Source organism: Flavobacteriaceae bacterium (genome assembly GCA_003443635.1).
GTDB lineage: Bacteria > Bacteroidota > Bacteroidia > Flavobacteriales > Flavobacteriaceae > AU392.
The window spans coordinates 865,072-980,414 of sequence record CP031964.1; the positions used below are offsets into that span (position 1 = coordinate 865,072).

Annotated in this window: 100 protein-coding genes, 1 tRNA gene and 2 riboswitches (2 of these 103 only partly in view); of the genes, 77 read left to right on the forward strand and 24 right to left on the reverse strand. The window is 31.3% G+C overall.

Translation table 11 applies throughout. The features are described 5' to 3' along the window. A protein-coding gene (locus D1817_03750; protein AXT19010.1) for a sensor histidine kinase crosses the window boundary here: on the reverse strand, positions 1-174 show its beginning. Its footprint begins 1,344 nt before the window's first position; 174 of the gene's 1,518 nt are visible here — the first part of the coding sequence; it begins with the start codon at positions 172-174; its stop codon lies beyond the left edge, outside the window. A 125-nt stretch (positions 175-299) separates the two neighbouring features. On the opposite strand from D1817_03750, the gene D1817_03755 reads away from it, so the two are divergent. The 5 genes from D1817_03755 (at position 300) to D1817_03775 (ending at position 7,141) form a co-directional block, all read left to right on the forward strand. Next, on the forward strand, positions 300-656 hold the full coding sequence (locus D1817_03755) for a hypothetical protein (GenBank protein AXT19011.1): 357 nt from the start codon (positions 300-302) through the stop codon (positions 654-656). Between the two features lie 15 nt (positions 657-671). Further along, positions 672-1,562, forward strand: a complete 891-nt coding sequence (locus D1817_03760) for a GLPGLI family protein (protein AXT19012.1) — start codon at positions 672-674, stop codon at positions 1,560-1,562. A 105-nt stretch (positions 1,563-1,667) separates the two neighbouring features. Next, the gene (locus D1817_03765; protein ID AXT19013.1) at positions 1,668-2,582 is read left to right on the forward strand and encodes a GLPGLI family protein; all 915 of its coding nucleotides are present in this window, start codon (positions 1,668-1,670) and stop codon (positions 2,580-2,582) included. A gap of 38 nt (positions 2,583-2,620) precedes the next feature. Beyond that, positions 2,621-5,434: a TonB-dependent receptor gene (locus D1817_03770; protein ID AXT19014.1), complete on the forward strand. Its 2,814-nt coding sequence runs from the start codon at positions 2,621-2,623 to the stop codon at positions 5,432-5,434. Positions 5,435-5,587: 153 nt separating this feature from the next. Further along, on the forward strand, positions 5,588-7,141 hold the full coding sequence (locus tag D1817_03775) for a M20/M25/M40 family metallo-hydrolase (protein AXT19015.1): 1,554 nt from the start codon (positions 5,588-5,590) through the stop codon (positions 7,139-7,141). Positions 7,142-7,226: 85 nt separating this feature from the next. Here D1817_03775 and D1817_03780 read toward each other — a convergent pair whose 3' ends face one another. After that, on the reverse strand, positions 7,227-8,480 hold the full coding sequence (locus D1817_03780; GenBank protein ID AXT19016.1) for a methionine adenosyltransferase: 1,254 nt from the start codon (positions 8,478-8,480) through the stop codon (positions 7,227-7,229). A 413-nt stretch (positions 8,481-8,893) separates the two neighbouring features. Next, positions 8,894-9,007: riboswitch (SAM riboswitch) on the forward strand. A gap of 70 nt (positions 9,008-9,077) precedes the next feature. On the opposite strand from D1817_03780, the gene D1817_03785 reads away from it, so the two are divergent. The 21 genes from D1817_03785 (at position 9,078) to D1817_03885 (ending at position 30,882) form a co-directional block, all read left to right on the forward strand. Continuing rightward, positions 9,078-10,079: an alpha/beta fold hydrolase gene (locus D1817_03785; GenBank protein ID AXT19017.1), complete on the forward strand. Its 1,002-nt coding sequence runs from the start codon at positions 9,078-9,080 to the stop codon at positions 10,077-10,079. After that, positions 10,060-11,193, forward strand: a complete 1,134-nt coding sequence (locus D1817_03790; protein ID AXT19018.1) for a hypothetical protein — start codon at positions 10,060-10,062, stop codon at positions 11,191-11,193. The genes D1817_03785 and D1817_03790 overlap by 20 nt, the downstream gene beginning before the upstream one ends. Positions 11,194-11,197: 4 nt before the next feature. Continuing rightward, entirely contained in the window at positions 11,198-12,376 is a 1,179-nt protein-coding gene (locus tag D1817_03795; GenBank protein AXT19019.1) for an aminotransferase class I/II-fold pyridoxal phosphate-dependent enzyme, read from the forward strand. 22 nt (positions 12,377-12,398) lie between these two features. Then, complete coding sequence (locus D1817_03800) at positions 12,399-12,812, forward strand: Rrf2 family transcriptional regulator (protein AXT19020.1); 414 nt, start codon at positions 12,399-12,401, stop codon at positions 12,810-12,812. A gap of 93 nt (positions 12,813-12,905) precedes the next feature. Next, on the forward strand, positions 12,906-13,169 hold the full coding sequence (locus D1817_03805; GenBank protein AXT19021.1) for a DUF2061 domain-containing protein: 264 nt from the start codon (positions 12,906-12,908) through the stop codon (positions 13,167-13,169). Between the two features lie 2 nt (positions 13,170-13,171). Continuing rightward, positions 13,172-13,792, forward strand: a complete 621-nt coding sequence (locus tag D1817_03810) for a phosphoadenylylsulfate reductase (GenBank protein AXT21221.1) — start codon at positions 13,172-13,174, stop codon at positions 13,790-13,792. 9 nt (positions 13,793-13,801) lie between these two features. Next, positions 13,802-14,710 (forward strand): sulfate adenylyltransferase subunit CysD, encoded by a 909-nt coding sequence (gene cysD / locus D1817_03815; protein ID AXT19022.1) that lies wholly within the window; start codon positions 13,802-13,804, stop codon positions 14,708-14,710. Between the two features lie 65 nt (positions 14,711-14,775). Then, complete coding sequence (locus tag D1817_03820) at positions 14,776-16,023, forward strand: sulfate adenylyltransferase (protein ID AXT19023.1); 1,248 nt, start codon at positions 14,776-14,778, stop codon at positions 16,021-16,023. Positions 16,024-16,032: 9 nt separating this feature from the next. After that, complete coding sequence (locus D1817_03825) at positions 16,033-18,147, forward strand: HEPN domain-containing protein (GenBank protein ID AXT19024.1); 2,115 nt, start codon at positions 16,033-16,035, stop codon at positions 18,145-18,147. Positions 18,148-18,154: 7 nt separating this feature from the next. Further along, positions 18,155-18,925: a uroporphyrinogen-III C-methyltransferase gene (gene cobA, locus D1817_03830; GenBank protein AXT19025.1), complete on the forward strand. Its 771-nt coding sequence runs from the start codon at positions 18,155-18,157 to the stop codon at positions 18,923-18,925. An 8-nt stretch (positions 18,926-18,933) separates the two neighbouring features. Next, positions 18,934-19,518: a bifunctional precorrin-2 dehydrogenase/sirohydrochlorin ferrochelatase gene (locus D1817_03835; protein ID AXT19026.1), complete on the forward strand. Its 585-nt coding sequence runs from the start codon at positions 18,934-18,936 to the stop codon at positions 19,516-19,518. 1 nt (position 19,519) lies between these two features. Next, the gene (locus D1817_03840) at positions 19,520-20,572 is read left to right on the forward strand and encodes an NAD(P)/FAD-dependent oxidoreductase (protein ID AXT19027.1); all 1,053 of its coding nucleotides are present in this window, start codon (positions 19,520-19,522) and stop codon (positions 20,570-20,572) included. Positions 20,573-20,664: 92 nt separating this feature from the next. Further along, positions 20,665-20,994 (forward strand): ferredoxin, encoded by a 330-nt coding sequence (locus D1817_03845; protein AXT19028.1) that lies wholly within the window; start codon positions 20,665-20,667, stop codon positions 20,992-20,994. Between the two features lie 9 nt (positions 20,995-21,003). After that, the gene (locus D1817_03850) at positions 21,004-21,768 is read left to right on the forward strand and encodes a serine acetyltransferase (protein ID AXT19029.1); all 765 of its coding nucleotides are present in this window, start codon (positions 21,004-21,006) and stop codon (positions 21,766-21,768) included. Then, positions 21,761-22,651, forward strand: coding sequence for a cysteine synthase CysM (gene cysM / locus D1817_03855; GenBank protein ID AXT19030.1), 891 nt, complete (start codon positions 21,761-21,763; stop codon positions 22,649-22,651). The genes D1817_03850 and cysM overlap by 8 nt, the downstream gene beginning before the upstream one ends. A 56-nt stretch (positions 22,652-22,707) precedes the next feature. Then, positions 22,708-22,840, forward strand: a riboswitch (SAM riboswitch). Between the two features lie 83 nt (positions 22,841-22,923). Continuing rightward, positions 22,924-23,922 carry a 5-methyltetrahydrofolate--homocysteine methyltransferase gene (locus D1817_03860; protein AXT19031.1) on the forward strand — a complete coding sequence of 333 codons (999 nt, stop codon included), beginning with the start codon at positions 22,924-22,926 and terminating at the stop codon, positions 23,920-23,922. Positions 23,923-23,961: 39 nt separating this feature from the next. Beyond that, positions 23,962-26,637 (forward strand): methionine synthase, encoded by a 2,676-nt coding sequence (metH, locus tag D1817_03865; GenBank protein ID AXT19032.1) that lies wholly within the window; start codon positions 23,962-23,964, stop codon positions 26,635-26,637. Between the two features lie 16 nt (positions 26,638-26,653). Continuing rightward, positions 26,654-27,610: a methylenetetrahydrofolate reductase [NAD(P)H] gene (gene metF, locus D1817_03870; GenBank protein AXT19033.1), complete on the forward strand. Its 957-nt coding sequence runs from the start codon at positions 26,654-26,656 to the stop codon at positions 27,608-27,610. 90 nt (positions 27,611-27,700) lie between these two features. Then, positions 27,701-28,960 carry a pyridoxal phosphate-dependent aminotransferase gene (locus D1817_03875; protein AXT19034.1) on the forward strand — a complete coding sequence of 420 codons (1,260 nt, stop codon included), beginning with the start codon at positions 27,701-27,703 and terminating at the stop codon, positions 28,958-28,960. A 54-nt stretch (positions 28,961-29,014) separates the two neighbouring features. Beyond that, positions 29,015-30,130 (forward strand): acyloxyacyl hydrolase, encoded by a 1,116-nt coding sequence (locus D1817_03880; GenBank protein ID AXT19035.1) that lies wholly within the window; start codon positions 29,015-29,017, stop codon positions 30,128-30,130. 5 nt (positions 30,131-30,135) lie between these two features. Next, complete coding sequence (locus D1817_03885) at positions 30,136-30,882, forward strand: DUF2807 domain-containing protein (GenBank protein AXT19036.1); 747 nt, start codon at positions 30,136-30,138, stop codon at positions 30,880-30,882. Here the strand turns inward: D1817_03885 and gldA are convergent. Next, entirely contained in the window at positions 30,879-31,775 is an 897-nt protein-coding gene (gldA, locus tag D1817_03890; protein ID AXT19037.1) for a gliding motility-associated ABC transporter ATP-binding subunit GldA, read from the reverse strand. The genes D1817_03885 and gldA overlap by 4 nt on opposite strands. 248 nt (positions 31,776-32,023) lie before the next feature. Here gldA and D1817_03895 point away from each other — a divergent pair, with 248 nt between their 5' ends. The 16 genes from D1817_03895 (at position 32,024) to dnaG (ending at position 48,866) form a co-directional block, all read left to right on the forward strand. Further along, a complete protein-coding gene (locus D1817_03895) occupies positions 32,024-32,851 on the forward strand; it encodes a prephenate dehydratase (GenBank protein AXT19038.1) in 828 nt (275 codons plus the stop codon). Then, a complete protein-coding gene (locus D1817_03900) occupies positions 32,848-33,996 on the forward strand; it encodes an aminotransferase class I/II-fold pyridoxal phosphate-dependent enzyme (protein AXT19039.1) in 1,149 nt (382 codons plus the stop codon). Before D1817_03895 ends, D1817_03900 begins: the two co-directional genes overlap by 4 nt. Beyond that, a complete protein-coding gene (locus tag D1817_03905) occupies positions 33,993-34,844 on the forward strand; it encodes a prephenate dehydrogenase (protein ID AXT19040.1) in 852 nt (283 codons plus the stop codon). The genes D1817_03900 and D1817_03905 overlap by 4 nt, the downstream gene beginning before the upstream one ends. A 61-nt stretch (positions 34,845-34,905) precedes the next feature. Beyond that, entirely contained in the window at positions 34,906-35,988 is a 1,083-nt protein-coding gene (locus tag D1817_03910; GenBank protein AXT19041.1) for a 3-deoxy-7-phosphoheptulonate synthase, read from the forward strand. Between the two features lie 89 nt (positions 35,989-36,077). Continuing rightward, on the forward strand, positions 36,078-37,721 hold the full coding sequence (locus D1817_03915; GenBank protein AXT19042.1) for a hypothetical protein: 1,644 nt from the start codon (positions 36,078-36,080) through the stop codon (positions 37,719-37,721). Positions 37,722-37,809: 88 nt separating this feature from the next. Beyond that, complete coding sequence (rsgA, locus tag D1817_03920; GenBank protein AXT19043.1) at positions 37,810-38,757, forward strand: ribosome small subunit-dependent GTPase A; 948 nt, start codon at positions 37,810-37,812, stop codon at positions 38,755-38,757. Between the two features lie 50 nt (positions 38,758-38,807). Next, positions 38,808-39,260 carry a D-tyrosyl-tRNA(Tyr) deacylase gene (locus tag D1817_03925; protein ID AXT19044.1) on the forward strand — a complete coding sequence of 151 codons (453 nt, stop codon included), beginning with the start codon at positions 38,808-38,810 and terminating at the stop codon, positions 39,258-39,260. Position 39,261: 1 nt separating this feature from the next. Continuing rightward, entirely contained in the window at positions 39,262-39,588 is a 327-nt protein-coding gene (locus tag D1817_03930; GenBank protein ID AXT19045.1) for a pyrophosphatase, read from the forward strand. A gap of 20 nt (positions 39,589-39,608) precedes the next feature. Continuing rightward, on the forward strand, positions 39,609-40,835 hold the full coding sequence (locus D1817_03935; protein AXT19046.1) for a 3-phosphoshikimate 1-carboxyvinyltransferase: 1,227 nt from the start codon (positions 39,609-39,611) through the stop codon (positions 40,833-40,835). Positions 40,836-40,907: 72 nt separating this feature from the next. Further along, positions 40,908-41,957, forward strand: a complete 1,050-nt coding sequence (queA, locus tag D1817_03940; GenBank protein ID AXT19047.1) for a tRNA preQ1(34) S-adenosylmethionine ribosyltransferase-isomerase QueA — start codon at positions 40,908-40,910, stop codon at positions 41,955-41,957. A 181-nt stretch (positions 41,958-42,138) separates the two neighbouring features. Then, a complete protein-coding gene (rlmN, locus tag D1817_03945) occupies positions 42,139-43,179 on the forward strand; it encodes a 23S rRNA (adenine(2503)-C(2))-methyltransferase RlmN (protein AXT19048.1) in 1,041 nt (346 codons plus the stop codon). 6 nt (positions 43,180-43,185) lie between these two features. Further along, complete coding sequence (locus tag D1817_03950) at positions 43,186-44,163, forward strand: polyprenyl synthetase family protein (GenBank protein ID AXT19049.1); 978 nt, start codon at positions 43,186-43,188, stop codon at positions 44,161-44,163. 171 nt (positions 44,164-44,334) lie between these two features. After that, the gene (locus tag D1817_03955; protein AXT21222.1) at positions 44,335-44,907 is read left to right on the forward strand and encodes an RNA polymerase sigma factor; all 573 of its coding nucleotides are present in this window, start codon (positions 44,335-44,337) and stop codon (positions 44,905-44,907) included. Next, a complete protein-coding gene (locus D1817_03960; protein ID AXT19050.1) occupies positions 44,897-45,682 on the forward strand; it encodes a hypothetical protein in 786 nt (261 codons plus the stop codon). The genes D1817_03955 and D1817_03960 overlap by 11 nt, the downstream gene beginning before the upstream one ends. Before the next feature lie 56 nt (positions 45,683-45,738). Beyond that, entirely contained in the window at positions 45,739-46,830 is a 1,092-nt protein-coding gene (locus D1817_03965) for a hypothetical protein (GenBank protein AXT19051.1), read from the forward strand. A gap of 74 nt (positions 46,831-46,904) precedes the next feature. Then, positions 46,905-48,866 (forward strand): DNA primase, encoded by a 1,962-nt coding sequence (dnaG, locus tag D1817_03970; GenBank protein ID AXT19052.1) that lies wholly within the window; start codon positions 46,905-46,907, stop codon positions 48,864-48,866. Positions 48,867-48,873: 7 nt separating this feature from the next. Here dnaG and D1817_03975 read toward each other — a convergent pair whose 3' ends face one another. Both D1817_03975 and nadE read right to left on the reverse strand, forming a co-directional pair. Beyond that, positions 48,874-49,503, reverse strand: coding sequence for a DNA-binding response regulator (locus tag D1817_03975; protein ID AXT19053.1), 630 nt, complete (start codon positions 49,501-49,503; stop codon positions 48,874-48,876). Positions 49,504-49,629: 126 nt separating this feature from the next. Then, the gene (gene nadE, locus D1817_03980; GenBank protein AXT19054.1) at positions 49,630-50,418 is read right to left on the reverse strand and encodes an NAD(+) synthase; all 789 of its coding nucleotides are present in this window, start codon (positions 50,416-50,418) and stop codon (positions 49,630-49,632) included. Between the two features lie 104 nt (positions 50,419-50,522). Here nadE and gldB point away from each other — a divergent pair, with 104 nt between their 5' ends. Beyond that, positions 50,523-51,485: a gliding motility lipoprotein GldB gene (gene gldB / locus D1817_03985; protein ID AXT19055.1), complete on the forward strand. Its 963-nt coding sequence runs from the start codon at positions 50,523-50,525 to the stop codon at positions 51,483-51,485. Then, entirely contained in the window at positions 51,485-51,823 is a 339-nt protein-coding gene (gene gldC / locus D1817_03990) for a gliding motility protein GldC (GenBank protein AXT19056.1), read from the forward strand. The genes gldB and gldC overlap by 1 nt, the downstream gene beginning before the upstream one ends. On the opposite strand, the gene D1817_03995 is transcribed toward gldC, so the two are convergent. The 7 genes from D1817_03995 to D1817_04025 all read right to left on the reverse strand — a co-directional run bounded on the left by D1817_03995 (position 51,824) and on the right by D1817_04025 (position 59,586). Further along, positions 51,824-53,104 carry a rod shape-determining protein RodA gene (locus D1817_03995; protein AXT19057.1) on the reverse strand — a complete coding sequence of 427 codons (1,281 nt, stop codon included), beginning with the start codon at positions 53,102-53,104 and terminating at the stop codon, positions 51,824-51,826. After that, positions 53,104-54,969, reverse strand: a complete 1,866-nt coding sequence (gene mrdA, locus D1817_04000; GenBank protein ID AXT19058.1) for a penicillin-binding protein 2 — start codon at positions 54,967-54,969, stop codon at positions 53,104-53,106. Before mrdA ends, D1817_03995 begins: the two co-directional genes overlap by 1 nt. After that, positions 54,966-55,472, reverse strand: coding sequence for a rod shape-determining protein MreD (locus D1817_04005; protein ID AXT19059.1), 507 nt, complete (start codon positions 55,470-55,472; stop codon positions 54,966-54,968). Before D1817_04005 ends, mrdA begins: the two co-directional genes overlap by 4 nt. After that, complete coding sequence (gene mreC, locus D1817_04010) at positions 55,465-56,289, reverse strand: rod shape-determining protein MreC (GenBank protein AXT19060.1); 825 nt, start codon at positions 56,287-56,289, stop codon at positions 55,465-55,467. Before mreC ends, D1817_04005 begins: the two co-directional genes overlap by 8 nt. Before the next feature lie 11 nt (positions 56,290-56,300). Beyond that, on the reverse strand, positions 56,301-57,329 hold the full coding sequence (locus D1817_04015; GenBank protein AXT19061.1) for a rod shape-determining protein: 1,029 nt from the start codon (positions 57,327-57,329) through the stop codon (positions 56,301-56,303). 110 nt (positions 57,330-57,439) lie between these two features. Further along, on the reverse strand, positions 57,440-58,972 hold the full coding sequence (gene purH / locus D1817_04020; protein ID AXT19062.1) for a bifunctional phosphoribosylaminoimidazolecarboxamide formyltransferase/IMP cyclohydrolase PurH: 1,533 nt from the start codon (positions 58,970-58,972) through the stop codon (positions 57,440-57,442). Positions 58,973-59,115: 143 nt separating this feature from the next. After that, entirely contained in the window at positions 59,116-59,586 is a 471-nt protein-coding gene (locus D1817_04025) for a GAF domain-containing protein (protein AXT19063.1), read from the reverse strand. 89 nt (positions 59,587-59,675) lie between these two features. Here D1817_04025 and xrtF point away from each other — a divergent pair, with 89 nt between their 5' ends. From xrtF to D1817_04070, 9 genes are all read left to right on the forward strand, one after another. After that, positions 59,676-60,224: an exosortase family protein XrtF gene (xrtF, locus tag D1817_04030; protein ID AXT19064.1), complete on the forward strand. Its 549-nt coding sequence runs from the start codon at positions 59,676-59,678 to the stop codon at positions 60,222-60,224. Continuing rightward, complete coding sequence (locus D1817_04035; GenBank protein AXT19065.1) at positions 60,217-60,645, forward strand: exosortase F system-associated protein; 429 nt, start codon at positions 60,217-60,219, stop codon at positions 60,643-60,645. Before xrtF ends, D1817_04035 begins: the two co-directional genes overlap by 8 nt. Before the next feature lie 56 nt (positions 60,646-60,701). Further along, on the forward strand, positions 60,702-61,109 hold the full coding sequence (locus D1817_04040) for a hypothetical protein (GenBank protein ID AXT19066.1): 408 nt from the start codon (positions 60,702-60,704) through the stop codon (positions 61,107-61,109). Positions 61,110-61,219: 110 nt separating this feature from the next. Further along, complete coding sequence (locus D1817_04045; protein ID AXT19067.1) at positions 61,220-61,987, forward strand: hypothetical protein; 768 nt, start codon at positions 61,220-61,222, stop codon at positions 61,985-61,987. 29 nt (positions 61,988-62,016) lie between these two features. Next, positions 62,017-62,364 (forward strand): copper chaperone, encoded by a 348-nt coding sequence (locus D1817_04050; protein AXT19068.1) that lies wholly within the window; start codon positions 62,017-62,019, stop codon positions 62,362-62,364. A gap of 10 nt (positions 62,365-62,374) precedes the next feature. Further along, positions 62,375-63,205, forward strand: coding sequence for a hypothetical protein (locus D1817_04055; protein ID AXT19069.1), 831 nt, complete (start codon positions 62,375-62,377; stop codon positions 63,203-63,205). A 101-nt stretch (positions 63,206-63,306) separates the two neighbouring features. Next, a complete protein-coding gene (locus D1817_04060) occupies positions 63,307-65,469 on the forward strand; it encodes a TonB-dependent receptor (protein AXT19070.1) in 2,163 nt (720 codons plus the stop codon). Position 65,470: 1 nt separating this feature from the next. Continuing rightward, a complete protein-coding gene (locus D1817_04065) occupies positions 65,471-65,827 on the forward strand; it encodes an ATPase (GenBank protein ID AXT21223.1) in 357 nt (118 codons plus the stop codon). Between the two features lie 159 nt (positions 65,828-65,986). After that, on the forward strand, positions 65,987-67,621 hold the full coding sequence (locus D1817_04070; protein ID AXT21224.1) for an amidohydrolase: 1,635 nt from the start codon (positions 65,987-65,989) through the stop codon (positions 67,619-67,621). Positions 67,622-67,698: 77 nt separating this feature from the next. Here the strand turns inward: D1817_04070 and groL are convergent, their stop codons facing one another. From groL to miaB, 7 genes are all read right to left on the reverse strand, one after another. Further along, a complete protein-coding gene (gene groL / locus D1817_04075; protein ID AXT19071.1) occupies positions 67,699-69,339 on the reverse strand; it encodes a chaperonin GroEL in 1,641 nt (546 codons plus the stop codon). A gap of 104 nt (positions 69,340-69,443) precedes the next feature. Beyond that, positions 69,444-69,719 (reverse strand): co-chaperone GroES, encoded by a 276-nt coding sequence (locus tag D1817_04080; protein AXT19072.1) that lies wholly within the window; start codon positions 69,717-69,719, stop codon positions 69,444-69,446. A gap of 197 nt (positions 69,720-69,916) precedes the next feature. Then, complete coding sequence (gene secG / locus D1817_04085) at positions 69,917-70,258, reverse strand: preprotein translocase subunit SecG (protein ID AXT19073.1); 342 nt, start codon at positions 70,256-70,258, stop codon at positions 69,917-69,919. Between the two features lie 2 nt (positions 70,259-70,260). Further along, on the reverse strand, positions 70,261-71,151 hold the full coding sequence (locus D1817_04090) for a hypothetical protein (GenBank protein ID AXT19074.1): 891 nt from the start codon (positions 71,149-71,151) through the stop codon (positions 70,261-70,263). Between the two features lie 10 nt (positions 71,152-71,161). Further along, positions 71,162-71,668: a hypothetical protein gene (locus tag D1817_04095; GenBank protein ID AXT19075.1), complete on the reverse strand. Its 507-nt coding sequence runs from the start codon at positions 71,666-71,668 to the stop codon at positions 71,162-71,164. A 55-nt stretch (positions 71,669-71,723) separates the two neighbouring features. Next, positions 71,724-72,977 carry a sigma-54-dependent Fis family transcriptional regulator gene (locus D1817_04100; GenBank protein ID AXT21225.1) on the reverse strand — a complete coding sequence of 418 codons (1,254 nt, stop codon included), beginning with the start codon at positions 72,975-72,977 and terminating at the stop codon, positions 71,724-71,726. Positions 72,978-72,981: 4 nt separating this feature from the next. After that, positions 72,982-74,427, reverse strand: coding sequence for a tRNA (N6-isopentenyl adenosine(37)-C2)-methylthiotransferase MiaB (gene miaB, locus D1817_04105; protein ID AXT19076.1), 1,446 nt, complete (start codon positions 74,425-74,427; stop codon positions 72,982-72,984). 152 nt (positions 74,428-74,579) lie between these two features. On the opposite strand from miaB, the gene D1817_04110 reads away from it, so the two are divergent. From D1817_04110 to D1817_04150, 9 genes are all read left to right on the forward strand, one after another. Then, positions 74,580-75,359 carry a hypothetical protein gene (locus D1817_04110; protein ID AXT19077.1) on the forward strand — a complete coding sequence of 260 codons (780 nt, stop codon included), beginning with the start codon at positions 74,580-74,582 and terminating at the stop codon, positions 75,357-75,359. A gap of 3 nt (positions 75,360-75,362) precedes the next feature. Further along, the gene (locus tag D1817_04115) at positions 75,363-76,325 is read left to right on the forward strand and encodes a DUF2219 family protein (protein AXT19078.1); all 963 of its coding nucleotides are present in this window, start codon (positions 75,363-75,365) and stop codon (positions 76,323-76,325) included. A gap of 94 nt (positions 76,326-76,419) precedes the next feature. Then, a complete protein-coding gene (gene topA / locus D1817_04120) occupies positions 76,420-78,900 on the forward strand; it encodes a type I DNA topoisomerase (GenBank protein ID AXT19079.1) in 2,481 nt (826 codons plus the stop codon). A gap of 3 nt (positions 78,901-78,903) precedes the next feature. Then, positions 78,904-80,070, forward strand: coding sequence for an arginase (locus tag D1817_04125; GenBank protein ID AXT19080.1), 1,167 nt, complete (start codon positions 78,904-78,906; stop codon positions 80,068-80,070). Between the two features lie 153 nt (positions 80,071-80,223). Further along, complete coding sequence (gene gldK, locus D1817_04130; protein ID AXT19081.1) at positions 80,224-81,579, forward strand: gliding motility lipoprotein GldK; 1,356 nt, start codon at positions 80,224-80,226, stop codon at positions 81,577-81,579. Between the two features lie 86 nt (positions 81,580-81,665). Beyond that, positions 81,666-82,307 carry a gliding motility protein GldL gene (gldL, locus tag D1817_04135; protein ID AXT19082.1) on the forward strand — a complete coding sequence of 214 codons (642 nt, stop codon included), beginning with the start codon at positions 81,666-81,668 and terminating at the stop codon, positions 82,305-82,307. Between the two features lie 41 nt (positions 82,308-82,348). Beyond that, positions 82,349-83,917 carry a gliding motility protein GldM gene (gene gldM, locus D1817_04140; protein AXT19083.1) on the forward strand — a complete coding sequence of 523 codons (1,569 nt, stop codon included), beginning with the start codon at positions 82,349-82,351 and terminating at the stop codon, positions 83,915-83,917. Between the two features lie 53 nt (positions 83,918-83,970). After that, positions 83,971-84,861, forward strand: coding sequence for a gliding motility protein GldN (gene gldN / locus D1817_04145; GenBank protein ID AXT19084.1), 891 nt, complete (start codon positions 83,971-83,973; stop codon positions 84,859-84,861). 104 nt (positions 84,862-84,965) lie between these two features. Continuing rightward, complete coding sequence (locus D1817_04150; GenBank protein AXT21226.1) at positions 84,966-86,018, forward strand: FAD-binding oxidoreductase; 1,053 nt, start codon at positions 84,966-84,968, stop codon at positions 86,016-86,018. Here the strand turns inward: D1817_04150 and D1817_04155 are convergent. Beyond that, positions 86,015-86,404 carry a DUF983 domain-containing protein gene (locus D1817_04155; GenBank protein AXT19085.1) on the reverse strand — a complete coding sequence of 130 codons (390 nt, stop codon included), beginning with the start codon at positions 86,402-86,404 and terminating at the stop codon, positions 86,015-86,017. The genes D1817_04150 and D1817_04155 overlap by 4 nt on opposite strands. 83 nt (positions 86,405-86,487) lie before the next feature. Here D1817_04155 and D1817_04160 point away from each other — a divergent pair, with 83 nt between their 5' ends. The 7 genes from D1817_04160 to D1817_04190 all read left to right on the forward strand — a co-directional run bounded on the left by D1817_04160 (position 86,488) and on the right by D1817_04190 (position 95,636). After that, the gene (locus D1817_04160) at positions 86,488-88,398 is read left to right on the forward strand and encodes an ABC transporter ATP-binding protein (GenBank protein AXT19086.1); all 1,911 of its coding nucleotides are present in this window, start codon (positions 86,488-86,490) and stop codon (positions 88,396-88,398) included. 81 nt (positions 88,399-88,479) lie between these two features. Further along, complete coding sequence (locus D1817_04165) at positions 88,480-89,613, forward strand: HlyD family efflux transporter periplasmic adaptor subunit (GenBank protein ID AXT19087.1); 1,134 nt, start codon at positions 88,480-88,482, stop codon at positions 89,611-89,613. Positions 89,614-89,624: 11 nt separating this feature from the next. Beyond that, positions 89,625-92,918 (forward strand): efflux RND transporter permease subunit, encoded by a 3,294-nt coding sequence (locus tag D1817_04170; protein AXT19088.1) that lies wholly within the window; start codon positions 89,625-89,627, stop codon positions 92,916-92,918. Beyond that, complete coding sequence (locus D1817_04175; protein AXT19089.1) at positions 92,908-94,224, forward strand: TolC family protein; 1,317 nt, start codon at positions 92,908-92,910, stop codon at positions 94,222-94,224. The genes D1817_04170 and D1817_04175 overlap by 11 nt, the downstream gene beginning before the upstream one ends. Positions 94,225-94,334: 110 nt before the next feature. Then, positions 94,335-95,237, forward strand: a complete 903-nt coding sequence (locus D1817_04180; protein AXT19090.1) for a Two component regulator three Y domain protein — start codon at positions 94,335-94,337, stop codon at positions 95,235-95,237. A gap of 84 nt (positions 95,238-95,321) precedes the next feature. Then, positions 95,322-95,504: a CPXCG motif-containing cysteine-rich protein gene (locus D1817_04185; GenBank protein ID AXT19091.1), complete on the forward strand. Its 183-nt coding sequence runs from the start codon at positions 95,322-95,324 to the stop codon at positions 95,502-95,504. A 56-nt stretch (positions 95,505-95,560) separates the two neighbouring features. Then, positions 95,561-95,636, forward strand: a tRNA-Met gene (locus D1817_04190). A gap of 96 nt (positions 95,637-95,732) precedes the next feature. On the opposite strand, the gene D1817_04195 is transcribed toward D1817_04190, so the two are convergent. Further along, positions 95,733-96,458 (reverse strand): DNA-binding response regulator, encoded by a 726-nt coding sequence (locus tag D1817_04195; GenBank protein ID AXT19092.1) that lies wholly within the window; start codon positions 96,456-96,458, stop codon positions 95,733-95,735. Positions 96,459-96,470: 12 nt separating this feature from the next. After that, the gene (locus D1817_04200) at positions 96,471-97,526 is read right to left on the reverse strand and encodes a sensor histidine kinase (protein ID AXT19093.1); all 1,056 of its coding nucleotides are present in this window, start codon (positions 97,524-97,526) and stop codon (positions 96,471-96,473) included. 201 nt (positions 97,527-97,727) lie between these two features. Between D1817_04200 and D1817_04205 the strand changes: the two genes are divergently transcribed. Then, positions 97,728-100,124 (forward strand): TonB-dependent receptor, encoded by a 2,397-nt coding sequence (locus tag D1817_04205; GenBank protein ID AXT19094.1) that lies wholly within the window; start codon positions 97,728-97,730, stop codon positions 100,122-100,124. A gap of 422 nt (positions 100,125-100,546) precedes the next feature. Then, the gene (locus tag D1817_04210) at positions 100,547-101,704 is read left to right on the forward strand and encodes a class A beta-lactamase-related serine hydrolase (protein AXT19095.1); all 1,158 of its coding nucleotides are present in this window, start codon (positions 100,547-100,549) and stop codon (positions 101,702-101,704) included. Positions 101,705-101,867: 163 nt separating this feature from the next. Here D1817_04210 and D1817_04215 read toward each other — a convergent pair whose 3' ends face one another. Together D1817_04215 and D1817_04220 are read right to left on the reverse strand one after the other, a co-directional pair. Then, positions 101,868-103,211 carry a sensor histidine kinase gene (locus D1817_04215; GenBank protein AXT19096.1) on the reverse strand — a complete coding sequence of 448 codons (1,344 nt, stop codon included), beginning with the start codon at positions 103,209-103,211 and terminating at the stop codon, positions 101,868-101,870. Further along, a complete protein-coding gene (locus tag D1817_04220) occupies positions 103,201-104,556 on the reverse strand; it encodes a sigma-54-dependent Fis family transcriptional regulator (protein ID AXT19097.1) in 1,356 nt (451 codons plus the stop codon). Before D1817_04220 ends, D1817_04215 begins: the two co-directional genes overlap by 11 nt. A gap of 206 nt (positions 104,557-104,762) precedes the next feature. Here D1817_04220 and D1817_04225 point away from each other — a divergent pair, with 206 nt between their 5' ends. The 6 genes from D1817_04225 to D1817_04250 form a co-directional block, all read left to right on the forward strand. Further along, on the forward strand, positions 104,763-106,013 hold the full coding sequence (locus tag D1817_04225) for an efflux RND transporter periplasmic adaptor subunit (GenBank protein AXT19098.1): 1,251 nt from the start codon (positions 104,763-104,765) through the stop codon (positions 106,011-106,013). Between the two features lie 27 nt (positions 106,014-106,040). Then, a complete protein-coding gene (locus D1817_04230; protein AXT19099.1) occupies positions 106,041-106,718 on the forward strand; it encodes an ABC transporter ATP-binding protein in 678 nt (225 codons plus the stop codon). Between the two features lie 30 nt (positions 106,719-106,748). After that, entirely contained in the window at positions 106,749-109,151 is a 2,403-nt protein-coding gene (locus D1817_04235; GenBank protein ID AXT19100.1) for an ABC transporter permease, read from the forward strand. A gap of 17 nt (positions 109,152-109,168) precedes the next feature. After that, positions 109,169-111,619 carry an ABC transporter permease gene (locus D1817_04240; protein ID AXT19101.1) on the forward strand — a complete coding sequence of 817 codons (2,451 nt, stop codon included), beginning with the start codon at positions 109,169-109,171 and terminating at the stop codon, positions 111,617-111,619. A gap of 79 nt (positions 111,620-111,698) precedes the next feature. Next, positions 111,699-114,077 (forward strand): ABC transporter permease, encoded by a 2,379-nt coding sequence (locus tag D1817_04245; protein ID AXT19102.1) that lies wholly within the window; start codon positions 111,699-111,701, stop codon positions 114,075-114,077. A 23-nt stretch (positions 114,078-114,100) separates the two neighbouring features. Beyond that, a protein-coding gene (locus tag D1817_04250) for an ABC transporter permease (GenBank protein ID AXT19103.1) crosses the window boundary here: on the forward strand, positions 114,101-115,343 show its 5' portion. The gene runs 1,139 nt beyond the window's last position; the window shows 1,243 of its 2,382 coding nt (coding positions 1-1,243); its start codon is at positions 114,101-114,103; its stop codon lies beyond the right edge, outside the window.

Consider the following 115,343-nt stretch of genomic DNA (forward strand, 5'->3'; position numbering starts at 1 on the left):
TAAATTCTCATAATAACTATCTACAGCATTATCAAGACTTATTTGTACATCATTAATAAACTGTTGCTTATTAATGAGATAATTTTTATAATTCCAATATACTTGTATGCTAATAGTACCGAGGATTACAAAAACAATAGTATATAAAATCCACCTGTATTTCACATCGTTCATAAATCAAAAGTAAATGTTAAAATGTATTAAAACTAATCGCTTAACACTAGTTAACACTAGTTAACTTTTAAATTGATTAATCATTATCATCTTTGTGATGTAAAAATCAAAAAACAAACAATTTTATGAGAATAACCATTACTTTATTAATGCTGATGATTTCAATTTTGAGTTTCGCTCAAAAGGTGAATGAAAGCGAAACATATTTGGAAAACTTAAAAATAGAATTAAAAGTAGATGTTGTAGAAGATCTGCGAAAAATGGAAATTAATGGTATGCAATCATTATTTAAAGACTTAAAAGAGAATACTCCAGTTGAATTTAAAATTGTTTTTAAAGAAAAAAAGTCAAAACGGAATGATTTAGAGTTTTCAGAAAAAGTTTCGATAACAGTTGATGGAAATTCAAATAATATTGAGAAATTTATTAGTGATGTAAAAGAAATAAAGAAACAAGCGATAAACTATTTAAATAAAAAATAATAAAAACAACTAATTATGAAAACGTTAATTAAATTACTCACGTTCGCCATTGTGTTAATGGTTACTGAAGCTTATGCAATTCAAGACTTTCAAGGTGTCGCAACCTATAAAACACTTACTAAATTAGATATTGATGAAGATCAGCTTAAAGGGAGTGGTGGTAGTGGACTTTCTGCAGATATGCAAGAGAAAATAATGGCAGCGTTAAAAAAAGGATCTCAACAAACGTATACACTTGAATTTGATAAAACACAATCTATTTATAAGAAAGAAGAAAAATTGGCAGCACCACAACCTAATAGCGGAAATTTTAATATAGCAATTAATTTTAGTGGAGGAATAGGAGATGTATTATATAAAAACACAAAAGAAAATAGATATACTAGTGCAAATGAATCTTATAGCAAATTGTTTTTAGTGAAAGATAAACTTCAAGAGCATGATTGGAAATTAGAAAAAGAAACGAAAAATATTGGAGAGTATACTTGCTTTAAAGCTACTAAAACATTTACAAGAACAGTAAACGTGAGTAGTTTTACTAGTTTTAGCACTAATGATAAAAATAAAGAAGAGAAAGAAAATAAAGAGCCAGAAACAAGAGAAGAAGAAGTAACTATTACTGCTTGGTACACACCACAAATACCAGTAAGTACTGGACCAAATATTTATCACGGACTCCCAGGGTTAATACTTGAGATTAACGACGGAAGAACCACAACTATATGTAGTAAAATTGTATTAAATCCTAAAAATAAAATAGAGATTAAAGAGCCTAAAAAAGGAAAAAAAGTAAGCCAAGCTGAGTTTGATAAAATTATGGAGAAAAAACGTAAAGAACAAGAAGAACAATTTAGGTCTAGAAGTAGAGACGGTGTTGTAAGAGAAGTAATCCGAATAGGAGGTTAATTTTTAAGAATACTTTAACTATTGACAGTTAAACTTTACAATGTGTTTAGAGTCTAACGTGTGTAAAAGATTTAATTTTACATATTTATAACTAAACTCATTGTGATGAAATTAACCCTTACTAAACTGAAATATACATTTTTATTGGCATTTATTGTCAATATAAGTAATGCTCAAAAAGATTTCCAAGGTGTGGCAACTTACGAATCTAAAACTACTATAGATTTAGATAATATTGGAGGTGGCCGTGGTGGTAGGCAACTAACTGAAGAACAAAAAAAACAATTCGCTGAGCGTATGCGAAGAAACTTAGAAAAAACGTACACATTACGTTTTAATAAAACGGAATCCATGTATAAAGAACAAGCAAAATTACAAGCACCTACAGCTGGAGGGCGAGGCGGAAGAGGTTTTGGAGGTTTTGGAGGTAGTTTTACAGGCGGAGATCAATATAAAAACGTAAAAGATGAGCAATTACTTCAGGAACAAGAATTTTTTGGAAAACAATTCTTAATAAAAGATGATCTTAAAAAGCTAGAATGGAAAATGGAGAATGAATCGCGCCAAATAGGACAATACCTGGCTTTTAAAGCCACAGCTGTGAAAAAAGTTGATGATGCAGATTTCGGTAATTTTTTCAGACGTGGTAGAAATAATAATAATGAGACTGCAAAAGATTCGACGGCGACTGATAAATCAGAAGATGAGCTTGTTAAATCAAGAGAAGTTGTAGTTACAGCATGGTATACGCCTCAAATCCCAGTGAATCAAGGACCAGGAGAATATTGGGGTTTACCAGGATTAATTTTAGAGGTAAGTGAGGATAGAACAACTATTTTGTGTTCTAAAATTGTAATAAACCCAGGAGAAAAAGAAGAAATTAAAGTACCATCTAAAGGTAAAGAAGTTACTAAAACAGAGTATACTGAAATTATAAACAAAAAAATGATAGAATTACGAGAGAACTTTAGAGGTCGTGGCCGAGGTGGTAATGGTGGTGGCAGACGAGGCGGTAATTAATAAATCTAATCAAAACACGAACTAATCAAAAAACACAAATGAAACATCTATTAACTACTATTCTACTATTAGTAGTAGGAACTACTTTTGCTCAAATTAAAATGGAAGGTGTTGTAAAAGACAGCTTAGGAGTATCATTAGAATTAGCAAATGTTATTGCAATCAATCAAGAAACAAATGCTTTAGAATCTTTTGGAATTACGAATGAAGAAGGGAAATACAAGTTAGATTTAGAAAAAAATACAGCTTATAGAATTCAAGTGAGTTATATAGGTTATAAAGCCATTGATGAAGTTCTTACCACAAAAGAAGAAAATATTAAAAGAGATTTTGTTTTAAATGAAGACAACTCATTAGATGAGATAGAACTAGTATATGAAATACCAGTAACTATTAGCGGTGATACTATAACTTATAATGCAGATTCATTTAAAAAACCTACAGATCGAAAGTTAGGAGATTTATTAAAAAACCTTCCTGGTGTCGAAGTTAATGATGCTGGAGAAGTAGAAGTAGAAGGTAAAGCTGTTTCAAAATTAATGGTGAATGGAAAAGATTTTTTTGATGGAGATACCAAACTGGGAACTAAAAATATACCATCAAATGCAGTAGATAAAGTTGAAGTTTTAAAAAACTTTGCAGAAGTAGGGCAATTAAGAGGCGTACAAGATAATTCAGATAATGTTGCTTTAAATATTAAGTTAAAAGAAGGAAAAGAAAATTTTTGGTTTGGAGATATTACTGCTGGAGGGGGACAATCTGGGGATTTAAATGTAGATGGAAGTAATGGAGCTGCTAGTAGTACAATTTTAGAAGGAAGTGAGTTATATTTATTTCAACCCAAATTATTTTATTATAGCCCTAAATACAGTATTAATTTTATTGGTGATATTAATAATATAGGTGAAGCTGCATTAACACGCCGTGATATTTTTGGATTTTCAGGAGGATTCAGAGCTCCTAGTGCTAATAGTGGTACAAGTATTAGTTTAGGAAATAATAGTATAGGGTTTTTAGCTGCTCAAAATAATGGAGCACTAGATGTAAATACAAAATTAGGAGCAGTTAATTTTAGTTATTCTCCTAAAAAGACCTTGGATTATAGTGGATTTGCCATTTTTTCGAGTAGTAGAGTTGATACACAACGAAATAGCTCTACAGTGTTTACAGATAATAATATAGCACCAGACGAGGATACTGAAAATAGTGAGAGAGAACGTTCAAATATTGGATTGTTTAAATTTAGTACTAAATATAAGCCTAACCTTAGTAATCAATTAGAATACGATATACAAGGAAGAGCATCAAAAAATTCTGTAGATCAAAACTTTTTCTCTTCAGTAACAGGTAATACATTAGAAGCTCAAGATGAAACCCCTTTTAGTATTACTCAAAGTTTAAATTATTATTATACACATAATGAGAATAATATTTTTGCATTATCGGCACAATATTTAATTCAAGACGAAGATCCATTTTATAATGCATTGTTAGAAAATAATGCATTAAATAATGATGGAGATCCGAATGACCCAAACCCTGATAATCGTCCTGATGCATTTGATGATACAGCAGAAGGTTTAGGTTTAGATCGTACGTTAGATAATTACAATATTTCTCAAGAACGTCGTGTTAAAACAAACCAATTAGATGCAAAATTAGATTATTGGAATGTGTTGAACGATAAGAGTAATATTAATTTAACCTTAGGGGTTATTTCTAGCCAACAAGATTTTAATTCTAATTTATTTCAACGTTTAGGCGAATTTTCTAACTCTCCTATTTTTAACCCTACACCTTTATTTAATGATGGTTTAGATTCTAATGACATAGAGTATAACTTTACAGACCTTTATTTAGGAGTACATTATCAAGTTAAAGCAGGTATTTTTACCTTAACACCAGGGTTTAAAGTGCATTCATATAATGTGAATAATAAACAATTTGGAGAAGAGTTTGACGACGATTTCTTTAGAATATTACCAGATTTCACTGCGAGAATTCAATTTAAAAGAAGTGAAAGCCTTCGACTTAATTATCGTGTACAAACACAATTTAATGATGTAAATCAATTTGCTCGAGGTATAGTATTAAATAATTTTAACTCTTTATTTATTGGTAACCCAGAATTAGAGAATGCCCTATCACATAATGTAAGTTTAAACTATTCTAGCTTTAATTTGTTTAACTATACGAATGTATTTGGTAATATAACTTATAGAAAAAGCATAGATCAAGTACAGAGTCAAACCGATTTCTCTAGTGTAGTAAGAACGCGAACGCCATTTAATTCTACTTTAGATAACGAAACGATTTCTGCTTTTGGGAGTTACCAACGTACGTTCAATAAAATAAGAGGAACTATTCGAGGAAATTTTAGTTACTCTAAATTTAATCAACTGATACAAGGAAGACCTTCAGTAAATGAGAATTATAATCAAAATTATACAGCACAACTGCGTACTAATTTTAGAACAGCACCTAACGTACAGTTAGGTTATGGATATACAATTTCGGATAATAATCAAGGAGGACGTAATACAAAGTTTTATACTAATGCTCCTTCAATAGAATTTGATGCTTATATTTTTAAGGCTTTAACGTTTAGGACTAATTATAATTATAATAGAGTGAGTGATGATAGCGGTACACTTAATACGTTTGACGTTTGGAATGCTACGTTATCCTATAGGAAAAATGCAGATGCTAAATGGGAATATGAAGTTAAAGCAACTAATTTACTAAATACAGAATCTAGAACGAATACAGGGACTAGTGCATTTTCAGTAAGTGTAAATGAAACATTTATACAACCACGATATATAACTTTTAGAGTGAGATATCAATTGTAATAAATTATATAAGTAATTTAATTTAAAAAAGGAATTGCATTTATGCAGTTCCTTTTGGTTTTGTTAAATACTGCTTAACAAATACTCAATTGTAAAAATAAGTTGTAATTTGAAACGCTTATTAAACTAAATAATAACCAAACCAATATAAAAATGAAGTATGTATTTAAAATCTTGACTGTAAGCCTTTTTCTTTTAGGCTATACAATTCAAGCGCAACAAGCTAAAGATCCAGTAATTGAAAACATTATTAAAGAAGCAAATGAGAATTCTCAATTAGAACGTTTAGCTCATGAACTTTTAGATGTTGTAGGCCCGAGATTAGTAGGAACTCCACAAATGAAACAAGCCAATGATTGGGCAGTCTCTAAATATAAAGGCTGGGGTATTTCTGCCAAGAATGAGAAATGGGGAGAATGGCGTGGATGGGAGCGTGGGATTACCCATATTGATATGGTATATCCACGAATACAAACTTTAAGTGGTACACAATTAGCTTGGAACCCTAGTACATCTAGTGAAGGTGTAACTGCAGAAATGATTGTACTTCCTGAAGTAAAAGATGCAAGCGATTTTAAAAATTGGCTACCAAATGTAAAAGGAAGATTAGTAATGATTTCAATGAAAGAACCAACTGGACGACCTGATTATAATTGGGAAGAATTTGCGACAGAAACTTCTATTGAGAAAATGAGGAAAGAACGCCGTGAACAAACTACAAAATGGAGAGAAAATATACAACGTACAGGTTATAATGGGCGAAGTATTATTACTGCTTTAGAAGATGCTGGTGCAGCAGGAATTGTTTCTAGCAGATGGTCAAGAGGTTTTGGAGTGAATAAAATATTTAGTGCTAGAACAAAAAAAATCCCTACTGTAGATTTAGAATTAGAAGATTATACGATGTTATATCGTATGGTAGAATACGGTGACAAACCTCGAATTAAAATTGTAGCAGAATCTAAAGAATTAGGGCGTGTACCTAATTTTAACACTATTGCAGAAATTAAAGGGTCTGAAAAGCCAGATGAGTATGTGGTGTTATCAGCACATTTTGATTCTTGGGATGGAGGTACCGGAGCTACCGATAATGGTACAGGAACCTTAGTAATGATGGAGGCTATGCGTATTTTAAAGAAAATGTACCCTAACCCAAAACGTACAATTTTAGTAGGACATTGGGGAAGTGAAGAGCAAGGCTTAAATGGATCTAGAGCTTTTGTAGAAGATCATCCTGAAATCACAAAAAATATTCAAGCAGTTTTTAATCAAGATAATGGTACTGGTCGTGTTGTAAATATATCTGGACAAGGATTTTTAAATGCATATGATTATTTAGGACGTTGGTTGCAAAAAGTGCCTAGAGAAATTACTAGCGAAATAAATACAAATTTCCCTGGATTCCCTGGAGGTGGTGGATCTGATTATGCATCATTTCTAGCAGCAGGCGTACCTGCATTTAGCTTAAGTTCTTTAAGCTGGTCGTATGGAACATACACATGGCATACCAATCGTGATACCTATGATAAAATAGTATTTGATGATGTGCGTAGTAATGCAATTTTAACAGCAATATTAGCTTATATGGCTAGTGAAGATCCAGAAAAAACATCTAGAGAAAAAATTAAGATGCCTATAAATCCAAGAACAGGAGAAAAACGTACGTGGCCATCACCAAGATCTCCACAACGTAATGGTGGTCAGTGATTAAGATAATTTTTTGAATAACCTGATAAAAAAAGCCTCGCAAATTTGCGAGGCTTTTTTTATTTATTAAATAATAACAACTTATCTATATATTAAATGCTGCTTTTACTTTATCAACATAATCTAATTTCTCCCAAGTAAATAACTCAACATTCATAGTCTTTGGTTCTCCATTAGGTTGAGTAAACGTTTTAGATACCATTTCATTTTCACGCCCCATATGACCATAAGCAGCAGTTTCACTATACATTGGTTGACGCAACTTTAATCTATCTTCAATTGAAGCTGGACGCATATCAAAAACTTCAGATACTTTTTCTGCAATTTCACCATCGGTCATGTTAAACGAGCAGGTTCCATAAGTGTCAATAAAGATTCCCATTGGCTCAACAACTCCAATAGCATAGGAAACCTGAACCAAAACTTCATCACAAACACCAGCAGCAACTAAATTTTTAGCAATATGTCGTGTTGCATAAGCAGCACTTCTATCTACTTTACTTGGATCTTTTCCAGAAAATGCACCACCACCATGAGCACCTTTCCCACCATAAGTATCTACTATAATTTTACGGCCAGTTAAACCAGTATCTCCATGAGGTCCACCAATTACAAATTTTCCGGTTGGATTTATGTGATAAGTAATATCATTATTAAATAATACCTGTATGTGTTCTGGTAATTTAGCAACAACCCTAGGAATTAAGATCTCAATAATATCTTTCCTTATTTTAGTGAGCATTGCTTCGTCATTGTCAAAATCATCATGCTGTGTAGATACTACAATAGCATCAATACGCTGAGGTATATTATCATCGCTATATTCAATAGTTACTTGACTTTTTGAATCTGGCCTTAAATACGCAATATCACTATTCTCTCTTCGTAAATCTGCAAGTTCAATTAAAATACGATGCGCTAAATCTAAAGCTAAAGGCATATAGTTTTCAGTTTCTTTTGTCGCATAGCCAAACATCATACCTTGATCTCCTGCACCTTGTTCTTCTTTAGTATCTCTATCTACACCTCTGTTTATATCGTCCGATTGTTCGTGTATTGCAGAAAACACACCACAAGAATTACCATCAAACATATACTCACTCTTTGTATATCCAATCTTATTAATAGTTTCTCTTGCTATTTTTTGAACATCTAAATAAGTTTTTGATTTTACTTCTCCAGCAAGCACAACTTGTCCTGTAGTTACTAGAGTTTCGCAAGCTACTTTAGAGTCTTTATCAAATGCTAAAAAATTGTCAATTAAAGCATCACTAACTTGATCTGCTACTTTATCTGGATGTCCTTCAGAAACACTTTCTGAAGTAAATAAATATGCCATATTTTGTTTTTCTTTAATATGAAAGATTTGACGAAAGCGTCTAAGGAAGTTTACACTGCCTTTAGCATTTTTATATTCAAATTACTTTTTAAATTTCAGCTATTTGAAAGAGGTTGCAATCAGTCAAATTTATCCTCATTAATATATTTGGCAAAAGTAAAAAATTAAATGACTATTAAATAATCATTTAATGATTTATTATAGATTTAAAGAAGCGAAAAATATAAGAGCTATCAAAAAATAATGATCGAACTAGTTGATTTTGTATGCGTTGGAATACCAGATTTGTAGTATTAAAAACAAAGCTTGAAAAAGAGAGTAGTGAAAATTAAAAAAATAAATCAATAAAAAAGTTTGGATATTAAATTTTTATGATTGAATATTTGCACTCACAAAGTTCAAACACATACTGAATGTTATCAAGAAAGGCAGAGGGATTAGACCCGGTGAAGCCTTAGCAACCCTTTAATTTTTTAAAGAAGGTGCTAAATTCTACCAATGTATTTTTACAAAAGGATAGATAACCCACGATTATTACTCATATAAGAGTCATATGCTTTTCTTATAACATTTATTAAAATATATAAATGTTACACTGTGAAAAGTAAATTACAATACATACAGATTTCAGATTTTTTTACACAAAATCAAACTCATTTTACTGAGCTTACACTTAGCTATCAGCTATTTGGACAACCTTTAGGAGATGCCCCTGTAGTTTTAGTTAATCATGCATTAACAGGTAATAGTAATGTGACTGGTAAGAATGGGTGGTGGTCAGAACTAATTGGAGAAGAAAAAGTTATAGATACTAATGTTTATACTATTATCGTATTTAACATTCCTGGAAATGGATATGATGGATTTTTAATTGAGAATTATAAAGATTTTGTTGCTGCAGATATCGCAAAACTTTTTCTATTAGGATTAGAAGCACTTAAAATTAAAAAACTATACGCTATTATTGGTGCATCACTAGGTGGTGGACTATCTTGGGAAATAGTAGTGCAACACCCAAATATTACAGAACATTTAATCCCTATCGCTTCTGATTGGAAATCTACAGATTGGCTTATAGCTAATTGCCGTGTTCAAGAACAGTTTTTAGAAAACTCAAAAAAACCAGTACACGATGCGCGCATGCATGCAATGTTATGTTATCGATCTCCACAATCGTTTAAACAGAAATTTCAACGTAGCATTAATGATAAATTAAAGATATTTAATATAGAAAGTTGGCTGTTACATCATGGTGAAAAATTGCAAGAACGTTTTCAACTTTCAGCATATAAATTAATGAATCAATTATTAAAAACAATTGATATTACTAAGGGGGAATATAATGATTTGGAAGTATTAAAAACAATAACTTCAAAAATTCACATTATTGCAGTAGACTCTGATGTCTTTTTTTCAGCAGAAGAAAATAAAGAAACCTATGAATCTTTAAAATATATTCATCCTGATGTAACTTATAATGAGATTGTATCGCCACATGGGCATGATGCATTTTTAATAGAATACGAAAAGTTAAACAACATATTAAAAGAAATTTTTAATCCAGTTAAAATAAATAAAAATGAGCAAATTAAAGCTTAATGATACCTCAGTAGAAGAAGCAAATGCTTTTAAAACAATAAATTTAGCCATTTTTGGACATGGCTTAGTAGGTGGAACTTTAGTGAATCAAATTATTGCTTCTGCAAATACTATAGAGACCAAACAAGCAAAACGTTTTAATATTTTTTGTGTTGCAAATTCTAAACATGTATTGTTAGATAAAAACGGTATAAACAAAGGATGGGAAGAAGCAATTTTGGCTATCGATAAAAAATATACGATTCAAGATGTAATCTCTTATGCAAAAACTCATCACTTAGATAATTTAATTGCTGTAGATAATACGGCAAGTAAAGATTTTGTAGTGAATTATATCCCTTTAGTAGAAGAAGGGTTTCATTTAGTATCTTCTAATAAAATAGCAAATACTTTAGATTTAGAGTTTTATAACGATTTACGAAATAACCTCAAAAAATATCAAAAACAATATCTGTATGAAACCAATGTTGGTGCAGGCTTACCATTAATAGATACAATTAAATTACTACATCTCTCAGGAGAAAATATTACTCGCATAAGAGGAGTGTTTTCAGGATCTTTAAGTTATGTGTTTAATACTTTTTCTGCTGAAGATAAACCGTTTGGAGAAGTGCTTCAAACTGCTATAAATAATGGGTTTACTGAGCCTGATCCGAGAGAAGATTTATGTGGCAATGATGTTGCAAGAAAGTTATTAATATTAGCTCGGGAATTAGAATTGTATAACGAATTTGAAGATGTGAAAATTCAAAATTTAATTCCAGAAGTATTAAGAAACGTCACTGCTTTAGAGTTTTTAAAATCTCTAGATAAATTAAATGAAAATTATAAAACAATAAAAACAAATCAAGAATCTGGGCACGTATTGAGGTACATAGGTGATTTATATGGTGATTTATCAGATCATTATGGAGGTGTATTAGAAGTAAAATTAGTTTCTGTTCCAGAAGGATCTCCTTTAGGATCATTAAAAGGATCAGACTCTATTTTCGAAATTTATACCGAATCTTATGGAGAACAACCATTAATTGTACAAGGTGCTGGTGCTGGTGCAAAAGTGACAGCTAGAGGCGTATTTGGAGATATTTTAAGAGTTACACAAAAAAATAATTAATATTATGAGTTATCAATTAGAAACAGAAGCAATTCGAACACAAACTGAGCGTACACAATTCTTAGAACACACAAGCCCATTATACTTGTCATCAAGTTTTATATTTGAAGATGCTGAAGACATGAGAGCATCTTTTACAGAAGAAAAAGATCGCAATATTTATAGTAGGTTTTCAAACCCAAATACTACTGAGTTTGTTGAAAAAATGTGTAAACTTGAAGGTGCAGAAAGTGGTTATGCATTTGCGACAGGAATGGCCGCTATATTTTCGACATTTGCAGCGTTATTAGATAGTGGTGATCATATTGTTTCCGCACGCTCTGTATTTGGGTCAACACATACTTTATTTACAAAATATCTCCCCAAATGGAATATTACGACTAGCTATTTTAAAGTAGATGACGAGATTGCTAAAATTGAAGCTTTAATTACTTCAAAAACAAAAATATTATATGCTGAATCACCTACAAATCCAGCTGTAGATATTCTAGATTTAGAAGTTCTAGGAGGAATTGCAAAAAAGCATAACCTTATTTTAATTATTGATAATTGTTTTGCTACGCCTTATCTACAACAACCTATAAAATTTGGAGCTGACCTTGTAGTGCATTCGGCAACAAAGCTTATTGATGGTCAAGGTCGTGTTTTAGGAGGTGTTGCAGTTGGAAGAGAAGATTTAATACGAGAAATCTATTTGTTTTCAAGAAATACAGGTCCTGCATTATCACCATTTAATGCTTGGGTACTTTCTAAAAGTTTAGAAACATTACATGTGAGAGTAGATAAACACTGCGAGAATGCATTTAAAGTAGCAGGATTTTTAGAAAACCATTCGCAAGTAAATTGGGTAAAGTATCCGTTTTTAAAATCACACCCACAATATGAAGTTGCAAAAAAGCAAATGAAATTGGGAGGTAATATTATCGCTTTTGAAGTAAAAGGAGGTATTGAAGCGGGCCGTAAATTTTTAAATGCTATAAAACTTTGTTCACTATCTGCTAATTTAGGAGATGCTAGAAGTATTGTAACACATCCAGCATCCACAACACATAGCAAATTATCTAAAGAAGATCGATTGGAAGTTAGTATTACAGATGGATTAGTTAGAGTGTCTATTGGTTTAGAACATACAGAAGACATTATTAAGGACTTAAATCAAGCATTAATTATAAGTGGGGAATAAGTAAAATAAGTATATTAGCGAGATGCTTTCTAAGAAAACAAAATATGGATTAAAAGCACTTGCTCATATTGCTAAAAGCGAGAATGATATTCCAGTAGCTATTGGGACAATTGCAAAAAATGAAAATATTCCACAAAAGTTTTTAGAAAGTATACTACTTACCTTGAGGAAATCAGGATTTTTAGGCTCTAAAAAAGGAAAATTAGGAGGGTATTATTTAATAAAACAACCTTCAGAAATTTTAATGGCAGATATTATGCGCGTTTTAGAAGGACCAATAGCAATGGTGCCATGTGTAAGTCTTAATTTTTATGAAAAATGCGATGATTGTCCAGATGAAACAGCTTGCAGTGTTCATAAATTAATGATTCAAGTGAGAGATAATACGCTAAAAGTATTGCGAAATACTACACTTGAAGACCTCGCTAGCAAATAATCATAAAAAAGTATTAAATCGTTTAAAAGTTTCAGTTTAAATTATACATTTGCAATTCCTAGTATTCCGATAGGAATTATATATATAAAAATTATGATAGGACAAGTATTAACAAATTCTAAAGCTAAAGAAGCTTCAACATACGAAAAAGACAAAGTTTCAGAGAAACCTCTAAGAAGCTTGGTTAAATCTATAAGTTGGAGAATTGTAGGCACCTTAGATACAGTGTTAATCTCTTGGTTTATTACTGGTAAGTTAGATTTAGCATTTACAATTGGCTCTATAGAATTAGTGACAAAAATGGTACTCTATTTTTTTCATGAACGTTTATGGAACAGCATTAAATGGGGAAAATAATTATGATAAAAGAAAAAGAAATACAAGCATTAAACCAAAAATTAAGAAATGCTAGCCCTAAAGCAATTATAGAAGTCGCTTTAAATGTTAATGCTAAATCTGTTATTACTACTAATTTTAGACCTTATGAAGCTGCTATACTGCATGCCGTTAGTAATGTTGATTCTGAAATATCAGTAATATGGTGCGATACAGGTTATAACACAAGACAAACTTATAAACATGCGAATGAATTGATAGAAAACTTAAAGCTTAATGTATCCTTATATGTGCCTAAGCAAACTACAGCACATCGCGATGTTACTATGGGAATTCCCAATATTGATGACCCAATGCATAAAGAATTTACTGAACAAGTAAAATTAGAACCATTTAGAAGAGCAATGAATACTCATCAACCAAATATATGGTTTACCAATTTAAGGAAAGGGCAAACAGCGTTTAGAGATAGCATAGATATTTTTAGTTTAGGTTCGGATGGTATTTTAAAAGTAAGCCCTTTTTATCATTGGTCAGATAATGATTTAGATGTGTATTTAGAAGAACATAATTTGCCTAATGAATTTAAATATTTTGACCCAACAAAAGTATTAGATAATAGAGAGTGTGGTATACACGCATAAAAAGATAAAATGAATAATAATATATCTACAGCACATATAAATCCATTAGAAAACGAAAGCATTTATATTTTTAGAGAAGTAGCAGCACAGTTTGAAAAACCTGTACTATTGTTTTCCGGAGGTAAAGATTCAATTACATTAGTGCGTCTAGCACAGAAAGCATTTTATCCAGCTAAGATTCCATTTCCTTTAATGCATATAGATACGGGGCATAACTTTCCTGAAACTATTGAATTTAGAGATAAACTAGTAAAAGAATTAGGCCTAGAACTTATTGTAAGAAATGTTCAAGATTCTATTGATGCTGGGAAAGTAAAAGAAGAATCAGGGAAGTATTCAAGCCGGAATTCATTACAAACTACGACGCTTTTAGATGCCATCGAAGAATTTAAATTTGATGCTTGTATTGGTGGCGCAAGACGAGATGAAGAAAAAGCAAGAGCAAAGGAACGTATTTTTTCTGTTCGTGATGATTTTGGACAATGGGATGAGAAAAATCAACGCCCAGAATTATTTGATATGCTTAACGGGCAAATAGAATTAGGACAAAACGTGCGTGTCTTTCCAATTTCTAACTGGACAGAATTAGATGTTTGGTCCTATATCGAAAAAGAAAATATCGAAATTCCCTCAATCTATTTTGCACATAAACGCAAAGTGTTTTTAAGAGACGGATTAATCTGGTCGCATTCAGAATATGTATATCAAGAAGAAGATGAACAAGTAGAAGAGCTGATGGTGCGTTTTAGAACTGTTGGAGATATGAGTTGTACTGCAGCTGTATTATCTGATGCAGTAGATATTTCTACGGTAGTACAAGAAATTAGAGATTCCAGTATTTCAGAACGTGGTGCACGTATTGATGATAAACGTTCAGAAGCAGCGATGGAAAAACGTAAACAACAAGGGTATTTTTAAAATTAGAAGTACAAATTAAGAAATAAAACAAATTCCTTTTCTTTTAGAAAAGATAGTATATAAAAATGGAAGTTTTAAAAATAGCAACAGCCGGAAGTGTAGATGATGGAAAGAGTACGTTAATAGGACGAATTCTTTATGATACAAAATCTTTAACTACTGATAAACTAGAGGCAATTGAAAAAACCAGTAAACAAAAAGGGTATGATTATTTGGATTTCTCTTTAGCTACGGATGGTTTAGTGGCAGAGAGAGAGCAGGGTATTACTATAGATGTAGCTCATATTTATTTTTCGACAGCAACAAAAAGTTATATTATAGCAGATACTCCAGGTCATGTAGAATATACACGTAATATGGTAACTGGAGCATCAACTTCGCAAGCTGCAATTATTTTAATTGATGCCAGAAAAGGTGTGATTGAACAAACTAACCGTCATTTCTTTATCAATAATCTGTTGAGAATTAAAACAGTAATTGTAGCTGTAAATAAAATGGATTTGGTGAATTATTCAGAAGAGCGATATAATGAAATCAAAGCAGATTTTGAAGCTTTAATGAGTAAGCGTGATTATCAAGATCAGAAAATAGTATTTGTTCCAGTAAGCGCTTTGAAAGGTGATAATGTAGTTAATAAAACTAAAGAAATGCCTTGGTATAGCGGACAACCGTTATTAGAATATTTAGAAGCAATACAACAAAAAGATATTTTTAATATAGGAACTCCGAGGTTCCCCATACAATATGTAGTACGACCTAAAACAGATGATTTTCATGACTTTAGAGGGTATGCAGGTAAAGTTTACGGAGGAGAATTAAATGTAGGTGACGATGTGGTAGTATTACCATCACAAACAAAATCTAAAATTAAAGATATTTATTTCTATAATCAAAAATATCAAACTGCATCAAGACGCTCATCAGTAACAATTACGTTAGAAGACGATATTAATGTAAGTAGAGGAGATATGATTGTGAGAGATGGCGATTTACCAACGATAGATAAACAATTTACAGCAACAATTTGTTGGATGGACGCTTCGCAATTAACTTCTGGAGGAAAATATGTAGTGCAACATGGTATAAATAAAGTATTGGCCAAAGTTGATGCTATTCATCATAAAATAAACCCTGATTACTCAGGAATAGATTCAGATGTTTCTGAATTAAAAGTAAACGATATCGCTTCGGTAACGTTTAAATTAAACAAACCAATATTTCATGACGCATTTAAAAATCACAGAACTAATGGGTCATTTATTTTAATTGATACTCAAACAAATAACACCGTAGGTGCTGGTTTCATACAATAACAATTAACTATGCAAAGCTTTAGAACAGAAATAGAGAATCCTGTAGTAGAAAAGGATGTCATTGAATTAGCTAACAAAATTGAACTTTTTCACAAAGGTAAAATAGATGAAGAAAAATTTCGTAGCCTACGTTTAGCACGTGGTGTTTATGGACAACGTCAAGAAGGCGTACAAATGATTCGTATTAAACTACCCTATGGTAAAGTTTTAAGTAATCAATTACGTCGTATTTCAGAAGTTTCAGATGAGTATTCTCGTGGTCGTTTACACATTACAACACGTCAAGATATTCAAATTCATTATGTGAGTTTAGATCGTACACCAGAGCTTTGGGCTGAACTAGAGCGTGATGATGTAACGCTTAGAGAAGCTTGTGGTAATACAGTACGTAACGTTACAGCTTCAGAAACTGCAGGGATTGATGTAAATGAACCTTTTGATGTCTCGCCATATGCAGATGCATTATTTCGTTTCTTTTTAAGAAATCCGATTTGCCAAGAAATGGGTAGAAAATTTAAAGTATCATTTTCTGCTTCAGATGAAGATACAGGATTGTCTTATATGCACGATTTAGGATTTATTGCTAAAATTAAAGATGGAGTGCGTGGTTTTAAAGTGATGCTAGGTGGTGGTTTAGGTTCGCAACCAAGGCATGCAGATGAATTATACAGTTTTTTATCTTCAAATAAAATTATCCCTTTAATGGAAGGAGTAGTGCGTATTTTTGATCGTTATGGAGAACGTAAAAGTCGTGCAAAGGCAAGAATGAAATTCTTATTAAAAGATATAGGATTAGAAGCATTCAAGCAATTGGTTGAAGAAGAACAAAATGCTATCGAACATAAAACAGTAACTATAAATGCAGACACTTATCAGGCATCTACCCCAGTTACTATTGAAGCACCACAAGTTGATATTAAAAATCAGAAAGCATTCGAGTTATGGAAATCTACAAACGTGATTCCTCAAAAACAAGATGGCTATGTTGCTATTGGAATTAAAGTATTGTTAGGAGATTTTTATACAGATAAAGCACGATTATTAGCAGATTTAGTAGAGAACTATGCAGCTGGTGAAATTCGTTTATCACTACGTCAAAATATATTAATTCCTTTTGTGAAAGAAGACTTGGTTCCATTTTTCTATACTGAATTAGAGAAGCTAGGGTTTGAAGAAGCAGGATATAATAAAGCAGTAGATATTACAGCGTGCCCTGGTACTGATACTTGTAATTTAGGGATAGCAAGTAGTACTGGGATTGCTGAAGAACTAGAAAGAGTTATTAAAAATGAATATCCACAGTATTTAGAAAATAACGATTTAGTGATTAAAATTAGTGGTTGTATGAATGCTTGTGGGCAACACAATATGGCAAATATTGGATTCCAAGGGATGTCTGTTCGTACACCGGATAAATTAGTAGCACCAGCACTTCAAGTATTATTGGGTGGAGGAAACAAAGGTAATGGTCAAGGTCATTTTGCAGATAAAGTAGTAAAAGTACCAAGTAAAAGAGGCCCAGAAGCTTTACGTCGTATTTTAAATGATTACGATAACAATGGGAAAGGGAAATCATTTTTAGAATATTATTTAGAAAAAGGAGAAAAATACTTCTATGATTTCTTAACTGACCTTTCAGATGTAACTAACCTTACTCAAGACGATTTTATCGATTGGGGAGAGGAAGAAAAATACAAAAAAGAGATTGGTATTGGGGAATGTGCAGGTGTAGTTATCGATTTAATAGCAACACTATTTTTAGAAAGTGAAGAGAAAATTGAAAATGCAAAAGTATCATTTGATAATGAAGTGTATTCAAGTGCTATTTATCATGCATATAGTTCATTAGTGAATTCCGCAAAAGCTATATTATTATCAGAAAACAAATCAACAAATACCCAAGCAGGAATTATTAAAGATTTTGATGAGTTATTTGTGAGTACCGAAAAAATAACTTTAGGAGTATCATTTTCAACATTTATTTATCAAATCAAAACAGAGGCACCAACAAGAGCATTTGCTTTAAATTATATTACTAATGCAGAGCAATTTCTTCAAAAAGTAAGATCATATCGTGCTATTGCAGTAGCCCAAGAGAATGATATAATTGGAGTAGCAAAATAATTTTAAGATGAATATAATACCTAAGTTAACAGTTGTAGGAGCAGGGCCTGGAGATCCGGATTTAATTACACTTAAAGCTATTAAAGCCATTAAATCTGCAGATGTCATTTTGTATGATGCACTTATAAACGTAGATTTGTTAAATTATGCGTCTTCTGAAACAGAAATTATTTATGTAGGAAAGCGTAAAGGGTGCTATGCATATCAGCAAGATCAGATTAATGAATTGATTGTAAGTAGAGCAAAAAGCCATGGTCATGTAGTAAGGTTAAAAGGGGGAGATCCATTTATTTTTGGAAGAGGCGCAGAAGAAATGGATTATGTGAATGAATTTAATATAGAAACAGAAATGGTGCCTGGAATATCTTCAGCTTTAGCTGTACCAGCAAGTCAAGGTATTCCATTAACAAAAAGGGGGGCATCAGAAAGTTTTTGGGTGATTACTGGCACAACAAAACAGCATAAGTTGTCGGATGATGTAAAATTAGCAGCAAAGTCATCTGCAACTATTGTAATTTTAATGGGAATGAGTAAATTGAATGAAATTGTTAATGTGTTTTTAGCTGAAAATAAAAAAGATAAACCGGTAGCAATTATTCAAAACGGAACCAGAGATAATGAAACTTATGGTTTTGGAACTATAGAAACCATAAGTGATGTTGTTGCAGAAAAGAACTTATCAAACCCTGCAATAATTGTTATTGGAGAAGTAGTAAAAGAACGTGTAAATCTAAATTCGATTTACGAAAACGTAAAAGAAGAAGTAGTTACAATTTAGTTTTAAAAATGAACGACAGAAATAATCTATATCCTATTTTTTTAAAGATGAATAATCTTAAGGTTCTTATTGTAGGTGGTGGATTTGTAGCTGAAGAAAAACTATCATTTTTATTAAAGTCAAGTCCGGATGCAGAAATAACCATAGTATCTCCTATGTTTAGAGAAGGTACGGTTGAGTTGGCAAAAAAAGGAAATGTAACACTTGTAGAAAGCGAATATCATAAACGCTTTTTAAAAGGGAATCATATTGTAATAGCAACAACAGATATCCCAAAAATAAATATTAAAGTATATAAACATTGTCGAAAAAGAGATAAATTAGTAAACGTAGCCGATAATCCACCATATTGTGATTTTTATATGGGAGGGATCGTTACAAAAGGTAATGTAAAAGTAGCTATTTCGACCAATGGCCAATCACCTACGACAGCAAAACGATTGCGTCAATTTTTTGAAGATGTCATCCCAGAGAATGTAGATGATTTGGTGAAAAACTTAAACGAGTATAGAAAAACAATAAAAGGAGACTTTGAAGAGAAAGTCGAAGTTTTAAACGAATTCACAAAAGGATTAATAGAAAAAAAAGCTTAAAATGATTAAAACAGATATACTTATAATTGGAGCGGGACCAACAGGTTTATTTACTGTTTTTGAAGCAGGGTTATTAAAATTAAAATGTCATTTAATTGATGCATTACCACAACCAGGGGGGCAATGTTCAGAGATATATCCTAAAAAACCAATCTATGATATTCCAGGTTTTCCAGAGGTATTAGCTGGAGATTTAACAGATAATTTACTCGAACAAGGAAAGCAATTTGAACCTGGATTTACTTTAGGTGAGCGTGCAGAAACGATCGAAAAATTAGATGATGGCACATTTATAGTAACAACTAATAAAGGAACAAAGCATCATGCGCCAGTAGTTGCAATCGCAGGTGGTTTAGGAAGTTTTGAGCCACGTAAACCAAAACTAGAGAATCTTGAAAAATATGAAGACAATGGTTTAGCTTATTTTATTAAAGATCCAGAAATTTATAGAAATAAAAGAGTAGTCATTGCTGGAGGAGGAGATTCTGCTTTAGATTGGTCCATTTTTTTAGCGGATGTAGCATCAGAAGTAACCTTAATTCATAGACGTAATGAGTTTAGAGGCGCACTGGATTCTGTAGAAAAAGTACAAGAATTAAAATTACTTAATAAAATTAATTTAATCACTCCCGCTGAAGTTACTGAGCTTAAAGGCGAGAATAAGCTGGAAGCAATTGTTGTAGAAAAAGATGGAGAGAAAACACTAATTGAAACAGATGAGTTTTTACCATTATTTGGATTATCTCCAAAATTAGGACCAATAGGCAATTGGGGATTAGAGATAGAAAAAAACGCCATTAAAGTAAATAATGCGTTGGATTATCAAACTAACATACCTGGCATTTTTGCAATAGGAGATGTTAATACTTATCCAGGTAAATTAAAATTAATTCTTTGTGGTTTTCACGAAGCAACTTTAATGTGTCAAGCTGCATATCAAATTATTAATCCAGGTAAAAAATATGTACTTAAATATACAACGGTAAGTGGTATAGATGGGTTTGATGGTACTAGAAAAGAAGCACCCAAAGCAGTGGTAAAAGCAATTCAATAATTAAATTTATAAAATGCTTAACACAAGATTTTCTTAAAATTAAAAGGAAATCAAGTAACATTGCAATCTAATTAGGTGCAAATTTTAAAGTAATGAGTGACGTAAATATAAAAATCACAGACAGAGACGGAGAAATTCATAGTATTGAAGCGCCAACAGATATGGCGATGAATTTAATGGAAGTAATTCGGTCTTATGAATTAGCTCCAGAAGGAACCATAGGTGTATGTGGAGGGATGGCAATGTGTGCGTCTTGTCAATGTTATATTGTATCAGAACATCAATTAGATGAGATGGGAGATGAAGAAGAAGCGATGCTATCTGAAGCATTTGATGTAAAAGAAAATAGTAGATTGGGATGTCAAATACCCATTACAGAAGCATTAGAAGGTTTAGAAATAGAAATTGCACCTGAATCATAATTTTTGAATATGGCAACAATAATGAAACATAAAGCATTATGTTATAATATAAGACTGAAGGATACAATAGAAGCTTTTACTAAACGATTATTCTATACCCTTTTTGATGATGAAGAAACTCAAAAGGCTGAACTTAAAGTATTAGAGAAAATATTCTTAGAAGAAATATGTATAGACGTCTGTATCGAAAATGCTGATTTAATATGGGAAGCTTTTAAAAGACAGCTTCCAGAAGTAAGACGAAAACTTGATTTAGATGCATTAGCTATAGAGCAAAATGATCCGGCTGCTAAGAGCTTAGAAGAAGTGTATTTAGCCTATCCAGGATTTCATGCTATTACTATTTATCGTTTAAGTCATGAATTATATGTGTTGAACACACCAGTTGTTCCAAGAATGATGAGTGAATATGCACATGGGTTAACAGGTACAGATATTCATCCAGGAGCAACTATTGGAAATTCGTTCTTTATAGATCATGCTACAGGAACAGTAATAGGAGAAACTTCTGTTATTAAAGATAATGTTAAAATATATCAAGGTGTGACTTTAGGAGGCATTCAAGTCAAAAAAAGTTTATCATCTACTAAAAGGCATCCTACAATCGAAAATAATGTAACTATTTATGCAAACGCTACTATTTTAGGAGGAGACATTGTTATTGGAGCAAATAGTATTATCGGAGCTAATGTTTGGATTACGAAATCTATTCCAGAAAACTCAATAGTAACATATCAATTAGAAAATAAAATAAGTGTTAGAAAAAATGATTGATAGCAAAAGTATTACTGATCAAATAGGAAATACACCAATAGTTGAAGTACGTAATATAGTTACTAATCCAAATGTGAGATTGTTTCTTAAGTTAGAAGGTAACAATCCTGGAGGAAGTGTAAAAGATCGTGCAGCATTTAATATGATTAGTGAAGCTTTAAAACGAAATGAAATCCAGAAAGGAGACACTTTAGTTGAAGCTACTAGTGGTAATACAGGTATTGCATTGGCATTTATTGCTCAGATTTTAGGATTAAAAATGATCTTAATCATGCCTGAAAACTCTACAGAAGAACGTGTTAAAACAATGAAAGCTTATGGTGCTGAAGTGATTTTAACATCATCAGATCGTGGTATCGAAGGATCTAGAGATTTAGCAATAGAACTTAATGAAACTAAAGGGTATTTTTTACTGAATCAATTTGCTAATGATGATAATTGGAAAGCGCATTATAAAACAACAGGACCCGAAATTTGGCGAGATACAAATCAAGAAATAACACATTTCGTATCAGCTATGGGTACTACTGGGACTATAATGGGAGTATCTACTTATCTAAAAGAGAAAAATAAAAATATTACTATTGTTGGTGCGCAACCTACAGATGGATCTAAAATTCCTGGAATCAGAAAATGGCCAGAAGAATATTTACCTAAATTCTTTAACAGAGCTAAAGTAGACCAGGTGATAGAAGTGAGTGAAGCAGATGCTCGTAAAATGACTGTAAGATTAGCTCAAGAAGAAGGTGTTTTTGCAGGAATGAGTAGCGGTGGATCTGTAGCAACTGCTATAAAAGTATCAGAATCTATAGATAGCGGTGTTATTGTTGCAGTTATTTGTGATAGAGGTGATCGTTATTTATCATCAGATTTATTTGAATAAGATTAAAAAATAAAAATAATTGCATTAATTTTGCAATTCAGTTCATTTACGTATTTATGTTATCAAGAAAGGCAGAGGGATTAGACCCGATGAAGCCTTAGCAACCCTTTATTTATGCTGATGTCTATCAGTATCTTAAAGAAGGTGCTAAATTCTACCTAACACATTTAGTGTGCGGATAGATAACTCAGATGTATTTTTATAAAATACAATCCCATATTTCTTAATAACATATCTATTAGAACTTTTAAAAATTAAAAGAAAAGATAGTTATGACTATTTGGGAAGCAATAAAAGAAAGAATTTTAGTATTAGATGGAGCAATGGGAACGATGCTTCAAGCATATAAATTCACCGAAGAAGATTTTCGTGGTGAACGTTTTAAGGATTTTCACATTCCATTACAAGGGAATAATGATCTATTATCTATTACACAACCAGAAGCAATAAAAGAAGTTCATGCAAAATATTTTCAGGCAGGAGCAGATATTGTAGAAACCAATACATTTTCAGGAACAACTATAGCAATGGCAGATTATGAGTTAGAAGATTTAGTTTATAAACTCAATTTTCAATCTGCAAAACTAGCTAAAGAAGTTGCTGATGAATTTACAACAAAAGAACCTCATAAGCCTCGTTTTGTAGCAGGTTCTATGGGGCCAACTAATCGTACAGCAAGCATGTCACCAGATGTTAATGACCCTGGGTATCGTGCTGTAACTTTTGACGAATTAAGAATTGCATATAAGCAGCAAGCAGAAGCATTAATGGACGGAGGTTGTGATATGCTATTGGTAGAAACGGTTTTTGATACGCTAAATGCTAAAGCAGCATTATTTGCGATTGAAGAAATAAAAGCAGAACGATCTATTAGTATTCCTGTAATGTTGAGTGGAACAATAACTGATGCAAGCGGACGAACTTTATCAGGGCAAACTGCTGAAGCATTTTTAATTTCAGTATCACATATTCCACTACTCTCAGTTGGTTTTAATTGCGCTTTAGGAGCTAATTTATTACAACCACATTTGGAAGTAATTGCATCAAAAACAGATTTTGCGATATCAGCGCATCCAAATGCAGGGCTACCAAACGCTTTTGGTGAGTATGATGAATCTCCAGAAGAAATGGCAGCTCAAATAGAAGAATATTTAAAGCGAGATTTAATAAACATTATTGGAGGTTGTTGTGGTACTACACCAGAGCATATTAAAGCTATAGCAGATGTTGCAGCAAAATATCAACCTAGAAGAATTGCTATTCCTATATAGATAGGAATCTTGTAAATTAATAATTGAGTTATTATAAGAATGAGTATTCAAAAAAAATATATGCGTTTATCGGGATTAGAACCACTAATCTTTAATGAAAATAGTAACTTCATAAATGTAGGCGAGCGTACTAATGTAGCAGGATCAAGAAAATTTTTACGATTAATAAAAGAAGAAAAATTTGATGAAGCATTAGATATAGCAAGACATCAGGTAGATGGAGGAGCACAAATTATTGATATTAATATGGATGATGGTCTTATTGATGGGAAAGAATCAATGGTAAGGTTCTTAAACCTCATAGCCGCAGAACCTGATATTTGTCGTGTTCCAATAATGATAGATAGCTCAAAATGGGAAATTATTGAAGCTGGCCTCCAAGTAATCCAAGGAAAATGTGTTGTTAATTCTATTTCTTTAAAAGAAGGCGAAGAAAAATTTATTTGGGAAGCTACTCAAATAAAACGCTATGGCGCAGCCGTTATTGTTATGGCTTTTGACGAAGTTGGACAAGCAGATAATTATGAGAGACGTATAGAAATTGCAAAACGCTCCTATGATGTATTGGTGAATAAAGTAGATTTCCCTTCAGAAGATATCATTTTCGACTTAAATATTTTTCCAGTTGCAACAGGTATGGATGAGCATCGTCGTAATGCCATCGATTTTATTGAAGCTACGTGTTGGGTACGTGAAAACCTTCCTAATGTTAGTGTAAGTGGAGGAGTAAGTAATGTATCATTTTCTTTTAGAGGTAATAATACTGTTCGTGAAGCGATGCACTCAGTGTTTTTATATCACGCTATTCAAGCGGGGATGAATATGGGGATTGTGAACCCTGCAATGTTAGAGGTGTATGATGATATCCCAAAAGACTTATTAGAATATGTTGAAGATGTAATTTTAGATAGGAAAGAAGATGCCACAGAACGTTTGTTAGATTTTGCCGAAACTGTAAAAGGAAACAAAAAAGAAGAAGAAGGACAAGTTCAAGAATGGCGTAACTATCCGTTACAAGAACGTATTACACATGCTTTAGTAAAAGGAATCGATACTTATATAATTGAAGATGCTGAAGAAGCACGTTTGCTGGCATCTAAACCAATCGAAGTTATAGAAAGTAATTTGATGATTGGAATGAATGTAGTTGGTGATCTTTTTGGAAGTGGAAAAATGTTTTTACCTCAAGTAGTAAAATCTGCTCGAGTAATGAAAAAAGCAGTAGCACATTTACAACCTTATATCGAAGCAGAAAAAGACGAACAACAAAAAGCTTTAGGTAAAGTATTAATGGCAACTGTAAAAGGGGATGTACATGATATTGGAAAAAATATTGTTAGTGTCGTATTAGGTTGTAATAACTATGAGATAGTTGATTTAGGTGTGATGGTGCCCCCAGAAAAAATAATTGAAACAGCTAAAAAAGAAAATGTCGATATTATTGGCCTTTCAGGATTAATTACACCCTCATTAGATGAAATGGTGTATTTGGCAAAAGAAATGGAACGTCAAGATTTTAGTGTTCCATTGTTAATTGGAGGAGCAACAACATCTAAGGCACATACTGCTGTAAAAATTGATCCTGAATATAAAAATGCAGTAGTACATGTAAATGATGCATCTCGTGCAGTAACTGTTGTTGGTGATTTATTAAATGATAAAACAACACATGCATATACGGCAAAACTTAAAAAGGATTATGATGAATTTCGAGAGAAATTTTTAACTAGAGGAAAAGCAAAATCATACATTTCTATTGAAGAAGCAAGAGCAAAAAAATATAAAATAGATTGGGAAACTTCTGAAATTATAAAACCTAAAGAATTAGGAGTTCAAATTTTAAAACAGTTAAGTTTAAAAGAATTAGTGCCTTTTATAGATTGGACTCCATTTTTTAGATCTTGGGATTTGCATGGGAGATATCCAAATATTCTTGAAGATGATATTGTTGGAGAACAAGCAATAGCTTTGTTTGATGATGCTCAGATAATGTTGAAACAGATTATAGATAAGCAGCTGCTGAAAGCAAAAGCTGTATTTGGTTTATTTGAAGCTAACACAATAAATGAAGACGATATTTCTATTCAGAAAAAAGGAAAAGAAATAGCTATATCTAGGACATTACGTCAACAATTAAAGAAAAGAGATACAATTCCCAATATAGCTTTAGCAGATTTTATTGCACCCAAAGAAACAGGTAAGACAGATTATATAGGTATGTTTTGTGTATCTATTTTTGGAGCAGATGAACTAGCTCAATATTATAAAGATCAACAAGATGATTATAATGCAATTATGGCGCAAGCTATAGCAGATCGTTTTGCTGAAGCATTCGCAGAATATTTGCATAAACAAATTCGTGTAAAACATTGGGGTTATGGCGTAGATGAGAACCTGACGAGTGAAGATTTAATTAAAGAAAACTATAAAGGAATTCGTCCAGCCCCAGGGTATCCAGCCTGTCCTGATCATCTTGAAAAAGAAACTATCTGGGAATTACTTGAGGTTGAAAAATTAATAGGCGTTAAGCTTACAGAAAGCTTAGCAATGTGGCCTGCGGCATCAGTGTCAGGGTATTATTTTGCAAATGAAGAAGCAAAATATTTTGGATTAGGAAAAATTACAGATGACCAGTTAACTGATTATGCTAATCGAAAAGAAATTACAAAAGAAATTGCTAGAAAATGGTTACATCCAAATTTAGCACACAACTAAAAAGAAAATAAGACCAATGAAAGTCATAGATCATATAAAAAATACTAAAAAAGAAACACAATTTTCTTTTGAAATTTTACCACCTTTAAAAGGGCAAAATGTGCAATCTATTTTTGATAATATTGATCCATTAATGGAGTTTAAACCACCATTTATTGATGTAACATACCATAGAGAGGAATATGTGTTTAAAGAAATGGAAGATGGATTACTTAAAAAACAAGTAGTTCGTAAGCGTCCAGGAACAGTAGGAATATGTGCTGCGATTCAAAATAAATATCAGGTAGATGCAATACCTCATATATTATGTGGTGGATTTACAAAGGAAGATACTGAAAACTTTTTGATAGACCTTAATTTTTTAGGTATTGATAATGTAATGGCTTTACGAGGAGACGCGGTTAAAAGTGAAACTTATTTTAGACCTGAAAAAGAAGGACATAATTATGCATCACAATTAGTAGAGCAAATACAAGATTTAAATAATGGTATTTATTTAGACGATGATTTGCAAAATACATTTAAAACTGATTTTTGTATTGGTGTAGCAGCTTATCCTGAAAAACATATGGAAGCGCCAAGTTTAGATAGTGATATCCATTTTTTAAAAAAGAAAATTAAAAATGGCGCCACTTATATAGTTACTCAAATGTTTTTTGATAATCAAAAATACTTCGATTTTGTTAAAAAATGTAGAGCAGGAGGAATTACAGTTCCTATAATACCAGGATTAAAACCTATAGCAACAAAAAAGCAGTTAAATTTAATTCCGCATCGTTTTCATGTTGATTTACCAGAAACTCTAATATCGGAGATTATTAAATGTAAAAATAATGAACAAGTAAGAGAGGTAGGTATTGAATGGACAATTAGTCAATCTAAAGAATTATTAAAAGCAGACGTTCCAGTATTACATTATTATTCAATGGGAAAAAGTAGTAATATTAAAGCAATTGCCTCCGAAATTTTTTAATAAAACAATACTATGATTAATAGAATTAGATATTACTTTTGCAAAAAGTAATATCTAATTACAATCAAAGCAAATATTTAACCATAGGAAATGAAAATATCACAATTAGCAGATGGATTAAAAGGCTCTCCAATTATTAAAATTGCCGGAGAAGTTAACGCATTAAAAGCACAAGGAGAAGTGATTTACAATCAAACTATTGGTGATTTTGACCCTTCAGAATTTCCGATTCCAGAGGAATTAAAGCAGGAAATTGTTTCAGCTTATCAAAATGATGAAACTAATTATCCAGCTTCAAATGGAGTTATTGAGCTAAGAGAAAGTGTTTCCAAATATTTATCTAAAAATCTTGAATTGAATTACTCAGCAGATGAGGTATTAATTTCTGGTGGCGCACGTCCTTTAATATATGCATTGTATCAAATAGTTCTAGATATAGATGATACAGTTTTATATCCAGCTCCATCTTGGAGTAATAAAGCATTTACGTATTTAGCAAGAAATAAAGCTGTAGTTGTTGAAACCAAGCCTGAAAATAAATTTATGCCAACGGTAGCAGATATTAAACCGCATATTAAAGATATAGGTTTGATGGCGTTATGTTCTCCTCTAAACCCTACAGGAACTACTTTTGATAAAAAAACACTTTTAGAGATTTCAGAATTGGTTGTTGCTGAAAATAAAAGAAGAGTTGTCGAAAATATAAAACCTCTTTATGTATTATATGATCAAGTATACTGGCAATTAACTTATGGAGATGTGATGCATTATAACCCTGTGAGTTTAGTTCCGGAAATGCGAGAATATACCATTTTTGCTGATGCTATTTCTAAAGCTTTTGCCGGAACAGGAATAAGAGTAGGTTGGGCTTTTGGACCAGAATTAATTATTAGTAAGATGAAAGCTATTTTAAGCCTTATTGGTGCTTGGGCTCCAAAGGCGGAACAAATAGCTACTTCTAGATATTTACAACAATCAGATGCTGTTAATACCTATTTACAAGATATTAAGAATGAATTGAGTTTTAGACTAAATAGTTTTTATGATGGTTTTTTAACTTTGAAAGCTAAAGGATTCTCAGTTACAGCTATCAAGCCAGAAGCAGCTTTATATTTAACAGTTCAGTTTGACTTAATAGGAAAGATTACCCAAAATGGAGGTGTATTAAGTACAATAAAAGAAATTACAACGTATTTATTAAAAGAAGCAAAATTGGCAGTAGTCCCATTCTCAGCTTTTGGAGCATCAGAAACTTCAAATTGGTTTAGATTATCTGTCGGAACTGCTAAAAAAGAAGATATTTCTACAATTTTTGAACTATTGGAAAATGCTTTAATTAAATTAAAATAGTAATAAAGAAGGTAATATAATGCAGTTTTAATTATATTATTATTTTTGCTTTATATGCTCACCAGATATATAAGGCAATTTTTAACCTATATTCCATTTACAGTTTCTATTCTTGTTTTTTCTCAAGCGGAACAAAATAACAATACTTCATATATTGATGTTAATTATTTTAAAGGAAATATAGCTTTACATAACAAAGATATTCTTCGATTGATAATAAATAGACCAGAAGGGTTTGTTTTAAGCTGGAACAAAAAAACTTTTGGAGATAAAACTTGGGAGCAACGTTATAATTATCCTGATTATGGGGTTTCGTTTACTTATCAAGATTTTGGTAATCCAATTTTAGGAATTAATTATGGAATTCATGCTCATTATAATTTCTATTTCCTTAAACGCAGTTTAATATTCAGAATAGGCCAAGGTATTGCTTACGCAACAAATCCTTTTGATAAAATTGAGAACCCCAGAAATATTGCTTTTGGCTCCGATATATTGAGTAGCACATATGTGTTACTTAATTATAAAAAAGAAAATTTAATAGATAGATTTGGTTTGCAAGCAGGATTAGCATTAACACATTATTCTAACGGAAGTATAAAAGCTCCAAATACAAGCATTAATACTATTGCTCTTAATATTGGAGTAACTTATAATTTAGATGAGGAAAATCTGGAATATATTAAGAACGAAGGACCTAAAGAAAAATATACAGAGCCTTTAAAATATAATATTGCATTTAGGAGTGGTGTTAATCAAAGTGATGTGGTGGGGACAAACCAATTTCCTTTTTATATTTTTTCAGGATATATAGATAAGCGTTTGACTAGAAAAAGTGCTATTCAGTTTGGTGCGGATGTATTTTTTTCAAGGTTTTTAAAAGAATTAATACAATTTGAGAGTGTTGCATTTCCTGAAAATAATGTAGATCTAAATACAGATTATAAACGCGCAGGTCTTTTTATAGGTCACGAATTATTTATTAATAAATTATCCATCATATCTCAATTAGGATATTATGTTTATTATCCTTTTGATTTTGAGGGAAGAACATATTCTAGAATTGGTTTAAAGTATTATTTTGGAAAAAAGTGGTTTGGGGCAGTGACCTTAAAATCTCATGCTGCCAACGCTGAAGCCATAGAATTTGGAATTGGAGTAAGATTGTAATTAAAATGAAAAAAATAGTATATCTCTTTTTAATTTTTGTTTTTGCTTGTGATAGTGAAGATGGGTTTGATTGTTTTCAAACCTCTGGTTCCTCCATTCTCCAAGAAATAGAGATTCCAAGTTTTAGTAAGATTTTAGTAAATAGAGATGTAGAGCTTATTTTAAAAGAAGGGACTGATTTTGAGGTAATTATTGAAACGGGTGAAAACCTATTAAATGACGTGGATGTTACAGTTGTAAATGATCAATTAGAGTTAACAGATAATAATACTTGTAATTTTGTGAGAGATTTTGGAATTACAAAAATATTTGTAACTGCACCTAATATCACAGAAATAAGAAGTTCTACACAATTTGATATCTCTTCAGATGGGGTTTTAAATTATGAAAACTTAACACTATTATCTGAAGATTTTAGCGAACCTGACACCTTTAACGTTGGAGATTTTAGACTCCAAGTTAATTCTAATAGATTAAATATTGTTACGAATGGCTCTTCTTTTTTCTTTATAGAAGGGAGTGTTGATAATTTAAATATTAATTTTGCATCAGGCTTAAGCCGTTTCGAAGGGGGTAACTTAATTGCTCAAAATGTTAATGTATTTCATAGAGGAGAAAATGATATGGTTATAAACCCTCAACAGTCATTAACAGGTAGACTTGTAAGTACAGGCAATTTAATTTCTAGAAATAGGCCAGAAGTTGTAGAAATAGAAACGCTTTTTAGTGGGCAACTTATTTTTGAAAATTAATCAGAAGTTAATTCTCTAAACATATTTTCTAAGCTAGCATTTTTTTGGTTAAGTTGAAGGATTTTTAGTTGATTATCGTGTGCAAAATCAAATACGTGTGAACGCATATCTTCATTGGTTGAAAATGTAATTTCGTAAACAAAACCATCTGTATTTGTTACATTTGTTACTTTAGGGAGCTTTGCTAAAAAAGCATCTTCTACACGATAATCAAATTCAACAATTACAATTTGAGCTTTACCTTTACGCAATTCCTGAAGTTTTTTATTAGCAACAATTTCTCCTTTATTAATAATAATAACACGATCGCACATTGCTTCAACTTCTTGCATGATATGAGTAGATAAAAATACTGTCTTTTCTTTTCCTAGAGATTTAATAAGCTCTCTAATATCTACTAATTGATTTGGATCTAAACCAGTAGTTGGCTCATCTAAAATTAAAACATCGGGATTATGAAGTAAAGCATTGGCTAATCCTATACGTTGACGATAACCTTTAGAGAGCTGTTCTATTTTTTTATGAGCTTCTGAGGTCAATCCAGTAAGTTCAATCACTTCATTTACACGTTGCTTATTAATTTTATGTGTGTTAGCGTTAAAAAATAAATATTCTTTAACATACATATCTAAATACAAAGGATTGTGTTCGGGTAAATACCCTACGCTTTTTTGAACATTTTGAGCACTATTTTCCACATCAAATCCATTAACTTTTGCAGTACCTTCATTAGCATTAATGTATGTAGTTAAAATTTTCATCATTGTAGATTTGCCAGCTCCATTTGGACCAAGAAACCCAACAATTTCAGGTTTTTCCACTTTAAAAGATATATTGTTGAGTGCTTTTTGTGTTCCGTACAGCTTTGTGATATTTTCTACTTCAATAGACATATATAAGTATGTTTTTGTAAAAATAAGTATTTAAAAAACGTCTTCAACTAAAAAATATTAGATAACATTTTGTTTTTTCAAATTATTAATTACTTTAGCATCATAATTATAATGAAAACAGCAAATTATACATATTACAATTGGTTCTATTTCTTTTTTAACAGAAGAAACGAGACCATGTATGTGTAATTTATAAAACATAAATTTTTAATACTAAGTCTCGATGTAACCATCGGGATTTTTTTTTGATGAAAAAATTAATAGCAATACAAGGAATTGAAGGCTCATTTCACCATATTGTATCTCAACAATATTTTGAAGATAAAGTGCAAACTAAAAAGTGCTTAAGCTTTGATAAGTTAGTAGATGCCTTAATAAATGAAGAATGTAAAGAAGGTGTAATGGCAATTGAAAATTCTATCGCAGGATCAATAATACCTAATTATGCTTTAATTGATAATCATGATTTACATATTATAGGAGAAAGATATTTAGATATTCAACATAATTTAATGGCTTTGCCAGGCCAGAAAATTGAAGAGATAAAAGAAGTGCATTCACATCCAATGGCATTACTGCAATGCAAAACATTTTTTAAATCACATCCGCATATAAAACTAGTTGAAGATAAAGATACTGCTGAAGTTGCAAAGCGAATTCATCAACAAAAATCCAAACACATTGCAGCTATTGCTAGTTTATCTGCTGCAAAAATATTTGAATTAAACATTTTAGCGTCAAGCATTCAAACGATAAAACATAATGAAACCCGATTTGTAATTGTAAGTAAAACAAATTCAAACCTCAATTTTAAAACTATAAATAAAGCATCATTAAAATTAGAGTTGAATCATAAAAGAGGGAGTTTATCAGCAATATTAAATGTAATGAGCGATTGTAAACTAAACTTAACTAAAATACAATCTTTACCAAAAATTAATACACCATGGGTATATGCATTTTTTGTAGATGTTACTTTTGAAAAGTATTCAGATTATAGTAAAGCAAAATCTTTAATGAGTATAATGGCAGAAGATTTTAAAGTATTAGGAGAATATAAAAATGAAAAAGTATGATTACAACAGCTGATAGATTAAGTACCGTGGAAGAATACTATTTTTCTAAAAAACTGAGAGAAGTTAATTTGCTTAAAGCAAATGGGAAACCTATAATTAATTTAGGGATAGGAAGCCCAGATTTACAACCACCACAAAAAGTAATATCAGCTATAGTTGAGAGTTTAGAAAGCCCTGTGGCTCATAAATATCAGAGCTATCAAGGTTTGTTAGAACTCAGAGAGACAATGGCTCAGTTTTATAGAGCACAATTTCAAGTACATTTAAGTCCAATAACAGAAGTGCTACCCTTAATGGGAAGTAAGGAAGGAGTGATGCATATTTCTATGGCTTATTTAAATGAAGGAGATGCTGTGTTAATTCCTAACCCTGGTTATCCTACTTATGCTGCGGTAACTAAATTGTTAGGAGCAAAGCCTATGTTTTACGAATTAGATGAAACTAAGCAATGGCTTCCAGATTTGAAAGCTATAGAAAAAAATGATTTAAGTAAAGTAAAGATAATGTGGGTTAATTATCCACATATGCCAACAGGAGCTCAAGCTACTCATGAGTTTTTCGAAGAGTTGGTGGCTTTTGCAAAGCGTAATGATATTTTAATAGTTAATGACAACCCATATAGTTTTATTTTAAACGATTCGCCTTTAAGTTTATTAAATATTAAAAACGCTAAAGATGTGTGTTTAGAGTTAAACTCGTTGAGTAAAACCTTTAATATGGCAGGTTGGCGTGTAGGCATGGTAATGGGAAACGAAACACATATTGCTAATATTTTAAAAGTGAAAAGTAATATGGATTCTGGAATGTTTTATGGGATTCAAAAAGGAGCTATTGAAGCGTTAAAATGCTCTAACTTTTGGTATTTAAGTTTAAGTAGTGTTTATGAACAGCGTCGAAAATTAATCTGGAAACTTGCTGAAGCTTTAAATTGTACTTTTAATGAAAAAGCAATAGGGTTGTTTGTATGGGCAAAATTACCTGAATTTTTTGAAGCTGAAAATTTTATAGATTTAGTGCTTAAAAATTATAACATATTTATTACACCAGGAACTGTATTTGGAAGTAAAGGAGAAGGATATATAAGATTTTCTTTATGTGCATCAACAGAAGAAATAGAAGAAGCAATAGCTAGAATACCAAAATGAAAAACATATATGTCATAGGAGTTGGATTAATAGGAGGAAGTTTGACTCTTGCAATCAAGAAATTAAATCCTGAAACTATTATTTATGGTATTGATACCAATGAAACACATTTAGAAGAAGCTATTAAATTAAATGTAATAGATAAGAAAACACATTTAGGAACTATTGGAAATGCAGATTTAGTTATTTTATCTATACCTGTAGATGCTTGTGTTTATCAAATATCACATATTTTAGATATTGTTTCAGAAGATACATTGGTAATTGATGTAGGATCTACAAAAGTAGATATTTGCAATGCTGTTAAAGATCACCCTAAACGAAGAAACTTTTTAGCAACACATCCTATTTCTGGAACAGAGTTTTCGGGTCCTAGTGCAGCAATAGATAATTTATTTAACGGGAAAACAAATATTATTTGTGAAGTAGAAAAAACAGCATTTAAACTTCAAGAAAAAGCTTTGAAATTATTTCAAGATTTAGGAATGCGAATTCGATATATGAACCCAGAGGCGCACGATAAGCATATTGCTTATGTATCACACTTATCTCACATTAGTTCTTTTATGCTAGGAAAAACAGTAATAGAAAAAGAAAAGAATGAACGAGACATTTTTGATATGGCAGGAAGTGGTTTTGAATCTACAGTGAGGTTAGCGAAAAGCTCCCCAGAAATGTGGACTCCTATTTTTAGGCAAAATAAAAATAATGTAATAGAAACATTAGAAGAATATATTAATAATCTCATTGCGTTTAAAGATTTAATGAAAAGAGACGATTTTGAAACTATTAAAAGTGAGATGAAGGCAACGAATTATATAAAACAAATTTTAAAAGGAATAGCTTAAATAGTTAAGATAATTATTAAAGACGACTATAGCTTAAGCATCAATAGAAATTAAGATTAAAATGGAAAACAAGAAAGAATTAGGAACTTGGTTAGATAAATTTGGATTAAATCACCCATTAGTAATTGCTGGTCCGTGTAGTGCAGAAACTGAGGCGCAAGTATTAAAAATTGCACATCAACTTAAAGATAGTGATGCAACAGTTTTACGTGCAGGAATTTGGAAACCAAGAACACGTCCTGGTAATTTTGAAGGTGTAGGTGCTTTAGGTTTAAAGTGGTTACAAAAAGCAAAAAAAGAAACAGGAATGTTAACAACTACAGAAGTTGCTAATGCAAACCATGTAGATTTAGCGTTACAACACGATATAGATATTTTATGGATTGGAGCAAGAACTACAGTAAGTCCGTTTATAGTTCAAGAAATTGCAGAAGCTTTAAAAGGAACTGATAAAACAGTTTTAATTAAAAACCCAGTAAACCCAGACTTATCTTTATGGTTAGGTGCAGTGGAACGATTTTATACGGCAGATGTTAAAAATTTAGGCGTGATACATAGAGGGTTTTCAACTTACGAGAAAACAAGATATCGTAATAATCCAGAATGGCAAATACCAATAGATCTTCAAAATCGTTTTCCTGATTTGCCAATAATTTTAGATCCATCTCATATTGCAGGGCGTCGTGATATTATTTTCGACTTGTGTCAAACTGCGTTAGATTTAAATTTTGATGGATTAATGGTAGAAACACATTATGACCCCGATAATGCTTGGAGTGATGCAGCGCAACAAATTACTCCAGCTACCCTAATTCAATTTATGGAAGATTTAAAAATTAGGAAACGAACAGATGATGAGATAGAGTTTAAAAATAAGTTAAATACGCTTCGAACACAAATTGATGTTATTGATCACCAACTTATAGAAACTCTAGGAAAACGAATGAAAGTTGCTGATGATATAGGAGCGCTGAAAAAGAGTAAGAATGTAGCAGTTTTACAAGCCAAACGCTGGAATGAAATTCTTGGAAAAATGATCCTTCAAGGAGAAGAGAAAAATTTAAGCGAAGAATTTATCCTTAGAGTATTTAAAGCAATTCATCAAGAATCTATAAATCATCAGAAGAAGATTATAAATGGATAAGTTTTTATTTACAAAATAATATGTATATATTCGAAAAAGTTCAACAAATTATTGTTGAACTTTTTTAATAAAGAACCAACTTAACCATTATGAGAAAACACATTTTAGTATTATTTTTATTGAGTTCAACTTTTTTTATTACTGCTCAAAGTAAATTAGGTCCAATTACTATTATTCAAGGAGAAGAGATTATAGAGGATTCTGAAAAGATAGTAAGAATAGCAGGAGAATTAAATGACAAAATTTATACACTTGCAATTAAAAAGAAAGCTTATTTTGTAAAAGTTTTTAATTCTTCAGATATGTCATTAATTTCTACTAATGAGATAGATTTATCTGAGTTTAATGGAAAAGATATTGATTTTGAGGATTTTGCGGTAATTAATAATGGTATCTATGTTTTTGGTAGTGTATATGATAAAAAAACTAAAATTTCTAATCTTTTTGGATTTGAAGTTTCAGAAGATGGTAAACTAACTAATAAAAAGAAGAAAATATTTTCAACAAAAGTTACTAAAAAGAAAGAAAGAGGAGCATTTTATTTTAAAGACTCACCTACAGAAGATAGACTTCTAATATTACATGCAACAATTTTTGAAAAAGAAGAAGCTATTCAATATGAAATTAAATTATTAGATCAAGACTTAAGTGAATCTCTAAGTCATCTAGAAAAAATCCCTTTTAAAGATAGAAAGGATTTAGAATTTACTATAGCTGATTTTGATGTTAGTATAAATGATGATGTTTTTTTAGTCATTAATGAAAGTTATAGAGATAGAAAAGAGAAAACTAATAAAGAAAAATTTCAAATCCATGCTTTTAAAAGTGAAAATGCATATAATAAAGAAATCATTGATATAAAATTTACTGATAAAGAAATTATCAATTGTGAAATGCTTGCAAATCAAGACGGAAAATTACAATTGGTCGGCTTTTATTCAAGCGTAAGAAAAAATGGAAAAACCAATAAAGATTTGAAAGGTGTTTATGCTTCAGTTATAAATGTGAAAACAAATGCTGTAGAACAATTAAGATTTAACGAGTTAGATCATGAAACAAAAGTAAAATTGATAGGCGAACGTAGAGCTAAAAAAGGAAAAGATGTAAAACCACTTTATTTAACTCATAGTTTGATCGAAAGAAATGATGGAGGACTTATTTTACTTTCTGAATATCAATTAATTCAAGTAGGAAGAAGTAGTGGAATAGGGCCATTAGCAGTCACTCCAATCCAACATATTAATAATGAAATTATAGTTACTTCATTAAACCCAGATGGATCAATTGATTGGACTAATGTAATTGCTAAAAAACAAATTGCAGCTTATGCTTCATTTTCTCTAGGATTTTCAGCTTTTTCAGGTAATGGAAACTTTACTGTAGGAGCAGGGATAAATGTGCCAATAGCAACGTTAGGAAGAGGGCCTGAATATTTAAGTGCAATGCCAATATATGAAAATGAACAACTTATAGTTATCTTTAATGATAATGAAAAAAATATAAATATCACTGATATTGAAGAAATTAAAACAATGAAAGTTTATAATAAGGCGATACCTACTGCTTATGTTTTTGATAAAGAAGGAAATATCAATAGGGTTGATCAAGGAAAGTATCAAAAAGGTCAATTAATTTTAAGACCAAGAGTATTCTACAGAAAAAGCCCAAACGAATACATAATATATTCATCAAGAAAATCTCAAGATAAACTTGGAAGATTATTTCTCGAATAAAAGCATATAAAAAACACACAAAAAAGACTCATATTATAATATGAGTCTTTTTTGTGTGGTATTATAATTATTTTCATCTTTGTCAACAATGACAGGACTTGTTTATAAATCTACAGGAAGTTGGTACACCATTAAAACTCTTAATGGTAAAACTTATGAGTGTCGTATTAAAGGAAGATTTCGATTAGAAGGTATAAAAAGTACCAATCCAATTTCTGTAGGGGATTATGTGGATTTTGAACTTGAAACAAAAAACAATGAAGTTACTGGTGTTATCAACAAAATACACGAACGTCAAAATTATATTGTTAGAAAATCAGTTAACCTATCTAAGCAAACTCATATCATAGCATCTAATATAGATCAGGTCTTTTTATTAATTACTATCAATAATCCACCAACATTTACAAGTTTTATAGATCGTTTTTTAGTAACAGCTGAAGCATACTCCGTAAAAACGGTATTACTCTTTAATAAAATTGATACCTATAATGACGATACGCTATTAGAAGTGAAATACTTGGCAGCATTATACAGAAATATAGGATATGAGTGTATAGGTATTTCTGCAAAAACAGGAAAGAATATCAGTAAAGTAAAACAATTAATGGAAGGTAAAGTAAGTATGTTTACTGGGCATTCCGGTGTAGGAAAATCTACATTAATAAATGCTATTGAACCCGGGCTGAGTTTACGTACAAAAGAAATCTCTTCTCAACATATGCAAGGACAGCATACAACTACATTTGCAGAAATGTTTGACCTTAATTTTGATGCTAAAATTATAGATACACCTGGTATAAAGGGTTTTGGGATTGTAGATATGGAAAAAGAAGAAGTTGGAGATTATTTTCCAGAATTTTTTAAATTAAAACAAGATTGTAAATTCAATAATTGTTTACATATTAAAGAGCCGAAATGTGCAGTAAAAAAAGCTTTAGATAACAATGAGCTAGCTTATTCGAGATATAAAAGTTATTTGCAAATTTTAGAAGGTGAAGAAGAACATTATAGAACAGATAATTTTGAAAAATAATGAAGCTTTTATAGATGATTAAGAAGACATTGTTAAAATGAAATAAACAAATGAAAGCAGTAATTCAACGTGTTCTTAATGCTAGTGTTACAATCGAAGGAGAAAAAACAGCTTCTATTAGCAATGGTTTATTAATTTTAATAGGGATAGTTAATGAAGATACTATTGAAGATATTAAATGGTTAACTAATAAAATCATAAACCTTCGTATTTTTAATGACGAACAAGATGTGATGAATAAATCTTTAATCGATACTGATGGAGATGTAATCATTGTAAGTCAGTTTACATTGCATGCTAGTACCAAAAAAGGAAACCGTCCAAGTTATATAAAAGCTGCTAAATCAGATATTGCAATCCCATTATATGAAACTCTTATCTCTTATTTTGAACAAGAATTAAATAAAAAAGTTCAAACAGGTAAATTTGATGCAGATATGAAAGTAGAATTATTAAATGATGGACCAGTTACCATTATAATAGATTCAAAAAATAAAGAATAAAATGAATATAAAAGACGCACAAAAAGCAGTTGATGATTGGATTAAAAATCATGGTGTTCGCTATTTTAATGAACTCACTAATATGGCACAACTAACTGAAGAGGTAGGAGAAGTTGCTCGTATTATTGCTAGGCGTTACGGGGAGCAAAGTGAAAAGGAAAGCGATAAAAATAAAGATTTAGGAGAGGAACTTGCAGATGTAATGTTTGTAGTGTTATGTTTAGCAAACCAGACAGGAGTTAACCTTCAGGAAGCTTTTGATAAAAAATTAGATTTAAAAACAAAAAGAGATCACGATCGACATCATAATAACGAAAAATTAAAATAGATTTGTGTTTTTAAAGCATTATGAATATCAATCTTCTAAAATCGATCTTAAATCAATCGTCTTCTATTGAGATAACAGGATCAAAAAGTGAGTCTAATAGGTTATTGTTATTACAAGCCTTATATTCTAATTTATCTTTAGATAATGTATCTAATTCTGATGATTCTCAATTAATGCAAAAAGCATTGCTAGCTAATGATGGGATTGTAGATATTCATCATGCAGGTACAGCTATGCGCTTTTTAACTGCTTTCTTCGCGACGCAAGTAGGTGAAGAAATTGTTTTAACAGGCTCTAATAGGATGCAAGAACGTCCAATTCAAATTTTGGTAGAAGCTTTACGACAATTAGGAGCAGATATTAATTATGAGAATGAAGAAGGCTATCCACCACTAAAAATTAAAGGGAAAGTACTGAAAAAACATCAAGCTTCTTTAAGAGCCAATGTTAGTAGCCAATATATTTCAGCTTTACTTTTAATAGCTCCAAGGCTTAAAAATGGTATAGAATTAACTTTAGAAGGGAATATCACTTCAGTGCCTTACATTAATATGACACTAAAACTTCTTAATGAAGTTGGTGTAGAAACATCTTTTGAAGATAATGTAATTATTGTAAAACCAAACTTTGTAAATCCAGAACCAATAACTTTAATCGTTGAGTCAGATTGGTCATCTGCTTCGTATTATTTTAGTTGTATAGCGTTAAGTGCGATTGGTACAGAAATAACATTATCATCTTATAAAAGAAATAGTTTACAAGGAGATTCTTCTTTGGTGAAATTTTATAAAGAGTTTGGAGTAGAAACAAAATTTAATGAGCATTCGATTACACTTAAAAAAATCACTCAAGATTTATCACCAAAAACTTTTAACTTAATCAACGCTCCAGATATTGCCCAAACCATAGCAGTTACATGCTTAGGATTAGGCATAGAATGCTACTTAACTGGATTGCATACATTAAAAATTAAGGAAACCGATCGACTGCAAGCATTGAAAAACGAAATTGAAAAGTTTGGAACTCAAGTTATAATTACTAATGAGACACTAAATATTTCTAATGTTCAAAATTTAAAAACAGATGTGATTGTTAATACATATCATGATCATCGTATGGCAATGGCATTTGCGCCTTTAGCGTTATGTGTTGGTTTTCAAATTAATGATGCAGATGTAGTGTCAAAATCATATCCAGATTTTTGGAATGATTTTAAAAAAATAGGATTCGCTTTAATTGAAAATTAAAATAAAGCTTTAAATACTTGACAACCCCTATTCTGAGATTGTATATTTGCCACTTTCTTAAAAAACAACTAAATGAAATTATCACATTTTCACTTTGATCTTCCAGAAGATTTATTAGCAGAATACCCTTCAGAACATAGAGATGAAGCTAAACTTATGGTTTTAAATCGTAAAGAGCAAACTATAGAACATAAGCAATTTAAAGATCTCATCGATTATTTTGAAGAAGATGATGTGATGATTCTTAATAATACTAAAGTATTCCCAGCAAGATTATATGGTAATAAGGAGAAAACAGGCGCAAGAATTGAAGTTTTCTTATTAAGAGAGCTTAATGGTGAACAACGCCTTTGGGATGTATTGGTAGATCCAGCTCGTAAAATAAGAATTGGGAATAAATTGTATTTTGGCGATGATGATACTTTGGTGGCAGAAGTTATAGATAATACGACATCTAGAGGTCGTACGTTACGTTTCCTTTTTGATGGATCATATATAGAGTTCAGAAAAAAATTAAATGAACTTGGTGAAACCCCATTGCCAAAATATATAAAAAGAGAGGTAGAGCCAGAAGATGAAGAACGATATCAAACTATTTTTGCTAAAAATGAAGGAGCAGTAGCAGCGCCAACGGCTGGATTACATTTTTCAAAGCATTTATTAAAACGTTTAGAAATAAAAGGAGTAGATTTTGCAGAAATTACGCTACATGTTGGTTTAGGAACCTTTAACCCTGTTGAGGTTGAAGATTTATCTAAACATAAAATGGATAGCGAAGAGATTCTTGTAGAAAAACCTGCTACTGATGTTATTAATGCAGCTTTAAAAAATAAGCGACGTATATGCGCTGTAGGAACTACAGCTATGAGAGCAATAGAAAGCTCTGTATCTTCAAATGGAACATTAAACGAATATGCAGGTTGGACTAATAAATTTATTTTCCCTCCATATGATTTTAGTATTGCAAATTGTATGATTACTAATTTTCATACTCCAAAATCAACATTATTAATGATGGCTTCAGCTTTTGCAGGTCATGATTTTATTATAAGAGCATATGAAGAAGCAATTAAAGAAAAATATAAATTCTATAGCTATGGAGACGCAATGCTAATTATTTAAAAACTAAAACCTCTTAACAGAGGTTTTTTTATTACGCTTAATTGAAATATTTATATGTTAAAGTAAAATCCATTCTTTACATTACTTTCACACTTTAAAACTTAAAAAGAATACCATTGCAATAACCAATGTAAAATATAATAAACAATACAATATACTTTTAATTACTTTTGTTGCCTAAATGACAATTAATAAGAAAGACATACGAGCACTTACAAAAGAGCAACTACGAGATTTTTTTGTAAACCAAGGAGATAAAGCATTTCGTGGAAATCAAGTATATGAGTGGTTATGGCAAAAATCTGCACACAAGTTTGACGATATGACTAACCTCTCTAAAGCTACAAGAGAGATGTTAGAAGCAAATTTTGTGATTAATCATATTAAAGTTGATACAATGCAACGTAGTAATGATGGCACTGTTAAAAATGCAGTACGTTTGCATGATGGATTAATTGTAGAATCTGTACTTATTCCTACAGAAACACGAACTACAGCTTGCGTTTCGTCTCAAGTAGGTTGTAGTTTAGATTGTAAATTTTGTGCTACTGCAAAGCTAAAGCGAATGCGAAATTTAAATCCTGATGAGATTTTTGATCAAGTTGCCGCAATAGATAAAGAAAGTAGATTGTATTATAATCACCCATTAAGTAATATTGTGTTTATGGGTATGGGAGAACCTTTAATGAATTATAATAATGTAATTAAAGCTATAGATAAAATCACATCACCTGAAGGGCTAGGAATATCTCCGAAACGTATTACTGTATCTACTTCTGGAGTGCCAAAAATGATTAAAAGAATGGCAGATGATGAAGTTAAATTTAACCTAGCGGTATCTTTACATTCAGCGATTGAGGAAGTGCGTACTTCTATTATGCCTTTTAATGAAACCTTTCCATTAAAAGATTTAAAAGAATCTTTAGAATATTGGTATGCTAAAACTAAACGTAAAATAACATATGAGTATGTGGTCTGGGAAGGAATTAACGATTTGCAAAAAGATATTGATGCATTGGTACAATTTTGTAAATATGTGCCATCAAAAGTTAACCTTATAGAGTATAATCCAATTGATGATGGTGATTTTCAACAAGCAAATAACGAAGCTATAAATAATTATATTCGTACTTTAGAAAGAAATAGAATTGTAGTGAATGTGCGCCGTAGTCGTGGTAAGGATATTGACGCAGCTTGTGGACAGTTAGCTAATAAAACTTAAGATACTTTGAAAATTGTAGAGCAAATAAAACAACCTATTGCGTTCGAAATGGATCTTTTTGAAGAAAAATTTAGAGTGTCAATGTCTTCTAAAGTTGCTCTACTTAATAGAATAACACATTACATAGTTAATCGAAAAGGTAAGCAAATGCGACCTATGTTTGTATTCTTAGTTTCTAAAATGGTTGCTAACGGAGAAGTTAATGATCGTACTTATCGAGGAGCCTCAGTAATCGAATTAATACATACGGCAACCTTAGTACACGATGATGTTGTAGATGATAGTAATCTTAGACGTGGATTTTTTTCTATAAATGCGTTATGGAAAAATAAAATAGCTGTTTTAGTTGGGGATTATTTATTATCTAAAGGGTTATTACTTTCTATAGATAATAATGACTTCGATTTATTGAAAATTATCTCTATAGCAGTAAGAGAAATGAGTGAAGGAGAATTATTGCAGATAGAAAAAGCACGTCAATTAGATATTACAGAGAATATATATTACGAGATTATTAGGCAAAAAACAGCAACATTAATAGCAGCTTGTTGTAGTTTAGGTGCTGCCTCAGTAAAACCAGCTTCTCCTCATACAGAAACAATGCGAAAGTTTGGAGAATTAATTGGAATGGCATTTCAGATAAAAGATGATTTATTTGATTATGGTGAAGATAAAATAGGAAAACCAACAGGCATTGATATTAAAGAACAAAAAATGACTTTGCCACTTATTTATGTGCTTAATAATGTGTCTTCGAAAGAGAAAAATTGGCTTATTAATTCTATAAAAAAGCATAATAAAAATCAAAAACGTGTTAAAGAAGTTATATCTTTTGTAAAAGAAAGAGGCGGCTTGGATTATGCGATTTTAAAAATGAAAATGTTTCAAGCAGAAGCATTACAATTACTTCAAAATTACCCAGAATCTGAATACAAAAAATCACTAGAACTTATGGTGAATTATGTAATCGATAGGAAAAAATAATTTTTAAATTAATTTAGGTTAAATATTTAAACCCAATTTGGGGCATTTGTTTTGAGATGATACTCCCAAATAATTGTACTAAATTGTAATTTCAAAAAATAATTTTAATCTCAGGCAACCTTTAATACAACTTTTACGTCTTTATAAATAGAAGCTTAAATGGAACCAACTTTGAAAGTTATTCAGCTATATAAAAACGAAACCCGGCTTATTAAAAAAGCAATACAAAACGATCGAGAAGCGCAACATTTATTATATGAGTTGCATTCGCCAAAAATGTTGAGTGTATGCAGATATTATATAAGTGATGTACAACATGCTGAAGAAACTATGCTTAATGGTTTTTTTAAAGTGTTTACAAAATTAAAACAATATAAAAATAAGGGAAGTTTTGAAGGATGGATAAGACGTATTATGGTAAGAGAAGCAATTTCATTTTTAAGACAAAAAAAACAAATTGAATTTGCTACAGATGATATAGAAATTTCTACTGCTACTATTACAAATAATATAAAAACTGAAATAGAAGTTGCAGAAATACAGCAACTTATAGATAAACTTCCAGAAGGATATAGAATTGTATTTGTGATGTATGCAATTGAAGGTTACAAACATCACGAAATAGCAGAGTTATTAAATATAAATGAAGGAACTTCTAAATCACAATTATTTAAAGCTCGCAAATTATTACAACAGCAAGTAATTGCATTAAATACAGTAAGTAATGGCACCAATGAAATTTGAAAATAATATTAAAGATAAATTAGAAGAACGCAAATTAATACCTAGTGATAATGCTTGGGAAATACTTCAAGAGCGTTTAGATAGTAATACAAGTAAAAGAACAAAAAAAGGATTCTGGTGGCTCGGTATAGCTGCGAGTTTTATAGGAATGCTGATAGTGGTTACAGTATTTTTTAATAAAAATGAAGATTCAGAGTTGCCAAAGCAATTAGTAGATGTAGAAGAAACTAATGTATTAGATGTAGAGAATACTTCTGGAAATAAAGAAACAACGTTGCAGAACGAAGCTGTAACAGATGTGCCTGATGAGTTTGAAAGTAAAACATTAGAGACTATAGATAAAATTAAAAAAACACCTGAGTTTAAAAAAGAATTGAACTTAAAGCAGAAAGAGATAATTACTGAAGAAAATAAAAATATAACTATTGCACAAACAAAAACCGAAGATGAAATAGATGTTGATAAAGTTAAAGAGACAAAAGTATTAACTATAGAACAACAACAAATCAATGCTATTGTAGCAGAAATTAATAAACTGGATAAAGCTTCAAATACATTAAATATAAATTCAGAGGTTGATGCTCTTTTACAAGAAGCGCAAAAAGAAATTGCATTTAATAAACTATATAATCAAGCTATTAAAACGGTAGATGCAGATGGATTACTTCAAGACGTTGAAGGAGACTTGCAAAAATCGTTTAGAAATAAAGTTTTTAAGGCTTTAGTAGATGGTTATAAAGATGTACGAACTGCAGTAGCTAACCGAAACAACTAATCAATCAAATCAAAACGAATATTAAACAAATTAAAAATCATCAAAAACGAACAGTTATGAGAACAATTACAAAAATATTAATTGTATGTATATGCTATTTTTTTGTACTACAAATTAATGCACAAGACACAGAGAAAAATAATAACAAGGAGAAAATAGAAGCTTTGAAATCTCTTAAAGAAACTATTGAAACAGAAGAGAAAAACCTTTTAAGAGAAACTGTAGAGAGTATTAACGAGCGCCTAGATAAAGGGAAGATTACAAAAACTGAAGCTGATAAATTAAAAAAAGAAGCTGCAAAAAAACATGCTTTAAATATTGAAAATAGAATTGCTATTATAGATAATAAAATTGCTTTTTTGGGACGTAATTCGGATGAAACAAATACTAAAACTGGTGATGATCCTAATCTTGTGATTAGCTTGTTTGGAAAAAGAGATAAAAAAGGAGATGACAAAAATGTATTTCGTATTGGAAGCCGAAGAGATAAACCAAGAAAGTATGACAGACGCACCACAAGTGATTTTGTTTTAGCTTTTGGATTGAATAATGCGATTATAGATGGAGAATCTTTTGATGATACACCTTATGAACTTGGAGGCTCTCGATTTTTTGAAATAGGATGGGCCTGGAAAACACGAGTATTTAAAAACACCAATTTTTTAAGATTAAAATACGGTTACTCGTTTCAAATTAATGGATTGAGGCAAAAAGATAATGTCATTTTTGTACAAGATGGTAACGAAACTAGGTTAGAAGAATTTAACTTTAACCTAAGGAAATCTAAACTTACAAATACTAATCTTGTATTTCCAGTGCATTTCGAGTTTGGCCCATCTAAAAAGAGAGAGTATGACGATTATTTTAGATATTCAACAAGGCATCAATTTAAAATAGGTGTAGGAGGGTATGCTGGGTTTAATATAGGAACACGTCAAAAATTGAAATTTAGAAATGAAAATGGCGATCGTGTAAAAGATAAAATTAAGCAAAATTTTAATACTACAGATTTTATATATGGCTTAAGTAGTTATATCGCTTTTGGTGATACAGCGCTCTATGTAAAATATGATCTATCACCAATTTTTAAAGATCAACTCGTAGATCAAAATAATATTTCGGTTGGCTTGCGCTTTGATATGGATTAGCAAAAGTTTTATTTGAATAGCAGTTTTTAGGTGTGTAAAAATCCTTATTTTTATACACCTAATTTCTGTTTATTTTGATCTCAAAATCCACCATAGATAAAGTTTTTGAAACTGCTCGGTTAGAGGAGGTTATTGGAGATTTTGTTCAACTTAAAAAATCAGGAAGTAGTTTTAAAGGATTAAGCCCGTTTAGTGAAGAACGCACACCGAGCTTTATGGTATCTCCTGTAAAACAAATATGGAAAGACTTCTCAACAGGAAAAGGAGGGACAGTGATTTCTTTTTTAATGGAACATGAGCATTTTACTTATCCTGAAGCTATAAAGTACATAGCAAATAAGTATAATATTGAAGTTGAAGAAACAGAACTATCTAACGAACAGAAAGTAGAGGCTAGTGAGCGAGAAAGTATGTATTTGGTTAGTGAATTTGCAAATACGTATTTTCAAAACATACTTCATAAAACTGACCAGGGAAAAGCAATAGGATTAAGTTATTTTAAAGAACGCGGTTTTACTAGCGAAACCATTAAAAGATTCCAATTAGGATATGCTTTAGATAAATGGACTGCATTTACAGACGAAGCTATTAAAAAAGGTTACGCTCTTAAATACCTTGAAAAGACAGGGCTTACTATTATAAAAGAAGAAAAGCAGTATGATCGTTTTAAAGGGCGTGTACTATTCCCTATTCATAGTATGTCTGGTCGAGTACTTGGGTTTGGCGGACGCATTTTGGCTAACAATAAAAATGCCGCTAAGTATTTAAACTCTCCTGAGAGTGATATTTATCATAAAAGCAAAGTATTGTATGGTATTTATCAAGCAAAACAAACCATAGCTAAAGAAGATAATTGTTATTTAGTTGAAGGATATACAGATGTTATTCAATTTTCACAAAAAGGTATTAAAAATGTAGTATCCTCTTCAGGAACAGCATTAACTCCAGATCAAATTCGTTTAATAAACCGCTTAACTAAAAATATTACTGTACTATTTGATGGTGACGATGCAGGAATAAGAGCATCTATTCGTGGGATTGATTTGATCTTAGAACAGGGAATGAATGTTAAAGTATGTACTTTCCCTAAAGGCGAAGATCCTGATAGTTTTGCAAAGCAAAATACATTAGAAGAGTTAAATACATATCTTCAGGAAAATGCTAAAGATTTTATAAGATATAAAGCTTCTTTATTAATGGAAGAAGCTAAAAATGATCCTGTAAAAAAAGCAGGGTTAATTAGAGATATGGTTACAAGTATTTCTAAAATTCCAGACCGTATTCAAAAAGAAGTATACGTACAAGAATGTGCCCGAATAATGGAGATTAGTGAAGATGTATTGTTTAGCACATTAGCACAAATTGGTAAAAAAGAATTAAAAGAAGCAAACAAAGCATATCAGCAACATCAAAAGCAAACTGCTTTTGATGTTGTAAAACATAAAGCTCCTATTAAAAAAATAGATGTTCAGTTTGAGTTAGAGCATCGTATTATAGAACTCTTATTACTCTATGGTAATAAAACAGAGGATTTTGAAGATTTAGTTTTAAAAGAAACTGAATCTGGAGATTTAACCTTAGAGCCCGTAATACATCAAGCAAGAGTGTTTGAAAAAATATATTTGGATTTGCAGGAGGATGAGATGGAATTTACAAATGAAAACTTTAAAACATTATATTATACCATTATCGATGCTTTAAATCAAGATAAAGATTTTGCAATTGAAAATTTTGTGAATACTGTAGAACCTGATATGGCCGGAGAAATAACAAGTATATTAATGAATGATGAGCGCTATACATTACATGATTGGGAACGAAATAATATTTTCCCTAAAGCAAAAGAACTCGGGATAGCACAATTGGTTAATGAAACTATTTTAAATTTACGACGCTTTTTAATAGATCAAAAAGTAGAAGAGTTTAAACGTGATACAATTAAAAATTCTAATAATAATTCACTATTAGAGGACGTGTCTAATTATACCAATTTAAAAATGCTACTGTCAAGAAAATTAAATCGCGTTTTAGGATAAATAAAAATTAAGCAAGCTCCATATGCCTAGCCTGATTAATTAAATCTACTAAATTAGTAACATTTAATTTTTGCATTAGCCTTGCCTTATATGTGCTTACAGTTTTTTCATTTATCTCTAACTCTCTAGCAATTTCTTTATTTTTTCTCCCAGAGCATAATAGTTTTAACACCTCTACCTCTCGGGTAGATAGTTTTTTATAGTAGCCGGTTTTTCTTTTACCCTGCTCATCAAAAGCAAGACGTTGTGCTAATTCGTTACTAATATAAATACCGCCATTGTGTACTTTTAATATGGCATCTTTTATTGTCTGAGTATCGGCAGTTTTTGCTAGATAACCTGAAGCGCCTGCTTTAATAGTGCTAACAGCGTATATTTCTTCTGGATGAGAACTAAACATAATTACTTTTACTTCAGTAAACTCTTTTTTTAGAGTTCTGAGTGCAGTAATACCGTTAAGTTCTGGTAAATCAATTTCAGAAATTACAACGTCAACATTGTTTTTTGTAACAAAATCAAAAAGTTCTTTTCCGGAGTTAACACTTCCTATAACGTCTATGTCATAAGATGACTCAAAAAGCATTTTGAGTCCAGTTCTTATAATTGGATGATGATCAGCAACTAATACTTTAATCATAATATAATCTGTTTTAAATATTTAAGTTTATACAGAAGTAGGGATTCTTATATTATTGATGGAATTTTCACAAATTTAGCAAAAAAAAACCGTTTTTAAGATTTATTATTTAATAAATTTCCAATTTTACTTTAAATCATTAGGTATTTCACAAATGGGAATTGGTATCATTTTATGCTTATTTGACGAGTTATAACGTTTAAAAATTTTAAATACTTCTCTTTGTCTGCCACTAAAATCGTTTATAGTTTTTCCTTTTTCATTTTCTTGCATAGCCCATTCCAATTCATCATAATTTGCTCCAATTTGATCTTCATCACTACGAGCATCTCCAAATAAACCATCACTTGGAGCTGCTTTTAATATTGATTCAGAAACCTTTAAAAACCTCCCGATTTTATAAACTTCAGACTTTAATAAATCTGCAATAGGGCTTAAATCTACACCACCATCACCATATTTTGTATAAAAGCCAACACCAAAATCTTCAACTTTATTCCCTGTTCCAACTACCAATAATCCTAATAATCCTGCATGATAATATAAAGTTGTCATTCGTAAACGCGCTCTAGTATTAGCTAGTGCCATGTCTACAATTTCTTGCTTTCCGTTTAATGTAACTTTAGTTTTAAAATTTTCAAAAACAGGTGTTAAATCTACTCGTGTGTCTTTTACATTAGGAAAGTGTTCTTTCAATAAAGCAATATGCTCTTGAGCTCTTGTAACATGACTTTTGGCTTGATGAATGGGCATCTCAATACATAAAACATCTAAACCTGTTTTAGCGCAAAGTGTTGAGGTCACTGCAGAATCTATACCTCCAGAAATGCCAATTACAAAACCATTTACTTTAGCATTACTAGCATAATTTTTAAGCCAATCTATAATATGATTTACTACTTTTTCTGTTTTCATTACTTGATGTTTTATAATAAAGAATAAGTACCTTTGCAAGCAAAAATAAACCAAATCTGTATAATTTATAGACGTTAATATCGTTAAGTTTTCAATATTAAAATATGCGAAAGTTATTTAGTGTTATTATAATTGTATTTGTTCTTCTTTTTTCTTGTGAGAAAACAAATAAGTTAGAGGAGGAAATAGATTCTATTTCGATGGATGTTTCTGTTGAGCGTTTTGATCAATTATTTGCAAATACATCTCCTGAAAATTTATCGAAGTTAAAAGAAGAATACTCATTTATGTTTTCTAAAAGGTATAACGATTCTGTTTGGATTAATAGAATTAATGATACTTTACTTCAACAATTAGCGATAGAAACCAAAAAGAAATTTAGTGATTTTAGTGAAGTAGAATCTGAAATAGAATCTTTTTTCAAGCACTTAAAACATTATAATAAAACATTTAAAAAACCAAGAATTATAGGTTATACAGATTATGTTGACTATAGAAATAAAATATTTGTAACAGATTCTATTGTTTTAATTGCATTAGATACTTATTTAGGAAGTACCCATGAATTTTACCAAGACATACAACGATATTTAGTGCAGAATTTTGAGTCCTCACAAATTGTTTCAGATTTAGCCTCAGAGTATGCTAAACAAAAAGTTTATCAATCTAAGCGGAAAACATTTTTAGATGAAATGATTTACTATGGTAAAGAATATTATTTTAAAGATGTAATGATTCCTTTTAAAACTGATGCAGAAAAAATTGGATATACATCTGATCAAATAAATTGGGCTATCGCTAATGAATATAATATCTGGACCTATTTTGTAGAAAACGAATTGTTATTTGATACAGATACTAAACTTGTAGTTAAGTTTATTAATCCGGCACCATTCTCGAAATTTGGATTAGAATTAGATAATGAATCTCCAGGACGCTTAGGTAGATATATAGGTTGGCAAATCGTTAAATCTTATATGGATAATAATGAAGTATCATTAGAAAAATTATTGACAACTGAAGCCGAAGAAATTTTTAATAAAGCAAAATTTAAACCACGCAAATAATGGCAAACACACATACTTCTAAAATTGAACTTACTATAGGATTAGATGAGAATAGGATTCCAGAAAATTTATCATGGACAGCTCCTGATGGAGGAGTAATGAATGAAGAGGCAAAGGCAATATTATTATCGGTTTGGGATAGTAAAGCAAAAGAAGCATTACGTATTGATTTATGGACCAAGGATATGCCTGTAGATGAAATGAAAATCTTTTTTCATCAAACTTTAGTAGCTATGAGTGATACATTTAATAGAGCAACTCAAGATGAAAAAATGACGGCTACAATGAAAGATTTTTGTGATTATTTTGCTGAAAAATTAGAGCTTAAAAATAATTAATTACCATTCGTTAATTCGATTAGAATCAAGTTTTACAAATATAAATAATAGTAAAGTAAAGCCCCAAAGCCCAGAACCACCATAGCTTAAAAACGGAAGTGGTATACCCACTGTTGGTATTAAACCCATAACCATCCCGATGTTAATCATAAAGTGAAAAAATAGGATAGCTGCGAGACTATAACCGTAGATCCGACTGAATTGAGATTTTTGAAGTTCAGCTAAAAATAAAATTCGCACTAAAAGCAGTACAAATAAGAGTACTACAAAACTACTCCCTAAAAACCCCCATTCCTCTCCTACAGTACTAAAAATATAATCTGTATGCTGTTCGGGTACAAATTTCCCAGTAGTTCGTGTGCCTTCTAAAAAACCTTTTCCCAAAAAACCTCCAGAACTTATTGCTTTTTCAGATTCACGCAAATTATAAGCAAAAGTTTTTTTCATTTGCTCTAATCTTACAGGATCTTTTTCTAGACGTAACCATAAGCTTATCCTATCTTTCTGATGTGTTTTTAAAACAGAATTATAAAAAAACTGGACTCCAAAAGTGAATCCTACACAAATTAGAGAAATAAAAATAGGACGTAATATGCTAGACTTTTTTCTTTTAATAAAAAAGTGATGTACAAAAATTAATATGATTGCAATTATAAATGTAGGAATTGCAGAAAATTTTAAAGTAGATACTGCTAATGCAATTATCCCGAATATTATATATAAATAAATATTGGAAATGCCTTCTCTATAAAACACAAAAAATAAAGCAGTATAAACAAGCGTACTTCCAGCATCATTTTGAAGTAGAATTAAAAATGCGGGTAATAATATAATAGCAAGTGTTTTTAACTGATCTTTAAGAGTTGTAATATTAGTTTGTAAATCACTGATATATTTTGCAACTGCTAGTGCTGTAGCAACTTTTGCAAATTCGCTAGGTTGAATTGTCATTCCTCCAATTGCGTACCAGGATGTTGCTCCATTTACGTTTTTTCCGAAAATAAAAAGCCCTAAAAGGGACAATATTGCAGTAAAATAGATAATGCTAGCAAAACGTTCATAAAACTTTGCTTCAAGAGATAGTACTAAAAGAATTAATACAAAAGAAAAAAGTATAAATACAAGTTGTTTGCCATAAGGTTGACTCATGTCAAAATAACTTGTGATTTCCCCTGAAGCAGATGCAGACAATATATTTAACCATCCAAAACTTACTAAAAGTAAAAATAGAAGGATTATAATCCAATCGAATTTTAAATTTTTACTTCGATTCAAATTCATTATTGATTAATCTTAAATGGTAATTTACTATAAGGTTTTAGATATTCTTCTTCTAAACTTTTGTTAAGAACTAATTGTTCCATTTGCTTCAATGTAACTTCACCTTTAATATACTTTTCGATCATTAAACTGGCAATTCGCCCAGCCCAACGCGCACCATAATAACCATTCTCTACTAAAACAGCTATAGCAATTTTAGGATCTTCTTTTGGAGCAAATGCTACAAAAATAGAATGATCAGTAAGTTGAGTTTTTTTACCTTCAATTAAGGTGAAATTTTCTGCAGTCCCGGTTTTACCACAAATATCAATCCCTGGAACACGTAAAAAATTAGCCGTTCCATTTTTGTTATTATATACATCAAATAAACCTTCTACTACAGGTTCGAAATGACGCTTATCAATTGTAGTTTTATGAGGTGTCTTGTATTTTGAAGGAATTGTATCTCCTTCTATCTCTTTTATAATATGTGGAGTATAATAGTGTCCTCTATTGGCAATCGTTGCGGTTAAGTTAGCCAATTGTATTGGAGTTACTAAAACTTCACCTTGTCCAATAGAATTTGAGATAGTTGTTGTTGCTCTCCATCGAAAATCTGGATATCTTTTATCGTAATAAGCCCCATCAGGAATATTACCTTTTTTACCAACAGAAAGGTCATTATTTAAAAAATTTCCTAATCCGAAACTTTTAATGTGTTTACTCCATATGTTTGTAGCTTCAGTAGGATCGTCATATTTATCAATAGTTTTTCTATATACGGTAGCAAAATATGAATTGCACGATTGAGCAATACCACTATTTAAATTATGAATACCAGATCCGCAATGACAACCCATAGGGCGATTACCCCCGTAATGATAGGCTCCAGTACAACGTACAGTAGTATGAGTGTCAATTACTCCTTCTTGAAGCCCAGCTAGAGCAATTAAGGTTTTAAATGGAGAACCAGGTTCATGCATTCTTAATAACCCCTTATCTACCAATGGAAGGTGAATAGAATCGTTATTAAGCTTAGTATAGTTTTTAGAACGCTCCCTTCCTACCAAAAGATTTGGATTGTAAGAAGGGGCAGAGACTAAACTTAAAATTTCACCACTGCTAGGCTCTATAGCCACAATTGCACCAATTTTATTTTGCATTAATTCTTCACCGTAAGCCTGTAAATTCGAATCAATAGTAATTTTAATGTCTTTTCCAGGCTTAGCAATTGTATCTGAATTACCATTATTAAAAGGGCCTATATCTCTATTAAATCTATCTTTTTGAATAAACTTTACACCTTTTTCACCTCTTAATACTTCTTCATATGAAATTTCAATACCACCTTTTCCTATTAAATCTCCTTGTTTGTAATAAGTATCTCTATTAATAGTGCTTTGATTTACTTCAGCAATATACCCTAGCACATTAGCTCCAATAGAAGTTTGATAATCTCTTAATGAGCGCTTTTGGATATAAAATCCACGATATTTTCTCATTTTCTCAGCTAAAACACCATAATCTTCCTTTGATAGATGAGATAAAAATACTTGAGGGATCCTAGGAGAATAAGTATGTCTTCGTTTATAAATTGATTTAAAATCTTCTTTGGTTATTTTTAAAAGGTTACAAAACTCAATGGTATCCATCGCTTCGACTTCACGAGGGATAATCATGACATCATAAGATGGTTGATTTGCAACTAGAAGCTTTCCATTTCTGTCGTAAACATAACCTCGTTTGGGGTAATTAAATACTTTACGAATAGCGTTATCGTCATGTGGATTATATTCTTGAGCTGAATATATCTGAAGATAAAACAACCTAATCATAAAAATTATGCCTACAAAAACGACACTTGATAAGAGTAATAGTTTTCTCATCTACTTTTTTTAGAAAATAAAATAGTTATTAAAATACATAGTATAATTGTAAATATACCTGAGAAGAACGATTTTTTAAGTATCAAAATTATCTTATCAGTGCTAAAAATTTCTAAACTGAATAAAATAATGTGATGTGCTAGTGTGATAATAGTAATATATGTAATCCTTTTGGAAAACTCTGTAGAACTAAATTTTATAGTTTGATGATCATATAATGCACCAAAAGAAAATTTTAAAATTACAGGACGTATATATGCTATCGTAACACATGCGGCTGCATGGACTCCTCCAGAATCCAAAAATAAATCGAGTGTTAAGCCTAGTAAAAAACTAATAAAAAGAAAAAGTAAGCGATTATTTTTAATTGGAAAAAGTATGATGAATAAAATATAGATATAAGGATTGACGTACCCTAAGAAATTGATATTGTTTAAAATAAGAGCTTGCACTAAAATTAAAGTGATAAATCGCAAGATATTTAGAGTAACAATATTATTCATCTTGATCGTTTAAAGTTGAAATTTCTTTAGCATCTCGATTTTCAATAATATAAACATGACCAATATTAGTCATATCATTAAATAAATTAACTTGAATAGTATAATAATTCTCTGTTTCATCAAGCTCAAAAGAAGAAATACTACCTATGCCTATTCCTTTAGGGAATATGGTAGAAAAACCTCCAGTAATAATAGAATCGCCAATATTTAAATCTATTTCTGCTTGTTTCGGAACATCCTCAAGTTGAACTATATTAGGGAATTTGCCATCCCATTTTAATACTCCAAAATGATTTGTATTTTTTAGTTGTGCATTAATCCTGCTATTTGAGTTTAGAATTGAAATAACTCTAGAATATTTTTTAGAAGTATTATCGATAATCCCAATAATACCTTTTGAGGTAATAACCCCATAATCTTCTTTTATACTGTCTCGCTTTCCTTTGTTTATTAATAAATAATTGTTGAGTGAAGAATAACTATGGCTGTAAACTTTAGCAGAAGTTAATTTGTAAGTACTAGTACTATCTATCTTAATAATACTATCATTTAAATCATCTCCTTTTGTATTAAATAAAATTGATTTTAAACGATTATTTTCTTCTAATAAAATTTTATTTTCATTTTTTAAATTAAAATAATCTCCAATACTACTTACAGTCCCATAAACACCACCTGTTAAAAAATTAGCAGAGTTTATAAATTTACTTTTATGATAAGAATGCGATTGAAACGTTAGTGATAATGCTATCCCAAAAAGCAACAAAAACAAAATGAAAACTTTGTTTCTAATTATAAAGTTAATTATTTGTTGCATTACTTACTTGATTATTTAATCAATACACTCTTGTATTTAGGAAGGTTTTTGAGTACAATTCCAGTACCTCTAACTACAGCCCTTAAAGGATCTTCTGCAATATAAACAGGTAAATCTGTTTTTTGAGACAAACGTTTATCTAAGCCTCTAAGCATAGAGCCACCACCAGCTAAATAGATCCCTGTATTATATATGTCTGCAGCAAGCTCTGGAGGAGTTTGAGATAGAGTTTCCATTACTGAATCTTCAACTCTTAAAATAGATTTATCTAATGCTTTAGCAATCTCTCGATATGATATCTGTACTTGCTTTGGTTTTCCAGTTAATAGGTCACGCCCTTGAACACTCATTTCTTCTGGCGGAAGGTCTAGATCTTCAGTTGCAGCACCAATTTGAATTTTAATTTTTTCAGCTGTTCTGTCCCCAACATATAAATTATGTTGAGTGCGCATATAATAAATAATGTCGTTTGTAAAAACATCACCTGCTACTTTTACAGATTTATCGCATACAATTCCTCCCAGAGCAATCACAGCGATTTCTGTTGTTCCTCCACCAATATCTACAATCATATTACCTTTAGGTTGCATGATATCGACACCAATACCAATAGCAGCAGCCATGGGTTCATGAATAAGGTATACTTCCTTCCCGTTTACACGTTCACAAGATTCTTTAACAGCACGCATTTCAACTTCTGTAATTCCAGAAGGAATACAAACTACCATTCGAAGTGCTGGAGAAAATAATTTTTTCTTTAATGCAGGTATATTTTTGATAAACATATTTATCATTTGCTCAGAAGCATCAAAATCTGCAATGACACCATCTTTAAGAGGTCTAATGGTTTTGATGTTTTCATGAGTTTTACCTTGCATTTGGTTGGCTTCTTTACCAACAGCTATTATTTTTCCAGTAATCCTATCTCTTGCTACTATTGAAGGGCTATCAACTACAACTTTATCGTTGTGAATAATTAGCGTATTTGCTGTTCCTAAATCTATTGCAATTTCTTCTGTTAAGAAATCAAAAAATCCCATACGTTATTGATATTATTGAGGGGTTCTTAAAATTATTTTACGTGTATGCGTAAATGTAATAAATTATACGTTACGAATGTTAAAATAGATTTTTAAAAAACAGCTTTATTTTAATGCTTAAAATGTCTAACCCCAGTCATTACCATAGCAATATTATTATCATTGCAATAATCGATACTTAATTGATCTTTTATTGAGCCTCCTGGTTGGATTACAGCACTAATTCCAGCATTGTTAGCAATTTCTACACAATCAGGGAACGGAAAGAATGCATCACTTGCCATTACAGCTCCTTTTAAATCAAATTTAAAAGATTGTGCTTTATGTATTGCTTGATTTAAAGCATCAACACGACTTGTCTGCCCCGTGCCACTAGCGCATAATTGCTTGTTTTTTGCCAATACTATAGTGTTAGATTTTGTATGCTTACATATTTTAGAAGCAAATATTAAATCGTCTAATTCGTTTTGATTAGGTTCTGACGTAGTCGCATTTGTTAATTGCGAAATGCTATCTGTAATATTATCTTTATCTTGAACTAAAATACCATTTAAACAAGTCCTTACTGTAGTTTGAGGTAAATCTAAATCGTTTAAGATTAATAAAATTCGATTTTTCTTTCCTTTTAAAATTTCTAAGGCATCATTACTAAATGAAGGTGCAATTACTACTTCGCAAAATAAATTATGGATTTCTTCTGCAGTAATTTTATCAATTTCAGTATTACAGATTAAAATACCTCCAAAAGCAGAAACTGGATCTCCAGCTAAGGCATCTACATAAGCTTGGTGTAATGTTTCTCTTTGGGCTAACCCACAAGCGTTATTGTGTTTTAAAATAGCAAATGTAGGAGCGTCACCTTTAAATTCGTTCATTAAATTTACAGCAGCATCTACATCTAAAAGATTATTATAACTTAGTTCTTTACCATGAAGTTTTGTAAACAAACCATCAAAATTTCCGAAAAAATACCCTTTTTGATGTGGGTTTTCTCCATAACGTAATACCTTACCGTTTGGTTCACTTATTTTTAAAACAGCTTCATTATTATTTTGATTAAAATAATTAAAAATAGCACTGTCGTAATGTGACGATACATTAAACGATTTTGTAGCAAAACGCTTTCTGTCTTCAATAGAGATACTTCCGTTATCTTTAGAAATTAAATCTAAAAACTCAGCATAATCATCAACTGAAGATACACAGATAACATCTTTAAAGTTTTTTGCAGCAGCTCGAATAAGAGAAATACCTCCTATATCAATCTTTTCAATAATATCTTGCTCACTTGCTCCAGAAGCTACTGTTTTTTCAAACGGATATAGATCAACAATTACAGCATCAATTTGGGGAATTTCAAATTCTGCTAATTCTGAAACATCTTGAGGGTTATCTTGACGATTTAAAATACCTCCAAAAATCTTTGGATGTAATGTTTTTACACGACCTCCTAATATAGATGGATATGAAGTAACATCTTCTGCTGGAACAACATTAACCCCTAAATCGTTTATGAATTTTTGTGTGCCTCCAGTTGAGTAAATTGTAACTCCTTGTTCGTCTAATTTTTTTACAATAGGTTCTAAACCTTCTTTGCTAAAAACTGATATTAATGCAGATTTAATCGTCTTAAAGTCGCTCATTTGTTGTGTTAGTTTTAAAGCCACAAAAATAGCACTTTTAATGAGAAATTTAAGATTGCATTTAATTTAAAAAACAGCGTTTTTTTAACTAAATAAGATAGTTGTTAACAGCTATATGAAATTTTAAATAAATAACTTTTAAATTATAAACTTAAAACATCAAGTTTTTCTGCAACTTGTTTACAAATAAACTCTAAAAAGCGTTCGTCTTTTTCTGTAAATGGATCAATAACATTAGAATCTATGTCTATTTGACCAATATTTTCACCATTGACAAAAATGGGAACTACAATTTCAGATTTTACAGAAATACTACACGATAAGTAATTGTCTTGAGCAGCAACATCTGGAACAACAAAGTTTTCATTACTCACAGCAACTTGTCCACAGATACCTTTTCCGAAAGGAATAATAGTGTGATCTGTTGGAGCACCAACATAAGGGCCCAATTTTAATTCTTCTTTATCACCATTTCTAAAATAAAACCCTACCCAATTATAATAATCTACGTGAGCTTCTAAAAGCTCGCATATTGCATAAAGGCGTTTTTCAACCGTTTCATTTGTATTTGAAACTATTTCGGTTACTTTTGATTTTAGATTATCTAATGACATATGCTGAAAAATTTTGACAAAAATATTTAAAATTGAAAAAAAACATTCAAAAAAAATAGATAATTTTAAATACAATAAAACGATTTAAATTGAAACATCTTTTTATAAAATATAAGTCGGTAATACAATTTATACTTACGTTTTTAGGTGTATATATAGTACTATCTTTATCTTATAAATTTTACCTAGATTATTCCAATAAATCATCATCTGCAGATTATATAACAAGCCAAGTAGCCAAGCAAAGCGAATCTTTAATTGGGGTTACTGGTTATGAAGCACAAGTGTTGCCTCACCCAAACGAACCATCAATAAAAATTTTAGTGAACGATAAATATATTGGACGTGTGATAGAAGGATGCAACTCTATAAGTATTATTGTTTTGTTTGTATCTTTTATAATAGCTTTCAAAGGAAAATGGAAAACAACTCTATTATACTTATTGGTAGGAAGTGTTTTAATTTATATTGTGAATTTAATTAGAATAGTCATTTTATCCATAGGGTTATATGAATACCCAGAAAAAGAAAAACTACTACATACTGTTATTTTCCCGTTAATTATCTACGGAATGGTTTTTTTATTATGGATGTTTTGGGTAAACCGATTTAAAACATTAAACCCTAAAAATGAATAAGATTATCAAATATGGTTTAGTAAGCTTACTAATATTTTTATTGGTTTTAATTCGTGTATTTCAAGATGAATTATTTTACGATCCTTATTTGCAATTTTTTCAAAACGATTTTTTATATATAGACTCTCCTCGTCGAGAAGTATTTAAATTAACTTTATTTACAACCTTAAGATTTATACTAAATACAGCATTATCACTAGGGATTATTAAATTGCTTTTAACAGATAAAAGCATTGTAAAGTTTTCAGCAATACTATATGGTATTGCATATGTTATTTTATTAATTTTATTCTTGTATTTTGTGTTAAACCCAAGACAAGAAGACTATTATATCTTTTTTAATATTCGAAGATTTCTTATTCAACCTATAATTTTAATCGTGTTATTACCTGCATTTTATTATTATAAATTAAAACAGTAATTGTTAAGTGTTTCGTAAAAAGAGTATTAATTTTTTAGTTTTTGTATCTTTGTACCTTGTTAAAAGAATTATTACATAAAGTTTTTTCTATAAGTTTAGCGCTAATAGTATTGTGTTCAACACTATCATTTACTGTTGAAAAACATTATTGTGGATCTTTTTTAGTTGATGTAGCGTTGTTTAATTCTGTTGAAAAATGCGGAATGGACACTGTTATGAATTCTAATGAGAATGAAAAATCATGTTGTAATGATGAGATTGAAGTTATTCAAGGTCAAGATGAGTTAAAAGCGCTTACTTTTGATGATTTAAATTTTGAACAACAGCTTTTTATTACCGTTTATACATATTCTTATATTAATTCTTTTAAGGGATTAGAGAATAGAACGATATCTTTTTTAGAATATCCACCACCACTTATTGTCAGGCAACTCTTCAAACTTGACGAGGCTTATTTAATTTGATTTTTTATTATTTCTAATAACAATGCGCATGAGTATTGTTACTTGATTGTATACCAATATTTGGATGCAATTATAATTTTATAGAAAAATAATAATCAAAAAGAACAATAATGAAAATATATATAGGATCATTTATAGCAATGCTATTTAGTGTTGTTAGTTTAGCGCAGGGTCCTCCAATTACTTTAGATAAAATTATTTTATTAGGAAGTGACAGTTTTACTGCGAGAACACTAATAGAATATAGAAATACTGAGCGAGGAAATTTTGTATATATTCCTTTTAGTCTAAGTTATTTACCTACCTCTAATACATCTATAGCTATAGATATTCCATTTATTACCTATGATTTTGAATCTGCTTCCAATGGAAGTGGTTTAGCAGATATAAGATTAACTGGTAAATATCAGTTTTATCAAAAAAATGCTACAGGCAAAACATTTAGAGTATTAGCAAAAACAGAGCAAACTTTACCAACAGGAGAAGAACTGGATTTATTAGGATTGAGTACAGGATTGTATCAAGGATACTATGGTATATTAACAGGTTATGAATCTTTAAAATTTGGAATAACTAGTGAATTGGGATATAATTGGATTCCTAATGGAACCTTAGATCATTTAAGATACAAGCTAGGGTTTGGATTGCCTCTATTAAAACCACAATTCCCTAATAAACAAATCAACTTGTATTTTGAATATAGCAATTTTTGGATTTTTGAAAGAAATTGGTATCAATTGCTATATGCACAGGGAATACAGTATGCAGGAAAGGATTTCACAATAGATGTTTCCGTTCAAGTTCCTTTGGTGAATGATGTAGATACTGGTCGTGAATTGAATTACTCCTTATTCCTTGGTGGTAGATACACTTTTTAAAATATTATAAATAATTAAAAAAATAAAAAATGAAAACAAAAATAATAATGACACTGTTTCTAGGATTGGTTTCAGTATCAACAATACAAGCTCAAAAAGAACGTGATAGTTTTAAAATTCAAGTGGATGGATTAGGATGTCCTTTTTGTGCTTATGGGTTAGAAAAGAAATTTAAAGAATTTAAAGGAATAAAAAACGTAGCTATAGATATTGAAACAGGTGATTTTACTTTCACTTACCCGACAGAAAAGAAATTAACTATTTTACAAGTTGAAGAACAAGTGAAAAAAGCAGGTTATACTCCAGTTACTATGAAAATTACTAGAGCCAATGGAGAAATAGAAGTTTCTGAAAGTAAAATAGAAAATACACCTTAAGTATCTGAAAATGAAGAAAATTTTAATAATGCTAAGTTTTACTGTAATTATTGCTAGCTGTAACTCCTCTAAAAAGGAGATAGCTAAGAAATGGGTATTACAGGAAACAATTAATATAGACGAAGTCAACCCAATTGGTATTACCTTAAAAGGAGAAGAACTGTGGTTATCTGATGCAGACCATAATCGATTAGTAAATATTGATAATAAAGGAAATATACTTAAAATTATAGATGGCTTTGATAGACCAATGCATATTTCTGCTAATGCTACTTCTATTTATGTGCCTCAATACGGATCTGATACGATTGCAATTGTAAATAAGGATGTACGAAAGGTATTGCCCATAGAAATAAAATTAGACGCTCCAGCTGGAGTGTCTAATTTTAAAAATGAGATAGCGATTGCTGATTTTTACAACAATCAAATTCATTATTTCAATGGCACACAATGGAATAGTTTTGGAAGTGAAGGCAATGCTAATGGACAATTTTATTACCCTACAGATGTGCAGATTACGTTAGATGAAATTTGGGTTGCTGATGCTTATAATCATCGAGTTCAGGTGTTTGATAAAACAGGTAATTTTTTAAAAGCAATTGCTTATAATCAAGGAATAAATGCTGCTACAGGAATTTATGTTTCAGAAAATGAAGTTTTTGTAACTGATTTTGAAAATGACCGTGTTTTAATTTTTGATCATCAAGGAAATTTAAAACAACAATTAAAAGATCAAGTGCATAAACCTACGGATATGATTATAAAAGGTGAAACTTTATATACTCTTAATTATCGAAAAGGCACTTTGAATTCTTATTTTCAAGAACCCATAAAAAAATGAAATAGAAAACTTAAATTATAAATGTATTGAAACACATTATATATATCATATTATTATTTCCTATTGTACTTTTTTCTCAAAATGATTTAAAAGGTATAGTGATGGAAGTAAATGAAAATAATGAAGAAATTCCTCTTGGAGGAGCTAGTATATTCTGGCTCGATACCACAATAGGGACAACGACAGATTTTGATGGAACATTTACAATTCCTTATAAAAAGGAATATGCAAAGTTGGTTATAAGTTATGTGGGTTTTAAAACAGATACACTAACAATTACAAATGTTAAACCTATTAAGCATATTCTACAGTCAGAAAATAGTTTGGACGAAGTTTCTATTACTTCTCAAAAACAAGCTACACGAAAATCGTATTTGCAAGCGGCAAATATTTTAAATATTAGTAGCGATGAGTTACTTAAAGCTGCTTGTTGTAATCTGTCTGAAAGTTTTGAAACCAATCCGTCTATCGATGTTAATTTTGCTGATGCCGTTTCTGGAACAAAACAGATAAAATTATTAGGTTTAACAAGCCCATATATTTTAATCGCTACTGAAAATATTCCATCTATACGAGGTGCTTCGCAAGCGTACGGGTTGAGCTTTATTCCAGGTACTTGGGTAGAGAGCATTCAAATTACTAAAGGAGCAGGAAGTGTTATTAATGGCTTTGAAAGTTTTTCAGGGCAGATCAATGCAGAACTTCAAAAACCAAGAGAAAATGATAAGCTATTTGTTAATGCATATGCATCTGGGAGTGCACGATTTGAACTGAATACACATTTAAATAAAAAAGTAAGTGATCGATGGGATACAGGTTTGTTTGTTCATGGTAATTTACGAGAATCCAAATTTGACAGAAATAACGATTCGTTTCTGGATGTACCTTTAATGAAGCAAGTTAATGTGATTAATCGTTGGCAATATACCGATACTCAAAATGGGTTTGTGAGCTTCATTAACTTTAGATATCTCAATGACGAAAAACAATCCGGTCAAACACAATTTAACCCTGATATAGATAGGTTGACAACTAATGCTTGGGGTAGTGAAATAGATACTGAGCGTTTTGAGGTGTCTGCTAAACTGGGTTATGTAAACCCAGAACTACCTTATCAAAGCATTGGAGCTCAATTTGCCTATAGTAATCATGATCAAAATTCATTTTTTGGATTAAGAACTTATGACATTACGCAAAATAGCCTATACTCTAATATTATCTATAACTCTATTTTAGGAGATACTCGACATAAATTTAAAACAGGAATAAGTTTTACTTATGATGATTATGATGAACTAGTTTTAGGGGATGTGTTTAAGAGAACTGAGCGCTCTGTAGGAGGTTTTTTTGAATATACATTTGATAATATAGATGATCTTAATTTAACCGCAGGTGTACGAATAGATACTCATAATTTATTAGGAACATTTATAACACCTAGATTTCATTTACGGTATACACCTTGGGAAAGATCGGCATTAAAAGCATCTTTTGGTAGAGGAAAGCGTAGTGCTAATATTTTTGCTGAAAATCAGAAATTTTTTGCAAGTTCACGATCTATTAATATTTTAAATTCAGACGGACCAATTTATGGGTTAGAACCTGAAATCGCTTGGAATTATGGAGTGTCGTTTCTTCAAGGATTTAATCTTTTTGGAAGAAAAGCTGATGTAACATTAGATTTTTATAGAACAGATTTCCAAAATCAAGTAATAGTAGATTCTGAAAATCCTTTAGAGCTTAATTTTTATAATTTAGAAGGTGATAGTTTTGCTAATAGTTTTCAAGCTGAATTTAATTATAATTTAGCAGAACGATTAGATTTACGATTTGCATATAAATTTTATGATGTAAAAACCGATTTTCTTTCAGGAGAATTGCAAACTCCTTTAACCCCTAAAAATCGAATATTTGCCAATACATCCTATGAGACCAAACAAAAAGATAATGAAGCTCAATGGAAGTTTGATGCTACATTTAATTGGATAGGAGAGCAGCGCTTTCCTTCAACTGTATCTAGCCCTATAGAATTTCAACGATCAAACTTTACACCAACAGTTATAACACTTAATGCACAAATAACTAAAGTGTTTTCTAAAACTTTTGAAGTATATTTAGGAGGCGAAAACATAAATAATATAAGACAGGATAATCCTGTTGTTAGTAACGATAACCCTTTTGGACAAAACTTTGATACTACTTTTGTGTATGGTCCAATTTTTGGAAGTACATATTATGTAGGATTAAGATTTAAAATTGAATAAAATGAAAAAAATAATAGTATTGTTAATAGCACTATGTTTAAGTGTAGTAACATTTGCTCAAAATAAAAATGAAAAAGCGTCAATTGAAGTAGATGGTGTGTGTTTAATGTGCAAACTGCGTATTGAGAAAGCTGCTATAAAAACCAAAGGAGTTAAATCTGCTGTTTGGAATATAAAATCTCACGAGTTAAAACTTATTTACGATCAACGTAAAACTAATTTAAAGTCAATTCAACAAAATATTGCAGCTGTTGGGCATGATACTAAAGCAATAAAAGCAACTGAAGAAGCTTATAATAGTGTAGATCCTTGTTGCAAATATCGTGATGAAAAAGTCGTGAATGATCATAAAAACTAATTGAAAAAGCCAGAAATTAATTTCTGGCTTTTTTTTTATAATTTCGGACAAATACTAAAGCAATTCTAAATGAAACGAATTTCATACTTTTCCTTGTTTATAGTTACATTAATAATGTTTCTTACATCTTGTACAAATAATAAAAACGTAGAAGCTTCAATGCTTATCTATGGAGGCACTATTTACACAGTTAATAATGATCAAACTATAGTTGAAGCAGTAGCAGTAAAAGGAGATACTATTCTTTTTGCCGGTGCTTTAAAGGAAGCAGAAAAACTTAAAGGAGAAACTACTGAATTGATAGATTTAAAAGGGAAAACTATGACTCCTGGTCTTATTGAAGGGCATGGTCATTTTATGGGGCTAGGGTATAATGAAATTAGTTTAGACTTGTTGGGAACAACGAGTTATCAATCTATTATTGATGCTGTAGCAAAACGTGTTGAAACAGCAGAGCCGGGTGAATGGATTACAGGTCGTGGATGGCATCAAAGTAAATGGGATTCTTTACCTGAGAATTTGGTAAAAGGATTTCAAACTCATTTTAGATTGAGTGAGGTGTCGCCTGATAATCCAGTATATTTAAGTCATGCTAGTGGGCATGCAGGTTTTGCAAATGCAAAAGCTATGGAAGTTGCAGGTTTAACAGGATTGTATAAAGAAGGCTTAGGAGCTTATAAGATTGAAGGAGGAGAAGTCATTTTAGATGAGGGAGGGCGTCCAACAGGTGTTTTTAACGAGCGAGCGCAAACTTTGATAACAAGACATGTTCCAGATAGAACAGCAGAAACAGATAGACAAGCGTTTGATTTAGCCGTTAAAGCTTCCCATAGAAACGGGATTACAAGTTTTCATGATGCAGGTATTCCTAGGAGAACTATTGAATTTTACGATGAGATGCAGTCTAATGATAAAATGGATGTACGTATCTATGCTATGTTGACAGGGTGGGATAAAGAATTACTGAATGAATGGTATACTAAAGGCGCTAGAATTGATCCAGACCACAAATTTACGATTCGCTCCATAAAGTTGAACTGTGACGGAGCACTAGGTTCGAGGGGGGCATGGTTATTAGAACCCTATACAGATCGCCCAGATCATTTTGGACACGAAACTTTACCAATGGAGTTTGTGAGAGAGACGGCTTATAATGGATTGCAAAATGGATTTCAGGTTTGTGCGCATGCTATAGGAGATAGAGCTAATAGAGAAATTTTAGATCGCTATGAACTAGCAATGAATGCTCTTGGAGGTAAGGCTGAAGATCATAGATTTAGAATAGAACATGCACAGCACCTACATCCTGATGACATTCCACGTTTTGCAGAACTAGGTGTGATTCCTGCTATGCAGGCAGTTCACATGTCGTCTGACCGCCCTTGGGCAATTGATCGCCTTGGTGAGAAACGAATTAAAGAAGGAGCATATATGTGGCAAGATTTATTGCAGAGCGGTATACCGATTGTTAACGGTACTGATGTGCCTGTGGAACCTATTAATCCTATAGCGAGTTTTTATGCAAGTATTAGCCGTAAAACATTAAAAGGACTTCCAGAAGAAGGTTACGAACCAGAACAGAAAATGACTCGGACTCAAGCTTTAAGATCTTATACACTAGATGCAGCCTATGGTGCATTCGAAGAAGATATTAAAGGATCAATAGAGGTAGGGAAACTCGCTGATTTCACTATTTATAATCAAGATTTAATGACAGTTCCAGAAAATCAAGTGCTTGATACAAAAGTAGTGATGACTATTTTCGATGGTAAGGTTGTGTTTGAAGATAAATAAACTTAGAAAACTAAATAAAAAAGACCCTTGATTTTATCGTCAAGGGTCTTTTAATTTATATATAATACTATATTATATTACATCATTCCTGGCATTCCACCACCCATAGGAGGCATTCCACTAGCGCCTGCAGGAGCATCTTCTTTAATGTCTACTAAGGCACATTCTGTAGTTAAGATCATTCCAGCAACAGAAGCAGCATTTTCTAATGCAATACGTGTTACTTTTTTAGGATCTATAATACCAGCTTTTAGCATATTTACATAAGTTTCAGATTTTGCGTCATAACCAAAATCACCTTTCTCTTCAGAAACTTTATTAATAACCACAGAACCTTCTCCTCCAGCATTTTCAACAATAGTACGTAAAGGTGCTTCAATAGCACGAGCTACAATTTGTACACCAGTTACTTCGTCAAGGTTATCAGTAGTTATTTTTTCTAAAACAGATTTAGCTCTTACTAAAGCAACACCACCACCAGCAACAATACCTTCTTCAACAGCAGCTCGAGTAGCGTGTAAAGCGTCGTCTACACGATCTTTCTTTTCTTTCATCTCTACTTCAGAAGCAGCGCCAACATAAAGTACAGCAACACCACCAGCTAATTTAGCTAAGCGTTCCTGTAATTTTTCTTTATCGTAATCACTAGTTGTCGTTTCAATTTGTGCTTTAATTTGGTTTACTCTTGCTTTAATTTCTGTAGCTTTTCCAGAACCATTTACGATAGTAGTATTATCTTTATCGATAGTTACAGTTTCTGCAGTTCCTAACATTGTTAAATCTGCATTTTCTAAAGAAAACCCTCTTTCTTCAGAGATTACCACACCTCCAGTTAAGATAGAAATATCTTCTAACATTGCTTTACGTCTGTCTCCAAATCCTGGTGCTTTTACAGCAGCAATTTTAAGACCGCCACGTAATTTATTAACTACTAAAGTAGCTAAAGCTTGACCTTCAACATCTTCTGCAATTATTAAAAGAGGTCTTCCAGATTGTGCAACTGGTTCTAATATTGGAAGAATTTCTTGTAAATTAGAAATCTTTTTATCGAATAATAAAATGTATGGATTTTCTAAATCAGCGATCATTTTATCAGCATCTGTCACAAAATAAGGCGATAAATACCCTCTGTCAAATTGCATTCCTTCAACAACATCTACATAAGTGTCTGTTCCTTTTGCTTCCTCAACAGTAATAACACCTTCTTTACCTACTTTGCCAAATGCTTTTGCAATTAATTCACCAATAGTATTATCGTTGTTTGCTGAAATAGATGCTACTTGTTGAATTTTTTCTGAAGAATTTCCAACTTTCTTTGCTTGCTTCTCAAGATCTGTAGTAATTGCTTCGACAGCTTTATCTATACCACGCTTTAAATCCATTGGATTTGCACCTGCAGCAACATTTTTTAACCCTTCTTTTACAATTGCTTGTGCTAATACGGTTGCAGTTGTTGTACCATCTCCAGCTAGGTCATTGGTTTTTGAAGCAACTTCTTTTACCATTTGTGCCCCCATATCTTCAAGCTCATTTTCTAGCTCAACTTCTTTAGCGACAGTAACACCATCTTTTGTTACTTGAGGTGCTCCAAATGACTTGCTAATAATTACATTACGACCTTTAGGTCCTAAAGTTACTTTTACTGCATTTGCTAATGCATCTACACCACGTTTTAAACCGTCACGCGCTTCTACATCAAATTTTATATCTTTTGCCATTGTTAAAATTTTAATTTTAGCATTTCCATGAAATTGGAAATCTATTTGTTATAAATAATAATTTAGTTTTGATTAAAGAGATTCCTGTTTTCACAAGAATGTAATTATACGATAGCTAAGATATCGCTCTCACGCATAATTAAATAATCGTTACCTTCAAGTTTGAGCTCTGTTCCAGCATATTTGCCATATAAAACAGTATCTCCAACTTTTACAGTAATAGGATCATCTTTGGTACCGTTACCAACGGCAACTACATTTCCTTTTTGAGGTTTTTCTTTGGCATTATCTGGAATGATAATTCCTGAAGCTGTTGTAGTTTCAGCTTGAAGTGGCTCTATAAGAACACGATCTGCTAATGGTTTAATATTTAATCCCATTGTTTTTATTTTTTTGATTAATTAAATTATGTTTAACGCATTAGCGTTATTCTAAAATTGTGCCAATAGATTAATGCTGACAAAATTTCATTTCACTGTAATTTCTAGTTAATATTAATTACAAAAAATGCCAACTTTTACAGTCAGCATTTTTAATGTACTATTATAAATTAATAACTCTTCTAGTTATTAGTTTCTTAATTGTTTTCTGTTGTTGGAGGCGGAGGTGGTGTCGTTTCCGTACTTACTGGCTGTGATGTTGTCGCATTTTGATCTAAAGCTTTAGATTCTGATGTTCCGTTTGGGCCACCAATAGCAACATTAGATAATAAAATTAATGCTAATAATAAGGTAGCTAATGCCCAAGTACTTTTATCTAAAAAATCCCCTGTTTTTTTTACACCACCTAATTGTTGTCCACCACTACCACCAAATGATGATGATAATCCACCACCTTTAGGATTCTGTACCATTATTACTACAACTAGTAAAAATGCTACGATAATGATTAGACCTAAAAATATTGTAAACGTACTCATTATTATATAGTATTATGTTTTTGTAATTCTTTTACTGCTTGAATTTGGTCTGCAAAGAAACTACTTTTTTCTGGATATTTCAAACTTAAAATTTTATAAGACTGAATCGCTTTATCGTAATTTTTTTGCTCCACATAAATCCGCGCTAATGTTTCAGTCATCAGGGACTTAGGCTTCATCATTTGAGCTTTAGCAATGTTATGTGATTTCCCTTCTTTTTTTACAGGTTCAATCTTTGGGTTATTGGCAATAAACTTATCTATTAAGTCAAATTTGTTTGTCTTTTTGACTTCTGTAAGATCGTTTTTGATTTGCTTCTTTTTGTCTCTAATAATAGGTTTGAAGCTTGTTATTTTTAACCATTCGCCAAAAGAATGAGCTTCATTTTTATTAAAGTTTAAAGGTTTGCCAACTTCAAGAATTTCTTTTGGTGTTTTTGTTGTTTCTGTTGAGTCAGCTGTGAATGTATCTGTAGTAATATGCTTTGCTTTAAATAAAGAAGGGTTTAAAGTAGGCTCTGTATCTTTTATATACTGTTTTAGTGTATCGTCAATAATCACACTTTTGTTAATAGAAATATCTTCAACATCTTTAACTTCAATATCTTTTATGTGCTCTAAATTCTGTTTAATATATTCAGAAACTTTATTTTGAATAAACTCTTCAGAAGTAATAAAATCAAATAAAATACTTCTATCTGCAGTATGAGCAGCAGTTGTTTTTAATTCTTGATTATATTTGAAGCTATCTTCGTTTTTAAGCCCTTTTAAATAAATTGCTCTTACCGATTGAAAATAAGGAAACTCATTAATAATAGATTTGATCTCATTAGTTTGTTTGTCATCCAAAGTTTGCGGATGTTGTAGTAAATATGTGAGATCTGTAGTATTCATTTATTTAAACTTACCAATTTGCTAATGAAGCATTAAATATATCTTGAGTAATACGTTCAAAAATCTCTTCTTGAGCTGTAGTTCTTAAAGCAGGAGATAAATCTGCAGCACCTTCAAAATCAAAGAAAAAAGAAAATGGTTGTTCAAAATCTGCTTCAGGATCTTTTTTGTTAAAATAACGAACATTAACTCTAATAGTTAAACGATTTTGTGCAGCGGTATTATTTGCAGTAGCGGTAGTGGGAGATACTCTATAATCTATAATTTCACCTTCGTAAACTAAATCTCCATTAAATTTTACAAGCTCTAAACTTGTTTGATCTCTTAACAAATCTGTTAATGTATTAGTGAAATCTCGATCTATACCAGGTTCAATTAATTGCGAATTATTTTGAAAAAAATTAACTTGAAAACTATTCGTGCCTTCAGGAATAGATGCTCCTGTAAACGAATAGCTAATACAGCTTATTGATGTTAATGTAATAGCAATTATTAATATATATTTTAATAGTTTCATTTAGATGTTTTTATTTTAAAACGAAATTAAGTCAAAAGAGATTGTCTATTTAAACTTATAAATCAAATTGTTTAATTTTTCTATATAATGTGCGTTCGCTAATACCTAGCTCTGCTGCTGCTAATTTACGTTTTCCATGATGACGTTCTAGCGATTTTTTAATTAATTCTAATTCTTTGTCATGAAGCGAAAGTGTTTCTTCTTCTAAAACTTCTTCAGCAAAATGATATTTATCTTGAGAATCTTCAATTATCTCAACAGTTGGAGGGTTTTGTTGAGGAAGAGATAAAACCTCTAAATTTTCCTTATGATCAACATCATCCTCTCGGTATATTTTCTGAATTAAACTCTCATTATCTTTTTGAACATCTTTATTATTTCCCTCTTGCATAAGCTTCATGGTTAACTTTTTAAGATCATTTAAATCACTTTTCATATCAAACAGCACCTTGTATAAAATCTCACGCTCGTTACTAAAATCACTTTCAGATTTCGAGGTATTAATAACTGCTGGTAAATTTTGACCAACATCTGGTAAATAATGTCTTAATGTATCTATAGAAATGGCTCTATTTTGTTCTAATACAGAAATTTGCTCTGCTACATTACGCAATTGCCTAATATTACCACTCCAACGATATTTTAAAAGTAAACTAATAGCTTGTTCATTTAATCTAATGGTAGGCATTTTGTATTTTAGAGCAAAATCACTGGCAAATTTTCTAAACAATAAATGAATATCTTCTTTTCGTTTACGGAGAGCAGGTAGATGAATTTCTACTGTACTTAATCTGTAATATAAATCTTCTCTAAATTTTTCTTTTTGAATGGCTTCAAACATATTAACGTTTGTTGCTGCTACGATTCTAACATTTGTTTTTTGTACTTTACTGGAACCTACCTTTATAAATTCTCCATTTTCTAAAACACGAAGTAAGCGTACTTGAGTAGTTAAAGGTAATTCTCCAACTTCATCTAAAAAAATGGTACCCCCATCTGCAACCTCAAAATAACCATTACGGGTTTGTGTTGCTCCTGTAAAAGCGCCTTTTTCATGACCAAACAATTCACTATCAATTGTACCTTCAGGAATAGCACCGCAATTTACTGCAATAAATTTACCGTGTTTACGATGTGATAATTGATGAATTATTTTAGGAATACTCTCTTTACCTACTCCACTTTCTCCAGTAACCAAAACAGAAATGTCTGTTGGAGCTACTTGTATAGATTTTTCAACAGCACGATTTAAACTAGGATCATTCCCAATAATTCCAAAACGTTGTTTTATAGCTTGAATTGATTCCATAGTTTTAATTATTTTCAGAATAACCAATGGCATCACCAATAAGTGTTGCGCTAGTACAATCTTTAGTTTTTACGTTTACAAAATCACCTATTTTGTAATGTTCTTTGGGGAATACCACAACTGCATTATGCTCGTTTCGTCCAGACCAATGTTTTGAGGATTTTTTAGATTCTTTTTCTATAAGAACTTCTACAGTTTTATTAACAAATTGTTTAGTTCGGTATAAACTGTGTTTTTGTTGTAAATCTACAATTTCTGCTAACCTGCGTTTTTTTACCAACAGAGGCACATCATCATCTAATTTACGCTCCGCAAGAGTTCCTGGACGTTCAGAATAAGCATACATATATCCAAACGAATATTTAATGCTGTTCATTAAACTTAAAGTATCTTGATGATCTTGTTCTGTTTCTGTAGGAAACCCAGTTATCATGTCTTGACTTACTGTGCAGTCTGGTAAAATATCTTTAATATTTTTAATTAACTCAATATATTCCTCACGTGTGTGTTGACGATTCATTTCTTTTAAAATGCGATTACTACCACTTTGTACTGGTAAATGAATGTAGTTACAGATATTTTTGTATTTCGACATAGTTTTAATCACATCCAAAGACATGTCTTGAGGATTAGATGTCGAAAAACGAATACGCATTTTAGATTGTGCTTCAGCACAAAGTTCTAATAATTTAGAGAAATTTATTGCTGTTGCTTTTTGTATCTCTGAAGCATTTGCAAAATCTTTTTTAAGCCCACCTCCATACCATAAGTAACTATCTACATTTTGACCTAATAATGTAATCTCTTTAAAGCCCTTATTCCATAAATCGTTTATTTCTTCAATAATACTCTGAGGATCTCGACTACGTTCACGACCTCTTGTAAAGGGGACAACACAAAAAGTGCACATATTATCGCAACCTCTTGTAATAGAAACAAGTGCAGTAACCCCATTTGTATTTAAACGTACAGGAGCAATATCTCCATAAGTTTCTTCTTTAGAAAGAATAACATTTACGGCATTACGACCTTCATCAACTTCTGCAATCAAATTAGGTAAATCTTTATAAGCATCAGGTCCAACAACAAGGTCTACTATTTTTTCTTCTTCTAAAAATTGCGTTTTTAGGCGTTCAGCCATACAACCTAAAACACCAACTTTCATTTTAGGGTTAACTCGTTTTACAGCATTGTATTTCTCTAAGCGCTTTCTAATTGTTTGTTCTGCTTTATCGCGAATAGAACAAGTATTAACTAAAACTAAATCCGCATCTTCAAGGTTACTGGTTGTATTAAAACCTTCTTTAGATAATATTGAAGCTACAATTTCACTATCGCTAAAATTCATAGCGCAACCATAGCTTTCTATAAAAAGCTTTCGTGTATTACTTGTTTTTTGATCTAAAACAAGGTGTTTCCCTTGTTTGCTTTCATCAATAATCTTCTCCATAAATATTCTTGAGACTTTTTAAGGTCAATAAGTATGCAAAGATACAATTTATTTATACTTTGTGACAAAGTGTCATACCTGTATAAATATTTTTTGTGAGATATATTTTATCTCTCTACATTTGATCGCTATTGTAAACGATTAGCTAAATTATGAATACAATTAATTATTTATTAGATAAAATTAGCAATTCAAAACAGTTAGATTTTGGAACTGTTTTTAGTAATTCTTTTGAATTGTTTAAAAAAACTTGGATACAAGGATTCTTAATGAAATTGATGACGATATTAATAACGCTTCCATTAATAATAATACTTTACATTCCATTAATATTTCTTTTTATAGCTCAGATTAATGAAGGAGATTACGATCCAGAAATATTTTCTGCCTTTTTTGCTGGATTTTCTATTATATATATAATATTCATTTTTGTTGGAGTATTTGTTTTAGGAGCAATGTCAATGGCAATTAACGCTGGATTTTATAGAATAATGATGCTTTTAGATAAAAATGAGCAAGTGAGAATATCTGATTTGTTCTATTTTGTGAAAAGTAAATATTTAGGTAAACTACTTGTCTTATTAATAATTTCAATGATCATATCAGTAATTGCAGCATTATTATGTGTACTACCTGTTTTTTATGTAATGGTGCCTATTTCTTTTTTTACTGTAGTTTTTGCATTTAATCCAGATCTAAGCGCAGGAGATATTATAACGATTAGTTTTAAATTGGGAAATAAAAAATGGCTAATTACATTTGGCTTGCTAATAATATCTTCTATGCTAACAAGTATTGCTGTTACGGTTACTTGTGGATTAGCAGCATTATTTGTATCTGCGTTTATATATCACCCAACATACTTAGTTTACAAAGAAGTAATAGGCTTTAATGATGAAAGTGATTTAATTAAGATAGATGTTCAATATTAAACAATATTAATACTGTTTTTTACTTTGAAATTAATATTTACCACAATATTTAAACTCCTTAAACAATTAACTTTATTGTTATTGGTATTACATACTTGTATAACATATTCGCAAGACATAAACGAACAAATAGAATTTAAAATAGATAACGATAAATTTTTATTTATAGACAGATATTATACTAGTGGTTTATTTATAACTTATAAAAAGCAACTAGAAAACGATTTTATATTTGATAATATTGAAGGTAATAAACTTCAATTAAATTTAACATTGGGTAACGAAACATATACACCTACAGATTTGAGTTCTTTTGACTCTTCTAGATTTGATAGACCTTTTGCAGGTTGGCTTTATGGAAGTATTGAAATTGTTAAAATAAAAAGTAGGTCTGCATTATTTTTAGCATTAGAAGGAGGTGTTACTGGAGATGCTTCATTATCTGGAAGCTTGCAGCAAGGATTTCATGATTTGTTTGATTTAGGTAATAGGCCAACTTGGGCAGAACAAATAGGATTTAAAGTGTTATTTAATTTTAAATTAAAATACATTTATAATTGGCAGCTTAATAAAAATAATACATTTCAAATTATAACAAAACCTAGTTTAGGAACAAAAGATATTTTTGTTAATAATGAAGTCAGATATGTTTTTGGAAAATTTAATACATTTAATGAAACTTCTGGAATTGGAGTTGTTAATAGTTCTTTAAACAATGAGTTTTTTGGCTTTATAGGACTAGGGCATAAATATGTAATACATAACACATTGTTGCAAGGCGGAATTACTAGAAATGAAACTACATTTACGGCGAGTCCAACAAGAAATGTATATAAATTGGATGTTGGAAGTACACTTAAAATAAAACGAAATACATACAAACTAGTTTATAGTTTTAATACTAAAGAAACTAAATTATCTTCCTCTCATGGCTACGGGTCTTTTACATATGCAAGAAGTTTTTAAAAAAAAGTAATTGTATTAAATAGAAGCTAAAACAATATAAAATTAGGTTCATATATTTTTTTTCATATACATTTGTACCTTCAAAAAAATATTTATGGCTAAGAATTTAGTAATTGTTGAGTCACCTGCAAAAGCAAAAACTATAGAAAAGTTTTTGGGTAAAGATTTTAAAGTGGAGTCTAGTTTTGGACACATTTCAGATTTACCGTCTAAAGAGTTGGGTGTAGATGTAGAAGGAGATTTTGATCCAAAATATGAAGTCTCTAAAGATAAAAAAGCAGTAGTAAAAAAGTTAAAAGAGCTGGCTAAGAAAGCTGAAATGGTTTGGTTAGCTAGTGATGAAGATAGAGAAGGAGAAGCAATTGCTTGGCACTTAGCAGAATCTTTAAAATTAGATAAAGCTAAGACAAAACGTATTGTTTTTCACGAAATCACAAAAACTGCTATTCAGAAAGCAGTAGAAAATCCAAGAAGTATAGATTATAACTTAGTTGATGCTCAACAAGCACGACGAGTATTAGATCGTATAGTAGGTTATGAATTATCTCCTGTTTTGTGGCGAAAAGTAAAAGGGGGGCTGTCTGCAGGGCGTGTGCAATCTGTTTCTGTAAGGTTAATTGTAGAACGCGAACGCGAAATTCAAAATTTTAAACCACAAGCATCTTATAGAATTGATGCCGAATTTTCTAATACTGCCGGGCAATCATTTAAAGCGAAATTACCTAAGAATTTTACAACAAAAGAAGAGGCATATCAATTTTTAGAAGCTAATGCAACTGCAAATTTTAGTGTAGCGAGTTTAGAAAAGAAACCTGCCAAAAAATCGCCAGCTGCACCATTTACAACATCAACACTACAACAAGAAGCATCACGTAAATTATATTTTTCTGTTAGTAAAACGATGACAATGGCTCAGCGTCTATATGAAGCTGGTCTTATTACTTATATGAGAACAGACAGTGTAAATTTATCTGATGATGCAAGACAAGCAGCCGAAATAGAGATAAACCAAGCTTACGGACCTGAATATAGTAAGTCTAGAAATTATAAAGGAAAGTCTAAAGGAGCGCAAGAAGCTCACGAAGCAATTCGTCCCACAGATTTCTCTAAACATACTGTAGGTATCGATAGAGATCAAGCTAGATTGTACGAGCTTATCTGGAAACGTGCTATTGCATCACAAATGAGTGAAGCACAATTAGAACGTACTAATGTTAAGATTTCTGCATCAACACATAGCGAGCAATTTAGTGCTAATGGAGAAGTAATTAAATTTGATGGATTTTTAAAAGTATATTTAGAAGGTACTGATGATGAGAATGCAGAACAAGAAGGAATGTTACCTGCATTACAAGAACAAGAAACATTGCTTAATAAATATGTTACAGCAACACAGCGTTATACACGACCTCCATATAGATATACAGAAGCTTCATTGGTAAAACAACTTGAAGAATTAGGAATTGGACGACCATCTACATATGCGCCAACCATATCTACAATTCAGAATAGAAATTATGTAGAAAAAGGAACTATTGAAGGTGAAGAGCGAAAATATACACAGTTAGTACTTAGTGAGGGACAAGTAAAAGACAATCAGCTTTCAGAAAAAGTTGGATCAGATAAAGGTAAATTGGTTCCAACAGATATAGGAATGATAGTAACAGATTTTTTAGTCAATCATTTTGAAACCATTTTAGATTATAATTTTACTGCAAAAGTAGAAGAAAGCTTTGATGATATCGCTGACGGTAAAGAGGATTGGAAAAAAATGATGAAAGATTTTTATATAGATTTCCATCCTAAGGTAGAAGATGTTCAAGAAAATGCAGAAAGAGAATCTGGAGAGCGTATTCTTGGAGAAGACCCAAAAACAGGAAGACGAGTAAGTGTTCGCTTAGGGAAGTTTGGACCAATGGTACAGATAGGAACTGTAGATGATGAAGAAAAGCCAATATTTGCAAGCTTATCTCCAGAACAACAATTAAACACAATTACTTATGAAGAAGCAATGGATTTGTTTCAACTTCCAAAAAACTTAGGTAATTATAAAGATGAAGAAATAAGTGTTAATAATGGTCGTTTTGGTCCTTATGTAAAATTTGGCAAAAAATTCATTTCATTGCCAAAAGGAGTAGATCCATTAACAGTAGAGATGGATGATGCGATTGTGCTTATTGAAGAAAAAGAAAAAGCAGATGCTCCTATATATACATATAAGGAGTTGCCAGTACAAAAAGGAAAAGGGCGTTTTGGACCATTTATTAAATGGAACAATATGTTTATTAATGTCAATAAAAAATACGATTGGGATAATTTATCAGATTCAGATATCGTAGAGCTTATTGAAGACAAAATTCAGAAAGAAAAAGATAAGTTAATTCATCATTGGGAAGCAGAAGGAATTAGAGTTGAAAAAGCAAGATGGGGACGTCACAATATTATTCAAGGAAAAACTAAAATAGAGCTTGCAAAAACCATAGATGTTTCTAACTTTACACTTGAAGAAGTTCAAGCTCTTATAGAGAAGAATGCTCCTAAAAAGAAAAAAAGAGCAACTGCAAAAAAGAAATAGTTAATGAATTTTAATTTTCTCACTCCTATTCAGGATTTGGTATTAGCTCATAACGAGCTATTGTCAACTCAAGTTTTGGGCAGAAAATTTAAAATTCATTCTCAACAAAATGGAATTCCAGATTTAGACGATGTAAAAATTGCTATCATTGGTGTTTTAGAAAACAGAAATGATGTTAGTTATATAGGAGAAGAATTTCAGTTAAGTGAAATCCGAAAATCATTATATGCTCTGTTCCCAGGTAATTGGTATTTAAATGTAGCAGATTTAGGAGATATTCAAAAAGGAGAAACCGTCGAAGATACTTACTTTGCACTCCGAACTACAATTACTGTTTTATTAGAGAAAAATATTATACCTATTATAATAGGAGGGAGTCAAGATCTAACTTATGCTAATTATAGAGCTTACGATAATGTAGCACCTATGATTAATATTGTTAATGTAGATAGTAATTTTGATTTAGGAGATTCATCTCAACCAATAAAAAATGACAGTTTTTTAGGAAAGATAGTTTTAGAAGAACCTTATAATCTATTTAATTATTCGACTATAGGATATCAAACTTATTTTAATTCTCAAGAAGAAATTGATTTAATGGATAAACTTTATTTTGAAGCATATCGTTTAGGTGAAATTTCTAATGCAATAGAAAGCGTCGAGCCATTAATGAGAGATGCGAACATTGTAAGCTTAGATCTAAGGAGCATTCGTTCTGCAGAAGTTAGTACAAAACAAAAGTTCTCTCCTAATGGATTTGACGGTAAAGAGATTTGTGCTATATCCAGATATGCAGGTATAAGTAATAAAGTATCTTCTTTTGGAATATATGAGTATAAAACCTCAAAAGATGACGATGCAACATCAATGTTAATTGCGCAGATAATATGGTATTTTATCGAAGGTGTTAATTGCAGAATTAAAGATGACGATTTTAAAGACGAATCTAGCTATCAAAAGTTTACTGTTTTAATAGAGAACGAAGAACTTATTTTTTATAAAAGCGTTAAAACTGGACGTTGGTGGATAGAGATACCTTTTTTGCCAGATGTTAATAATAAATTAAAAAGGCATACGTTATTATCTTGCATGCATGAGGATTATATTAATGCAACCAAAGGAAAAATACCTGAAAGATGGTATAAAGCATATAAGAAAAACAACGTTTAAATAAAGCCATAGAACCTTGTTTTTACCGACGAAATGCATTTTTTTAAGACAAAATGCATTTTTTTTGCTTAAAAAGTTGTTTTTTCGAAAATATATAAATATGTTTACAACCTCAAAAAACAAGATAGATAATTAACCTATTATTATATGTATATGAATAAGTTTATATTATTAATAGCGATTTTAGCGATGTTAACTAGTTGCGGCTCCGGAGATAAGGGTGAACTAGTGGGCGTTAAAGGAAGGAAATGGAACCCAGAGAAACCTTATGGGATGGAATTGATTCCTGGAGGAGCTTTTATTATGGGTAAATCTGATGATGATTTAGCTGGTGTAAATGATGCCCCAACTAAAACAGTTACAGTAAGAGCTTTTTATATGGATGCTACCGAAATTACTAATAGCGAGTATCGTCAGTTCGTAGAATGGGTAAGAGATTCTGTAATTAGATCTGAATTAGCAGACTTAGCAGACTTAGAAGGGAAAACCCCTGGTAATGACGATATAGGAGATTTTGCATATTTAGGTGCTGGAGATGATCAAGATGAGTTAACACCATATGAGCAATATATGATTGATACTTATGGGGAAAATGAAAAAAAATTGAATTACGATATTGATTTAATTTTTGATAAAGATGATTATCCAGATGTTTTATATGCCGAAGTAATGGACGGAATGCGTATCCCATTAGAAGAATCATATAATGGTCAACGTAGTTGGGATGTTAAAAAATTTAAATTTCAATACACAACTATAGATATTGAATCTGCAGCAAAATATAAAGAGCTAAGTAGAAGTGATGTTATTTTAACCGAAGCTGTTGAAATATATCCAGATACAACTACTTGGATCAGAGATTTCTCTTATTCTTATAATGAACCAATGCATAACGATTATTTCTGGCATGCAGCTTATGATGATTATCCAGTTGTAGGCGTAAGTTGGGAACAAGCTAAAGCATTTTGCCAATGGCGTACGATCTATAAAAACTTAGATCAAAAAGAAAGAAAAAAACAAGCAGTGAGCAGATTTAGATTGCCATCTGAAGCAGAGTGGGAATATGCTGCACGAGGAGGTTTGCAAGGAGCTACATTCCCATGGGGTGGACCTTATACTAAAAACGATAGAAGTTGTTTTTATGCAAACTTTAAACCAGTAAGAGGTGATTATGCAGCAGATCAAGCGTTATATACTGTTGAAGCAGATGCATTTGAACCAAATGATTATAATCTTTATAATATGGCAGGTAATGTATCAGAGTGGGTGAACTCATCATATGATCCAGCGTCTTACGAATATAGCTCAACAATAAACCCTAATGTAAATGATGAAGAGAATGAGCGTAAGGTTGTTCGAGGTGGATCTTGGAAAGATGTTGCATACTACTTACAAGTAAGTTCAAGAGATTATGAGTATGCAGATTCTGCAAGAAGTTATATAGGTTTCCGAACAGTACAAGATTACAAAGGAACAGAAGTAACTAAAAATGGGCGTTATCAAAATTAGAACACAAATAATATTTTAAATTAACCAAATAAATTAACTATTAACCTACTTAAGTAATAACTACTTAAACTTAAAAATTGAAAATTATGGCACAGTCAAAAGCAAGTAAAAAATTAATGAATATGGCATACGGTTTTGGAGCCTCAATCGTAATCGTTGGTGCATTATTCAAAATTATCCATTTCGAAATTGGACCATTAACAGGTAATGTAATGTTAACCATAGGTTTAGTAACTGAAGCAGTAATCTTTGCAATTTCTGCATTCGAACCTGTAGACGATGAATTCGATTGGTCTTTAGTATATCCAGAATTATCTGGAGGAAAAGCTAAAGAACAAAACCAGAAAAATGAAGATGCAGGGGGATTATTGTCTAAAAAGTTAGACGATTTATTAAAAGATGCTAAAATAGATGGAGAATTAATGGCAAGTTTAGGAGATAGCATTAAGAATTTTGAAGGTGCTGCAAAAAGTATTTCACCAACTGTAGATTCTATATCTGCAACTAAAAAATACGGAGAAGAAATGTCTTTAGCTGCTGCTCAAATGGAGTCATTAAATAGCTTATATAAAGTACAGTTAGATAATGTTAACCGTCAGGCATCAATTAATGAAGAGTCTATCGAAAACGCTGCTAAGCTTAAAGAGCAAATGCAATCATTGGCTTCGAACTTATCATCATTAAATGGTGTATACGGTGGAATGTTAACTGCAATGAACAAAAACTAATTAGGATTTAATCCATTAAATAACCCAAAAACTAATTAGTTATGGCAGGAGGTAAATTATCTGCAAGGCAGAAAATGATAAACTTGATGTATTTAATATTCATTGCGATGTTAGCATTAAATATGTCAAAAGAAGTGCTTTCAGCATTTGGTTTAATGAACGAAAAATTAACCGAATCTAATGAAGTAGCAACCGACCGAAACTCAGCTTTTTTAGCAGGACTTGTAGAAAAAGCAAATGAGCAACCAGAAAAATATCAACCTTTAAAAGATAAAGCTGATCAAATTGCAGTATTCGCTGATGGATTTGATTTATATTTAAGTGACCTTAAAGTTAAGATGACTGCAAAAGTTGAAGATCCAACTTTATATGAATCTATGGACAAAACAGACTTTTTGGATAATTATTTCTTTAAAGGAGATAAATTAAAACCTGAAGGAAAAGAGTTTATAGCAGAAATGAAAAAATTTAGAGAAGGTGTTGTAAATACTTTAGCAAACAATCCTGAATTTAAAACCATTTCTGATGATGTAATGAAAAATTTCAATACAGACCCAGTTCAGGTAAAAGGAGAAATTAATAAAAAAGAATGGTTAGATTACCATTATAGAGGATTCCCATTAGTAGCGTCATTAACTAAAATGACACAGATACAAGCAGATATTAAAACAACAGAATCTAATGTATTGTCAGCAATGTTACAAGGTGAGTTAAATAAGCAAGTATCTTTTAATAATTATACAACACTTATGGAATCTCCTAAGACTGCTTATTTTAATGGCGAACAATTTGATGGTCAAATTGTATTAGGTAGAAAAGATAATTCTACAAAACCTAATAGAGTTGAATTAACTTTAGATGGTAGAAAACTTAATGAGAACCAGTATACCATTGAAGAAGGTAGAGTAAAATTAAAAGTTGGAACTGGAAGTGTAGGAGAACATAAAATAGAAGGTACGTTATTTTTTGCTGAAGGTGGAGAAGAAATACCAGTTGCTGTTAGTTCTTCATTTGCTACAGTAGCTAAACCTAATGCAGCTACAATTTCTGCAGATAAAATGAATGTGGTGTATCGTGGAGTAAAAAACCCTATGACTATTTCATTTGCAGGTGTTGCAGATAATAATGTAAATGCAAGCGCAGAAGGATTAACACGAGTAAAAGGTTCTCAATATGTGTTGGACCCAACTAGAATAAAAGGTAGAAAAGTTACTATTAATGTAACAGGTAAATTACCTGACGGAGCTGCACCAGCTAGAGATTCTCGTGAATTTAGAATTAAAGATTTGCCAAAACCTACGGGAACAGCTCGTGGAGAAGATGGCTTTATAAAAATGCAACGTAATGGTTTAGAGATTTCTACCATTGGAGCTAAATTTGATGATTTCGATTTCGATTTACCATTAAATGTAACTGGATTTAAATTTAAAGTGCCAGGACAGCCTACAATACAGGTAAAAGGTAATAAATTAGATAGTAGAGCCAAAGGCGCATTACGTAAAGCTAAACGTGGATCTACAATTCAAATCATTGATATTGAGGCTAAAGCAAAAGGTGTTAGTATTAAACTTCAAAAAGTATCTCCGGTACTTATTGAACTAACAAATTAATAGTGGTAAGATTTTAATAAAATTAACCCCCTTGAATCTAATAAATTAATAAGATGAATTTAAAAAGTTTTGTATTAACCGTTTCCTGTGTTTTTGCTATGACTTCTTCATTTGCTCAAGCAAATATACTAAATGCTAAGAGCCCAGAAGAGATAGGAGTAAAAACGGATGAGCAGATCGCATTAGATAACGACAGACCATTAGAGTATGGCTATGTTGATGATAGAGATATCTTATATTCTAGAATGATCTGGCAGAAAATTGTTCTTGACGAACGCGTAAATTTTCCATTATACTACCCTGTAGATACTAATAATATCGATAAAAACAGACGTTCGTTATACGATGTTTTAATGAAAAGTGTAAAAAATGGAGATATCGAAAACATTTATGATGATTCTTATTTTACAACTAAACGTACATTAAAAGATATTGAAGCATCTTTAGTTAGAGTTGATACAACATCTTTAGGAATAGAACAATATAATGCAGGTGAAGAAATTTCTGCAGAATATATTACTAGACGAAGTATTGAAGCCGCAGATGTGGTAGAATATAGAGTAAAAGGATTGTATTATTTTGACAAACGTTTAGGTGAATTAAGATATCGATTATTGGGAATTGCACCCGTTGTGCCAGATGTTAATTTTATTGATGATGACGAACCAGATCTAGTAGAGTTATTTTGGGTATTTTTCCCTGATGCTAGAGAAGTACTGCATACAGCAAAGTCATTTAATGGTAAAAATAGCGCAATGCCAATATCCTTCGACCATCTATTAAATTCAAGACGTTTTAATGGGTATATCTATAAAGAACAAAACATCCAAGGTGACAGAGAAGTTACTGAATATGTTACAGATAACGCATTAATGCAATTATTAGAATCGGATAGAATTAAAGAAAAAATTCGAAATTTCGAACAAGATATGTGGAGTTACTAAATTTGTAACAACACAGTAAATTAAAAAAAGCACTCGATATATCGAGTGCTTTTTTTATGCTTAAAAATGTAATGTCAAAGTTATTGGTTTATTTTAGCCAAGAAATGAAAAAAGTAGATTATATAATTGTAGGTTCAGGTTTGGCAGGAATTTCTTTTTGCGAAACTTTAAAGCAACATAAGAAGTCTTTTGTAGTAGTAGATGATGGATCTCAGCAAACATCTGCCATTGCTGGAGGCTTATATAATCCTATAATTTTAAAACGCTTTACAAAAACTTGGAAAGCAGAAGAGCAATTAGAAATTGCATTGCCATTATATGCAAAACTAGAAAAAGAACTAGAGGTTATTTTAGATTATAAAACCCCAGTGTATCGCTTGTTTGCATCTGTAGAAGAGCAAAATAATTGGTTTGAAGCTTCAGATAAACCAGCGTTATCAAAATATTTATCCACAGAGCTCCTTAAAAATATAAGCCCATATATTAAAAATGATTTTGGATTTGGAAAAGTATTAAATACAGGTCGTATTGATACAGGTTTACTAGTCTCTAAGTATAAAAAGCACTTGAAAAAAGAAGAAATGCTTTTAAAAGAAACATTTGATTTTAAAGCGTTACAAATAAAAAATTCTAGTATAATTTATAATGATTATGAAGCTAAACAGATTGTTTTTGCAGAAGGGTTTGGTTTAAAACACAACCCTTTTTTTAATTACCTCCCTTTAGATGGTACCAAAGGTGAGTTAATTACAATACACGCTCCAAATCTAAAAATAGATTATGTGTTAAAATCTAGTGTATTTTTAATTCCATTAGGAGATGATTTATATCGCCTTGGTGCGACTTACGATTGGAAAGATAAAACAACTGAAACAACACTATCTGGTAAACAAGAATTATTAAATAAATTAAAACGCTTTTTAAAATGCGACTTTACAATTGTTAACCATATTGCAGGTATACGGCCTACAGTGAATGATAGAAGGCCTTTAATAGGTAAACATCCTAAATATAATAATATATATGTGCTTAACGGATTGGGAACTCGTGGAGTAATGATTGGCCCGTATGTGTCTAGAGAACTTTATAATCATATAGAACTCCAAAAACCATTAGAAAAAGAAATAGATATTAATAGATATAGTAAGCTGTATTAACTTGCTTTTTTAGCTAAAGATTTATCATAACTCATAAACATATTTATCCATATGTTGCGAGATAATCTTAATATAATAGGGAGAAAAATGAGCATCGTAAGAACAATCCCAATAAACGATACAATTAAACTGGTTTCAAGCATTAAATTAGTAATCATAAACGAAGCAACTGCAAATGCAATTCCAACACCATAGCTTACATACATAGAGCCATAAAAAAAAGAAGGTTCAATTTTATACTTTGTATTGCAATTAGAACAACGTTCGTGCATTTTTAATGTTTCAGAAATACGATAAGCGTTTTTGTTTATATACATAGATTCAGCATGACATTTAGGGCAACGTCCAGATAAAATACCATATAACTTATTTCCTTTTTTTAACATAGTAATTGTATTATTTTTGCGGCTTCAATAACATTGCAAAATTACCGATTTTAAAAAGGAAATGTGCAATTTTTATAACAAATATGCTTAATATACATAAGGTTTCCGTTTCGTTTCAAGGCGAAAATTTATTTGAAGATATTACATTTCGCTTAGGTAATGGTGATCGTGTTGGATTAGTAGGGAAAAATGGAGCTGGAAAGTCTACTTTACTTAAAATTTTATCTAGAGAAACAGAACCTACTACAGGGCAAATAGCAGAAGATAAAGATTTAAAAATTGGATTTTTAAAGCAAGATATCGATTTTGTTTTTGGACGTACAGTTTTAGAAGAATCATATCAGGCATTTACAGAAATTAAAGAATTAGAAGCAAAAATCGAAGCAATTAATTTGCAATTGGTAGAGCGAACCGATTATGAAAGTGAAGCATATAACCAATTAATGATCGACCTTAGTGATATACAGCATCAATACGAAATAATAGGAGGTTATAATTATCAAGGAGAAACAGAAAAAATATTACAAGGATTAGGATTTAAACGAGAAGATTTTAATAAGCTAACCGATACTTTTTCTGGAGGTTGGCGTATGCGTATTGAACTGGTAAAGTTACTTCTTCAAAATAATGATATACTTTTATTAGATGAGCCTACTAATCACTTAGATATTGAATCTATTATTTGGCTAGAATCGTTTCTTAAAAACTATGCTGGAGCAGTAGTAATTGTATCTCATGATAAAATGTTTTTAGATAACGTAACTAATAGAACGATTGAAATTTCTTTAGGTAGAATTTACGATTACCCTAAACCATACACAAAGTATTTAGTACTTCGTGAAGAAATGCGTACACAACAATTAGCATCTCAAAAAAATCAACAAAAACAGATAGAGCAAACCGAGAAATTGATTGAAAAATTTAGAGCTAAAGCATCTAAAGCGACTATGGCGCAATCACTTATTAAAAAACTAGATAAGATTGACCGCATTGAGGTAGATGAGGATGATAATAGTGTAATGACATTAAATTTTCCAGTATCAATTACTCCAGGAAAAGTTGTAGTAGAATCAGAAAATATATCAAAAAATTATGATGATTTACAGGTATTAAAAAATGTAAACCTTTCTGTTGAACGTGATAGTAAAATTGCTTTTGTAGGGCAAAATGGTCAAGGTAAATCAACCTTGGCAAAAATTATTGTTGGAGAAGTAAAGCATGAAGGGAACATGAAACTGGGTCATAATGTGCAAATAGGGTATTTTGCACAAAATCAAGCAGAATATCTGGACGGTTCAAAAACTGTATTAGATACAATGATTGATGCTGCAAACGAAACAAACAGAGCAAAAGTAAGAGACATATTAGGTTCATTTTTATTTAGAGGTGATGAAGTAGATAAATATGTAAGAGTCCTATCAGGAGGAGAACGTAACCGTTTAGCTTTAGCTAAGTTGTTATTGCAACCGCTAAATGTACTGGTTATGGATGAACCAACAAATCACTTAGATATAAAATCTAAAAATGTATTAAAAGAAGCTTTAAATAGGTTTGCCGGAACTTTAATTTTAGTATCTCACGATAGAGATTTTCTTGGAGGATTAACCAATAAAGTGTACGAATTTAAGGATCAGAAAATTAAAGAATATTTAGGTGATATCGATTTTTATTTAGAACAACGTAATGTCGAAAATCTTCGTGAGGTTGAAAAACGAACGATAGTTAAAGTTGAAGCAGATAAATCATCAACAAAACAATCATACCAAGATCAAAAAAAACTAAAAAGCCTTAATAATAAACTAAGTAAGGTTGAATCTCAAATTAATCAATTAGAAAAAGAGATTAAAGAAATAGATATAGAATTAGAAACTAACTACGATAAAACTGTAGCAGCACCTAACTTTTTTGACACTTATCAAAATAAAAAAGATACGCTAGAAAGTTTAATGACTAAATGGGAAGAAACACAGGAAGAGATAGATGAAATATCTTAGAATTCTTTTATGTGTTTTTTAACTTCAACATAATCTCATTTGAGTAATTTTGCAGCCTGAATCAAACCATTAAACACAAGAATGAGAAAGGTTATACTTACTATCTTAGGACTTTTATTTGTTGTAGGAGCAGTTTTTGGAGCACGTTACTTAATTAATAGTAAAAATCGTGTAAGACCAGTACCTCCTAAAATAGTAAAAACAGTATTTACAGATATTGTTAAGAATACTTCAATTCCAATTGTCATTGCCGCAAATGGGAACTTAACTGCAAAAAGAAGAGTTGAATTATATGCAGAAGTACAAGGTGTATTTAAAGCTGGATCTAAATTATTTAAACCAGGTCAAGAGTACGGTTCTGGACAAACGTTAATACATATTGATGCCTCAGAATATTATGCTACAGTACAATCTGCAAAAAGTAATCTTTATAATTCTTTAACAGCAATAATGCCAGATTTACGCTTAGATTTTCCTGAAATTTATAGCAAATGGCAGCAATACCTTAATAATTTTGATATTAACGGAACAACACCCGAGTTGCCAAAAATGGTTTCAGAAAAAGAAAACTATTTTATCTCTGGACGAGGAATAGTATCTAGTTATTATAATATAAAAAATTTAGAACAGCGTCTTTCAAAATATAGTATAAGAGCACCGTTTCGTGGTATTTTAACAGAAGCTTTAGTAACAGAAGGAACCTTAGTTAGAAGTGGGCAAAAACTAGGAGAATACATTGATCCTTCAGTATACGAAATGGAAGTTGCTATTAGTAAGTCGTATGCCGATTTATTAGAAAAAGGAAAACGCGTAACTTTAAATAATATAGAAGGAACGCAAACTTATGAAGGTATTGTAAGTCGTGTTAATGCGAGTATAGATGTAGCAACACAAACAGTAACAGCATTTATAGAAGTAAAAAACAAAACTTTAAAAGAGGGAATGTATCTTGAAGCTCAACTTGAAGCTAAACAAGAACAAGATGCCATTGAGATTAATAGGAACCTCCTTTTAGAAAACAACGAAGTTTATGTGGTTAAAAACGATAGTATTCTTGATGTTGTTTCTGTAAAGCCTGTATACTTTAGTGATGCTAAAGTTGTTTTGAAAAATGTTCCAGAAGGAACAGTTATTGTAACGCGACCACTTCAAGGTGCTTTTGCAGGAATGTTGGTTAAAAAGTTTGAAGAAAAGAAAGCAACTAAAAGCAATTAATTTTATAAGTTATGAGAAAAGTTATTGCTTATTTTATCAAGCATCATGTTGCTGTTAATGTAGTTCTTTTAGCATTTTTAGCTTTTGGATTTATAGGGTTAACATCATTAAAATCTTCATTTTTTCCATTAGTAAGAACAGATACCATTACGATTAATGTAACATATCCTGGAGCATCTCCTCAAGAAGTAGAAGAAGGTATTATTCTTAAGATTGAAGATAATCTAAAAGGACTTCGAGGTATAGATAGAGTGACATCAACTTCTAGAGAAAATAGTGGTACAATTACGATTGAAGTACCAAAAGGAGAAGATATTAATTTTGTGCTCCTTGAAGTAAAAAATGCCGTAGATCGTGTACCGTCTTTCCCAACGGGGATGGAGCCTTTAGTTGTTGCAAAACGAGAGGCAGTTCGACCAACAATTTCCTTTGCTGTTAGTGGTGATAACATTTCTTTAAAATCATTAAAACAAATCGGTAGACAAATTGAAAATGATTTAAGAGGAATCGAAGGAATCTCTCAAATTGTAATTTCGGGTTACCCAGCCGAAGAAATTGAAATTGCAGTTAACGAAACAAGTTTATTAGCTTATAACTTAACATTTAATGAAGTATCTCAAGCTGTTGCGTCATCCAATATTTTGGTTACAGGCGGTAATATTAAAACTGATGCTGAAGAATATTTAATAAGGGCAAATAATAGATCGTATTATGGAGATGAACTCTCTAACATTATTGTAAGGGCCAGTTCAGATGGTAAAACTGTACGATTAAAAGATGTTGCTGTTTTAAGAGATCGATTTTCAGAATCACCTAATGCTTCTTATTTTAATGAAGATTTAACGGTAAATGTAACCGTTACAAGTACTAATAGTGAAGACCTATTGTCATCTGCAACTAAGGTTAAAGATTACATTGAAGATTTTAATTTAAAAAACACCAATGTTAAATTAGATGTTGTAAATGATCAATCTATAGCGCTTAGACAAAGAACAAATTTATTAATAAAAAATGCATGGCAAGGTGTGCTTTTGGTACTGATATTTCTCTCATTATTTTTAAATACTCGGTTGGCATTTTGGGTAGCCTTGGGAATTCCAGTTGCATTTTTAGGAATGTTCATTTTTGCTAGTGATTTTGGAGTTACAGTAAATATATTGTCTTTGTTTGGGATGATTATAGTAATAGGGATTCTGGTAGATGATGGTATTGTTATTGCCGAAAATATATATCAACATTACGAAATGGGAAAATCACCAGTTGATGCTGCTTTAGATGGTATTATGGAGGTGATTCCACCAGTAGTATCGGCTATCATTACTACGCTATTAGCGTTTTCAATTTTCTTGTTTTTAGATAGTAGGATTGGTGAGTTTTTTGGAGAAGTATCTGTAGTAGTAATGTTAACTCTAGCGGTATCTTTAATTGAAGCATTAATTATTTTACCAGCGCATTTAGCGCATTCTAAAGCTTTAAAAAGAAATAAAGAAGAGAATCCAAAATCTAAAATTAAGCAGTTTTTTGCTAAAATGAGAGTGATTAATGTAATAGGAGATCGTATTATGGTTTTTCTAAGAGATCGACTGTATATGCCAGTATTTCGTTTTGCATTAAAATATAAAATGCTAACTGTAGGTGGCTTTTTAGCTGCATTAATTTTAACTTATGGTGCTACAGGGGCTGGTATTATTGGAGTAACTTTATTTCCAACCACAGCAAGTGATACAGTTAATGTTGAATTAGACATGCCTAATGGAACTAATGTAAAAACTACAGATTCCATTATTTCATTAATAGAAGAAAAAGCATACATAGTTAATGACGAATTAACAGAAAAGTATTTAAATGGAACAGGAAAAGTTCTGTTTATGAATACGATTAGAAATATAAATAGCGCTTCGAGTGCCAGATTAACTATTAATATGCTTCCTGGTGAGGAAAGACCAGACGCAGTTACATCTTCTATTGTTTCTAGTAGATTACGAGAATTAGTAGGACCAGTGATTGGTGTAGAGCGATTAATTTTTGGATCGGGAAGAGGTTTTGGTGGTAAACCAGTGTCAGTATCTTTATTAAGTAATAATATAGAAGAACTTAAAGCTGCAAAGCAAGAACTTAAAACTGTATTAAATTCAAACCCTTTATTAAAAGATGTAGAGGATAATGACCCGGTAGGGATTAAAGAAATAAGATTAAAACTTAAAGAAAGTGCTTATTTATTAGGCTTAGACTTACGTACTGTAATGGGGCAAGTACGCTCTGCATTTTTTGGGATTCAAGCACAGCGTTTTCAAAGAGGACAGGATGAAATTCGTGTTTGGGTACGTTACGATAAAGAAAACAGATCTTCAATTAATGATCTTGATGAAATGCGTGTTATTACCCCTTCTGGACAGCGAGTAACTTTAAAAGATATTGCAAACTATTCTATAGAGAGAGGAGATGTAGCGATTAATCATTTAGAAGGACGTAGAGAAATACAAGTCTCAGCAGATTTAAAAGATCCAACAGGAAGTGCTACAGATATACTAGCAGATATTAAAGCGAATATAATACCAAATATTCAATCAAAATATGCATCTATTACACCTTCTTATGAAGGACAAAATAGAGAATTTGGAAAACTATTAAGCTCCCTTAAAAAAGTTGGAGCTATTGTGTTTATATTAATTTATTTAACTATTGCATTTACATTTAGAAGTTATAGTCAACCATTGATATTGATTCTTTTAGTACCATTCAGTTTAACAGCAGTAGCTTGGGGGCATTGGTTTTTTAACTTCAGGTTAAATGTTATTTCTTTATTAGGTATAATTGCTTTAATAGGGATTATGGTAAATGATGGACTTGTACTTATTGGTAAGTTTAATACCAATTTAAAGAAAGGGATGAAATTTGATGATGCATTATTAATTGCAGGGAAATCTAGATTTCGAGCTATTTTCTTAACTTCTTTAACAACAATAGCAGGATTAGCCCCTTTATTATTAGAAAAAAGTAGGCAGGCACAATTTTTAAAACCTATGGCTGTTTCAATATCGTTTGGTATTGCTTACGCAACATTACTAACTTTAATAATATTACCAATCTTCTTGTCTTTTAGTAATAGAATAAAAACAAATGTAAAATGGTTGGCAACAGGTAACAAAATTACTAAAGAAGAAGTAGAGCGCGCTATAAAAGAGAAAAACCAAGAAGATGAAGAATTACTTTTAAGTAGTAATTTAAATACTTCAACTTTAGCCATAGATAATACTGGCAATGAATTTGAGATTAAAGAAAAGAATCAAGAAGATGAACATTAGAAATCCCCTAACGATATTGATGTTCGTTATTGTAACATCAATTCAAGCTCAAGAAGTTCTTACAAAAGAAAAAGCAATTGAATTAGCTTTAGAAAATAATTATGGAGTAAAAATTGCAAAAAACAATGTTGAGATTGCAGATAATAACAAAGGTGTTCTAAATACAGGATATTTGCCATCAGTAACGACTACGGCTGGTGCTACATTTAATAGAGACAATACCGAAGCTGAATTTTTGAATGGAGATGTAACAACGTTAAACGGAGCTAAAAGCTCACGTTATAATGCACGGGTTAGTGTAAATTATACTTTATTTGATGGATTAGGACGTTTTTATGATTATAAGCGTTTAAAAGAAGAATATCAATTATCCGAACTAGATGCTAGAGAAACCATTGAGAATACAATATTTCAATTGTTTACAATTTATTATAATGTCGCACAATTGTCTGAAAATGTTAAAGCACTTCAACAAACACTTAATATTACTAAAGATAGACTAAAGCGAGCAGAGTATCAATTTGAATTTGGTCAGAACACTAAACTTGCGGTGCTTAATGCGCAGGTAGATATTAATAATGACAGTATTAATTTAATTAGTCAAGATCAATTATATAAAAATACAAAACGTGATTTAAACGTTGTTTTGGGTGATGCAATGCGTGTAGATTTTAATGTAGATACAGATATTAATTTTCTAATTCAGTTAAACAGAGAAGAGTTGCTTAAAAAAATGAAAGCTAATAATGTATCTTTATTACAAATAGAGAAAAATATTACCATAAATAATTACACTTTAAAGTCTGGGAAATCAGCATTTTTACCTACAATTGGACTAACAGGATCATATGGGTGGAATGAAAATAATAATAACGAAGCATCATTTTTAACAACATCTACTAACTTTGGTTTATCTGGAGGTATTAACCTTACTTGGAATCTTTTTGATGGTGGTAGGGCAGTAAATATTCTTAAGAACGCAAAAATAACGCTTCAAAATCAAGAACTTCAAAAACAAGATTTAATTATTAATATCGAACGTGATTTTAATAATGCTTGGGATGATTATCAAAATAAGTTAACAATTTTTCAAGTTCAAGAAGATAATATTATAACTTCAAAAAATAACTTTGATCGTACAGAAGAGAAATTTAAGCTAGGTCAATCTACATCTATTGAGTTTAGACAAGCACAACTTAATTTACTAAATGCAGAATTAAGTAAAAATCAAGCAAAATTTCAAGCGAAAATAGCAGAGTTATTAGTACTTCAGCTTAGTGGTGAGCTATTAAATGTAAAATTTTAGAAATAAGTTTTTTCTTACTTAATATGCAGTTCGTCGAAAAAAATTGGTATTTAAGCGATTTCGATGTATGTTTGTTATAGATTAACGCCCTCGTAAAAAATCTATCTAGTATGAAAACCTTTAAATTAACCTTAGTGTTATGCCTTGTTTCTGCATTTGCATTTTGTAATGTAACTCCAAAAGAAAAAAATGCTTTAATAGCAATATACAATTCTACACAAGGCGAGAATTGGACGAACTCTTGGGATTTAAACACGCCGATATCCAATTGGTATGGTGTAGTACTACAAGATGAAAAAGTAGTAGGTTTAAATTTAATGTTCAATAATTTAAAGGGACAATTGCCAAGTGAACTAGGTGATTTAACTAATCTACAAGAATTAAATTTATTTAGAAATAATATATCAGGAACACTTCCTGCTTCAATAGGTAATTTAAATCAATTAAAAACTTTAAATATAGCATTTAATAGCTTAGGAGGTAAGCTTCCAAAAACTATTGGCAATTTAAATGAATTGATAACACTTCAATTATTTATGAATAAAATTGAAGGGGATTTACCAAAATCGATACAAGGTTTAAAAAACTTAGAAACACTAGAGTTATTTAGTAACAATTTACAAGGAAGGATACCTTCAGAAATTGGAGCACTAACTAGTTTAAAAACAATATCATTAAGTAGTAATAATTTTTCAGGAAAAATTCCTAATTCAATAGAAAATTTAAAAGAATTAAAACAATTAAGTTTATTTGATAATAAATTATTTGGAGTAGTCCCATCTAGTTTAGGCAAGCTTGCGAAGCTTGAAGAACTAATGTTGTCAGATAATCTCCTTTATGGGAACATCCCATCAGAATTAGCAAATCTTGTTAGTTTAAAAGTGTTAATGTTAAATAATAATGATTTGAAAGGAGATTTTGCAGCTCTGTCAACAGCGTTGCCAAATATTGTTCAATTTGAATTTGTGAATTTAAATGAAGCTAGAAATACAAGATTGGTAGGAACCGATTAATAACTTTTTACTTCTTGATCTTTTTAGAAAATGTTACTTCAATTTTGAAGTAGCATTTTTTAGTTTTACTTAAATTATTAGCTTATGGTGGAGCACTTTTTTCAATGCCCTTATTGTTGGGAGACGATATCGATGCTATTAGATTCTAGTATTGCCAAGCAAACCTATGTAGAAGATTGCGAAGTGTGTTGTAATCCCATACAGTTAAGCCCTCAGTTTGAGGGTTTAATATTAATTTCTTTTGAAGCTTTAAATATTGAGCAATAATTTTTAAAATAATGCTTGGTAAACACAAAAAGGATTGTATCTTTGTCGTCCAATATCGCGGGATAGAGCAGTAGGTAGCTCGTCGGGCTCATAACCCGAAGGTCACTGGTTCGAGTCCAGTTCCCGCTACTAGGAAAGATAAGGCTTTACAGAAATGTGAAGCTTTTTTTATTTTTCTGTACAACAATTTTCTTTCCTTTTTAAAGGATATTCAGTTTTTTAAATTCTTTATAAAATCAACTCCTTGATCTTATTGGCATATCCGCGACTCACTTTTACTTTTGCATCGTTTTTAAGTACCAACAAATAACTTTTGCCATACTTAGATACTTCTCTAACCGCTGGTAAACTTACTATACTACTACGATGAATACGTAAGAACTGTTTAGGGTTTAGTTTTTTTTCCAATTGACTGATCCCTCGATTACTGATATAGGTTTCCTTTTGATCATAGATTTTAGAGTAATCACCATAGGCCTCTATATGATAAATTTCTTCGGTAGCGAGTGTTACATATTTAGCACCCTTTTCTACAATCATACGATCAGGATATTCTGTTTTTGACATGATATGTTGGTCGGCTAGTGGAACAATATGTTGTGGGGAATTTTCTTTAAGCTTGGAAATTGCTTTGTCAAAACGTTCTCTCGTATAAGGTTTTAACAAATAATCTACGGCATGTACTTCAAAAGCTTGTAATGCATATTTATCATATGCTGTACTAAAAATAATAGTGGGTAATTCTTTCAAGTGTTCTAACACATCAAAGCCTGTCAAACCTGGCATTTGGATATCCATAAAAACCAAATCGGGTTTGAATTCATTAATGATTTTAATGGCATCTACACCATTATTGGCTTCTCCTACAAGAATCAACTCTTTATGATTTTCTAAATATTCTTTGATAAGTGCACGCCCAGATTTTTCATCATCTACTATGACTACTTTTTTCATGTATTCGTTGTTTTATAGCTCGAATTGTACTTTGAGTCCGCTAGGGAAATTATCGGTTATTTGTAATGTAGATTGATACATTTTCTGTAAACGTTTTTGGGTATTACTTAAACCAACGCCTAAATTAAAAATAGCTTCTTTATCTTCTACACCAATTCCTGTGTCATTGATTTCGAATATTAATTTATCGTCTTTTTCTTGAATGATAATATCTATATGACCGCCTTTTACGAGTGGAGAAATGCCATGTTTTACAGAATTTTCAACCAATGGCTGTAAAATCATAGGAGGTATTTTCCGCGAAAGCAAATCATCAGGCACTGAAATATTGATAGAGAGTCGATCTTCAAAACGTTTTTGCTCTAATTTTAAATACTTATTAACAAACTCTAATTCTTCTTTTAAAGTCACCTGATCTTCACGACTGGCCTTCAATTGGTATCTAAAAAGATCTGAAAGTTCAGCAATCATCTCTCGTGTTTCTTCCATTTCTTTGGGAATACTTGCATTAATGGTATTAAAGACATTGTATAAAAAATGTGGATTCAATTGTGCTTTAATCGCACTTAATTCACTTTTAAGCGCTGCATTTTTAAGCTCTATTTCATATTGTAGTCGTCGTTGATTGACAATATAATGCTCATAGGCATGGAATACGGCAAACTGAATTAAGTAAAACAACGCAGGGATGTAGACATCCCATATTTCTGGATTTCCATCTAAATGCCCGTAGCCTAAGAGATCACAAGTTTTATAGAATAGAGTTTTTGCAAATAAAACAAAAAACGGAAGTCCTAAGAAGTGGAGGAGTAATCGATACTTTAAAGGCCAAGCACGACATATTTTAAAAATGACAAACCAAACAATAGCGGTAGCTACAAACATTAACGTATACTGTAGACCTTTTGTAAAGTACCAATCATTTAAACTCCATATCGTATCTGTAGGATCATTTTGCCCTCCTCTATTGTAGTATAAAGTAATATGATAAAAAAAGGAAAGTGCAAGATAAACAACTACGACGGCTAGAACTTCATAAATATGTATGCGGAAAAGGCTTTTTTTCATAATAGATTTCCCTTATAGATTAGTAAAAGGTATTCAAAACTATCCTTATTTTAAGGAGAAGTAATACAACTTTCGACGAGTTGCCCTATAGACCGATGAACGGTCCTGAGTCCATTCGTATAGCTATAAGGCGCCTTATCGGTTCTTTATTTTTAATGATTATAGAGTGGTTCATATTTGTACCAAACAAAAATAGAAATTATGAATACTCGAACACTTTTTACCGCTTTACTTATACTAGTATCTGCTTTCACGAAAGCGCAAACACTAACAGGAACCGTAGTTTCGGAAACTCAAGAACCTTTACCTTATGTAAATGTGATTGTAAACACACAAGAAGGCAACCTTATAAAAGCCGCTATTACTAATGAACAAGGCGTTTTTAAAATACAAGACCTTTTCCCTAATACATACAATATTGTAGTATCTTTTATAGGATATAAAACTGTTGAAAAAACAATTACGATTACAGCAACATCTCTTGAATTACCCTTAATTCAAATGAAAATAGATACCGAAACACTAGATAGTATTACGGTAGTGGCTCAAAAACCTATTATTAAAGTAGAGCCTGACAAAACCGTCTTTAATGTAGCAGCTACTGTAAGTAGTGCCGGTAACAATGGTATTGAATTATTACGAAAGGCCCCTGGCGTACGTTTGGATAACAATAATAATGTTATTGTCGAAGGAAAAACAGGCGTATTAATATATATAGATGGACGTCAAAGCTTTTTACAAGGAGATGACCTTACAGCCTATTTGCAATCGTTACAAGCTGATACTATTGAAAGTATAGAGATTATTACACAACCTTCCGCTAGATACGATGCCGCTGGAAGTGCAGGAATAATCAATATTATTTTGAAAAGAGAGAAAGGATTAGGTATTAGAGGTAGTGTGTCTAGTACTGTGACTTTGGGAGATTATCTGAGAACTAATAATACGATTTCATTCACTAGCCGACTTAAAAAATGGAATATATATGGAACATATTCCAACTATTTGGGACGTTCTACCAGTTTTATTGACCTCTTCCGAATTCAAGGAAATACTATTTTTGATTCTCAATCAGATTCAAAATTCGATGGATTCTCTAATAATATTCGTTTTGGTGCAGATCATTATCTAAATAAGAAAAGTACGATTGGAGGAGTGATTACTACCAACCTCAATGATACGGAGAGTACTACCAATAGTCGAACTCCAATTATTGATCGTACTACAGGAATTGTAAATAGCATTTTAAATGCTCCGAATAGTGCTGAGAATAGTACAGTAAATATAGGAGTGAACCTCAACTATCGTTATCAAGATACCACAGGAACCCTATTTAGTACCGATGTAGATTACGGACGTTATACCCTTGATCGACTCAATGATCAACCTAACTTTTTTCTAGCTCCTTCAGGAGAGATACTTAATGAGAATATCACATTACAGAATACGCCTATTAATATTGATATTTATGCTGCTAAAGCCGATTATCAACAAAACCTTGGAAAAGGGACTTTTGAAACAGGAGTAAAAGCTTCCCAAGTACGTACAGATAATACTTTTGACTTCTTTAATATCATCAATGGAGAAAATACCTTAAACCTTGATCGAAGCAATGAGTTTATTTATGATGAAAAGATTTATGCAGCTTACGCGAAATACAACTTCAGCACTGAGAAATGGAAGTTCCAAGGTGGATTACGTGTTGAAACTACCGATGCTGATGGCGATCTAATTGCAGAAACAGAAGAAAATAATCAATCGATAAGTCTAACTTATACAAATCTATTTCCTTCGGCAGGATTGACCTATGCCGCTAATAGAAATAATTCCTTTGCATTAATCTATAGCCGAAGAATTCAACGTCCTAACTATCAGGATTTAAACCCATTTGAATATCAGATTGACGAATTGAGTTTTAGACGTGGAAATCCCTTTTTACAGCCTCAATATATCAATAATGTAAAGTTATCTCATACATATAAATATAAGCTGACCACAAGTTTTAATTATTCTTATATCAGTGACTTCTTTGCTCAGGTTACAGAAGCTATTGACGATACAAGAAACTTTATAAGTACACGTAATGTTGCTGATCAAGAAGTGTATAATATTAGTGTGTCTTATCCTTTTAAAGTTAATAATTGGTGGAGTGCCTATGCTAATGTATATGGATCATATAATAGATTCATCACAACGGATGAGGCATTTATTCCGATTTCACAAGAGACCTTTGGATTTTATGCACAGAATACTATTCGATTACCTAAAGATTTCAAGTTGGAGGTCAGTGGATGGTTTAGTAGTCCATCGATATGGGGAGGCACTTATGAAATAGAGAGTTTAGGTTCGCTGAATCTAGCCATTCAAAAGAGTTGGAAACAATGGACAGCAAAGATTACCTTAAATGATGCGCTTTTCACGATTCCTTGGAATGGTACGACACAGTTTGGTGATTTATTTATTGATGGTCGTGGGGGAAGCGATAGCCGTAATGTGAATTTTTACGTACAATATAGTTTTGGAAACTCGGATGTAAAGAAAGCCCGTAAGCGCAAAGGAAGTTTAGAAGACGAGAAAGGAAGAATAAATAGAGAATAATATAATATTGCAAAACGTATTCTAATTCAATAATAGGATTATATAGATAAAAATTAGCTGCATTAAAAAATCTTATTTATAGTGAAGTATTAAATCTATACAATTCTATTATCAAAAGGTTCGATATTTTTTCTGTACACTCTATTAAGAAGCTCCTTGAGAAATTAAGGAGCTTCTCTTTTGGAATCAAACGAAAAACTTCTGCTGAAACAGAAAAAAAGATAATAACATTGAGAAGCAGCATGTGTTTTTTACTTAATAAAATGTGAAATAATATAAATGAAATCATAAAGTTTATATAAAATATAATTATACAAGATTAGTGTTTTGAATATAATAGGAATGATTGTTAACTTGCCCAAAAATCTTTCCAATTTCATTTGAAAAAATATATTAAAATACCCATAGTTTTCATAGCTCTTATGTGTGTTTTCTTATTTATCACTAATTCTTCAGCATTTAAGGAAGTAAAGGAAGCAAAAGAAGTAATTACAGCATCTGTTCCAGCTCATTCAAAAGAGGAACCCCGCATTTTAATAGAGAGATATCCCGAAAAGAGGACAAAAGATGTACGCCATAAATTAGATTCATTATTAAAACGTATTAATAAGAGACATGATTTTCACGGATCGATTTTAGTAGCAAAAAATAATAAAATCTTGTATGAAAATCAGATAGGTTTTGCAGATTTTAAAAAGAAAACTCTTATAAATGAAAAATCTGTATTTCAATTAGCTTCAGTAAGCAAGCAGTTTACTGCTGCAGCTATTATGATACTTAATGAGAGATGCGAAATTAAACTTACTGATACTATAAATACCTATTTCCCAAACTTTCCTTATGAAGGAGTGACTATTGAAAATCTTTTAAATCATACCGCTGGATTGCCAAAATATTTTTGGGTAGCTGAGCATAAATGGCATCAAAAAAAAGCACCTGTAAACAGCGAAATGATGGAGTTACTAGAGTCAAGTAATGTGCAGCGATTCTTTAAACCAGGACGTAATTTTGATTATTCGAATACAGGTTATTTTGTTTTGGCTTCTATTGTAGAAAAAGTTTCTGGAACATCATTTGGTTCTTTTTTGAAAAAAAACATTTTCGAAACACTACAGATGGAAAACTCATATGTGTATAGTTTTGAAAATGATAGTATTAAAGAAAACCAATTAGATGGATATCGATTGTATAGAGGATGGAGGCATTTGAAAATTAGAAGTACAGTAAATGATGCTATTGTTGGTGATAAAAATGTATATACTACTATAGAAGATTTGTTTAAATGGACTCTAGGGTTAAATACTGGAAGATTATTGACAAAAGAATCATTAAATCTTATGTATTCAAAAGGAGAAACCATTTACGGAAGAAAAGTACCGTATGGTTTTGGATTTAGGATTGACACTAGAGAGCAAAAAAGTATCTATCATCACGGTAAATGGAATGGATTTAGTACAGGACTTACAAGATATTTGGAAGACGATCTAGTAGTTATCGTTTTAGAACACAGTAGTTATAATGCTATAAAATCACTTAATAAAAAAATAAAGAAAATTGTTGTTGAAAATTTCGGAACTTAATTTTTCAAGAATCACAGGAGGATGTTTAACTCCATTTTGCTTTAAAGTAATAAAAATGGAGATAACTCTTATTTAACCAAATTTCAATAAGTTAATGTTGTTTCTGTTTTATAAAATTGGAGTTGTTCTCTCAATTTAAATCCTAAAATATTTTTGTGATACGTTAAAACACCAAGCTAAAAACTGAACCTTCGTTTTCAATACTTTTTACCGTTATTTTCCCTTTGTGAAGTAACATAATTTGTTTGCAAAGACTGAGACCGATCCCACTACCTGTAGTTTTGCTGGTAAAGAAAGGAACAAAAATATTTTCTAAAATTCCTTTAGGGATACCAGAACCATTGTCAATCACTTTAATAGCGATATCCCTATTGGAGAGCTCAATAGCTATCACTTTTATATGCGCATTGTCTTGACCTTTACAGGCGTCAACAGCATTTAAAATGAGGTTAATTAATACCTGTTCAATAAGATGATTGTCAATATCCAGTTCTAACTTAGGAGTTTCAATTTTAAAATCGATATCAATATGTTTAGAAGCTATGGAAGGCTCCATTAATAACTGAATATTATTAAACAATTCAGAAACCCGTATTTTTTGTAAATTTAAATGATTGACCTTATGTAAACTTCGGTATGTTTTTGCGAATTTTAGGAGCCCTTCACTTCTGTTTTTAATAGTTTTAAATCCTGAGTTGAGATCTCCCAATTCTAAGTGTGATTCTTTAGGTTGCTCAATTGCCAATTGTAAATTTTTCTGTAATGTATCGGCTAATGAAGAAATAGGGGCTATAGAATTCATGATTTCATGAGTCATTACACTCAATAATTTTTTCCAGGATTCCGATTCATTTTGATTTAGTGTATCATCAATATTTTGAATAACAATAAGTTTAAAAGCATCGTCTTTAACCTGAAAAACAGTATCTGATATCAATATTTTAATACTTTCATTTTGAAGTGCAATTGAGGTAGAAATAGGTTCTCTATGATATGTTTCAAATATTATGTTAAACAATTCGGGTTTTCTGCTTTCAACAAAACGAACATTTTTAAAAGAAGGCAAATCTAAAGTGTCACTAAACGAGTCATTAGACCATAGTACATCACCAGATTCAATATTATAAGCAATAATGCCAATGTCTACCATTTCCAATATTTTTTGGAGGTATACATATTGCGTCTGATTATCGGCATTTATCTCCTTTATAGTTCGATTAATTTCGTTAAAACCGGTATACAAAAATCGGATATCTTTTGGCCCTTTATCCTCTGGAAACCACCTTGAAAAATCACGATACTTAACAGCTTCAAAAAAATCATCCATAGCCGAAAAACGACGTTTTACAAAAGAATAGGTGTTTGTAGTGATATACAAAAGCCCTATGCTAATAAGAATGATAGCTAAAGTATGATTAAGGTTAATAGCATAGATCAATCCGAGACATAAACCAACTAAGAGGAAAATTCTAAAAAAAAGTCGAAAAATATATCCCTTATAGTTCATATTTGTTTAACCGTCTGTATAAAGCTGCTCGAGTAATACCCAATTCCTTGGCAGATTTTGAAATATTTCCTTTATTTTTTTCTAATACAGTAAGAATAGTATTCTTTTCAACAGCATCTAAATTTAAATTAATTGTTTCAATATCAGTTTTTGCTTGAGAAGTACGTTCAATAGAAGAGAATACCAAATCTTCAGGTTTTAGAATGTTACCATCGGTCATTATCACTGCACGTTCCAATACATATTGAAGCTCTCTCACATTTCCGGGGAAATCGTGTTTCTTTAATTTTGAGATAAATCCTGAATCAAAAGAAAAAGAGTTTTTGTGATATTTATCGGTATAAAGTGAAACAAAATACCTTGATAACTCAGTAATGTCTGTGCCACGGTCTCTAAGTGGTGGTACAATAATATCTACTGTATTAATTCTATATATCAAATCTTTTCTAAATTTCTGCTCGTTAGCTAAGGTTTTAAGATCAATATTTGTAGCACAAATTAGGCGAATATCAATAGAAACAGGTGTGTTAGACCCTAAAGGGATGACTTGTCTGTTTTGTAGTACTGATAATAACCGAGCTTGTTGGTCGAGACTTATATTCCCTATTTCATCTAAAAAAAGAGTACCTCCGTTAGCAGCTTCAAAGCGTCCTATTCTATCTTCTCTGGCATCTGTAAACGCTCCTTTTTTATAACCAAATAATTCACTTTCAAACAAAGAAGTTGTTAAAGCACCTACATCTACTTTAATAAAAGGTTGATTACGTCTGTTAGAATGCTCGTGCAATGCTCGTGCAATTAAATCTTTACCAGTGCCATTTTCACCCAAAATCAATACATTAGCATCGGTAGGAGCCACTTTTTTAAGTTTTACAAATACCTCTTTCATCACGTCACTTTTCCCAATAATTTCGGTACTATCTGTACGGATTGCTATTTTTTTGGATGCACTTGTTTTTTTATTGTTTAATATCGTAGTGATGATATTGATCATTTTTTCGTTCTCCCAGGGCTTTACCAAAAAGTCAGAAGCTCCTTCTTTTAAGCCTCTAATTGCCAAATCAATATCGGCATAGGCTGTCATTAAAATAATAGAAGTATCTGGTTGTTGTTTCAGAATTTTATTTAGCCAAAAAATACCTTCATTGCCTGTATGTACTAGACCGTTGAAGTTCATATCGAGTATAATAATATCAAAATGAGTCTGTCCGATTTGGGATAAAATATTACTGGGGTTCTTTTCAGTAATGACTTCCTTTACCAAGGGTTTTAATAACAATCGTAATGCTGTGAGTACGTCAACGTCATCATCTACAACTAATATGCTTGCATTTTTTAATACCATTACTGCAATAATACAATATTAAATTCAGCCGAAAAAAAATAGAAAACTAAAAATATATGGGATATAAAAGTGTGCATTTTTGAACATAAAGTGTATCGTAATCGAACACTTTTAATTAAAGTTTAATTTGTAAACATTTGATTTGCAAATAGTTATTTTTTTGGCATTATATTCACTTACTATTCTTTATAATTAAAAATTGAACAATGGACGTACCCATTAAAAAGAAGAGATTTTCAAGACAAAAATTAGGATTTATAGGAGGTATTATAGCCTTTATTGCCGTAGTAGTTTATATTTTTATACAAACTTCGGGAGGGACTAAATTAAATGTAGAGAAAGAACGTATTTCTATTTATACGGTCGCCAATGATGTGTTCCAAGAAAACATCCCTGTTAATGGTATTGTATTACCAATTACCACAATTTATTTAGATGCGTTAGAGGGTGGAAGAGTTGAAGAAAAATTTGTCGAAGATGGGGCAATACTGAAAAAAGGAGAACCTATTTTAAGGTTATCAAATACCGATTTAGAATTAAGTCTAGTAAATCAGGAAACTTCTGTATATAATTTATTAACGCAGATGCAAATTTCGCAGAATGCAGCGCGGCAAAATACAATTAATCGTCAAAATCAATTTACTGATGTCGAAAATGGTCTTACTGAAGCAAAACGCGTATATGAGTTAAATAAAAAACTATACGAAAAAGGAGCCATTGGGCGTCAAGATTACGAATCTTCTACTAATAATTATGAATATCAAAAAGAGCGTATGCGATTAGCGAAACAGGTTTTAGCAGAAGATTCTATTTCGGCGAATCTACAAGTCAATCAAGCTAAAAGCTCGTATGTTAGAACACAAAGTGCTCTAGAATTGATGCGAAAAAAAGTAGGAGACTTGGTGGTACGTGCACCTATTGATGGACAACTTACTTCTTTAGATGCTGAGATTGGGCAGTCTATTAATAAAGGCACTAGGTTAGGTCAAGTTGACGTTACTAGTGGCTATAAAGTTAGGGTAGATATTGACCAGCATTACATTTCAAGAATTTATACAGGGCAAATGGGAACGGTTAAAGTAGATAACAAATTGTATGCATTACAAATTAAAAAAGTATTCACTCAGGTTGATAATGGACGTTTTCAGGTAGATATGCAATTTGAAACCGATGTTCCCGAAAGTATTCGTCGAGGGCAAAATTTACAAATACGCCTGGCATTAAGTGCAGAAAAAGAAGCACTATTAGTAGCTAAAGGCGGATTTTTTCAAAAAACTGGAGGAAATTGGATTTTTAAAGTGAGTGAAGATGGACAAACAGCTTATAAAGTAAATATACGATTAGGTAGTCAAAATACAGAATATTATGAAATTGTTGAAGGATTAAACCCTGGAGATAAAGTAGTAACTTCCAGCTATGATACCTTTGGAGATATAGAAGAACTGATTTTAAAATAGAAAAAACAATCAATTAAAATAAATATAATGATACAGATTAAAGACTTAGAAAAGTTTTACAAGACTGAAGAGGTGCAGACCATTGCTTTAAACAAATTGTCCTTTGAAGTAAAGGAAGGCGAATTTGTTGCGATTATGGGACCTTCGGGTTGTGGAAAATCTACATTGTTAAATATCGTAGGCCTACTAGACGACCCAGATGGTGGTAGTTTTAAGTTTAACGGGACAGAAGTTTCGGGTTATAATGAACGTAAACGCTCCGAGCTCAGAAAGCATAATGTGGGCTTTGTATTCCAGAGTTTTAATTTGATTGATGAACTGACCGTATTCGAAAATGTAGAATTACCACTTATTTATACTAATGTAAAACCAGCAGAACGTAAAAAAAGAGTGGAAGCGGTTTTAGAAAAGATGCAAATTATGCATCGCCGCAATCACTTTCCACAACAGCTATCAGGAGGTCAACAGCAGCGTGTTGCTGTGGCGCGTGCTGTAGTCAATAATCCAAAATTGATTTTGGCCGATGAACCTACAGGAAACTTAGATAGTACCAATGGTAATGAAGTAATGGATTTATTGATTGATCTTAACGAAGCGGGAACCACTATTATAATGGTAACGCATAGTGAGCACGATGCAAAATACAGTCATCGAGTCATCAGAATGTTAGATGGACAAAAAGTAACCGAGAATATATTGGTATAGTATTATCATAGATCAAAAAATTGAACAATTATGATTAAAAATTATATAAAAATAGCGTGGAGGAATCTACTTAAAAATAAAGTGTATTCATTTATTAATATCTCTGGTCTAGCTATTGGTATGGCAGCAACAATGCTAATAGGGCTTTGGATTTTTGATGAACTTAGTTATAATAACTACTTTAAAGATAAAGCAACTATTGCTCAAGTATTACAAAATGAAACTAATAATGGAGAAACTGATACTGGTCCTGCAATCCCAAGACCATTAGAATTTGCATTACGAGAAAACTATAATGATGATTTTAAACATATTGTGATGTCTTCTTGGGAAGATCCTAGATACTTAAGTTATAAGGAAGTTAATATTAATAGACTAGGATTCTCTATGCAAGAGGCTGCGCCAGATTTATTGAATTTAGAAATTGTTGAAGGAGTTAGGGATGGATTAGAAGAAAAGAATTCAATTATGTTATCTGTATCTACAGCTAAGTCATTATTTGGAGATGACTCAGCAGTGGGTAAAATTATTAAGGTGAATAATCAAAGTGATGTGGTAGTCACAGGGGTTTATAAAGATATTCCAGAAAATAATTCATTTAGTGATATGGATTATTTAATGCCTTGGGAACATTACATTGATCGTGGATGGATTAATGCAGCCAAGGATGCATGGGGAAATAGTTCTTTCCAAATGTTTGTTCAAATTAACGAAAACACAACAATGGAAGCTGTAACCTCTAAGATTATAGATGTAAAAAAAGTAGGAGATCCAGGTGAAGCTCAATTTAATCCTGAGATGTTTTTAGCTCCTATGGAAGATTGGTATCTAAGAGATAATTTTGAAAATGGAGTACAATCAGGCGGGCGTATTGAAAATGTATGGTTGTTTGGAATAATAGGACTTTTTGTTCTATTATTAGCATGTATAAATTTTATAAATTTAAGTACAGCGCGTTCAGAAAAAAGAGCCACAGAGGTAGGTATTAGAAAATCAATAGGCTCACAACGGGGACAACTTATTTTTCAATTCTTGAGTGAATCTTTTTTAATAGTTGTTTTATCATTTATATTAGCTTTAGGTATTGTATTACTATTTTTAAATGGATTTAATAATTTAGCTAGTAAATCTATAGTATTTCCTTGGACTAATCCGATTTTTTGGTTAATTTCAATATTATTCGTAATAATTACAGCAATTCTGGCAGGCAGTTATCCTGCACTGTACTTATCATCTTTCAACCCTGTTACAGTTTTAAAAGGCACTTTTAAAGCAGGGAGGTATTCTTCTTTACCACGTAAAGTTTTAGTTGTATCACAGTTTACCATATCAATAGCATTAATCATAGGCACGTTGGTGGTGATGAATCAAATACAGTTTAGTAAAGACAGACCTACAGGATATGATAAAGAAGGGTTAATTCAAATACCAGTATTAAGCTCTCAGTTTATAGGTAAGCACGAGACGATGCGTAATCAATTTATTGCATCTGGTGGAGCTATAAAAATGACAACAATGAGTAGCCCTACTACAGATGTATGGTCTAATCGGAGTGGATATACTTGGGAAGGAAAGCCAAAAGGATTTCAAGAAGATTTTGCACACACATCTGTTAACTATGATTTTATAGAAACATTAGGATTAAAGTTAATTGCAGGTAGAGGGTTCTCTCGCGAATTTGCTACAGATTCTACTGCGGTTATTCTTAATGAAACAGCAGTAAAATATATGGGAATTCAAAACCCAGTAGGCAAGTATATTAGGGATTCAGATCCTAATGACCCAAGACCTGAACCGCCTCATAAGATTATAGGTGTTGTTGAAGATATGATTGTACAATCACCTTATAGTCCTGTAAAGCAAGCATTGTATGCTTTTGATATAAATCAGAGCATCAGTTTCTATAATTTAAGATTAAATCCGGATAATAGTATTAGTCAAAATATAGGCATTATTGAGAGTGTTTTTAAAAAGAATTTTCCAGATACACCTTTTAGTTTTCAATTTGTAGATGAGCAATATGGTAAAAAGTTTAGATCGGAAGAGCGCATTGCTAGTTTGGCTAAAGTATTTACTGCATTAGCAATTTTTATTAGCTGCTTAGGACTTTTTGGATTAGCATCTTTTGTAGCAGAACAGCGTACTAAAGAAATAGGGGTCAGAAAGGTTTTGGGCGCCTCTATTAGTCAGCTATGGGTATTATTATCAAAAGACTTTATAACACTTGTAGTTATAGCACTTTTAATAGCATCACCTATCGCTTATTATATTATGGGGCAATGGTTGCAGAAATTTAGTTATCGTACATCGGTAACAATAGATGTTTTTGCTATAGCCTGTTTTGGCGCTTTAATAATTACTTTAATCACTGTAAGTTTTCAAGCGATAAAAGCTGCAATATCAAATCCTGTTAAATCATTGCGTACAGAATAAATAAAAACTAGAAAGTTATGTTTAAGAATTACTTTAAAATAGCATGGCGAAACATAATGAAACACAAAGTGTTTTCATTTATAAATGTCATAGGGTTAACCATAGGTTTAAGTGCCTCATTTGTTATTGGTTTAATGATCTATTACGATTATACCTTTGATACGTTTCATGAAGATGCTGATCGTATTTATAGGGTGGTTACAGATTTTGAAGATTCAGATACTAAATATAATAATAGTGGTATTACGCTAGCTTTAAAAGATGTTATTGCTGATGATCCAAATTTTGAATCTATTGCAGAGTTTTATGTGGAAACACCTTCTAAAGTTGAAAACAGATCAGAAGATATAAAAATCAATTGGCCTCAGTTTGTCATCTATGCTACACCTGAGTATTTTGATATTCTTAGTTATAAATTTTTAGCAGGTGATAAAACAGCTTTAAATCAACCTAATAAAGTTATACTAACGGAACAAAGGGCTAAAAATTATTTTCCAAGAACATCACTTGAGAATATTATTGGTAAAACCTTGATTTATAATGATTCTATTAATATATCTGTAGCGGGTGTGGTAGAAAATTTTAAAAATCGTAGTGATTTTGTATTTCAAGAATTTGTGTCACATGCTACAATATCGCAAACGCGATTGCGAGATCAATTTATAAATAAACGTTGGGGAAACACAAATTCAGCTTCGCAATTATTGATAAAAATGAAAGCTGTAACAGATGTTGATATTGTTCAAAAACGATTGAATGATTTAGCGTTAGAACACACTAGTGAAGCAATGAAAGAGCGAGGGAGTAAGCGTTGGTACAAATTACAACCTTTGAGCGATATCCATTTTAATGAAGATTATAAGATTTTTGATTGGACTAAAGGACAAGCAAGTAAATTACTACTACGAAATCTAGCTTTAGTTGCTATATTTCTTTTGCTTTTAGGCTGTATTAACTTTATCAACCTTAATACAGCACAAGCCTCACAACGTGCAAAAGAGATAGGGATTCGTAAAACTTTAGGGAGTTCTAGAAAACAACTCATCTATCAGTTTATAGGAGAGACATTTATATTAGTATTATGTTCTGCTATACTATCATTGATATTATCTAGATGGTTGATTCATGTATTTTCAGACTTTGTACCTCAAGATTTAAGTTTTGAATTGTTTAAAACCCCATTAATTATCATGAGCATTGTTGTTTTACTTCTAATAGTAACTTTATTATCAGGGTTTTATCCTGCTTTAGTATTATCAAAATTCAATACCGTTTCCATATTAAAAAATAATATAGCAGTTGGAGAGAGAAAAGTGAGATTACGTAAGTTTTTAACCATATTTCAATTTACTATTGCTCAAATCTTTATAATAGGAACACTGTTAGTAGGCAGGCAAATTAATTACCTGTTAAATAAAGATATGGGCTTTAAAACAGATGCTGTTGTATCGGTATATAGTCCTAGATCTGAAGGTGAGTTATTAAAAAAAGAACGTTTTGTAGAAAAACTTAATACTATACCAGAAATTAATAGTGTTAGTTTAGGTGGTACTCCTCCTGCATCTGTATCTACAAGTACAAGTATATATGCACATTTAAATGAAGGAAAACAAGTTAATACAACAGTCCACTTTATTTATGGAGATACCAATTATCATAATGTTTTTGAAATCGATTTATTAGCAGGTAGAATATATCGTAATGACACAATTAAAGAATTAGTAATTAATGAGAGGTATAGTAAAATTTTAGGATATACTAATCCAGAAGATGCTATAGGAAAATCAGTATATGATAATAACGGACAATTGTCTATTGTTGGGGTTATGGCAGATTTTCATCAACGTTCTTTAAAAGAAGATATTGAGCCTATGGCTTTAATAGGTGATTGGTATAGATCTATTTTTGGGTTCAGTCAATTTATGGGAGTTCATATTGCTTTAAATAATGAAACACCACAAAATTTAAAAATAACACTTTCTAAAATTAAAGAGGCTTATGCTTCTGTGTATACTGAAATCGATGATTATCGTCTAGAGTTTATGGATGAAACTGTGGCTACATTTTACAATAGAGAACAAAAAATATCTAAACTTTTAAATTGGGCAACAGGTTTGTCTATACTTATTAGTTGTTTAGGGCTTTTAGGCTTGGTCATTTATACAACGAATCGTCGTGTAAAAGAAATTGGGGTGCGTAAAGTTTTAGGAGCATCACTGTTACAGTTAAATACACTTTTATGTAAAGAGTTTTTAATACTCGTTGCTATAGCATTTGTATTGGCTGTGCCAGTAGCTTGGTATGGTGTGTATTATTGGTTACAGGACTTTGCTTATAAATCAAGTATTAGTTTTTGGGTGTTTATTATTGGAGGTATTGCAATGATAAGTTTTGCATTATTGGTAATTAGTATAAAAACATTACAAGCAGCTAATACCAATCCAGTAAACTCGTTGAGATCAGAATAAATAAAAACGAATTTTAAACTATGAGGATTATCCTATGAATTCATTGCTAACTAAATAGATTATCAAAAAAACAGCAACCATGTTAAGACACAATATTCGTATAGCATTACGCAATTTTAAGAAGAGTAAGAGTAGTTTTTTAATCAATGTCATTGGACTTTCTACTGGATTAGCCTGCGTATTGCTTATTGTGCTATGGATTAATGATGAAAAACTTGTGGATGCTTTTCATGAGAAAAAGGAATCCATATATCAGGTGATGTCAAATCATGATGTGGAGAATAAAATTATAACTATGGATAATAGCTCTCTTCTTTTAGGAGAGGCTTTGGCTGAAGAAATCCCAGAGATAACATCTTTTACCACTACAAATGCTGATTTTATTACGCCCATAGGCTTGTTTTCCAACGAAGAAGAAGAATATCTGGGCAAGGGCATCTTTGCCTCTCCCAATTTCTTCGATACATTTTCTTTTGATCTGTTAATTGGAGATATAGGTAATGTGCTTACAAAGAAGAATAGTGTTGTGTTATCTGAAGACCTAGCAATAAAGCTGTTTAATACCCCTGAGAATGCTATAGGTAAAACGCTCAATTGGGACTATAAATGGAGTGATGGTTCTAAAGAAGAAACCGTGGAAGTATCAGGTGTTTTCAAAAATATTTCCTCGTATTCTACATTAACATTTGATGCCGTAGTTTCTACCGATTTACTGGCAGAAGCCTCACGCTGGGCGAGTGATTGGAAAAGTGGTTATGCAAAAACGTATTTGACCATAAAACCAGGGACAGATATCACAGCTTTGAATACCAAAATTGCCAAATATCTAACAACGAAAACTGATGGTCGTGAGATAGTTACTCTTTTTGTACAGCAATTTTCAGAACGTTACTTAAAAGCTCCCTACGAGAATGGTGTGCAATCCGGAGGTAGAATTACGTACATTAAACTATTTGCAATTATTGCCATTCTCATTTTATTGATTGCTTGTATCAACTTTATGAACTTATCGACTGCGCAAGCTAGTAGACGATTAAAGGAGATCGGTGTAAAAAAGGTGTTGGGCAGTCGTCAGAAAGCACTTGTAATTCAGTTTATAAGTGAGTCCTTTTTGCTTACCTTGTTTTCAATGATTGTGGCCCTTATCATAGTGAGTTCGGTATTGCCCTATTTTAATCAGGTTACAGGGAAATCCATTTACCTAGCTTTTAGTTTCAATTTCATCCTATCCCTTTTAGGACTTATGGTCGTTACCGGGGTTTTAGCTGGTAGTTATCCGGCATTCTACTTATCGAGTTTTACTCCTATTTCAGTTTTAAAAGGAAAGTTAAGCCAATCTTTTGGCGACCTATGGATACGAAAGGGGCTCGTGATTTTTCAGTTTGCTTTATCGGTCATTTTTATCATTGGTGTTTTTATTGTGAATCGTCAAATGGCCTTTGTCATGGAAAAGAACATTGGATATCAAAGGGATAATATTGTTACATTTGACATTCATAGCGATACAGAAAACCTAGATACATTTATCAACGAATTGAAAGGTATTTCAGGTATAGCTCATGCCTCATTTATGAACGGAAGCATATTGGACGGGACGGACGGCCAAAGCGGTTTTATGTGGCGAGGTAATCCACGTGATAAGGGTATTATGTTCCAATCGCCCAGAGTTGGCTACGGTTTTATTGAAACTGTGGGTATAGATATTATAGAAGGGAGAACTTTTTCAAGGAAATTTAACGATGATCATAATAGAATCATTCTTAATAGGGCTGCAGTAGCACTTATGGAGTTAGAAGACCCTATAGGGGTGCGTATTGACAAAAGCGGTGAAGCTATGGAAGTTATCGGTGTTGTGGAGGATTTTCAGTACGGATCACTTCACAAAAAAATGGAGCCGCTCATTCTTAGATTCAGAGATTTTGGGACAAGTATTGTGATGCGATTTGAAGATGCTGTTTCCTTTGACATCATTAATCAGATAGAAGAGGTCTATCATACGTTTCAACCCGGATATCCATTCGAATTTTCATTCCTCGATACGGAATATCAACAATTATATGAGGCAGAGAATAGAGTAGCGACCTTGTCAAAGGTCTTTACTTTATTTGTGGTTCTTATATCCTGTCTGGGACTTTTAGGTCTAACCATTTTTAATTCGGGACAAAGACGCAAGGAAATAGGTGTTCGTAAAGTGCTTGGAGCCAGTATGATGACCATTGTCGCTCTATTGTCCAAAGATTTCCTAAAACTTGTTGTAGTGTCTATTTTAATTGCTCTTCCAGTGGCCTGGCTAGTTATGCAAGATTGGCTTCGGGACTTTGCGTATAGCATACATCTGGAATGGTGGGTATTTGCGGTGGCAAGCCTTATCGTGGTAATCATCGCATTAATAACAGTAAGTATTCAAGCCATTAAAGCAGCAATGGTTAATCCTTTAGAGAGTTTAAAGGTGGAATAAATTAATCAAAAAACGAAACAATCATGATAAAAACAAATTTAAAAATAGGGTTTAGAAGTATTTTAAAGCATAAAGGATTTTTAGCTTTAAATGCTGGAGGATTGATTATAGGATTAACTGCAGTGTTACTCATTAGTCTGTGGGTGTATAGCGAATTAAGTTTTAATAAATCATTTAAAAATTATAGCGATATCGCTTCTGTAATGCAGCATATTGCTGAGGGTGAGGAGGTTAGAACTTATACAGGGCAACCTATGCAATTAGCTCCAGTATTAAGAGATGCTTATGGAAACCATTTTAAATATGTTGCAACAAGCACAAGAGATCGTGAATATGATATTGATTATGGTGAAAAGGTGTTATCCATTAGAGGAAGGTTTGCAGAACCAGATTTGGCATTGCTTTTAGATTTAGAAATGGTAACTGGCAGTAGAGAAGCACTTACTGATATGTCATCCATCTTAATATCTAAAAGTACGGCTGAAAATTTATTTGGTTCAGAAAACCCAATAGGAAAAGCTTTTGATTTTAGCCCAACAATGAAAGTTAAAGTAGCTGGGATTTATGAGGATTTACCCAGCAACTCAAGTTTTGATGATACAGGATTTATTGCCTCTTTTGAACTTTTAAAAACAACTCAAGGTTATGAGGAACGATTAGGATGGGGAAATTTTTGGTTTCTGGTGTATGCGCAATTACAAGATGGGAATACACTACAGGAAGTATCTACACTTATCAAGGATATTAGGAATGATAATTATACCGAAAGCACAAGAGAAGCTAAACTATTTTTGCACCCTATGTCTAAATGGCATTTGTATTCTGAGTTTGAAAATGGAGTTAATGTTGGCGGAGACATCACTGGAGTCACTGTTTTTGGCATAATTGGTTTATTTATATTGTTTTTAGCTTGTATTAACTTTATGAATTTAAGTACAGCTAATGCACTAAAAAGAGGTAAAGAAGTAGGAGTTAGAAAAACCTTAGGCTCTTCTCGAAAACAATTAGTCTTTCAGTTTTTTACAGAATCGTTTGTAATTATCTTCTTTTCATTTTGTATTGCATTAGGGTTTGCCTATATATTACTACCTCAATTTAATGTCATTACCTTAAAAGAACTTGCAATCCCTTTTAGTGACCTTTCATTCTGGGGAATTAGTGCTTTATTAATATTTATTACGGGTATTTTAAGTAGTTTATATCCTTCAATATACATCTCAGGATTTAAGCCTGTAAAAGTCTTAAAAGGTTTAATTAGTGGTAATA

What these genes read in the sequence shown, in the direction of transcription:
- D1817_03930 (AXT19045.1), top strand. Translation starts at nt 39,262, where the DNA reads ATGAATATAAAAGACGCACAAAAAGCAGTTGATGATTGGATTAAAAAT.
- D1817_04245 (AXT19102.1), top strand. Translation starts at nt 111,699, where the DNA reads ATGTTAAGACACAATATTCGTATAGCATTACGCAATTTTAAGAAGAGT.
- D1817_04195 (AXT19092.1), bottom strand. Translation starts at nt 96,458, where the DNA reads ATGAAAAAAGTAGTCATAGTAGATGATGAAAAATCTGGGCGTGCACTT.
- D1817_04215 (AXT19096.1), bottom strand. Translation starts at nt 103,211, where the DNA reads ATGAACTATAAGGGATATATTTTTCGACTTTTTTTTAGAATTTTCCTC.
- D1817_04060 (AXT19070.1), top strand. Translation starts at nt 63,307, where the DNA reads ATGGAAGTAAATGAAAATAATGAAGAAATTCCTCTTGGAGGAGCTAGT.
- D1817_04050 (AXT19068.1), top strand. Translation starts at nt 62,017, where the DNA reads ATGAAAACAAAAATAATAATGACACTGTTTCTAGGATTGGTTTCAGTA.
- D1817_04205 (AXT19094.1), top strand. Translation starts at nt 97,728, where the DNA reads ATGAATACTCGAACACTTTTTACCGCTTTACTTATACTAGTATCTGCT.
- D1817_04025 (AXT19063.1), bottom strand. Translation starts at nt 59,586, where the DNA reads ATGTCATTAGATAATCTAAAATCAAAAGTAACCGAAATAGTTTCAAAT.
- D1817_04005 (AXT19059.1), bottom strand. Translation starts at nt 55,472, where the DNA reads ATGAATAATATTGTTACTCTAAATATCTTGCGATTTATCACTTTAATT.
- D1817_03845 (AXT19028.1), top strand. Translation starts at nt 20,665, where the DNA reads ATGAGTGACGTAAATATAAAAATCACAGACAGAGACGGAGAAATTCAT.
- D1817_03915 (AXT19042.1), top strand. Translation starts at nt 36,078, where the DNA reads ATGAGAAAACACATTTTAGTATTATTTTTATTGAGTTCAACTTTTTTT.
- D1817_03880 (AXT19035.1), top strand. Translation starts at nt 29,015, where the DNA reads ATGCTCACCAGATATATAAGGCAATTTTTAACCTATATTCCATTTACA.
- D1817_03885 (AXT19036.1), top strand. Translation starts at nt 30,136, where the DNA reads ATGAAAAAAATAGTATATCTCTTTTTAATTTTTGTTTTTGCTTGTGAT.
- gldL (AXT19082.1), top strand. Translation starts at nt 81,666, where the DNA reads ATGGCACAGTCAAAAGCAAGTAAAAAATTAATGAATATGGCATACGGT.
- D1817_04070 (AXT21224.1), top strand. Translation starts at nt 65,987, where the DNA reads ATGCTTATCTATGGAGGCACTATTTACACAGTTAATAATGATCAAACT.
- D1817_04240 (AXT19101.1), top strand. Translation starts at nt 109,169, where the DNA reads ATGTTTAAGAATTACTTTAAAATAGCATGGCGAAACATAATGAAACAC.
- D1817_03810 (AXT21221.1), top strand. Translation starts at nt 13,172, where the DNA reads ATGATAAAAGAAAAAGAAATACAAGCATTAAACCAAAAATTAAGAAAT.
- D1817_04100 (AXT21225.1), bottom strand. Translation starts at nt 72,977, where the DNA reads ATGGAATCAATTCAAGCTATAAAACAACGTTTTGGAATTATTGGGAAT.
- D1817_04035 (AXT19065.1), top strand. Translation starts at nt 60,217, where the DNA reads ATGAATAAGATTATCAAATATGGTTTAGTAAGCTTACTAATATTTTTA.
- D1817_04080 (AXT19072.1), bottom strand. Translation starts at nt 69,719, where the DNA reads ATGGGATTAAATATTAAACCATTAGCAGATCGTGTTCTTATAGAGCCA.
- D1817_03965 (AXT19051.1), top strand. Translation starts at nt 45,739, where the DNA reads ATGAGAACAATTACAAAAATATTAATTGTATGTATATGCTATTTTTTT.
- D1817_03795 (AXT19019.1), top strand. Translation starts at nt 11,198, where the DNA reads ATGAGTTATCAATTAGAAACAGAAGCAATTCGAACACAAACTGAGCGT.
- D1817_03960 (AXT19050.1), top strand. Translation starts at nt 44,897, where the DNA reads ATGAAATTTGAAAATAATATTAAAGATAAATTAGAAGAACGCAAATTA.
- D1817_03905 (AXT19040.1), top strand. Translation starts at nt 33,993, where the DNA reads ATGAAAAACATATATGTCATAGGAGTTGGATTAATAGGAGGAAGTTTG.
- D1817_03900 (AXT19039.1), top strand. Translation starts at nt 32,848, where the DNA reads ATGATTACAACAGCTGATAGATTAAGTACCGTGGAAGAATACTATTTT.
- D1817_03925 (AXT19044.1), top strand. Translation starts at nt 38,808, where the DNA reads ATGAAAGCAGTAATTCAACGTGTTCTTAATGCTAGTGTTACAATCGAA.
- mreC (AXT19060.1), bottom strand. Translation starts at nt 56,289, where the DNA reads ATGCAACAAATAATTAACTTTATAATTAGAAACAAAGTTTTCATTTTG.
- D1817_04175 (AXT19089.1), top strand. Translation starts at nt 92,908, where the DNA reads ATGAACATTAGAAATCCCCTAACGATATTGATGTTCGTTATTGTAACA.
- D1817_04065 (AXT21223.1), top strand. Translation starts at nt 65,471, where the DNA reads ATGAAAAAAATAATAGTATTGTTAATAGCACTATGTTTAAGTGTAGTA.
- D1817_03840 (AXT19027.1), top strand. Translation starts at nt 19,520, where the DNA reads ATGATTAAAACAGATATACTTATAATTGGAGCGGGACCAACAGGTTTA.
- gldM (AXT19083.1), top strand. Translation starts at nt 82,349, where the DNA reads ATGGCAGGAGGTAAATTATCTGCAAGGCAGAAAATGATAAACTTGATG.
- D1817_03800 (AXT19020.1), top strand. Translation starts at nt 12,399, where the DNA reads ATGCTTTCTAAGAAAACAAAATATGGATTAAAAGCACTTGCTCATATT.
- D1817_04200 (AXT19093.1), bottom strand. Translation starts at nt 97,526, where the DNA reads ATGAAAAAAAGCCTTTTCCGCATACATATTTATGAAGTTCTAGCCGTC.
- D1817_03825 (AXT19024.1), top strand. Translation starts at nt 16,033, where the DNA reads ATGCAAAGCTTTAGAACAGAAATAGAGAATCCTGTAGTAGAAAAGGAT.
- purH (AXT19062.1), bottom strand. Translation starts at nt 58,972, where the DNA reads ATGAGCGACTTTAAGACGATTAAATCTGCATTAATATCAGTTTTTAGC.
- D1817_03975 (AXT19053.1), bottom strand. Translation starts at nt 49,503, where the DNA reads ATGATTAAAGTATTAGTTGCTGATCATCATCCAATTATAAGAACTGGA.
- gldK (AXT19081.1), top strand. Translation starts at nt 80,224, where the DNA reads ATGAATAAGTTTATATTATTAATAGCGATTTTAGCGATGTTAACTAGT.
- D1817_04090 (AXT19074.1), bottom strand. Translation starts at nt 71,151, where the DNA reads ATGAATACTACAGATCTCACATATTTACTACAACATCCGCAAACTTTG.
- D1817_04055 (AXT19069.1), top strand. Translation starts at nt 62,375, where the DNA reads ATGAAGAAAATTTTAATAATGCTAAGTTTTACTGTAATTATTGCTAGC.
- D1817_03805 (AXT19021.1), top strand. Translation starts at nt 12,906, where the DNA reads ATGATAGGACAAGTATTAACAAATTCTAAAGCTAAAGAAGCTTCAACA.
- D1817_03850 (AXT19029.1), top strand. Translation starts at nt 21,004, where the DNA reads ATGGCAACAATAATGAAACATAAAGCATTATGTTATAATATAAGACTG.
- gldB (AXT19055.1), top strand. Translation starts at nt 50,523, where the DNA reads ATGCGAAAGTTATTTAGTGTTATTATAATTGTATTTGTTCTTCTTTTT.
- D1817_03835 (AXT19026.1), top strand. Translation starts at nt 18,934, where the DNA reads ATGAACGACAGAAATAATCTATATCCTATTTTTTTAAAGATGAATAAT.
- D1817_04045 (AXT19067.1), top strand. Translation starts at nt 61,220, where the DNA reads ATGAAAATATATATAGGATCATTTATAGCAATGCTATTTAGTGTTGTT.
- cobA (AXT19025.1), top strand. Translation starts at nt 18,155, where the DNA reads ATGAATATAATACCTAAGTTAACAGTTGTAGGAGCAGGGCCTGGAGAT.
- rsgA (AXT19043.1), top strand. Translation starts at nt 37,810, where the DNA reads ATGACAGGACTTGTTTATAAATCTACAGGAAGTTGGTACACCATTAAA.
- D1817_04235 (AXT19100.1), top strand. Translation starts at nt 106,749, where the DNA reads ATGATTAAAAATTATATAAAAATAGCGTGGAGGAATCTACTTAAAAAT.
- gldA (AXT19037.1), bottom strand. Translation starts at nt 31,775, where the DNA reads ATGTCTATTGAAGTAGAAAATATCACAAAGCTGTACGGAACACAAAAA.
- D1817_04210 (AXT19095.1), top strand. Translation starts at nt 100,547, where the DNA reads ATGTGTGTTTTCTTATTTATCACTAATTCTTCAGCATTTAAGGAAGTA.
- D1817_03875 (AXT19034.1), top strand. Translation starts at nt 27,701, where the DNA reads ATGAAAATATCACAATTAGCAGATGGATTAAAAGGCTCTCCAATTATT.
- D1817_03910 (AXT19041.1), top strand. Translation starts at nt 34,906, where the DNA reads ATGGAAAACAAGAAAGAATTAGGAACTTGGTTAGATAAATTTGGATTA.
- D1817_03995 (AXT19057.1), bottom strand. Translation starts at nt 53,104, where the DNA reads ATGAATTTGAATCGAAGTAAAAATTTAAAATTCGATTGGATTATAATC.
- D1817_04185 (AXT19091.1), top strand. Translation starts at nt 95,322, where the DNA reads ATGGTGGAGCACTTTTTTCAATGCCCTTATTGTTGGGAGACGATATCG.
- D1817_04180 (AXT19090.1), top strand. Translation starts at nt 94,335, where the DNA reads ATGAAAACCTTTAAATTAACCTTAGTGTTATGCCTTGTTTCTGCATTT.
- miaB (AXT19076.1), bottom strand. Translation starts at nt 74,427, where the DNA reads ATGGAGAAGATTATTGATGAAAGCAAACAAGGGAAACACCTTGTTTTA.
- D1817_04170 (AXT19088.1), top strand. Translation starts at nt 89,625, where the DNA reads ATGAGAAAAGTTATTGCTTATTTTATCAAGCATCATGTTGCTGTTAAT.
- D1817_03765 (AXT19013.1), top strand. Translation starts at nt 1,668, where the DNA reads ATGAAATTAACCCTTACTAAACTGAAATATACATTTTTATTGGCATTT.
- D1817_04150 (AXT21226.1), top strand. Translation starts at nt 84,966, where the DNA reads ATGAAAAAAGTAGATTATATAATTGTAGGTTCAGGTTTGGCAGGAATT.
- D1817_04125 (AXT19080.1), top strand. Translation starts at nt 78,904, where the DNA reads ATGAATTTTAATTTTCTCACTCCTATTCAGGATTTGGTATTAGCTCAT.
- gldC (AXT19056.1), top strand. Translation starts at nt 51,485, where the DNA reads ATGGCAAACACACATACTTCTAAAATTGAACTTACTATAGGATTAGAT.
- D1817_03780 (AXT19016.1), bottom strand. Translation starts at nt 8,480, where the DNA reads ATGGCATATTTATTTACTTCAGAAAGTGTTTCTGAAGGACATCCAGAT.
- mrdA (AXT19058.1), bottom strand. Translation starts at nt 54,969, where the DNA reads ATGAGAAAACTATTACTCTTATCAAGTGTCGTTTTTGTAGGCATAATT.
- D1817_04160 (AXT19086.1), top strand. Translation starts at nt 86,488, where the DNA reads ATGCTTAATATACATAAGGTTTCCGTTTCGTTTCAAGGCGAAAATTTA.
- D1817_04015 (AXT19061.1), bottom strand. Translation starts at nt 57,329, where the DNA reads ATGGGATTTTTTGATTTCTTAACAGAAGAAATTGCAATAGATTTAGGA.
- queA (AXT19047.1), top strand. Translation starts at nt 40,908, where the DNA reads ATGAAATTATCACATTTTCACTTTGATCTTCCAGAAGATTTATTAGCA.
- D1817_03760 (AXT19012.1), top strand. Translation starts at nt 672, where the DNA reads ATGAAAACGTTAATTAAATTACTCACGTTCGCCATTGTGTTAATGGTT.
- metF (AXT19033.1), top strand. Translation starts at nt 26,654, where the DNA reads ATGAAAGTCATAGATCATATAAAAAATACTAAAAAAGAAACACAATTT.
- D1817_04095 (AXT19075.1), bottom strand. Translation starts at nt 71,668, where the DNA reads ATGAAACTATTAAAATATATATTAATAATTGCTATTACATTAACATCA.
- D1817_03895 (AXT19038.1), top strand. Translation starts at nt 32,024, where the DNA reads ATGAAAAAATTAATAGCAATACAAGGAATTGAAGGCTCATTTCACCAT.
- D1817_03790 (AXT19018.1), top strand. Translation starts at nt 10,060, where the DNA reads ATGAGCAAATTAAAGCTTAATGATACCTCAGTAGAAGAAGCAAATGCT.
- D1817_04165 (AXT19087.1), top strand. Translation starts at nt 88,480, where the DNA reads ATGAGAAAGGTTATACTTACTATCTTAGGACTTTTATTTGTTGTAGGA.
- cysM (AXT19030.1), top strand. Translation starts at nt 21,761, where the DNA reads ATGATTGATAGCAAAAGTATTACTGATCAAATAGGAAATACACCAATA.
- D1817_03935 (AXT19046.1), top strand. Translation starts at nt 39,609, where the DNA reads ATGAATATCAATCTTCTAAAATCGATCTTAAATCAATCGTCTTCTATT.
- D1817_03860 (AXT19031.1), top strand. Translation starts at nt 22,924, where the DNA reads ATGACTATTTGGGAAGCAATAAAAGAAAGAATTTTAGTATTAGATGGA.
- D1817_03820 (AXT19023.1), top strand. Translation starts at nt 14,776, where the DNA reads ATGGAAGTTTTAAAAATAGCAACAGCCGGAAGTGTAGATGATGGAAAG.
- groL (AXT19071.1), bottom strand. Translation starts at nt 69,339, where the DNA reads ATGGCAAAAGATATAAAATTTGATGTAGAAGCGCGTGACGGTTTAAAA.
- D1817_04155 (AXT19085.1), bottom strand. Translation starts at nt 86,404, where the DNA reads ATGTTAAAAAAAGGAAATAAGTTATATGGTATTTTATCTGGACGTTGC.
- D1817_04110 (AXT19077.1), top strand. Translation starts at nt 74,580, where the DNA reads ATGAATACAATTAATTATTTATTAGATAAAATTAGCAATTCAAAACAG.
- D1817_03775 (AXT19015.1), top strand. Translation starts at nt 5,588, where the DNA reads ATGAAGTATGTATTTAAAATCTTGACTGTAAGCCTTTTTCTTTTAGGC.
- D1817_04225 (AXT19098.1), top strand. Translation starts at nt 104,763, where the DNA reads ATGGACGTACCCATTAAAAAGAAGAGATTTTCAAGACAAAAATTAGGA.
- D1817_03755 (AXT19011.1), top strand. Translation starts at nt 300, where the DNA reads ATGAGAATAACCATTACTTTATTAATGCTGATGATTTCAATTTTGAGT.
- D1817_04230 (AXT19099.1), top strand. Translation starts at nt 106,041, where the DNA reads ATGATACAGATTAAAGACTTAGAAAAGTTTTACAAGACTGAAGAGGTG.
- nadE (AXT19054.1), bottom strand. Translation starts at nt 50,418, where the DNA reads ATGAAAACAGAAAAAGTAGTAAATCATATTATAGATTGGCTTAAAAAT.
- cysD (AXT19022.1), top strand. Translation starts at nt 13,802, where the DNA reads ATGAATAATAATATATCTACAGCACATATAAATCCATTAGAAAACGAA.
- rlmN (AXT19048.1), top strand. Translation starts at nt 42,139, where the DNA reads ATGACAATTAATAAGAAAGACATACGAGCACTTACAAAAGAGCAACTA.
- D1817_03770 (AXT19014.1), top strand. Translation starts at nt 2,621, where the DNA reads ATGAAACATCTATTAACTACTATTCTACTATTAGTAGTAGGAACTACT.
- gldN (AXT19084.1), top strand. Translation starts at nt 83,971, where the DNA reads ATGAATTTAAAAAGTTTTGTATTAACCGTTTCCTGTGTTTTTGCTATG.
- metH (AXT19032.1), top strand. Translation starts at nt 23,962, where the DNA reads ATGAGTATTCAAAAAAAATATATGCGTTTATCGGGATTAGAACCACTA.
- D1817_04220 (AXT19097.1), bottom strand. Translation starts at nt 104,556, where the DNA reads ATGGTATTAAAAAATGCAAGCATATTAGTTGTAGATGATGACGTTGAC.
- topA (AXT19079.1), top strand. Translation starts at nt 76,420, where the DNA reads ATGGCTAAGAATTTAGTAATTGTTGAGTCACCTGCAAAAGCAAAAACT.
- secG (AXT19073.1), bottom strand. Translation starts at nt 70,258, where the DNA reads ATGAGTACGTTTACAATATTTTTAGGTCTAATCATTATCGTAGCATTT.